Source organism: Mesorhizobium sp. WSM4809, assembly GCF_055811655.1.
Map to the genome: position 1 here is coordinate 56,566 of NZ_JBVVQW010000009.1, position 110,451 is coordinate 167,016.

Below are 110,451 nucleotides of genomic sequence, written 5' to 3' on the forward strand. Positions count from 1 at the left end.
AAATACGGGCTCATCGACCGGCCAGAATTTTTCACCTGGCTGGAAAAGAATTGGGCCCAGGTTTTTGCCTGCGGGCCGGAGAGGACGCAGGCGATCGCCGAAGCCTGCCGCGCCAAGGCCGACGTGGTTGCGCGCGACGAGTTCGAGACCGGCGACCGCGCGCTGCTCAATCTCGGCCACACATTCGGCCACGCGCTGGAAGCCGCCACCCAATATGACGGAAGCCGCCTCGTCCATGGCGAAGGCGTCGCCATCGGCATGGCGCTGGCCTACCGGTTCTCGTCGCGGCTCAATCTGGCCAGCCCCGACGATGCCGCGCGCGTCGAGGCGCATCTGCGCGCCGTCGGCCTGCCCTGGCGGATAGCCGACATATCGGGCGATCTGCCTGACGCCGAGGCGCTGCTGGCATTTATCACCCAGGACAAGAAGGTGTCGCGCGGCGCGCTGACCTTCATCCTGACGCGCGGCGTCGGCCAAGCTTTCATTGCCAAGGATGTTCCGGCATCGGAAGTGCTGTCGTTTCTGACAGAAAACCATCCGGACCAGCAGAAAATGCGGCCGAGATGACCAACGAGCCCGGCTGGATCGTCGTTGCCGTCCTTGCCATCCTCATCGTGCTGCTCGTTGCCGTGCGCACGCGCCTGCTTGCCATGTTCGGATACGAGCTTTCGCGCATCGAGCCGCAGCGTTCCAGCCAGGACGAATTGCGCGGCGCGGTCGATGATTTCCGCCGCGACGGCCAGGTGGTGCGCGAGGATCGCGACCGCGTCGGCGGCCTGTTCGATCTCGCCGAGCTCGAAGTCTCCGACATCATGGTCCACCGCACCAATATGCGCTCGGTCAATGCCGACAATGCGCCGGAAGCGGTGGTGCGCGAGATTTTGCAAAGCCCGCACACCCGCATGCCGCTGTGGAAAGGCTCGCTCGACAACATCGTCGGCGTGCTGCATGCAAAGGATCTGCTGCGCGCCTTGAACGAAGTCGGCAACGACTTCTCCAGGATCGATGTGATGAAGATCGCCTCGAAACCATGGTTCGTGCCCGACACCACGACCTTGCAGGAACAACTCAACGCCTTCCTTCGCCGCAAGGCGCATTTCGCCGTCGTGGTCGACGAATATGGCGAGGTCGAAGGGCTGGTGACGCTGGAGGACATTATCGAGGAGATCGTCGGCGAGATCGCTGACGAGCATGATGTCGACATACAGGGCGTCAAGCAGGAGGCCGACGGCTCCGTGGTCGTCGACGGTACGGTGCCCATCCGTGATCTCAACCGGGCTCTCGACTGGAACCTGCCGGATGAGGAGGCCACCACCATTGCCGGCCTCGTCATCCACGAGACGCAATCGATCCCCGAGGAGAAGCAGGCTTTTACGTTCCACGGCAAGCGCTTCATCGTCATGAAACGCGACAAGAACCGGATCGCAAGGCTGAGGATCAGGCCAGCCGGCGACACCTGATACGTGCAGGGAGGCCGGGGCACGTCATCCGGCGATCTGGCTTGTCGAGCGTTCGTGGATCGTCGCGCCGGTCTCTGCATCTATGGCCGCCAGGCTGACTTCATAACCCCAAAGCCTGCGGATGTGACGAAGCGTGGCGTCGCGGCTGGCATCCTCGAGCAGGATGCCGTCATTGACCTTGTGCTGCAGGCGCAAATGGCGGTCGCCGAGCAGATCGACATCCACCACCTGAATGTCCGGCCGGTTCGCGCCGAGATCATAGCTGTTGGCGAGCGTGGCGCGTATCTTGGCGTAGCCGCGCTCGTCGTGGATCGAGGCGACCAGACAATGCGGTTGGTCGGCAGCGTCGCCAAGCACAAAAAACCGCCATTTCCGGATCAAGGCGGGACTGAGGTACTGGCGGATGAAGGATTCGTCGCGGTGCTCGGCCCAAGCGTCAAGCAGGACCTCGCGCCAGTTGCCCTGGCCAGCGATGTCGGGGAACCAATCGCGGTCCTCAGCCGTGGGTTTGGTCGAAATGCGCTGAATGTCCTGCATCATGTCGAGGCCGAGAGCATAGGGGTTGATGCCTGAAAAACGCGGATCGTCGAACGCCGGCTGAAAGACCACGTTGGAATGATTGCGCAGGATTTCGAGCATGGCGCCTTCGCTGATCTGGCCGCGGTCGAACAGCATGTTCATCAGCGTATAGTGCACGAACGTGGCGCAGCCCTCGTTCATCACCTGTGTTTGCCGTTGCGGGTAAAAATATTGCGCGATGACCCGAACGATCCTGATGATCTCACGCTGCCAGGGCTCCAGGACCGGGCTGTTCTTTTCCAGGAAATAGAGCAGGTTTTCCTCAGGCAGGTTTAGCGATTTCTTCCGCTCCGGGTCCTGGCCCTTGTCGTTGGCCGCTTGCTGCGAAGGCGGCAGCGTACGCCACAAGTCGTTGTAGGAGCGCTCCTCGTATTCGAGACGCTCGCGAATTCCTTCGCGCTGCCGTTCCGACGACAGCCTCGGCGGCCGGTGATAGCGAAACACGCCCTGATCCATCAGCGCGTGGGCGGAATCGAGCACAGCCTCGACGGCGGCGAGGCCGTGCCGCTCCTCGCAACGGACTATGTAGCCCTTGGCGAAGTCCAGGTAGCCGAGGATCGCACCTGCATCCGTCCATTGTTTGAACAATTGATTGTTCTTGAAGAAATGATTGTGCCCGAGAGCTGCATGGGCCGTCACCAAGGCCTGCAGGGCCATGGTGTTTTCCTCCATCAGATAGACGATGCAGGGATTGGAATTGATGACCAGTTCATAAGCAAGCCCTCGCCCGCCCTTGCGATAGAGCAGATCCTGGTGGAGGAAATGTTTGCCGAAAGACCAGTGACGGTACATCAATGGCATGCCAATGGACGAATAGGCGTCGAGCATCTGTTGCGAAGAGATGATCTCCATCTGAACGGGATAGGTGTCCAGATGAAGCTCTTCGACCGCAAGTGCCTCGATCGCGTCATAGGCCCGCGACAATGTTTTGAAATCCCAGTCGGACCCTGAAAAAAGCAGGCTGGATTTGCTGGCTTGTCTGACCATCGGGAACCCTCATGCCCGCTTGAGGGAGACCGGCTGCCTGCCGAAAAGCTGGCGAAAGACCGGGTAGATATCGGCGGGCGTAGCGATGCGGCTCATCTGGAAGTTCGGCCATTTCTGGTCGATGGCGTTATAGGCACGCCACAGCGATGTCCCGTTTTCGGTCGAGCCGAAAATATGGGCTTCACGCTCGTCGATGATCTCGACATAGGCAAAATACTGGCACAGCCGCATGAGCTCGCCGTTGAGAAGCGAAATGCATCGCTCTGAATCGCCGGCGAAATTGTCGCCGTCCGAGGCCTGGGCAGCATAGATATTCCAGTCGTGGGCCGGGTAGCGGCTCGCGATAATACGGTGCATTTCCTCCAGCGCGGTGGAAACGACAGTGCCGCCGCTTTGGGTGTTGTAGAAAAATGTCTCCTCGTCGACCTCCTGAGCCAGGTGCGTGTGGCGGATGAAGACAATCTCGATGCGGTCGTAGCGTCGTTTCAAGAACAGGTGCAGCAAGACGAAGAAGCGCTTGGCCAGATCCTTCTCGCGCTCGCCCATGGACCCGGACACGTCCATCAGACAGAACATGACGGCATTGGCGTTCGGCACCGGCCGGGAATCGAAGCGGTTGAAGCGGATGTCGACCGGATCGACATAGGCAATGCGTCGGCGGCGTCGTTCCAGCCGGTCAAGCTCTTCGCGCAATGCCGCGATACGCCGGCGCGCGTCGGCGCTGTATGGCGCCTCCTCGAGCGAGGCGATTTCCTCGAGGATCGCATCCAGTTCGACCTGCTTGGGGCGCCTCAGCGCAATGCGGCGGCCGTGGCTGTTGCGCATCGTGCGGCCGACATTGATGTTGGTCGGCGAACCGGTGGCGGCGAAGCCCGCCCTACGCGGCTTGAAGGCAAGGATCTCCTTGAGGTTGAGCTTGACCATGTCGGGGAGTTCGAGATCCTCGAAGAAAAGATCGAGCACTTCCTCGCGCGACAGTACGAAACGAAAGTCGTCCTCGGATGCCTTGTTTCCCGGGGACGACGCTCCCCCGCCGCCTCCGCCGGGCTTGGGGATCAGGTCTCCAGCGGAGAAATGCCTGTTGCCCGGCAAGATGTGCTGGCGCCTGCCGCTGTCGCGGGCGTTGTTGAAGCTCGGCTCGCTTGTGCCTCTTTCGGGCATGCGCACGGCGTGCTCGGAGTCCGCGTCGGCGATCCTGCCGGTGCGGATCTGGTCGCGTATGCTCCGTTTCAATTCCTCGCGCGCGCGTCGCAGGAAGCGCTGGCGATTGCCGAGGCTCTTGTCTTTCGGGTTCAGGCGGCGGTCGATGAAGATCGGCATGGAACCATCCGGGTTCTCTAACCCGCCCTGTTCACCCGCATGTACCAGTCCACAAGGCGACGAACCTGCCGCTCGGTGTAGCCGCGCTCGACCATCCGCTGCACGAATTCATTGTGCCGCTTTTCCGTGACGCTGTCCTGCTTGGAGCCGAAACTGATCACCGGCAGGAGGTCCTCGACCTGGCCGAACATGCGTTTCTCGATGACTTCCCGCAGCTTTTCGTAACTTGTCCACGCCGGGTTGCGGCCATGGTTTCTTGCACGGGCGCGCAGCGTGAATTTCACCACCTCATTGCGGAAATCCTTGGGATTGGCGATGCCGGCCGGTTTTTCGACCTGCGAAAGCTCGTTGTCCAAAACCTCGCGGTTGAGGATCTGGCCGGTGTCGGGATCCTTGTAGTCCTGGTCTTCGATCCAGGCGTCGGCATAGGCGATGTAGCGGTCGAAAAGATTCTGGCCGTACTCGCTGTACGATTCCAGATAGGCTTTCTGGATCTCATGGCCGATGAACTCGGCATACCGCGCGGCCAGCTCGGACTTGATGAACTCCAGATAGGCGGCTTCCGTCTCCTTCGGAAACTGTTCGCGCTTGATCGCCTCCTCCAGGATGTACATGAGGTGCACGGGGTCGGCGGCCACCTCTTCGGTGTCGTAGTTGAAGGTCTGCGACAGGATCTTGAAGGCAAAGCGCGTGCTGACGCCGGCCATGCCCTCGTCGACGCCGGCGGCGTCCCGATATTCCTGAACCGACTTTGCCTTGGGGTCGACCTCCTTGAGGTTCTCGCCATCATAGGCGCGCATCTTGGTGTAGAGCGGCGAGTTGTCGTGCTCGGCCAAGCGGGTCGAGACGGTAAACCGGCTGAGGATGTCCAGCACCTCTGGAGCGCAAGGACTGGCGGCCAATTCGCTCTCCCGCAGCAGTTTCTCGTAGATCCGCCGCTCTTCGGTTATCCGCAGGCAATACGGCACCTTGACCACGAGGATGCGATCGAGAAAAGCCTCATTGTTCTTGTTGTTCTTGAACTGCAGCCATTCCGACTCATTGGAATGGGCCACGATGATTCCCTGGTAGGGAAAGGCGCCGAAATTTTCGGTGCCGTTGTAGCTGCCTTCCTGGGTGGCGGTCAGCAGCGGATGCAGGACCTTGATAGGCGCCTTGAACATTTCGACGAATTCAAGCAGCCCCTGGGTGGTCCGGTTCAGTCCGCCACTATAGGAATAGGCGTCCGGATCGGATTGGCTGAAGTTTTCCAATTGCCGGATGTCCACCTTGCCGACCAGGGCCGAAACGTCCTGATTGTTCTCGTCGCCGGGCTCGGTCTTGGCGATGCCGATCTGGCGCAGTCGCGACGGCATCAGCTTGACGACGCTGAACTTGGAAATGTCGCCGGAAAGTTCGTCGAGGCGCTTGGCCGCCCATGGCGAAATGAGCCCATTCAACCGGCGTCGGGCAATGCCGTATTTGTCCTCCAGCAGGTCGCCCATGCGATCAGGATGGAAAAGACCAAGCGGCGATTCGAAAACCGGGCTGACCTGATTACCGACCTTCAGCGTGTAGATCGGGCGCTGTTCCATCAATTTCTTCAGACGCTCGGCAAGGGAGGATTTGCCGCCGCCCACGGGGCCGAGCAAATAGAGGATTTGCTTGCGCTCCTCGAGCCCCTGGGACGCATAGCGAAAATAGCCGGCGATGCGCTCGATTGTGTCCTCCATGCCATAGAAATCGGCAAAGGAGGGGTACACTTTCAGGGTCCGATTGGAGAATATGCGGCCGAGCCGCTCATCCTTGCTGGTGTCGACCAGGTTCGGCTCGCCGATCGCCTCGACCATTCGTTCAGGCGCCGAGGCATACATCGACTTGTCCTCGCGGCAGGCAAGGAGATATTGCTGGATGCTGATCTCTTCCTGCGCCGCGTTGGTGTAAATTTCCGAAAACAGATCGAAGACGTCAGACTGGTTCTCTCGCATGATGCTTTTGCCCTCGGAGCCGCTGTGGCTTCCATTCGGCTCACCTCGCATTCAACTGTCGGGGGGTACCGTTTGTTCCCTTCATGTGAAGAGGTGGCTGCGATCGTAAGATTCGAGGCCACTCCGAGATCAAGGCGCTCGGTGCGGAGCGGCATTCAGCGCGGGTAGCGGGTGTGTTGCGAATCCCTGACTGGACGGCTGGGGCCGCCGCGTGCAGTCTTGCCTCGCCAGGAGACAATGATGATCGATCGACGAAGCCTGATCATGGCCTCGGTGGCGGCGATGCTGCCGTTGGAAGCATCGGCCGCGTCGGAAACACGCCGACCCACGCCAAAGACCTTCGACTACGGGCCGGCCAAGCTCGACATCTATGCGCCCGATGGGGCAATCGGCCTGCCGGTCGTGGTTTTCGTTCATGGCGGTACCTGGCAGTTTGGCAAACGCAGTCAGGTCGACGCCAAACCGGCTTTTCTGCTCGCCAACGGCTTTTGCTTCGTCTCCATCGATTATCGCATGTTGCCGCAGGCCGATGTCGCCACCCAGGCCGGTGACGTCGAAAAGGCCTACGCCTACATCAGGGCCAACATCGCCCGGCATGGCGGCGATCCAAACCGCATCGTTGGCATGGGCCATTCGGCCGGCTGCCATCTGATTGCGCTGACCGGCATGCGCGGCGGATTGCCCGGCATAGCTGCGCTCATTCTCGACGATACCAGGGCCTATGATCTTGCAGCACTTGCCAGGAAGGGCGGCATGGTGCGGGCCTATGCCCGCGTCTTTTCCAATCCCGCGCAATGGGCGGCACTGTCGCCGGCCAGCCATGTCGACGGCCGCAAGCACCCGCCGACGTTCATTGCCTATTCGCGCGCCCCTGGCCGGAGTGAGGACTCCAAGGCCTTTGCCGAGCGCCTGCGCGCGACGGGCACCCAGGTCACGCTGTTCGACGCCAGCGCCTACACGCATATGTCGATCAATCGCGATTTCGGCGAGGACGGCGATGCGCTGACCGCGGCCGCGCTGGCATTCCTGAAATCGACGGTTGGCTGATCCTTACGGCACTGGATCAGATCAAAAGTGGCGGCGGGATATTGCTGTGCGGGCGCGCCCGGGTGCAAGTGCTCTTCGATCGTGAGCGGGAGGGAATTGCATGAACGGCGCCGATGTCCTGTGTGACGTGCTTCTGGCCAATGATGTGACGGTCTGCTTTGCCAATCCCGGCACCTCCGAAATGCATTTCGTTGCAGCACTTGACCGCAAGCCGAAAATGCGTTGCGTGCTCGGGCTGTTCGAGGGCGTGGTGACGGGTGCCGCCGATGGCTATGCGCGGATGACCGATCGGCCGGCCGCGACGCTGCTGCATACCGGTCCCGGCCTGGCCAACGGGCTCGCCAACATGCACAATGCCCGGCGTGCCTTCAGCCCGATGATCAACATCGTCGGCGACCACGCCTCTTACCATCTGCCGCTCGATGCCCCGCTCACCAGCGATATCGAGAGCCTTGCGGCGCCGATGTCCAACTGGGTCGGCCGCGTCAAGGGCTCGGCCGATATCGTGCCGGCAGCTGAAGCAGCCTTTCGTGCCTCGCTGACACCGCCCGGCGTCGCGACGATGATCCTGCCGGCGGATGCCGCCTGGGGCGCAGTCGACGCGGTTTCGGTCGGCAAGGTGAAGCTGGTGCCAGCGCCGGCCGTCGATATGGACGCCGTGCGCAAGGTCGCCGCGGCGATCCGTACCGCTCCGGGCCGGGCAGGCATGATCGTTCGCGGAAAGGCCGCACGCGCCGATGGGCTCGCCATCGCCGGGCAGATTTCGACGGGCAGCGATGTCCGCCTGTTCGGCGAGGTTCTGATCGCACGGATGCAACGCGGGCGCGGGCGTGTCGCGCCGACCCGCATTCCCTATCCGGTCGATGCGGCGATGGCTGTGCTCAGGGATGTCGATGTTCTGATCCTGGTCGGCGCGAAGGAGCCGGTTGCCTTCTTCGCCTATCCGGGGAAACCGGGACGGCTCGTCCGGGAAGGCTGCGAGGTGCTGACACTGGCCGCCCATGGCGACGATCTGCATGCGGCGCTGGAGGCGCTTCGCGACGAACTTGGCATCAAGCCGTCACAACAACAGGTGCTCGCGGCCGCTTTTCCCGACGAGGCAACGCCGAACGGCAAGCTGACGGAAGATGCCATCGCGCTGTCGGTGGCGCGGAAACTGCCGGCCGATGCGATCGTTTGCGATGAAGCGGTCACCTCGGCCAGGCGTTTCTTCGCGCTGTCGGCCTTTGCAGCGCCGCACGACTACATGATGGGCACGGGCGGATCGATCGGCGGCGGCATCCCGATGGCGACCGGGGCGGCAATCGCCTGTCCGGACCGCAAGGTGATCAACCTCGAAGCCGACGGCAGCGGCATGTACACGGTACAGGGATTGTGGACGCAGGCGCGGGAAAAGCTCGACGTGGTGACGATCGTGTTTTCCAATCGAACCTATGCAATCCTGCATGGCGAGATGAAGAATGTCGGCGTGGGCGCGATCGGCGAGAACGCCAGGCGCATGCTCGACCTCGACCATCCCTCGCTCGACTGGGTGTCGCTGGCCAAAGGCATGGGCGTGGAGGCGGCTCGCGCCGATACGTGCGAGCGCTTCGAGGCGCTGCTGGACAGCGCGCTGTCACGGCGCGGGCCGTTCCTCATCGAAGCGGTGCTCTGAGCGCGGCGAAAAACGATCGGCGGAACCGAGCTACCAGCGGGTCTTTTCGCCGGGAGCCGCCGGTTCGATCGCCAGCGCGTGCACGCCGGCCTTCAATTCGTCGGCAAGCAGTTCATTGACGGCGCGGTGACGGTCGATGCGGCTCATGCCGGCAAAGGCGGAAGCGACGACGCGGACGCGAAAATGCGTCTCGCCGGTGCCGTCATAAGTGCCGTGATGGTCGGAGCCGTGATGGTGGTGGCCGGCATGGAGATGGCTCTCGTTGATGATAACCAGCCTGTCCGGCGAAAATGCCTTATTGAGCTTGTCTTCCATGGTCGCCTGTATGGACATCGCCATCTCCCTTCACCACATATCGCTGGCGTCTCGGCCTGGAAACCGAAAATCGGTTTCGCAAGGGGCCGCCGCCGAGCAACAAAATCCGCCATTCGCCTGCTTTATGCCGCGATTCAGCGGTTAGGGCGATGATCGCGAAAATGTCAATTCTTGTTTCGCATCTGCGAACGCCCCATAAATGGGTAAGATGAAGCCGTACCCCAAATATTTCGAGAAGATTCGCGTCCGCCCCGACAAGGACGCGGAGCTGAAGTCGCACTCGCCGATCTGCCAGTGGGACGGCTGCAAGGAAGCGGGCACCCATCGTGCGCCGGTCGGGCGCATGAAGGAAGGCGAGTATTTCCACTTCTGCTTCGATCATGTGCGCGAGTACAACAAGGGCTTCAACTACTTTTCCGGCGTGCCGGACACCGAGGTCGCGCGCTTCCAGAAGGAAGCCATGACCGGGCACCGGCCGACCTGGAAAATGGGCGCCAACGGAGCCTCGACGCGATCGTCGCCCGATATGGCCCAGATGCGTTCCGGCCGGGCCGGCTACTATAACCGCATGCGCGACCCGTTCGACCTGTTCAAGGGACCGAAGGATCCGCGCGAGGCGCGCGAGCGCAAGGCCAAGCCGCTTGAGGCCAAGGCGCTGGAAACGCTTGGTCTTGATACAAAGGCGACTGGCAAGGAGATCAAGGCGCGCTATAAGGAACTGGTGAAACTGCACCATCCGGATGCGAATGGTGGCGACAGAGGTTCGGAAGACCGGTTCCGCGATGTGCTGCAGGCCTATCGCGTGCTCAAACAGGCGGGCCTGTGCTGAGCGGCCATACGGTTCGTGTCGTTTTCCAACTTTCATAAGGTTGGAAAAGGCTCTAAGACCGCCCCCGGACAAAATCGATTGCCGGCGAAATCAGACGTTTCGCCCGTGGAGACGTTGAGAGATATGAACAAGGTCGATCGTGACATCGCCAACCTGCCCGACACGACGGTGTCGGTGAAGGAGAAATTCGGCTTCGAGTCCAAGATGGTGGTGCCGGCCTATTCGGTGACATCGGAGCATGTGCCGGACATCGATCCGGACTATCTGTTCGACAAGAACACGACGATGGCGATCCTTGCGGGCTTTGCCTACAACCGCCGCGTCATGGTGTCGGGCTATCACGGCACCGGCAAGTCGACCCATATCGAACAGGTCGCCGCTCGCCTCAACTGGCCTTGCGTGCGCGTCAACCTCGACAGCCATGTCAGCCGTATCGATCTCGTCGGCAAGGACGCGATCGTCGTCAAGGACGGTTTGCAGATCACCGAATTCCGCGACGGCATCCTGCCCTGGGCCTACCAGCACAATGTCGCGCTGTGCTTCGACGAGTACGATGCCGGCCGTCCGGATGTGATGTTCGTCATCCAGCGCGTGCTGGAATCGTCGGGCCGGCTGACGCTGCTCGACCAGAGCCGGGTCATTCGCCCGCATCCGGCCTTCCGGCTGTTCTCGACCGCAAACACGGTCGGCCTTGGCGACACCACCGGCCTCTATCACGGCACCCAGCAGATCAACCAGGCGCAGATGGACCGCTGGTCGATCGTCACCACGCTGAACTATTTGCCGCACGACAACGAAGTCGCCATCGTGCTGGCCAAGGCCAAGCACTATCGCGACGGCAAGGGCAAGGACATCGTCAACAAGATGGTGCGCGTCGCCGACATGACGCGCTCGGCCTTCATCAACGGCGATCTGTCGACCGTGATGAGCCCGCGCACGGTGATCACATGGGCCGAGAATGCCGAGATATTCGGCAATATCGGCATGGCGTTCCGGCTGACCTTCCTCAACAAATGCGACGAACTGGAGCGCTCGGTGGTGGCCGAGTTCTATCAGCGCGCCTTCGGCGAGGATCTGCCCGAGAGCGCCGCCAACGTGGTGCTGGGCTAAGCAGGGTCTCGATGGCGGGTCCGGGCGACAACACGCGCAACAAGTCGAAGACGGGGTCTGAAGCCGATAGCTTCAAGCGCGCCGTCACCGTCTGCATGCGCGCCATTGCCGGCGACAAGGAACTGGAGGTCGGTTTCGCCAAGGACCGGCCGGCGCTCGCCGGCAGCCGCGCGCGCTTGCCGGAGCTGCCCAAGAAGGCATCGAAGACCGATATTGCGATCACCCGCGGCCTCGGCGATTCCATGGCGCTGAAGCGCGCCTGCCATGATGTGCGCATCCACACCAAGCTGGCGCCGGAAGGCAAGGCGGCCCGCGCCATCTATGACGCGGTCGAGCAGGCTCGCGTCGAGGCGATAGGCTCACGCGCCATGCAGGGCGTTGCCGACAATATCGGCTCGATGCTGGAGGACAAATACGCCAAGGCCAACCTCGTCGACATCAAGGACAAGGCCGACGCGCCGATCGAGGAAGCTCTTGCCCTGATGGTCCGCGAGAAGCTGACCGGCCGCCCGGTCCCGAAAAGCGGCGAGCGGCTGGTCGAACTCTGGCGCCCTTGGGTCGAGGAGAAGGCCAAGGCCGACCTCGACGGATTGTCGGCCAAGCTCGGCGACCAGCAGGCGTTCGCCCGGGTCGTGCGCGAGATGCTCGCCTCCATGGAAATGGCCGAGGAACTTGGCGACGACCAGGAGACGGAAGATTCCGAGGACAATGACGACAACCAGCCGCAAGGCGAGGAGCAGAGCGAGGAGGGTGGCGAAGAGGATTCCGGCTCCGAGCAGTCGCAGTCCGAGGATGCCGAAGCTTCGGCCGATGACGAGCAGTCGGCCGAGACGGAAGCCTCCGATGCCACCGCCGACGATCTGTCCGACGATGACGACGCCGATGCCGAAACACCCGGCGAGGCGCGCCGTAACGACAATCCCTTCACCAATCTGCCGAAGGAAATCGACTACAAGGTCTTCACCACGGCTTTCGACGAGACGGTCGGCGCCGAGGAACTGTGCGAAGAAGAAGAACTCGACCGGCTGCGCGCCTTCCTCGACAAGCAGCTGGCCAATCTGTCCGGCGTCGTTGGGCGGCTGGCCAACCGGCTACAGCGCCGGCTGATGGCGCAGCAGAACCGCTCCTGGGATTTCGACCTGGAAGAAGGTTACCTCGACCCGGCAAGGCTGGTGCGGGTCGTCATCGACCCGATGCAGCCGCTGTCGTTCAAGCAGGAGCGCGACACCAAATTTCGCGACACGGTGGTGACGCTGGTGCTCGACAATTCCGGCTCGATGCGCGGCCGGCCGATCACGGTCGCGGCAACCTGCGCCGACATCTTGGCGCGCACGCTGGAGCGTTGCGGCGTCTCGGTCGAGATCCTCGGCTTCACGACACGGGCGTGGAAGGGCGGGCAGGCGCGCGAGAAATGGCTGAAGGATGGCAAGCCGCCGAATCCTGGCCGGCTCAACGATCTGCGCCACATCATCTACAAGTCCGCCGACCATCCATGGCGGCGGGCACGGCGCAATCTCGGCCTGATGATGCGCGAAGGCCTGCTCAAGGAAAATATCGACGGCGAGGCGCTGCTGTGGGCGCACAACCGGCTGATCGCCCGGCCCGAGCAGCGCAAGATCCTGATGATGATCTCGGACGGCGCGCCGGTCGACGATTCGACGCTGTCGGTCAATCCGGGCAACTATCTCGAGCGCCATCTGCGCGCCGTCATCGAGCTGATCGAGACGCGTTCGCCGGTGGAACTGCTGGCCATCGGCATCGGCCACGACGTCACGCGCTACTACCGCCGCGCTGTCACCATCGTCGATGCCGAGGAACTGGCCGGCGCCATGACCGAGCAACTGGCTTCGCTGTTCGCCGAGGAAAGCGCGAAGGATACGCGACGCGGCGGTGGTATGCGGCGCGCCGGATGATTTCCAGGCGCGGCGGGTTTCGGCAGACGCTTTTCGCCGCCATCGTCCTGCTTTCCGGCGTGGCTTCGGCGGCAGCCGGTTCGGCTGACTCTGGTTCTGTCGAACCGGTCGAAATCTCGGCCCGCCCGATCACCCAATTCCACATTGGCCGTGCCGACAAGCAGTTCGGCGCTTTCGAATTCGTCGGCGGGCTGGAGATGACCTCGCCGACACGCGATTTCGGCGCGCTGTCAGCCTTCCGCTTCCTGAAAGCCGGCGGTGACTTCATCGGCGTTGCCGACACCGGCTTCTGGTTCTTCGGCACGGTGGTCCGCGACGCGGAAAAGCGACCCTCCGGCATCCAGAATTTCCGCATGCAGCAGATGGTGGACCAGACCGGCCGGCCGATCGACAGGAAATGGGAGGTCGATGCGGAAGGTCTCGCGGTCAAGGACGGCATCGCCACCGTCGGCTTCGAGCGCAGCCACCGCGTCGCCCAGTTCAAGATCGACCCCAACGACATGAAGGCGCCGTTCAAGCCGCTGGATTTCGTCGTGCCGGCCCGCGAGCTGCGCCAGAATCGCGGCTTCGAGACCGTCACCCACGCCAATGCCAACGGCCAGCATGAGGGCGGCCTGGTCGTGGTCTCCGAGAAGAGCCTGGACAAGGCCGGCAACATCTATGCCGCCATCATCGAAGGGCCGCACAAGGGCGTCTTCACCGTCAAGCGCAATGGCGATTTCGACATCACCGACGGCGCCTTCCTGCCCGATGGTGATCTGTTGCTTCTGGAGCGCAGTTTCTCGATGGCCAGCGGCGTCAAGATGCGGCTGCGGCGCATCTACGGCGAAAGCGTCGAGAAGGGCGCGGTCGCCGACGGGCCGGTGCTGCTGGAGGCCGACATGGACTACCAGATCGACAATATGGAAGGGCTCGACGTCTGGAGCCGCGACGACGGCGCGCTGATGGTGTCGCTGATCTCCGACGACAACCACTCGATCCTGCAGCGCAACCTCTATCTGGAATTCATTCTCCACCAGGATTGAGCCAGCCGGCTTACGTCCTGTTGGCGATCCAGATGACATGGCGGGCGCCGCGCTTGCCGTTGGCGCGCGTACTGACCTCTTCGACCGCGAAGCCTGCCTGCTTCAGCCGCCGCGTGAAGCCGCTGTCGGGGCCTTGCGACCACACCGCCAGCACGCCGCCGGGTTTCAGGGCGCTGCGTGCGGCTGCGAGGCCTTGCACGCTGTAAAGTGCGTCGTTGGATTTGTGGACGATGCCTTCCGGGCCGTTGTCGACATCGAGCAGGATGGCGTCCCAGGCCGCGGGCCGCGACCGGATCAACTGCCCGACATCGGTTTCCTGGATGGTGACGCGAGGATCGTCGAGACAGCCGTCAAAGATTTCGGCCATCGGGCCACGTGCCCAGGCGACGACGGCGGGCACCAGTTCGGCGACGACAATTCCGGCATCATTGGCCAATTCTGTGAGTGCGGCGCGCAAGGTAAAACCCATGCCAAGCCCACCGATCAGGATTGTGGGCCGGCTATGGCCGGCAATCCGCTCACAGGACAGTTTTGCCAGCGCTTCCTCGGAACCGCTGAGGCGGCTGTTCATGAGCTCGTTGGTGCCCAGCATGATCGAGAATTCGGTGCCGCGCCGCTTGAGGCGAAGTTCTTGTCCGCCGTCCGGGGTCTTTGCCGAATCGAGCTGAACCCACGGGATCATGATCTTTGTCCGACCATGATCTTTTCCGAAAATCGGGTCCCACTTTTCGGGATCATGGTTTAAGCCGCAACCGCGGGCTGGCTCCAGCGGGCCGCGAGCAGACGGTAGGGGATCAACGCCACCACGGCGATGATCAGCTTCACGCTGAGGTCGCCCAGCGCCCAGGAGATCCAACGCATCGCGTCGACATGGAACACGCCCATCAAGGGTGCGTTTTCCAACGCAAAGCCGTCGTTGGGACCAGCGAAGGCAAAGGCGGCCGAGAACGCGACGGTGAAGAACACGGCTGTGTCGAACACCGACCCGACCAGCGTGCCGACGATCGGCGCCCGCCACCAGCTCTGGCGGCGCAGCCGGTTGAAGACAGTCACATCGAGCAATTGCGCGGCAAGGAACGCCGCTCCGGACGCGGCCGCGATCCGCACCAGCCGGTCGGCGGCGGTCTCGAATTCGATCAGGCCGTGACGGAACAGGAAGGGCGGGACAAGGATCGAGCAGATCACCGCCGTCATGAAGCCGACAAAGACGATCCGGCGCGCCACAGTGGGGCCGTAACGGCGGTTGGCGAGGTCGGTGACCAGAAACGAGAAGGGATAGGTGAAGGCCCCCCAGGTCAGAAGGTCGGCCAGCGAGAGGCCGCCGATCTGGCCCTGCATCGGGAATTGCACGAGAATGTTCGATGCCACGACGACAAGCGTCATGGCGGCCACGAAGGGCAAGTATCGCGAGAAGAAAGTCATTTTTTTATCCTGGGTAATGGAACCAGCGGAACGTATTCCGAAATCGGATTACGCTAGCTTCGTAATTTAAGCATCGGGTTGCCGAAACCTTGCGGCTTCGATCCGATGCCTAGGCCAACAAGAGGTCGGCCAGAGGCCAACAAGAGGTTGGCCAGGGCGGTCGTCCCCCGCCTTTGAACTGTTTTAAGCGGCAGCCTGTTCGGCGGTCTTCTTGGCGATCTGCTTCTTCAGCAAACGGGCGCGCTGCGACAATTCCTCGACGTCGGCCTTGGCCAGGAAGGCGTCGAGGCCGCCGCGATGTTCGACCGAACGCAGCGCGTTGGCCGAAATGCGAAGACGCACGTTCTGGTTCAGCGCTTCCGAAATCAGCGTCACATTGACGAGGTTCGGCAGGAAGCGACGCTTGGTCTTGTTGTTGGCGTGGCTCACATTGTTGCCGGACATGACTGCCTTGGCAGTGAGTTCGCAGGTGCGGGACATTGTTCTAACCTTCAGTTCTCGGGGTCTGCCAAACACTCAAGCCCACGCCGGGTGGCGCGCGGTTCTGGTCAGGCGGCCTTATGGAAAAAGTTGGCGTTCCATAGTTGCATTTCGCCGAGGCGTCAAGCTCCAGCTTGCCTGCGGACACGCCCGGCATTTCATATTAAGGCCGGAATTCATCCTATAAGCGGTTCCATAGGGACATGCCAGACCGGAGTTGCCCGCCTCCGGCCGAAAATCAAGGACCCGATCCCGCCATGCTTCGTTCGCCACATGCCCTTGTTGCCATGCTTGCCATAGCTTTGCCGTCCGCCGCGTCTGCTGCCTCGCCGCAGTCGTTCAAGGGCGAGTACACAGTGTCGTTCCTCGGCCTTTCGATAGCGAAATCAACGTTTTCCAGCCGCTATGAGAACGGCGCCTACGCGATCCAAGGCAGTGTCACCGCAGCCGGCCTCGCCAAGCTGTTCGACGATACGCGCGGCACGATCTCATCCAAAGGCACGATCGCGGGCAAGAAGATGGTGCCGCAGGCATTCCGCGCCGATTACACCTCCGGCAAGAAGGCATCGGTTGTCGATATCCGCTTTGCCAATGGCAGGGTCACCTCGACGAAGGTCGTGCCGGCGCCGGGCAAACGCGACCCCAAGAACTGGGTACCGCTCGGTGCCGGCGACCTGGCGTCGGTGCTCGATCCCATGGCCGCCACCGTCATTCATGCCGACAGTCTCGACCAGGTCTGCGGCCGCACGGTGAAGTTCTATGACGGCGAGATGCGTGCCGACCTGACGTTGACCTACGCGTCGAAAGGCACGATCTCGGTCCCAGGCTACAAGGGCGACACCGTCACCTGCCAGATGGGCTTCGAGCCGGTGGCGGGTTATCGCAAGGGCCGCAAGGCGCTCAACTATCTCAAGAACAAAAGCCGCATGATGGTGACGTTTGCACCGCTCGGCCAAACCGGCGTATATGCGCCGATCCGTGCCACGGTGGGCACGCAGATCGGCACCTTGACCATCAGCGCCGGGCGTTTCGAAGCCGTACAATAGCCAGGCGCGGAATTGGCGCGCCACTGGAGACAGAATGGGGCGCGCAACACTGATCGGCTTTTCGGCGGTCGCCATGTGGGCGTTGCTCGCACTGCTCACCGATGCGTCGGGCCAGGTGCCGCCGTTCCTCTTGTCGGCGATCACCTTCTCGATCGGCACCGGGGTCGGGCTCATCGCGCGGCTGTTCATGCCGGCACCCGACAAGAGCCAGAAGATACCGCCGCAGGTGTGGCTGATCGGCATTGCCGGCCTGTTCGGCTACCACTTCTTCTATTTCACCGCGCTGCGCAATGCGCCGGCGGTGGAGGCGAGCCTGATCGCCTATCTGTGGCCGCTGCTGATCGTGCTCGGCTCGGCGCTGATGCCGGGCGAAAAACTGGCGTGGAACCATGTCGTCGGCGCGCTGCTCGGCCTTGCCGGCACCGTGCTGATCGTCACCAAGGGTGGCGGGCTGGCCTTCGACGCCCGCTATTCCTTCGGCTATGCCATGGCTGCCGTCTGCGCCGTCCTGTGGTCGTCCTATTCGTTGTTGTCGCGGCGCTTCCCGTCGGTGCCGACCAGCATCGTCACCTGGTTCTGTGCTGCCACCGCGGTGCTGTCGCTCGCCTGCCACCTGGCGCTGGAACAGACCGTTCTGCCCGTCGGCGCCGGCCAGTGGCTGGCGGTGCTTGGTCTTGGCCTGATGCCGGTGGGCGCTGCCTTCTATGCCTGGGACATCGGCGTCAAGCGCGGCAACATCCAGGTGTTGGGTGCCGCAAGCTACGCCGCACCGCTGTTGTCGACGCTGGTGCTGATCGCGGCCGGCGTCGCCGAGCCGTCGCTGCGCATCCTCGCCGCCTGCGTGCTCATCACCGGCGGCGCGGCGCTCGCCGCAAAATCCCTGTTCCTGCGCAAGCCTGCGGCGACCGAGAGCCGAGCCGGGTCATCCGAAGGCGGAGCCCGGGGCATCCAAAGGCGGAGCCGGGCATGACGATGCCGTTTGCGGGCGGTATCGACGCCAATGCCAATGCGACACTGATTTTTTCGCTGGCGGCGGCGATGATCTATGCGTTCACGCTAGGCATGCCGCCGACGCTCGCCCGCTCGGCGGCAAAGACGCTTGCCGTGGCGATGCTTGCCGTTCTGGCCGGGCTACAGGGCGGCCCGCTGCTGCTGGTCGCCGCGCTCGCCCTCAGCGCCGCTGGCGACGCCTTCCTGTCGCGCGACGGCGAAAAGGCCTTTCTCGGCGGGCTGGCCAGTTTTCTCGTCGCCCACATCGTCTATGTCGCGCTGTTCCTGCGCAGCGGTGGCGGATTGGGAGTGCTTGGCGCCGAGCCGTGGCGCGGTGCGATCGCGCTCGCCATGGCGGTGTTCGTGGTCATCATGCTGGCGGCGCTGTGGCGTCGCGTCGGTCCCGGCCTGCGTATCCCGATCACCGTCTATATCGCCGCCATCCTGGCAATGGGCATCTCGGCGCTGACAACAAGCAATATGTGGGTGATCGGTGGCGCCGTGCTGTTCATGGTATCGGACGGGCTGCTCGCCACCGAGAAATTCCTTGTCGCCGCCATCTCGCCCCACCGCGCCTGGATGCGCCTCGCCGTCTGGGCGCTGTACTACGCCGCCCAGCTCGCGACGACACTTGGGTTCCTGCTAAATTTGGGTTCTTATTGAGTTAGGGTTGTTTCGGCTGCCAGCCGGGTTCGGCCAGCTCAAAGGCGGCAAACTCGAAGCCCGGCGCGACGGTGCAGCCGACCAGCGTCCATTCGCCCAGGCTGCGCGCCGACTGCCACCAGCCTGCCGGCACGACGATCTGAGGCCGCTCACCGGCTGCGAGATCGATGCCGAGGACTTGCTCTACAAGGGCGCTGCCTTCTTCCCACATCGAGAGCGCCAGCGGTGCGCCGGCATGGAAATGCCAGACCTCGGCGGCATCCTTGACCCGGTGCCAGGCCGAAACCTGATGCTCCTCAAGCAGGAAATAGATGGCAGTCGAATGGCCGCGCGCGCCGCCGGTGCCATCGCGAAAGGTCTCGGCATACCAGCCGCCTTCCGGATGCGGCTTCAGCCCGAGCGTCGCGATAATTTCTGCGGAGCTGGTCATGGCGACGACACTACCGGGCCTAGAAATTGTCCTTGCGCTTGCGGATTTCGGCAAAGACCTCGGCGTCCGAAGCTTTCTCCAGCCCCAGATGCTTGCGGATCGCCGGATCGTGCCAGCGCAGGAAGGGATTGGTCGACAGCTCTTCGCCGATCGTCGTCGGCAGCGTCGGCTTGTTGTCGGCGCGCAGCTTTTCGATCCTGGCGGCGCGTTCCTTCAATGCCGAATTGGTCGGGTCGACGGTCAGCGCGAAACGGGCGTTGGAGAGCGTATACTCGTGGCCGCAATAGATGGCCGTTTCAGCTGGAAGTGCAGCCAGCTTCTTCAGCGATTCATACATCACCGGCGGCTTGCATTCGAACAGCCGTCCGCAACCCAGCGCAAACAGCGTGTCGGCGGTGAACGCCACACCCGACGCCGGCAAATAATAGGAAACGTGGCCGGCGGTGTGGCCGGGCGTGGCGATGACTTCGATCTTTTCATCGCCAAGATGGAGAACCGAGCCGTCTTCGACGGTCTCGTCGATGCCGGGGATCTTGGCCTTTTCCGCTTCCGGGCCGACGATGCGCAGCTTGAAGCGCTCCTTCAGCGCCAGATTGGCCTCGACGTGATCCATGTGATGATGCGTGGTCAGGATCGTCGTCGGCGTCCAGCCAGTGCGCTTTATCGCTGCCAGGATAGGCGCTTCCTCGGGCGCGTCGATGATCGCGGTCTGGCCGCTTTTGGGATCATGCACCAGCACGCCGAAATTGTCGCTGCGGCACATGAACTGTTCGATTTCGACCGGCATCGCATCTCTCCGTTTATGGCCGCAGACATAGGGCGCCGGCGCGTGGATGTCATCCCGGATGTCGAATGACATCTCGGAATGTCGGATGTCGCGGCCTTTTGTTGAAACCCGCCGATATCACGGCTACATCCCTGCCATGCATTCCGACATCGTCGATCTTCGCTCCTTCTATTCGACAACACTCGGCCGTTTCGCCGAGCGTTCGATCACCATGGCGTTGTCGTCGATATGGGCAGCGGTACCCAACGAGCGGCTGGTTGGTCTGGGTTACACCTTGCCCTGGCTGGAGCGGTTCGGCACCGATGCCGAGCGGGTCTTTGCCTTCATGCCGGCAACGCAAGGCGCGGTGGTGTGGCCGGCGACAGGGCCGACGGCGACGGCACTGGTCTTCGACGAGGAACTGCCGCTGGTCGATTCCTGCATCGACCGCATGCTGCTCGTCCATTCGCTCGAACATGTCGAGAACCCGCGTGAGACGCTGAACGAGATCTGGCGCGTGCTGTCGCCGGCTGGCCGGGTGGTCATCGTCGTGCCCAACCGGCGCGGTGTCTGGGCGCGCTTCGAGCACACCCCATTCGGCAATGGCCGGCCCTTTTCGCGCGGCCAGCTTACCGAATTGCTGCGCGAGGCGAATTTCACGCCCGCCGCCTGGTCCGATGCGCTGTTCTTTCCGCCGTCGAGGCGCCGTTTCATGATGCGCTTCCACAATGTGCTGGAGCGCGCCGGCCGGCGGCTGTGGCCGATCTTTTCCGGCGTCATCGTCGTCGAGGCGCAGAAACGGCTCTATCAAGGCGTGCCCGTCGTCCAGCGCGCCTCGCGCCGCGTCTTCGTGCCGGTGCTGTCGCCGCATGGCGCCACCCGGCTTGGCCGTCACAAAGCCGATGCCGAGCCCTCGGCTGCGCGGGTGACGGCTTCGTGATCACGGCAAACGTGCCTGACGTCGTTTCCCGGCCTATCTGTCGCAAGTGGACCGACAGGCCATCCGGCAGCCCATACGAACGCCTGGCAAATTTCTCCATCCGGTTTCGGCACTGACGCAAGGACCTCGGCCATGGCTGATCAACCGGACAATGCCGCCGTCGTTCAGCCGGTTGCGGTGGCGGTCGAAGCCAGCAGCCTGCGCGATCAGGTGGCGACGATCCGGCGGGCGCTGGCGGGATCGCCGGTTCGCAAATGGTTGCTGTGGACGTCGGTCGGTATCATGGCCGTGATCATCGCAACGTCGATCGGCCAGGTTCTGCTCAACCGCTGGAACCAGCCTTTCTACGATGCGCTTGCGCGCCGCGACATGGCGGCCTTCCTGCCCCAGCTCCTCGTCTTCGCGATGATCGCCGGCGGGCTGCTGGTGCTCAATATCGGCCAGACCTGGCTCAACCAGATGATCAGGCTCAAACTGCGCGAGGCGCTGACGCTGGATCTGATCGATCAGTGGATGCGGCCGGCGCGCGCCTTCCGGTTGGCCAATGCCGGCGCCATCGGCGTCAATCCCGACCAGCGCATGCAGCAGGACGCCGCGCATCTGTCCGACCTGTCAACCGATCTCGGCGTCGGGCTGCTGCAGTCGTGCATCCTGCTCGTGTCCTTCGTCGGGGTGCTGTGGGAGCTGTCCTCGGGCTTCGTGTTCCACATCGGCGGGACCTCGCTGGCCATACCGGGCTACATGGTCTGGGCCGCTATCCTTTACGCCGGCATCGCCTCCTGGCTGAGCTGGCTGGTCGGGCGCCCGCTCATCCGCCTGAACAGCGACCGCTATACACGCGAAGCCGAGCTGCGCTCCTCGATGGTGCGCGTCAACGAGAATGTCGATGCCATCGCGTTGTATCATGGCGAGGCCGACGCCAGGCGGCGGCTCGAACTCGATCTCGGCACGGTGCTGAGCGCCATGCGGCGCATCTACACCGCCCAGATCAACCTGTCCTGGGTGACCGACACCTATGGCTGGATCACCGTCGTGGCGCCCATACTGGTCGCTTCGCCGGTCTATTTCTCAGGTGATATCAGCTTTGGCGGGCTGATGATGGCGGTCGGCGCCTTCAACCAGGTCCACTCTTCCTTGCGCTGGTTCATCAACAACATCGGCAGCATCGCCGATTGGCGCGCCACGCTGATGCGCGTGGCCGATTTCCGCATCGCGCTCGATGAAACCGATGCGCTGCACGACACGGAAAAGCGCATCGCCTTCGGCCAAAACGTCGATGGCAGCCTGACTTTCGAGAAGCTCGAAGTGACCTCGCCGGAGGGTTGCACCAGACTCGCCGATCCGCATGTCGAAATCCGCCCCGGCGAGCGCGTCATGATCACCGGCGACCCCGGTGCGGGCAAGACGCTGTTCTTTCGTGCCATTGCCGGCCTGTGGCCATGGGGAAGCGGCCGGATCGGCCTGCCGTCGGGAGAAACCCCCATATTCGTGCCGCGCGTGCCTTATTTTCCGGTCGGCACGTTGCGCGAAGTCCTCGATCACCCGAACGGGCCCGCGCCGGCGAACGATGCCGACATTTCGGCGGTGCTGGCCGAGGTCGGTCTGGGACGGCTGTCCTCATCGCTCGACCGTGCGGGGCGTTGGGACCATGAGTTGGGCGATGACGAACAACGCTCGCTGGCCTTCGCCAGGCTCGCGTTGCGGCAGCCGAAATGGGTGATAATCGACGAGGCGCTGGATGCGTTCGACGGCCCATCGCTAAGACGCGTGCTGTCGATGCTCGAGAAGCGTTTGCCGGGGACAGCGATCCTCAACATCGGGCGCGGCCAGCACAACAACCACTTCTTCCCGCGCGCGTTGACGATCGTCAAGGATTCCGGTGCGCCAGCCCTGAAGCCCGCCCGCATCAGGGCCGGCGCGATCGAACCGCCGCCAGCCGCCGCTCGTCGCAAGAAATGAGCTGATTTCCGGGCGGGGGAAGCAAAGCTTTATTTTGCCGCGATCGCGAGGGAAGCTCCTCGGGAGAAACAACCCTGGCGACGGCCATGCTTCATGCCCTGCGCCTGCTTGCCTGTCTTGCCTGCGCCCAGGCTGCCCCGATGGCCTCGCCGGCGGATGCGCTCGCCGTCGACGTCGAGCTGGTGCTGGCGGTCGACATCTCGCTGTCGATGGACGAGAAGGAGTTCGCCCTGCAGCGGGCCGGTTATGTCGAGGCGCTGCGGCATCCCGACTTCATCAAGGCTGTCCGCGCCGGCGCCACGGGCCGCATAGCGCTGACCTATTTCGAATGGGCCGGCACGGTGCGCGACGACGCGGTCATCGGCTGGCAGATTATCGATAGTGCCGAGAGCGCGAACAGCTTTGCCGACAAGGTCGCGGCTCGCCCGTTCCGCAGCTTTCGCGGCACTTCGATTTCCGGCGCGCTGGCCTTCGGCACCGAGCTTTTCGACCGCACGTCTTTCCAGGGCGAACGCAGCGTCATCGACATTTCGGGCGACGGACCGAACAATATCGGGCCGCCGGTCACCGCGACGCGTGATGCGGCGACTGCCAAAGGCATCGTCGTCAACGGGCTGCCGATCCTGATCAGCCCGTCGCCCACCTTCAGCCATCTCGACCAGTATTATGCGCAGTGCGTGATCGGCGGACCCGGTTCCTTCGTGCTGCCTATCTATGCCGCCGCCGAGTTTTCGACAGCCATCCGGCGCAAGCTGCTCCTGGAAGTGAGCGGCATTCAGGACGAGGTGAGAAGCATCCCCATCGACGCGGCGACGCCGATAGACTGCCTGCAAGGCGAACGGGACAGGCGGTTTCTATCGGATCCGTATTTTCCCGAACTTGACCGTTGAGCTCTCGACAGAGGGGTTAACGCGATCCGGAGGGAAAACCGTTCCACAATTTCCCGGAATCCCTCTCGGTTTAAGCGGGCCGGGCACCAAATTGATTGCGAAACTCGTTGGAGAGATCGCGGCGCCAGCGCCGGCCGTGGACATAGCCTTGCATCAATTCCGGCAGCGAATAGCCAAGCGTTTTGGATGAACGGTTGGCCATGTAGCCCTGAAATGCCTCCGGTATCCTGCCTCGCAGGATGTCGGCGATGAGTTGCCGCGAGATCATGTAAGGCGGAATGTGCGGGTAGGCATGGGCAATATGCGGATGTTTGCCCATCAGGTTCGCATAGGCCTCGACATAGCCGTCACGGCGGCCGGAAATCGAGTTCTCCGAATTGTATTTCGTCCAGTCCAGATCCCTGGACAACTGCGCACCGAAGCGCCGGGCAAGGCGCAGCAGCAATTCGCGATCCTGCATGCGGGTGATGTCGCTGTCGTAGCCGCCGATGGCCAGCAAGGCTTCGCGGCGAGCCGTGATCGCGGAGCCGGCAATGAAGATGGTCTGCCCAACCAGCGTCCGCTCAAGCATTGCGGGGCTCACGAACGCCTCGGGGTTGACGCAGTTTGTGATGCGACTGCCTTTCAGGGACACGAACGAACTGATCAGCACTTGCAGTACAGGATTTTCCTCGAACCAGGTCAGGGTTCGTTCGAGCCGGTGCGGCATGTAGATGTCGTCCGAATCGAGGAACGTCACCAACGGTGCCCGCGCGCGCTCGATGCCGGCATTCCTGGCTGCGTTGGCGCCTCGCCATTTCGCCCCGACATAGATCAGCCGCGGGTCCTGGATGCGGGCCAGCGCCGATTCGGTCCCATCGGTCGAACCATCGTCGACGACAATGTGCTCAAGCCTCGACATGCTCTGGGAGAGTACGCTTTCCACGGCGCGCAACACCGTTTCGCGTCGGTTGTGGGTCGGCGTAATGACCGTGATGAGAGGTGTCGGTTCGATGGTTTTGCCCATTTTGACCATAGTGCTTCAGCTATGTCCCACGTAGAGGGGCACGTTTTCAACCTTGTCCCGAACCAGCCCAAGGGCCATGGCCGCTTGTGCACAAAAAACCAGCGCGCAAAAGGCCAATCCGACGATCAGTGCAAACGGGATCTGCCATGCCGGCATTCCGAGCCGAGTTGCATGCGTCAGAATACGCCCGCCCACTTTCCAGGATGTCGAAAACCAACGTCTTGTCGCCTTCAGCACTCGCGCGGCTTGGGATGGCGATGCCAGTGCCACATATTTCCGGTCCGCATCGCGCCCGGTGACCAGGGCACGCCAAAAGAAAAACCGCCAACCGCGCGGAGGATAATGGCTGGCCCGGGCATCGACTCTGACAAAATCATGCCCGCTTGCTCGTAACTGGCTGGTGAGCAACGTGCAAGAAACCTTGAATCCATTGCTGGCCGGAAAGGGATGGCCGGCTAACCAGCTTCTGCGGAAGGCGCAATTGTTGGCGTTCATCGCGCGCTTGGAGGCAAAGCGTCGATCACCATCACGCAGCGGGAAGAACCACAGAAGCGCAAAGGTCCGCGAAGCGAAATCGTCACAGCCGAGATAGGTGTAACCGTTCACGGCGATCGTCTTCGGATCTTGGAGCGGTTTGAGAAGTGCCGACAGCCAGCCGTCTTCGATCACTGTATCGGAATCGCAGAAAATGACGATGTCGCCCTTGGCCAACGCGGCGCCTGCGTTCTTGACCTCATAGTACCGGCCGCCTGTGCAGGCGCTGAAGACCGTATTTGCTGCCATGCCAAGTTGCGGAACAATTTCGGTGAGACGATGCCGGAGAATCGGTGTGTCGGTATCTGGTCCGCTGTGAACGACGATGACCTCCGGTTTCAGGTATTGACCGGTTGTCGTCACGGCTTTTATTTCCCGTGCCAAAGCGCTGAACGAAACGCCGATCTCATCTTCATTGATGGACTTGGCGTTTTCCATTTCGACAACGATCGAATAGGTCAGGTTCCCCGCTCCGTGCTTCGCTCGGCATCGCGTCCGGCATGACGCTACGAAAAACATGCTCCCGTGTCATCATCTGGTTGCAGAGTTCAATCCGTCCGCAACCCCGAATTCGCAACCTTGCGTCTCAACGGCAACACCCTGAGGGCCGGAGACTGGAAACCGCCTCAGGATCGCGCAGGCCGATTCGTCTTGATCGCCTCATCTCATTCTTATTACTTTTGGGGTAATCGAATTCTGTCACGACCCTTGGCAATCTGTGCCTTCGGAGCCGGCAATCGGCTTCGATTGAAAGGGAGTGCACTTATGACCGCTTACGCCGTCGCCCATATGCGCCAAGCCACGATGGGCCCGCAGATCATCGAATACCTGCACAAGATCGATGCCACGCTGGAACCTTTCGGCGGCCGTTTTCTGGTCCATGGCGGCGATGTCGAGGTGATCGAGAACAACTGGCCGGGCCATCTGATCATCATCGAATTTCCCGACAGGCAGCATGTGCATGGCTGGTACAATTCGCCCGCCTATCAAGCGATTCTGGCGCTGCGCACGGACAATTCGGAGGCCGACGTGGTGTTTGCTGACGGCGTCGAACATCCGCACAAGGCCACGGACATCCTCGATTAGCTTGCGGCTACTGCCGTTTCAGCAGGAACACTGCCTGCTGGCCGAAGAAGTTCCAGAACCACCACGGCATCGACAGGCCGATCTTCTGGCCGTTGGCGTCGAGAGCGGTTGCCTTCTCGACGGTCGCGCCGAGCTCGTCGCACAGATTGACGAAGTCGCGGATGGTGCAGAAGTGGATGTTGGGCGTGTCGTACCAGGAATAGGGCAGGTCCTTGGTCACCGGCATGCGGCCGTTGACGAACAGTGACAGACGCACACGCCAATGGCCGAAATTGGGGAAGGAGACGATGGCGCGATTGCCGATCCTGAGCAGTTCGTCGAGCACCAGCTTCGGGTTGCGGGTGGCCTGCAGCGTCTGCGAGAGGACGACGAAGTCAAAGCCCTTGTCGGGATAGAATTCGAGATCCTTGTCGGCATCGCCCTGGATGACCGAGAGGCCGCGCGCCACGCATTCGTTGACGCCGCGCTGCGACAGCTCGAGCCCACGGCCGTCGACCTGCTTGCTGTCCTGCAGCAATTCGAGCAGCGAGCCGTCGCCCGAGCCGACATCGAGCACGCGCGACTGTGGTGGGATGAGGTTGGCGACGACTTCAAGGTCGACGCGCTGGTCGCGGTTGACGCTCATAGGCCCAGCCCTCTCGCCCTGGCGGCCGAGCCGATGAAGCCGTTGATGGCGGCAAACAGTTCCGGCTCGTCGAGCAGGAATGCGTCGTGGCCGCGGTCGGTCTCGATCTCGACGAAGGATACCGATGCTCCGGCGGCGTTGAGCGCATGCACGATCGAGCGGCTCTCCTCGGTCGGAAAAAGCCAGTCCGAGGTGAACGACACCAGGCAGAAGCGGGTTTTCGTGCCGGCGAAAGCATCGGCCAGCCGGCCGCCATGGTCGGCGGCAAGGTCGAAATAGTCCATCGACCGCGTCATGTAGAGGTAGGAATTGGCGTCGAAGCGATCGACGAAGGTCATGCCCTGGTGGCGCAGATAGCTTTCGATCTGGAAGTCGGCGTCAAAGCCGAAGGTCAGCGCTTCGCGATCCTGCAGATTGCGGCCGAACTTGCGGTGCAGGGCGGCTTCCGACAGGTAAGTGATGTGGGCGGCCATGCGCGCCACCGCCAGGCCCTTTTCCGGGCGTTTACCGTGCTCGAAATATTTGCCGCCATGCCAGTCCGGATCGGCCATGACAGCCTGGCGGCCAACCTCATGAAAGGCGATGTTCTGCGAGGAATGGCGCGCGCCGGTGGCGATCGGCAGCGCCGAGAAGACGCGCTCCGGATAGCTCGACGCCCATTCCAGCACCTGCATGCCGCCCATCGAGCCGCCGAGCACGCAAAACAGTTTCTCGATGCCGAAATGGTCGATCAGCATCTGCTGCGCCCGCACCATGTCGCGAATGGTGATAATGGGCAGGTCAAGCCCGTAGGGCTTGCCGGTGGCGGGATTGGTCGAGGCCGGACCGGTGGACCCAAGGCAACCGCCGATAACGTTGGAGCAGATGACGAAGAAGCGATTGGTGTCGATGATCTTGCCGGGGCCGATCAGCACTTCCCACCAGCCAGGCTTGCCGGTCACCGGATTGGTGCTGGCGACGTGCTGGTCTCCGGTCAGTGCATGGCAGACGAGGATGGCGTTGGAGCGGGCATCGTTCAGCGTGCCGTAGGTCTGGTAGGCGATCTGGAACGGTGACAGCAGCGTGCCGGCGTCCAGCTTGAGCGGCTTGTCGGATCCAAAACGCAAAACCGGGCTCGACGGCTGGTCGACCTCGTTGTTGGTTTTGCGGGCGCGCAGAACGGCCATGACATCCATCTCACACTTTGAGCCCACGCATCGCGCTTGTCGAAAGTCGATGCCGATACGGGTGTCCGGCCGGGGCGGACAACAAAAAACCGGCATTGCAGTCGCAAAGCCGGTTACAGGATGCAAACGGCCCTTTAGCAAGTTGTTTAACGTGGCTGCAAGCCGACCGGCCAAATCACCACGGAAGTTCGCACCCCTTCTAGGGCTGTGGCGCGCCGTCGTCAACGGCCAGCCCTGGGCGATGGCTGTCGCCTCTCGACATTGCAGGCCACGGCTTGTATTTCCGCTGCGGCTTCCCTCAGGAAGCGTTCTCGACGGATTTTGCGACATGAGCCAGACACCGGACCAGGCACGTCCAACCCCGCGTGCGGGCATCATGGACATCGACGCCTATGTGCCGGGCAAGAGCACGGCGCCCGCCGGCGTCGCCAAGGTCCACAAGCTGTCATCAAACGAGAATCCGCTAGGGCCCTCGCCGAAAGCGATCGAAGCCGCGCGCGAGATTGCCGGCAAGCTCGACATCTATCCCGACGGCACCGCCAGGCGGCTGCGCGAAGCGATCGCCGAGGTGCACGGCCTCAACCCGCAGAACATCATCTGTTCCAACGGTTCCGACGAGATTCTCGGCCTGCTGGCGCAGACCTATCTGGCGCCCGGCGACGAGGCCGTCATCACCGAACACGCCTTCATGGTCTACAAGATCTACATCCAGTCGGCGGGTGCCGTTCCGGTGACGATCAAGGAAAGAGACGAGCGCGCCGACATCGACGCCATCCTGGCCGCGGTCACGCCGCGCACCAAGATCGTGTTCCTCGCCAATCCCAACAACCCGACCGGCACCTATGTACCGTTCCAGGAGGTACGCCGGCTGCATGCCACGCTGCCGAAGAACGTGCTTCTGGTGCTCGACGCGGCCTATGCCGAATATGTCCGCCGCAACGACTATGAGGCCGGCATCGAACTGGTCGGCAGCACCGAGAACGTGGTGATGACCCGTACCTTCTCCAAGATCGGCCTGGGTGGCGCGCGGATCGGCTGGATGTATGCGCCGATGCATATCGTCGACGCCATCAACCGCGTGCGCGGTCCCTTCAACGTCAATGCGACGGCGATCGAGGCCGGTATCGCAGCCATCCGCGACCGCGCCCATGTCGAGCGCAGCGTGGCGCACAACGAGACCTGGCTTGCCTGGTTGAGCGAGGAATTCACAAAGCTCGGGCTGCGGGTGACACCCAGCGTCGGCAATTTCATCCTCGTTCACTTTCCCGAGGACGAGAAACATTCCGCAGCGGCGGCGGACGACTATCTGACGGCGCGCGGCTATATATTGCGGCGCGTTTCGGGCTATGGCTTTCCCAACGCGTTGCGCATGACCGTCGGCACCGAAGAGGCCAATCGCGGCGTTGTCGCCGCTCTCACGACATTCCTGAAAAGCTAGAGACCATGACATCACCGATGTTTGAAAAGATCGCGCTGGTCGGCATCGGCCTGATCGGCTCGTCGCTGGCCCGCGTCATCCGCCGCGAAGGGCTGGCCCGTCACGTGGCCATATCAACGCGCAGTGCGGCGACGCTGGCGCGAGCCGAGGAACTCGGGCTGGGCGATAGCTATACTACCGATGCGAGAGAAGCTGTCCGCGATGCCGACCTGGTCATCGTCTCGGTGCCGGTCGGCTCGTCCGGCGCGGTGGCCGAGGAAATCGCGCCGGCGCTGAAGCCGGGCGCGATCCTCACCGATGTCGGCTCGACCAAGGCGTCTGTCATCGCGCAGATGCAGCCTTATGTGCCTGAAGGCGTCCATTTCATTCCCGGCCATCCGCTGGCGGGCACGGAAAAATCCGGCCCCGACGCCGGTTTCGCCGACCTGTTCGACAATCGCTGGTGCATCTTCACGCCGCTGCCCGACACCGACCCGGACGCGCTGGAGAGGCTGTCGGAGTTCTGGCGCCGCTGCGGCGCCAACATCGACACGATGGACCCGCAGCATCACGACATGACGCTGGCCATCGTCTCGCATTTGCCGCACATCATCGCCTACAACATCGTCGGCACCGCCGATGATCTGCAGTCGGTGACCAAGTCCGAAGTGATCAAATATTCGGCTTCCGGCTTCCGCGACTTCACCCGCCTTGCCGCCTCGGACCCGACCATGTGGCGGGATGTCTGCCTGCACAACAAGGACGCCATCCTCGAAATGCTGGCGCGGTTCTCGGAAGACCTTGCGTCGCTGCAACGCGCGATCCGCTGGGGCGATGGCGAAAAGCTCTTCGACCTGTTCACCCGGACGCGGGCTTTGCGCCGCTCGATCATCGAAGCCGGCCAGGACATCGACGTGCCCGATTTCGGTCGCCAGGCCGTCGAGCACCCCGCGAAGGGCTAGAGCAATTCCAGGAAAAGTGTGAGGCGTTTTTCCCGGGAAAAGCGCTAGCGCTTTCCCTTGGGAATTGCGTCAAAACAAAGCGTCGGTTTCAGGCTGGCCAGGTCTGCGCAACCATGGCCAGCGTCTCGGCCCTATCCGGCGCGCCCAGCCTGCCGCCGAAGCGCAGGCATTTGAGCGCCGCGGCCGCACTGGCAAAGCGCAAAGCCTGCTCGACCGGCATGGCTTCCGCCAACCCGACGGCGAAAGCACCGTGGAAGACATCGCCGGCGGCCAACGTGTCAACCGCCTTGACCCTTGGCGCCGCGACATGGCGCACATAGCCTGCGCGACGGTCGTGCCACCAACAGCCCGCCGCGCCGCCGGTTACCGCGACAAAGGCGTCGGTGCGGCTGGCGAGATCGGCGCAAGCCGTTTCCGGATCGAGCGCCTGGCCGCAGACGATGCGCGCCGCCGGCTCCGAAGCGACGATGTGCGTGGCGAGCGGCAACAGCTGTTCCAGAACTTCCAGCGGCGCGGTGTCGGCATCGAGGATCGCCGGACGCCCAACGGCGCGTGCCGCCTTGAGTGCCAACGCTGCCGCGCCCGGCCAGCGGACATCGACCAGCACGGCGTCGAATGCGGTGAGGTCGGCGACCGGCAAGACTTCGGGATCGGCCTGGGCCAGCCCGTCATAGAACGGCACGATGATGCGCTCGCCATGCGCGTCGACCAGGATCGAGGCCAGCGCCGAGCGGGCGCCTCTGACGCGGCGCACAAAGGTGCAATCGACGCCTTCGGCCTCGATGCCGGCGATGAGCTGGTCGGCGACGGCATCGTCGCCCGCACTCGCCCACAGCGATACCTCGGCGCCCAGGCGATGCGCGGCGCAGGCAGCACTGGTGGCCATGCCCGAGGCGATCTGGACGCCGTCGGAGGCAATGAACTTGCCTTGATGCACAGGCAGTGTCTCGACGCGCAGGATGGTGTCCAGCGTCAAGGCGCCAACGCTCAGCAGCTTCACGGGTTTTGCCATGGTTGAGCTATTCGACCGGCTTGATCTTGCCCAGCGGAATGAAGCCGAGCGAGGCCTTGCCCCTGACCACCTTCAGCGGCATCGACGGTTCGTTGCCGAGCACCGCCAGGGCAGAAAAACCCTGCTCGATCTGGCTTTTCTGCTCGGGTATGGCGGCGCCGAGGATGGCCGCCACCGCCTTCGGGTCCTTCAGCCTGATCATCAGGTCGGCGTTGACCAGGCCCTCGGCATCGACCGAGAGCGGTCCCGAAACGGTAATGCGCGCCGTGCCCGACGACAGGTCAAGGTTGCGGATTTCGATCGCCTGGCCACGAAGGCTCTTCACCTGCGTGCCGATCAGTGCGACGCCGTTCTTCAATGTCACATCGCCGCTGGCATCGAGCGCCGGAAGCACGCGCCCTCCAATTGCGTCGGGGTCGATCTCGAGATCGCCGAAACTGCCGAGATAGTCGATATCCTCGCCGTTGGGCTGCAGCTGACCCGATGCCTTGCCGGCGCTAAACAGTTGCACCGGATCGGTGTCGTCGGCCGGATCGGTCTGGCCGGACAGGCCCTCCGCCTCCAGCGAGATCCGCTGCGGCAGCGGCCACCACAATTTGAAATTGGCCTGCAGATTGTCCCAGTCGATCCACAGCGGCACCATGTCCGGAACGGCGGTCCTGAGCGGGCCGCGCAGATTGGCAACCGGCGACAGAGGCTGGATGATCTGGGCGGCCGCGTTGAAACTGCCGGCTGAAGCCGCAATGTTCCTGGCATCGTCCTCATAGGCGAGGTTGTCGCAGGAGACGGTAAAGCTCAAGGGATAGCCGCTGACCTGGAGATTGGCACAGCCGGCCTCGACGCCATTCTTGTTGAGCGTGGCAACCGCCTTGTCGGCCTCGCTCCTGACGCGGTCGGCCAGATAAAACCAGCCGCCGCTGTAAAGGGCGAACAGCACGACGATGAACGCTGCAAGCCAGAACAGGCGGCGACGGTTACTTGGCTGGCGTTCGTCACTTGACGTCATGCTTTGGCTCTCGTTAACGCATGGGTGTTGCGGACGGGTGGTCGATTCCGCCAGGCAGACAGACGAATAGTTAGACGGGACGGGCGGAAAAAACACCGGTCCGGGTGCGGTGTTGGCATCTTTTGCAATCAGGCGCGGCGATATGGGCGATTTTTGGGTGTTTGGCTATGGCTCGCTGATCTGGCGGCCGGGATTCGCGCATGTCGAAACACAGCGTGCCCGCCTGCATGGCTACCGGCGCTCGCTCTGCGTCTATTCCTTCGTGCATCGCGGAACGCGCGAGCGGCCGGGGCTGGTGCTCGGCCTCGACCGTGGCGGGTCCTGCGTCGGCCTCGCATTCCGCGTCCCCGGCGACTTGCGCGACGAGGTCATGGCCTATCTTCGCGAGCGCGAACTGGTCACCAATGTCTATCTGGAGCGCATGCTCAAGATTCGCCTCGACGGGGGCGATACGGTCGACGCCGTGGTCTACATTGTGGACCGCCAGCACGAGCAATATGCCGGAGCGCTCGATGTGGCGGATGCGGCGGCCGTGGTGCGCGGCGCGGTCGGCCAGTCCGGCAACAACGAGGACTATGTGCTGAGCACGCTGGAGCATCTCGAGGCATTGGGCATAAGCGACCACTGGCTGGAGGATGTCGCCAGCCAGGTCGCGCCTTTGTGAAGCTGGCTCTGCGGAAAATGGCGGCCAGGCCTTTGACCTCGTTCAGGCAAGACCTAGGTTAGGCTCCGACCCTCAGCCCGCGGCGCCCTTTGCCCGCCGCAATCATCCCGGAGATCCGCCTTGCAGAAACGTCGTCTCGGTCGCACCGACCTGTCCATCGCGCCGCTGGTTCTGGGCGGCAATGTCTTCGGCTGGACCGCCGACGAGAAAACCTCGTTCGACCTGCTCGACCGCTTCGTCGGCGCCGGCCTCAACGCCATCGATACGGCGGATGCCTATTCGCGCTGGGTTCCCGGCCACAAAGGCGGTGAATCGGAAACCATCATCGGCAAATGGATGAAAGACCGTGGCAATCGCGACAAGGTCGTGGTGATCACCAAGGTCGGTTCGGATATGGGGCAGGGGCACAAGGACCTGTCCGCCGCATACATCGAAAAGGCCGTCGACGCATCGCTGAAGCGGCTGCAGACCGAAGTCATCGACCTCTATCTGTCGCACTGGCCGGACCCTGCAACGCCCTATGAAGAAACGCTTGGCGCCTACGAGAAGCTGCTCGCCAAGGGCAAAATCCGCTATGCCGGCTGTTCGAATCTCGACGCCGGCCAGTTGCGTGCCGCACTCGATGTGGCGAGCTTGCGCAGTCTGCCGCGCTACGAGGTGCTGCAGCCGGAATACAATCTCTACGATCGCTCGTCCTTCGATGGGCCGTTGCGCGATCTGTGCGTGGCCGAGGACATCGGCGTCATCACCTATTTCAGCCTGGCCAAGGGTTTTCTCAGCGGCAAATACCGCAGCGAGGCCGATCTCGGTCAAAGCCCGCGTGGCGGCGGGGTGAAGGACTATCTCAATGCGCGCGGCATGCGCATCCTTGCGGCACTCGACGCGGTTTCATCAAGGCATTCGGCCAAGCAGGCGGAAGTCGCGCTTGCCTGGGTGATTGCGCGGCCGGGTGTCACCGCGCCGATCGCCAGCGCCACCAAGCCTGAACAGATGGACAGCCTGATCAGGGCGGCGTCGCTGAAACTGACCGCCGCCGACATGGCCGAACTCGACAAAGCGAGCGGCTGAAGCTTCAGGCGCCGCGCCTCGCACGAACGTCCAAGACGCCCCTCTGGTCCTGCCATACTGTCTCTTCGCGCAAGGCAGGACAGAGGAGAAAATGACTGAGCCGCTTCTTTCGCAGCCGGATCTTTGGGGGCAACTTCTCGCGCTCGTGCTTGCCGCCCTGGTGATCATGGGCAGCCCGGGTCCGGCAACGATAAGCGTTACCGCCGTTGGGACCGCCTTCGGTTTGCGCCACTCGCTGGGCTATGCCTGGGGGATCATCCTGGGCACGATCGCCGTGCTTCTGGTTGTCGCGACCGGGGTCGTGGCGGTGCTCACCGCGACGCCGAAGCTGGCGCCGTTGCTGGCTTTCGCCTCGGCGGCCTACATCCTCTATCTCGCCTTCAAGATCGCCACGGCGCCGCCCATGGCAGCACGCGGCGCGGAGGCTTCGTGTCCAACATGGCTGGCTGGATTCCTTCTCGCGGTCGCCAATCCGAAGGCCTATGTGGCAATCGCCGCCGTGTTCGCCGGTGCTTCGCCCAAACAGGGTAACACTGAGCTTGGTCCATGGCTGAAGCTGATGGCTCTCGCGCTGATGATCGTCGCCATCCATGCTCTGTGGCTTGTCTTGGGAGTGGCATTCGCGCGCTTCCTGCGCCGGCCGGCGGCCTCGCGGATCGTCAACCTGGTCTTTGCCGCGACGCTGGTGTTGACCACCGCGCTGGCCGTTTTCGGCTGAGAACTGCCGGCAGGAGACTTCCGGTTCAGGCTTTGTGTCTTGCGGCGTTGTCCAGCTCTTGCAGTCTTTTCACCGCTGTCGGCGGCAAGGCAGGCGGATTCGGGCCCCGCGCGGCATCAATCAGGAACTGGTCGCAGGCAGCCTCGGTCTCGCCGATCAGCCGGGCCATGAATTCGTCCTTGCTCAGTCCCGGTGGGATCGGCGGCAGGAAGCGCGCCTTCACGGTGCCGGGGTAGCGCAGAAATTTTCGACGCGGCCAATAGAGACCGGCGACATGGGCAACCGGCACCACCGGAACGCCAAGTTGCGCATAGATTTCGACGATGCCGTATTTGTAGGCCGGCTCGTCGCCCGGCGCGCGTCTTGTCCCTTCGGGGTAGATGATGAGCTGGCGAGGATTGCGCGCCATCTCCGCCTTGGTCGCGGCGACCACGGCCTTCAGCGCTTTCGAACGGCTGCCGCGATGAACCGGAATCATGCGCATCTTCATGATGTACCAGCCGAAGAACGGGATCCAGGTGAGCTCGCGCTTCAGGATGTAGAGAGGGTCGTGAAGATAGGGAAAGAAGGCGATCGCATCCCAGAACGACTGGTGTTTGGGGGCCAGGATGAAGGAGCCTTCGGGCAGGTTTTCCCGGCCGGTGATCTCGCTCTTCGTTCCGGCGATCTTGTCGTAAAGCCACATCGAGGTGCGCGACCAGAATTTCGGCACGAACCAGGCGCGGTGCCGGGGCGACAGGAAATAGTACGGGGTCCAGAGGATCATCTGGACGATCAGGTTGACGTAAAAGACGAAATTGAACGTCAGCGATCTGATGTAGAGCATTGGGGGGGAGCCCGGTGAGGAGGTGAGCGTTGGTTACACCAAGCGCGGGAAAAAAGGAAATGGCCGCAGGGCGCTTTGGTTGGCAACGAAGAACGGTCGCCAATGGGAGATTGGCCTGGTTCCGCTACATCAGCTGTGCCAGCCGCTCCTTCAGGCGCGGGGCGGCAAAATCGAGGAATGCGCGCAGCTTGACCGGCAGCAGGCCGTGGCCCGCATGCACCAGGCTTACCGGCCATGACTTTGGCTCGAACTCCTGCAGCAGGATGCGCAGCGTGCCGGACCGCAGCGCGGCTTCGATCTGGTAGGAAAGCACGCGTGTCAGCCCGACGCCGGCAATCGCGGCATCGATGGCCGCTTCGGCGGTGTTGACCTGAAGCCGCGAGCGGACCCGAACCGGGATTTCGGCCTTGCCCCTGATGAAGCTCCAACTGGCGGCGGAGGCAAGTCCCTCGAAGGTGATGCAATCGTGTGTTTCCAGATCCTCCGGGGCCGTTGGCGTGCCGTGTTCGGCCAGATAGGCCGGGCTGGCGCAAACGACGCGGCGGATCGCGCCGACGCCGATGGCGACCAGGCTCGAATCGGGTAACTGGCCGATGCGGATGGCGAGATCGAAATGGTCCTCGACCAGCTGGGTTATGCGGTCGGCCAATGTCAGGCGGATGTCCACGTCGGGATAGGCGGCGAGAAAGCCGGTGACGACCGGCAGCACGTGCAGACGGCCAAAGACGACCGGCGCGGTGATGGCCAGTTCGCCGGTCGGAGCACTGTATTCGCCGGCTGCCGTGCGTTCGGCCTCGCCGACGTCGTCGAGGATGCGGCGGCAGGCGGCAATATAGGTCTGGCCGGCATCGGTCGGTGTTAGCCGTCGCGTCGAGCGATTCAGGAGGCGTGTGTTCAGATGGCGCTCGAGATCGGAAATCTTGCGGCTGACCGTCGCCAGCGGAATGCCGAAACGGCGGCTGGCTGCTGAAAGGCTGCCGGCCTCCACCGCGGCGACAAAGAGCGACATGGCTTCGAGACGATCCATAGCTTCTTCCGGAAAATGGAAGGACGGGTTACGAATATGTCATCTGCATTTGAATGATGGAAGGCTCTATATTGTGTCTGTCAGCCTGCCCGCAGCATGGCCCACAAAGGAGTTGCCATGTCCGAAGCCCGCCCGCCGATGCCGCCGTTTACCGCCGAGACATCAGCACAGAAGGCGCGCATGGCCGAGGATGCCTGGAATTCACGCGATCCGGCGCGGGTTGCGCTCGCCTATACCAAGGACAGCCGCTGGCGCAACCGCGCCGAATTCCTGCAAGGCCGCGACGCCATCCAGGCCTTCCTGACGCGAAAATGGAGTCGCGAGCTCGACTACCGGCTGATCAAGGAGGTCTGGGCCTTCCACGGCAACCGCATCGCCGTGCGTTTCGCTTACGAATGGCGCGACGACAGCGGTTCATGGTTCCGCAGCTACGGCAACGAGAACTGGGAATTCGATGAACACGGGCTGATGCGCCTGCGCATCGCCAGCATCAACGACCTGCCGATCGGCGAGGCCGATCGTAAGTATCACTGGCCGCTCGGCCGGCGACCGGACGACCACCCGACGCTGTCGGAGCTCGGACTTTAGCATCTTGCCGCAAGGAAGCTTTCAATGAACGCGCATGCTTTCACCAGCGACGTCGCCTTCACGCCGACCGTCAAGGCGATCCAGGCCCGCAAGGGCTCACGTCAGTCCTATGCCCGCGTCGAGGAGCGTGGCGGCTGGCAGGCCGGCATCACCCCGGACCTTGCCGCCTTCATCGAAATGCAGACCAGCGTCTTCCTGTCGACCGCCAACAGCGAGGGGCAGCCCTATGTCCAGCATCGCGGCGGGCCGGCCGGCTTCCTCAAGGTGCTGGATGAACATACGATCGGCTTCGCGGATTTTTCCGGCAACCGGCAGTTCATCACGCAGGGCAATCTGGCCGACAATCCAAGGGCGTTCCTGTTCCTGATCGACTATATGCACCGCCAGCGCATCAAGATCTGGGGCACGGCGCGGGTCGTCGAGAGTGACGCCGAACTGATGGCGAAACTGATGCCGCAAGACTACAAGGCGCGCCCCGAGCAAGTCATCCTGTTCACCGTCTCGGCCTGGGATGCCAATTGTCCGCAGCACATCCCGCAACGGTTCGAGGCGGCCGACGTGGCGGCGGCACTCGGCGAGCGGGACAAGCGGATCGAGCGCCTTGAACAGGAGATCGCACGGCTCAGGGGAGATTCGGGCGCGGCCGCAGCGGAATAATCAGCCGCCGGCCGCGGTTTCGGCCAATGCGATGCCGTTGGGCGTCGGCTTGACCGGCACGATGCCGCGCGCCAGCGCCAGCAAATACTTGTTGTATTCGGTGAACAGCACGCGCAATGCCCGCGGCTTGGTCAGCCAGCCGCCATTGTCGAGGTTGGAATTGACCACCGGATAGGGCTCGAGCTTGGCGCCATGCAGCAGCCTGCCCATTTCCAGCAGGCTGCGCGGCATATGATAATTGTTGGTGACAAGGATCACCGTGCCATAGGCGTGGCTCTCGACCCATTTGGCGCTTTCCTCCGCATTGCCGATCGTATCGAGCGCGGCGCGGTCGATGTCGACGCAGCAGGAGAACAGCTTCTTGTCGCCGCCGGTCGCCGCCTGCAACTGGCGGCGGCTGGCCGAAGGATGGACGCCGCTGATCAGCAGCCGCTCGCCCTTGCCGGACGCCAGCAGATCCATCGCCGCATCGAGGCGGGACTGGCCGCCGGTCAGCACGATGATCGCGTCCGCCTTGGCCGGATTGGCAGGCGTGGTCAGGTGACTGACCTTATTGGCGAACCAGCCGAAGCCGCCGGCAAACAATGTTGCGAGGATGAGGACAGAGAGAGCGGACAGACGCAACGCGGCTCTTAGACGGCTCACAGCGGAGCGGTCATGCGAACGGGCAACCACCACTGGCATCTGCCCAGCCGTACCGGTCGAATCCCGCGCGTCCATCGCCATATGGTTAATCCTGAAATGCGGCTTTGGGTAGGTAAAAGACGCACTTTGCGTTACGTGAATTCTCCATCCGTGATCACCCTGTCCTATCTATGTCGTTGTCCCAAAACCGGTTCCCACTTTTGGGCGACATGAATTAGCCTGCATCCGGCTGGCGGACATCGATGTCGCTGAGATAGGCAACGACGGTGGCGTGGGACGTGGCAGCCGTCAGTCCGCCGATCACCAGCACCATCAACACGACACCGAGATAGCCTGCCGAACCGATGGCGAAATTGCCGAACAGGGCGGTCGCCTGGTCGGCCTGCGGCGTCGCCATATTGCGCGACGACCACCAGGAAAAGACGATGAAGACGAGCACTGCCGCGGCACCGCCAGCCGCCGCCCCCTTCATGCCGGTGACCAGGAAATGCCGGCGGAATTCGCGCGCGATGAAGCGTGCTTCGGCGCCGACGAAATGCAGTACTTCGATGATGTGACCGTTGCCGGCCATGGCGCCGCGCGTCGCGAACACCACGGTCAGCACGGTCGCCGACAGCATCAATGCCAGCACGGCAATGCCGATGGTCACCGTGGTGCGGGCCATCGCTACCAGCCGGTCGACCCAGGTGCGGTGATCATCGAGCGATGCGCTCGGCAGTTTCGGCGTGATCGCGGCGCGCATGGCAGCGAAATCGGGCGGGCTGTTCTCGTCGATGGTGACGATGATCAGGCGCGGCACGGGTAATTCATCGATGTTGAGCCCCGAGCCCAGCCAGGGCTCAAGGAGCCTCGCGGTCGCCTCGCGGTCGATGATCCGGGTCGTCTTGACGCCAGGGAATTCACCGGCGATCTGGGAGGCCTGGGTAAGGGCTGCTTCCATGTCGAGGCCGTCGACCGGCTTGATCTGGATGGTCGCCTCGCGTGAAATCTGGTTCTCCCAGACGGACGCTGTGTCGCGCACCAGCGTCACCGCGCCGAAAGTCAGGCAGGACAGGAAGGTCATGATGGCGATGACCAGGACCAGTGCCCGGCCGGCGATGTTCTGCGCCGGCACGATCGGCGCCATCCTGCGCTGGGCGCGGGGCTTTGCCTCGGTCGCCTCGGCGTCCTGCTCCCGTTCCACAAAATGTTCGGCGGACAGTTCAGTCATAGATGTCCAGCCTTCCGCCGGCCAGGATCATGCGGCGCGCGTCGACCTGTTCCATCAGGCCAAGGTCGTGGGTGGCGATCACCACCGCGGTGCCGAGACGGTTGAGCTCGATAAACAGCCGCAACAGCCGTCGCGCCAGCGGCGGATCGACATTGCCGGTCGGTTCGTCGGCGAGCAGGATTTCCGGCTGCTCGATCAGCGCCCGCGCGATCGCCGCGCGCTGCTTCTCGCCGCCGGACAGAACCGGCGGCAGCACGTGCATGCGCTCGCCCAGCCCGACCCACTTCAACAGTTCGGTGACATCGGTGCGGTAGCTCGCCTCCTCGCGCCCGCGCACGCGCAGCGGCAGCGCGACGTTCTCGTAGGTGGTCATGTGGTCGAGCAGGCGAAAATCCTGGAACACCACGCCGATGCGGCGGCGCAGATGCGGCAATTCGGTACGCGAGATGCGCGAACGGTCCTTGCCAAAGATGGTGATCAGCCCGCGCGTCGGCTTCAGCGACATGAACAGCAAGCGCAGCAAGGTCGTCTTGCCGGCGCCCGAAGGCCCGCTGAGGAACTGGAAGGAGCGCTCCGGGATGTGCAGGGAGATGTCGCGGAGGATTTCCGGACCCATGCCATAGCGGAGGCCGACATTTTCGAAACGAATCAATTTCGACGACCTGAATTTCGGCTCGGCGGCGAGCCGGCCTGTTCTGGGTAAAGACCATCGGCCGGCATGGTTAACCGGCGGTTAATTTCTGGGCTCTTTCGGCTCGTCACGAGGGCTCCGGTGGGGAAGCGTTAACCATTTGTGTTTACGCAAAAGAAACGAAAAGCGAACACGTGCTGCAATGCTGGGGCCATGATGGCTGACGATCGAACCGCGCGCCCGGTTTCCGGCGAAATCATGACCGATCGGGCGGCAATCGCCGCAGCGGACCGGTTCATACGTGGTTCGGCTGCCGATATCGTCGATGCCGATTACGTGGTGATGCCGCGCCTTGCGCCTGCCGTGGAGAGCGTTTCGCCGCTGCCGCGTGCGATCGTCATGCCACCCGTCGCGGGCATGGACATGCTGCGCAAGCCCGAGGCCCTGCCGGAGCGGCTACCAGCCTCGCGCGGCGGGCCGATCTTCTGGGTCGCCGGTATCGGCGCTGCCTTGGCCGCGTTCTGGGTCTCCGGCGGGCACGCGGTGGTGCGCCAGGCGCCGTTCCCATCCAGCGCGCAGGCGTCGGCGCTCAGCATTTCGGGCGTCACGTCACGCGTCGACGCTACCGGGCCGAACGCCGCGCTGTTCGTCGATGGCGAGGCCGTCAATGATGGTGCGAAACCGACGCAGTTGCCGCCGCTCGAAATCCGGGTGACCGGCAATGACGGGCAGACTACCCGCTATACGTTGGGGACATCCGGCCGTTCGCTGGCGTCTGGCGAAAGATTCGGCTTTGCCAGCCGGCTCGACGTGCCTAGAAACGGTGTGAAGACCGTGTCGGTCACTTTCGCCGAATAGGCGATCACCGGGGAAGACCATCAATGCCCATCGTACGCGGCAAGGACATCGAGGTTCTGTTTTCAGCATCGGCGATCGCGCGGCGCAATCTCGAACTCGCCAAGGAGATTGCCGGACACGATTATCACGATCTGCTGGTGATCTCGGTGCTGAAGGGCTCGTTTATCTTCGCCGCCGATCTTATCCGGGCCATGCACGATGTCGGCCTGTCGCCGGAGGTCGAATTCATCTTCATTTCCAGCTATGGCGCCGGCACCAGCAGCGGCGAGGTGAGGGTGCTGCGCGACATCGACAATGAGGTCGCCGGCCGCGACGTGCTGCTGATCGACGACATTCTCGAATCGGGCAAGACGCTGAGCTTTACCCGCGAGCTGATGTTGTCGCGGGGCGCCAAGAGCTGTTCGATCGCCGTGCTGCTCGACAAGCGCATGCGCCGCCAGACCGAGCTCAATGCCGATCATGTCGGCTTCGACTGCCCCGACTATTTCGTCGTCGGCTACGGCATGGATGTAGCCCATGCTTTTCGCGAGTTGCCGTTTGTCGGTGTCGTCAAAGGGGATGTCTGAGCGGCATCAAAAAGGTTTGCTGATGCTTAGAGCGGTTCGCCGCTTCACGAAAACGCCGAACCGCTCTAGTTTTTTGTTTTGACGCAATTCCCAAGGGAAAGCGCTATGCGCTTTTCCCGGAAAACCGTTTCACACTTTTCCTGAATTGCTCGGGGGCTTTCAGGAAAAGTCAACTTTTGGCGGCCAAATATGCCGGCCATGGCAAAGCTTCTGATCGTCGAGGACGATGAGTCCGTCCGCACCCTGGCCGCCCGCGCGCTTGAACGCGCCGGGCACACAATCGATATCGCGGCGGACGGCGCGCAGGGACTTTCGCTGATCCAGGCGGCGCGTGGCGGCTACGATCTCGTCGTCTCCGATATCCGCATGCCGGAGATGGACGGCATCGAGATGGCGATCGCGGCTGCTGCATTGTTTCCGTCGATCAAGATCGTGCTGATGACCGGCTATGCCGACCAGCGCGAGCGCGCCGAGGAATTGAACGGCATCATCCTCGATGTCGTGCAGAAGCCCTTCACGCTGGCCGAAATCCGTTCGCGAGTCGAGCGGGCGCTGATCTGCTTCGCCTGATCAGGCTGGGTCGGCGGCAGCGAGCACGGGTGGAACATTCTTGCGCCGTTCGGTGTTGAGCGCCAGCAGACCGGCGCCGATAATCAAGGCAGCACCGATCACCGTCGTCGACCGCGGCACCTCGGCGAAGAACAGGAAACCCCACAGCGGCGACCACAGGATGCCGGTGTATTCGAAGGTGGCAACGCGGTTGGCCGGCGCCATCCGGTAGGCCTGCGACAGCAGGATCATGCCGGCGGAGGCGACGAAACCGCAGGCCGCCATCTTGAAAAAATCCGGCAGCGTTGGCCAAATCCATGGCCGTACCAGGAATTCCAGGCTCGGGTGAACGGCGTGTGTAATGCCGGCCAGGTGAAACGCCCCGGCAACCACGGCGGCGCCGACCAGATAGGCGCCGTTCTGATAGAAGGCCATGACGGTGGACGATTCAGTATCGCCGATCTTGCGGGCCATCAGCTGCGAAAAACCATAGAGCGCCGCCGATCCCAGCGACAGCAGCGCTGCCCAGTCGAACAGCCCTGCGCCGGGGCGCAGCATCACGAGGACGCCGAACAAGCCGATCAGCACGGTTGCCAGTGTCTGCCAGGAGACGCGCTCGCCAAGGTAAGGTCCGGCCAGGACCATGATGAACAGCGGCGCCATGAAATAAAGCGCCACCGCATCGGCGAGCGGCAAAGCAGCGATGGCCAGGTAGTACATCGTATAGGAGGTGAACTGGATGAAGGCGCGCACCGTCAGCATGCCGAATCGCTTCGACAGGATCGCCCGCAAGCCGACATCGGCATGGACCAGAACGATCAGGATCGGCAGGGCGACGATCGAGCGGATCGCCATCACCTCGGTCACCGGATAGCCGCTCGACACGGCTTTGACGAGCGGATCCTGCAGCGAAAAGACCAGCACGCCGAGGCACAGGCTCAGGATGCCGCCCACCATCCGATTCTGCATCTGCATCCAGGCTCCTGCGCGTACGACCCGAAGCTGCCGCCTGCGGGGTAAAAAGAACCCGCCACCGTTTCGGGCAGCGGGCACGAGTGAGGACTCTTGATTGGTCCGCGGCTGATTTCGCAGCCGCATATCCAATGGGTATGGCGACTATCGTCCGCCGTTTGACATGTTGCAAACGAATTGGAATGATGCCAGCAATCAAATTCTCTTATGGCGGATTCCGTGCGGCCGACCCTCGACAGCGACCTCCTGCGAACCTTCGTGGCGATTGCCGAGACCGGCAATTTCACCAAGGCGGCGGAGCAGGCCGGCCGCACCCAATCCGCGGTGTCGATGCAGATGAAGAAGCTCGAAGAGCTGATCGGCGCCAGCCTGTTCGAGCGCGGTTCGCGCGGCGTCGCGTTGACGCGGCGCGGCGGCGAACTCATCGTCAACGCCCGCCGCATTGTCTCGCTGCTCGACGAGACGTCGGCATCGATGGCGGCAGCGCCGCTTGGCGGGCCGGTGCGCATCGGCATTCCGGAGGAATATGGCCACGCCATCCTGTCGCGCGCGCTCGGCGCCTTCTCGAAGCGTCATACACAGGTCGAGGTCACCGTGCGCTATGCCCATTCCGGGGCACAGATGGCGGCGCTCGCTGCCGGCGAACTCGATCTGTGCGTGGTGTTCGAATGGCAGGATCCCGCCGGCGGCGAAGTGCTGATGCACGACCCGACCGTGTGGGTGACGTCGACCCTGCATCACATGCATGAGGAACAGCCGGTGCCGATCGCGCTCTACAACCGGGCCGGCTGGTGCAAGGACTTCGCCATCAAATCACTGGAGCAGCGCGATCTTGCCTATCGTGTCGCCTATACCAGCGACACCACCGGCGGCCTCAAGCTCGCCGTCACCTCCGGACTGGCGATCGCGCCGATTTCGCGCAGCAACATTCCGGACGGCTGTCGTGAACTGACCACCGCGGACGGATTCGGCGCCATCGATTCCTCGAACGTGGTGATGCACCGCAACCCCAATGCGTCAGGTGAGGCGATCGACGGCATGCAGGATGCGATCCGCGAAGCCTTCGTCAACAGGCTCAGTCAGCCGGCGGCATCCTCGTAGAAATGCAGCCTGTTGCCGAACGGATCGGCGACCGACACCTCGCGGGTCTTCCAAGGCGTATCTTCCACGCCCGGCCTGGCGAAGCGGTAGTTTTTGCCGATCAGTTCGCCATGAAGAGCGGTGATGTCCTCGACCTCGATGCGCAGGGCGATGCCGGGTGCACCGTCGCCATGATGTTCGCTGAGATGCAGAACGCAGCCGTCGCGGCCGACCGCCACGTAAAGCGGCGCGTCGTCGGCGAAGCGATGTTCCCACTGCACCTCGAAGCCGAGGAAGCCGACATAGAATTCACGCGCCTTGGCAATGTCGAAGATGCGCAGGATGGGTGTGACAGCGCCAAGTCTGGGCATGGTGGTGCACCCGTGCGAGAGGTTTTCAGGTGAGATGGACGCGGGCGGCAATCCCTTTGTTTTTTCGCAATTCCGGACGGAAAACCGCTTCACAATTTTCCTGGAATTGCTCTATTTCAGCTCGAGCAGCCGTTCCAGATAGCTGCGTTCGATGTCGGGGCTGAGCGCATTGCCGAGCCGTTTGCGGATCGCTTCCAGAATCTGACGGGCACGCTGCACGTCGATCTCGTCGGGCACCTTCACCGAATCGCCGAAATCGGGACCCTGGCTGGCGCGTGGCCGGCCGAGCGGATCACGATCGGCGTTCTGCTGGCGGCCGCCTTCCTCGCCGCCGCCCTGGTCGCCCTGCATGGCCTGCATCTGCTTCATCATGTCCTTGGCGCCCTTGCGCAGCGCTTCCAGCGCCCGGCCCTGATGACCGACGGCCGCATCGCCTTCACCCTCGCCGAGTGCCTGTTCGGCATTGCCCATGGACTTGCCGGCCTCGCCAAATCCTTCATTGGGCTCCATACCCATGCCTTCGAGGCCCTTCTTCAGCTGATCGAGGTCGCTTTGCAGCTGGCCCTGGCCCTGCTGCAGCTGTTTCAGCGCATCGGCGAATTCCTGGGGTGTCATCGGCTTTTGCCGGGCGAGCGGATCGCGGTCTTCGCCGACGCCGGGTCTGTCCTCATCCTGGCCGCCTTCGCCGAGCTGCTCGTCACGGTTCTGCCCGCGCTGGCGCTCGCCGCGTTGCATCTGATCCATGCGGAAGGTGTCGTTCATCATCTCCTGCTGACGCCGCAGGATCTCACCCAGCTTGTCCATCTGCTGGCGCATCTCGCTGTCCTGCTGGCCGCCTTGCTGCTGACGGCCGGCTTGCAGATTGTTCATCATGTCCTGCAGTTGCGACAGCAGTTGCTGGGCCTTGTCGCGATCTCCGGACTTCGCCAGGTTTTCGATCTGGTCCATCATGCGATCGATGTCGCTCTGGCGCAGTTCCTGGCCGTTCTGCTGCATCTGCGGGGCGTTGGGATTCTGCTTGGCGCGCTCCGCGAATTCCTGCAGGAACTGGTTCATCGCCTCGCGCAGTTCCTTCATCGCCTTTTCGATTTCAGCGTCGCTGGCGCCATTCTTGATGGCGTCCTGCAGCGCCTGTTGCGCCTGGCGCAGCCGCTTTTCGGCGGCCGAAAGATTGCCTTCCTCGATGCCGAGCGCGATTTCCCAGAGATAGGAGACCTCGCTGCGCAATTGATCGTCGCTCTCGGCCATCTTCAGCCGGGTGCGGGCGCTCATGATGGCGAGATAGTGGGACATGTTGTCGAACGTATCTTCCGGCCGAAGTGTGATGGCGTCCATCAGGTCGAGCACGCGCGGCTTGGCGTTGGCGTCGAGCGCCAGCAGGCGGCGCTGTTCGATCACGGCGCGTGCCAGCGGATTGGCGAAAGGCCGCTCCGGCATCAGCAGCGTCTTGGTTTCGCTCGATGCGGTGTGCCCGGCATCATCGGTGGCGACCAGCTTCAGCTTGATGCTGTTGCCGGCCCAGACATGCTCGGTCAGGTCCTTGGAGGTCTTGGCGGCGTTCGACTTGCCGCCGCGGCGCGGCAGCGTCAGCGGCATTTCAGGTGCACCGTACAGCGGACGCGCATTCGGCGCCTGCGGATCGGCGAGCGCGAACACTGCCTTGGCGGTGGCGGCGCCATAGTCGTCGTCGATCTGGTAGTTTAGCTCGAAGGCGCCGTTTGCGGCGCGCTTGGGCTCGCCGACGAAGCGGATCTGCGGCGGCTTGTCCGATATGACCGCGAAGGCCCAGCGGCCGAGCTGGTCCTTGCCCGAGGTCAGCGTCAGCGTGCCGTCGCCGGTCAGCTTGCTGGTGAACTGGCGCACCTTGGACGGCGGCGCCGGGCTTGCGGCCGGCTTGGCGGCGGCCTGCGGCGCAGCGGGGTCGATGACGCGGGCGTTGCCATTCTTGTCGGCATAGCCGAGCGTTTCCTCGCCCGAGCCGCCCGTCACGCGCAGCGAAACGTCACTGCCTTCGGGAATCGTAAAGGTCGGGATCGCCTGGTTAGCGTCGGCGGTCAGGAAGATCGGCGGCTTGCCGGTATAGGCCGGTGGCGTCACCCATGCATCGATGCGCGGCGGCACGATATCGCGCGCGCCATGGGCATTGAAGCCGTCGCTGATCCTGCCGCCGGTCGGCCCGAAGGAGAAGGCGAAGGCGGTAACGAGTAAAAGGGCCGCCACCGCGCGCAGCCCCCAGGGGTCGCGCTCCGGCACGCGCGTGCGCGGCAGGTCGGCGCCAAGGTTGTCGAGCTTTCCGGCCATGCGCTTCTGGTGTTCGCGCCACAGCGCCTGCGAGAAGCTGCTTTCCCTGCCGCTGGGCCGGTCGGTCTGCACCAGCACCGGGCTGTGCAACAGTTGATTGGCGGCCTCGATGCGGCGGTCGATTTCGCCGGCGCCCGGCAGGCGGAAGAAGCGCAGCGGATAGAGCGCGGCCAGTGCCGCTATGGCAAAAGCAGCGACCAGGCCGATGCGCGCCATATCCGGCAGCCGGGAGAACAGCCCCAGCCAGGAGATGCTGAGGAACAGGCTGGCGACTATCACGAGCGGAAGCAGCAACGGCCAGCCGCGCTCGACCATCATCGAGACCCGCGTCGCCAACCGGCTCAAGGCCAGGCGTCCGGCCAGGCCGCGATCGCTGCTGAAGGTGGGTCGTTGCGTCATCGGCCCTTCCTTGAGCCTATCCCGAAAACCGGGATGCGGCCCTATCCCTTTGAGCATGATCTGTTCCGAAAGGGATTTCACTTTTCGGGATCATGCTGTGGAGCGGGCAGGATAGCCCGACGCCTCACGACTCAAAGAATACCAGCAAACACGGCAAAGGCGAGGCAGTTCGGAAAAACGTGAAGTGGACCGTTATAGTTCCATCCTGCATACCCTTTAGAAGGCAGCAGGCCCTTTAGAAGGTAGCGGGGTCCGCATTCGCTCCGCAGACCAGCACGGCGACCCGTTCGCCCGCCGCCGGCGCATAGCGGCCCGACAGGACCGCGGCAAAGGCGGCGGCGCCACCCGGCTCGGAGATGATGCGGGCCCGGTTCCACAGCGCCTTCTGCGCGGCGATGATGTCGTCGTCGCTGACCAGGATCGAGCGTTCGACAAAGGCTTCGGCAATCGGGAACATCATTTCGCCGACGCGCTTTGGCGCCAGTGAATCGGCGGCGATACCCTCGGCCGGCGCGTCGACGGGGTGTCCGGCCTCGAAGGCGCGATGCAGCGTCGGCGCTCCTTCCGGCTCGACGGCGATGATACGGATGCGGCCGGTAAACCAGGCAGCGATGCCGCCGATCAGGCCGCCGCCGCCGACAGCGACCAGCAGCATGTCGATCCGAGGCAAATCGCTCTCGATTTCGAGCCCGAGCGTGCCCTGGCCGACGAGCGTTTCCTCCTGGTTGAAGGCATGGATCTGCAAGGCGCCGGTCTCCTCGGCGAACCGTTCGCTGGCCGCCAGCGCCTCGGCGTAGCGGGCGCCGCCGACGATCAGTTCGGCGCCGTAGGAGCGGATTCGCTCCAGTTTGGCTGGCGGGCTCACTTCGGGAACGAAGATGGTCGCCTTGTGGCCGAGCCGCATGGCGGCATAGGCGACGGCCGCGCCATGGTTGCCGCCCGATGCTGCGACGACACCGGCCTCGGGAACCGGACGCTCCAAGAGATTGGTGAAGGCGCCGCGCGCCTTGAACGAGCCGGAATGCTGCAGGCATTCGAGCTTCAGGTCGACGGCCAGCGGCGGCTGGTCGAAGTCGGCCATGTCGACGCGCAGCACCGGCGTGTGCCTGATATAGGGGCGGATGCGCGGTTCCATCGCGGCAATGCGCTCGCGTGTGACGGTGATGCCGTTCGTCATGACTTGCTCCCTATGACGGGTAGGTGTGTTTCCGGCGCTTCTATGCAAGCCAGTCGGGCATGGAATCCAGCCCGATCAGGTCGTCATAGGTCGGGCGTGGGCGCACGACGTGGAACCGGTCGCCGTCGACCAGCACCTCCGGCACCAGCAGGCGGGTGTTGTAGGTGCCGGCCTGCACCGCGCCATAGGCGCCGGCGGTGGAGACGGCAATCAGGTCGCCGGCCTTCAGCCTGGGCAGATCGCGGTCCAGGCCGATATAGTCGCCGGTCTCGCAGACCGGGCCTACCACGTCGACCATCATGCGCGGCGTGTCGGCCGGCGGCTGCACGACCGGACGGATGTCGTGGAAGGCGTCGTAGAGCGTCGGCCGGATGAGATCGTTCATGGCGGCATCAACGACGAGGAAGTTCTTGGCGTCGCCTTCCTTCACGAAGATCACTTCCGAGACGAGGATGCCGGCATTGCCCGATATCAGCCGGCCAGGCTCGAACATCACCTTCAGCCCGAGCTTGGTGACATGCTTCCTGACGATCTGGGCATAGGCGTCGGGCAGCGGCGGCGGGTTGTTGTCGATGCGGTAGGGAATGCCGAGCCCGCCGCCGACATCGATATGCTCGATGGCATGGCCGTCCGCCCGCAGCGCGCCGACGAGATCGACAAGCAGGGCGAAGGCATCGTCGAAGGGCTGCAGCTCGGTGATCTGGCTGCCGATATGGGTATCGATGCCGGTGATCCTGATGCGGGGAAGCTTTGCCGCGCGGGCATAAACCTGCCGCGCCCGCTGCCACGGGATGCCGAACTTGTTCTCGGCCTTGCCGGTGGAGATCTTCTTGTGGGTCTTGGCGTCGACGTCGGGATTGATGCGCAGCGAGATCGACGCCACCTTGCCAAGGGCGGTGGCTCGCGCCGACAACAGCTCGAGTTCAGGCTCGGATTCGACGTTGAAGCAAAGGATGCCGGCAGCAAGGGCAAAGTCCATTTCGCGCGCGGTCTTGCCGACGCCCGAAAACAGGATCTTGCCGGCCGGAATGCCGGCGGCGAGCGCCCGGCGCAATTCACCTTCCGAAACCACGTCGGCGCCGGCGCCGAGCTTGGCCAGCGTCCGCAGGACGGCCTGGTTGGAATTGGCCTTCATGGCGTAGCAGACCAGCGCGTCCAGCCCTGCAAAGGACTGGGCAAACACCCGGTAGTGCCTGGTCAGGGTCGCCGTCGAATAGCAGTAGAATGGCGTGCCGATCTGTGCGGCGATGTCGGGGATCGCCACGTCCTCGGCATGGAGCACGCCGTCGCGGTAGTCGAAATGGTTCACGAGAGTGGTTCCGGAAGTTGGGGCGCGATGAGATCGGGTTGAAAGGCCCGGCTCTCGTCGGCTCTAGATCAGCGGGTCGAGGATGAATTTCTTGTCCTTGACCGGTTTTTCCGGCTCCGGCGGCACGGGCTGGTGGGCCTTTGAGGCATCCTTGCGCGCCTGCACGGCCGCCTCATAGGGCGTGTCGAGAGCGCCCCTCCTGCCGCAGGCCGAAACGGCCGCGATCGCAACCAGCAGCGTCAGCGTCACCAAAATCCTGCTTCCGGTCATCGATCCATCCGTCCGAAACGTTTGTCAGCCGCCGCTTTTAGCCGAGTTCTCGGCGCATTGCACCCCGAGATATTGCCCGTCGCAATATCCGGGATATTACTGCTCGCAATATCCGGCATTACGCTTTCGCCAGTCGCTTTTTCCAGGCACGGATCTGCTTCCTCACTTCCGACGGCGCCGTGCCGCCGAAACTGGTGCGGCTCTTGACCGAGTTCTGCACCGCCAGCACCGAAAATATGTCGGCCGTGATGCCGGAATTGATCGACTGCAAATCCTCCAGTGAAAGCTTCTCCAGCCCCACCTTCCTGTCTTCGGCCAGCGCCACCGCCCGGCCGGTGACATGATGCGCCTCGCGGAACGGCAGGCCGAGCGTGCGCACCAGCCAGTCGGCAAGATCGGTTGCTGTCGCGTGGCCGGAGCCGGCGGCCTTCTTCATTGCGGCAGCGTTGACCGTCATGTCCGAGACCATGCCGGTCATCGCCGCCAGCATCAGGTCGAGCGTCTCGGCGGCGTCGAACACCGATTCCTTGTCTTCCTGCATATCCTTGCCATAGGTCAAAGGCATGCCCTTCATCACCGTCAGCAGGCCGACCAGATGACCGGTGACGCGGCCGGTCTTGCCGCGCACCAGTTCGGCGGCATCGGGGTTCTTCTTCTGCGGCATGATGGAGGAGCCGGTGGAAAACGAGTCCGACAGCCTGACGAAGCCGAACTGCGGCGTCGACCAGATGATGATCTCTTCGGCCAGCCGTGACAGATGCGTGGCGCAGATCGCCGCCACGCCGAGGAACTCGAGCGCGAAATCGCGATCCGAGACGCTGTCGAGCGAATTGCGCATCGGCTCGCGGAAGCCGAGCGCCTTGGCGGTCCGGTGACGGTCGATCGGGAAGCTGGTGCCGGCGAGGGCCGCGGCACCGAGCGGGCTTTCATCCATCCGCTCGATCGCATCGCGCACGCGCGACAGGTCGCGCGAAAACATCTCGACATAGGCCATGCAGTGATGGCCGAAGGTCACCGGCTGGGCCGCCTGCATATGGGTAAAGCCCGGCATCACGGTCGCGGCATGCTCCTCGGCCCGCTCCAGCAGCGCCTCGATCAGCCCTTTCAACGCCTCGGCGACGCGAAAGCATTCATCCTTGACCCACAGCCGCAAATCGACCGCGACTTGATCATTGCGCGAGCGGGCGGTGTGCAGCCGGCCGGCCGCCGGGCCGATCAGATCGGCGAGGCGCGCCTCGATGTTCATGTGGATGTCTTCGAGCCGTGTCGAAAACTCGAAGCTGCCGGCCTCGATCTCTTTCAGGATCGTGTTCAGCCCGTCAGCGATTTTTTCTTGGTCGGCCGCCGAAATAATGCCCGTTTGCGCCAGCATCTCGCTATGGGCGATCGAGCCTTTGATGTCCTGCGCATAGAGTTTGCGGTCGAAGGAGATAGACGCGTTGATCGCTTCCATGATCGCGGCCGGACCCGAGGCAAAACGTCCGCCCCACATCTGGTTGCTGGTTTTCTTGTCGCTCATGGCTATAACCCGTGCTTCGGAGCAGTTTTGAGAAAATGGCAGACGGTAGTAGATTCTTCCCGGCCCCGCGCCTGATCCTCGCCGCCTTGGTGGCGGGCGCGCTGGCGGGCGCGGTCGCGGTATATGTCAGCGAGAGCCGGTCTGGCAACAATGCACCGGCACAAGCTGCCGTGGGTGACAGCAGGGACGACGTGACTTGCGCGGCCAAGAGCGACCGCGCCAAGAAAGTCGCGGCGTCGGCCACCGGTGAGGTTGCGGCACTTTTGCCGGCCGATCCGCCTCAATCCATGAAGAGCCTTGCCTTCAATGGTCCGGACGGCAAGCCGATGACGCTTGCCGATCATGCCGGCAAGACGGTGCTGCTCAATCTGTGGGCGACATGGTGCGCGCCGTGCCGTGCCGAAATGCCGGCGCTCGATGCGCTGCAGAAGGAAAAGGGCAGCGACTCCTTTGAAGTGGTCGCCGTCAACGTCGATGCCGGCGACGATGTGAAGCCGAAGAAGTTCCTCAGCGATACCGGCGTCGCGACGCTCGGCTATTACCGGGATTCGACGATGACGCTGTTCAACGACCTCAAGAAGCGCGGCTTGGCGCTAGGCCTTCCCGTCACCATGCTGATCGACGGCGAGGGCTGCCTGATCGCCCACATGAACGGCCCGGCCGAATGGTCGGGGCCGGACGCCAGGCGGCTGGTCGAGACGGCACTCAAGCCCGAGAGCCTGTAGTCTAGCGTGTGGCTAGCGCGGGTGCGGGCGCGAAGGCCAGAACGCTTCTGTCGCGCAGGCTGGCGGGTTTGCTGCCGACAGCGGGTGCGACGACGCCGGTCAGATCGCCGAATTCCTCGATGAGAGCCGGCTTGCCGATATAGTAGCCCTGGCCGATCTCGCAGGCTTCGGCGTCCAGGAACTTCAGTTCGCCGAGCGTCTCGACACCCTCCGCCAGAACCGGCAGGCCGAGCCCGCGTCCAAGTCCCAGGACGGCGCGCACGATCGCCGCGACCTGGCCGTTCTTGTCGACGGACTTGATGAATGAGCCATCGATCTTGATCTTGTCGAAGGGAAAGGCGCGAAGGTTGGAGAGCGAGGAATAGCCGGTTCCAAAATCGTCCATGGCGACGCGCACGCCTAGCGCCTTGACCTGCCGCAAGGTGGCCAATGCCCGCGGCATGTCCTTGACAAGCGCCGTCTCGGTGATCTCAAGCTCGAGCCTGCCGGGCGCCAGGCCGGAATTCAGCAAGGTTTCGTGGACCTCGCGGCTGAAATTCGTGTTGTGGAGCTGCACCGCCGAAACGTTGACGGCCACCGTCAGCGGATTTTCCCAGCGGGCGGCTTCCTCGCAGGCGGCCGTCAGCACCCATTCGCCAATCTGGCCAATGGCGCCGCTGTCTTCGGCGACCGGGATGAATATGCTCGGCGAGACGTCGCCGCGCGTCGGATGCCGCCAGCGGACCAGGGCTTCGAAGCCGACCATCTTTCCGCTGCTGATCTCTTTCTGCGGCTGGTAGACGAGGTAGAACTCCTGGCGTGCGACCGCCTGGCGCAGTTCGTGCTCCATCACGCGCTTGTCGCGGGCCTCGGCCCCCATCGAAGCTTCGAAATAGCGGTAGGTGTCCTTGCCTTCGGTCTTGGCCCGGTAGAGCGCCGTATCGGCGTGGCTTATCAGGCTGGCCTGGTTTTCGGCATCCGATGGATACAGCGCAATGCCGATGCTTGCCGACACAAGGCCGCCGCCGGCAGAAAGCCGGTTTTCCTCGCGCATGGCGGTCAGCACGGTGTTGGCGATACGGCCCGCCTCCAACGGGTCGGTCAGGTTCGGCGCGATGATGGCGAACTCATCGCCGCCCAGCCGCGCCACCATCTGTCCTTGGCGAAGAATGCCGGTAACGCAGTGCGCAACCTTCTGCAGCATGGCGTCGCCCGCGCCGTGCCCATACAGGTCGTTGACCTCCTTGAACCGGTCGAGATCGAGCAGCAGAAGCGCAAGCTGGCCGCCTTTCCTGGTCCGGCCCATCGCAGCAATTTCCGTCTCCAGCCGGCCGGAAAAGCTGCGGCGATTGGCCAGTCCGGTCAATGGATCGAAATGGGCAAGCCGCAGGATCTCCTGTTCCGCCTTCTTGCGCTCGCGAATGTCGCGGACCGCAACCACGTTGTGAGGCTTGCCACAATAGTCGATGCTCCTGGCGATCAGCTCGACAGGAATGCTCGTGCCATCGCGGCCGCTCAATTCGGCCTCCTGCGGCTGTTCGCCGAAGCCCGACATATCGGATCCGAAGAGATCGCCAAGCTGCATTCCGTTCAGCGTCGCTGTTGCGATGCCCGTCAATGTCGCCATGCTGTCATTGGCACTGATGATGCGGTGGCCGTCGCAGACGATCAGCCCCTCCACGGCGGCATTGGCCAGACCGTGCATGCGGTCTACCTCGAGCTTCTGGCGACGGAAGCGCAAATCGATCCACAGCGCCGATGCCGACAGAACCAGGATCACCAGTGTGGCGGCGGCGGCCGCAAAAGCCTGCGAGGTCGGCTCGATCGTGTATTCGGATATGACGATCGAGGGATCGGGGAAGATCGAGACGGCACCCATACCGATGAAATGCAAGGTGCAGATCGCCAGCGTCAGCAGCACCGCGCCGCCGGATGTCGCCTTCAAGGAGGGACGGCGCTGCACGACACGCAGCGCCAGCGCCGCGAGCGTTACGCCGGCCAGAAGGGAAACGGCGACAAGCAACAGGTTCCACTCGATGCGGCCCTGAACCTCGAACGCCGCCATACCGATGTAGTGCATGGCCGCGATACCGCCGCCCAGCACGGCGCCGCCGACGAGATGATAGTCGAACTCATTCCGCAAGGTGGCGATCCACATGCCGGCTGCCGTCAGAGTGACCGAAGCAGCGAGCGAAAGCACGGAAAGTGCGGGATCGTAAGCACTGGGTATGCCCGGTGTGAATGCGAGCATGGCGATGAAGTGCGTTGCCCAGATGCCGAAGCCGGTCGAAGTGGCCGCGATCATCAGCCAGGCAAGCCGGTTCCGATCGGTGGAGCGGCTTATGTGATGAAGCAGGTTGACGGCAGAGAAACAGGAAATTCCGCAGATCAGCGCGGCGAGTGCGACCAGTCTCAGATCGTGTTCGTTGACGATACAATTGTAGACCGTCAGCATTTTATTTCACCTGATCTTTGGAAATAAACAGGGCAGCAGGATTGAGTAGCGCTTTGCCGTTGAGGGATCGATAAAGTCGCCTGCAACCTTGGCGTGTCTCTTCGGGTTGCAGCGGCTGCAATCAAGGCTGCCACCCCGAAAGCTAGCTTGGCAGTTCCGACGGCAGTTCCTGGCGCTCGTCGTCTCGCTAAGCCGGCTAGCCGTGTGGCTTTCCATGCGTCCAAGCGGAGGCGAGGGTGGCGTTGGGTAAAGGGCGAAGTTCGTCGATCTGCAACAAAACCGTTGTCTGATTGTCACGAGCGACACATATTGCCTTTGCGGGAGTGCCCCCTTTCGCCAATGACAAACGGGAGATGAAACATGAAGTCCTTCGGCTTCGCGGCCGGTGTTGCCGCTACCTTTATGATGCTTTCCTCAACCTCCGCTTTTGCTGTCACGCAGATCAGTTGGTGGCACGCCATGACTGGCGCCAATGCCGAAGTTGTCGACAAGATCTCCAAAGATTTCAATGCCAGCCAGAGCGACTATGAACTTGTTCCGGTGTTCAAAGGCACGTATCCCGAGACGCTGAATGCCGGCATCGCCGCCTACCGTGCCGGCCAGGCGCCCGACATTATGCAGGTGTTCGACGTCGGCACCGGCGTGATGATGGCAGCCGAAGGCGCAATCAAGCCGGCAGCCGATGTGTTGACCAGCGCTGGAATGACCTTCGACAAGAGCCAGTATCTGCCAGGCATAGTCGGCTATTATTCGAAGCCGGACGGCACCATGCTCTCCTTCCCCTACAACTCCTCCTCGCCGATCCTTTATTACAACAAGGATATCTTCAAGAAGGCTGGTCTCGACGTCGACAGCCCGCCCAAGACCTGGAACGAGGTGTGGGAAGACGCCAAGAAGATCAAGGCGAGCGGCGCGGCCGCCTGCGGCTACACCTCGACCTGGCTGACCTGGATCCATCTGGAGAATTTCGCGGCCTGGAATGACGTGTCATGGGCCACCCAGCAGAACGGTCTGGCCGGCGGCGATGTCGAGCTCAAGATCAATGCGCCGATTTTCGTCAACCACTTCCAGGCGCTGGCGGACCTCGCCAAGGACGGCACTTTCAAATATGGCGGCCGCACCTCCGAAGCCAAGCAGATCTTCCTCGCCGGCGAATGCGGGATCATGACCGAATCCTCCGGCGGCCTTGGCGATATCGTCAAGTCCGGCATGAATTACGGCATCGGCCAATTGCCCTATGACAGCGACGCCAAGGGCGCACCGCAGAACACGACGCCGGGTGGCGCCAGCCTGTGGGTTTTCGCTGATAAATCCGACGAGGAATACAAGGGCGTCGCGGCCTTCTTCGCCTACCTGTCGAAGACCGAGGTGCAAGAATACCTGCACCAGAAGTCGGGTTATCTGCCGGTAACGCTTGCCGCCTATGAAGCGACCAAGAAGTCCGGTTTCTATGACAAGAACGTCGGTCGCGAGACCCCGATCCTGCAGATGACGGGTAAGGCGCCAACCGACAATTCCAAGGGCGTACGTCTGCCGAACCTGCCGCAGGTGCGCGATATCCAGAACGAGGAGTTCGAAAAGATGCTCGCCGGCCAGCAAACCGCGCAGCAGGCGCTCGACAATGCGGTTACGCGTGGCAATGCGGCGATCAAGGAAGCGCTGGGGAATTAGAGCGAGCGCAGGTCCTTGCTCTACGGCGCATCCACCTGTCCTGCCAGGCATCTCCCCTCGGCGAGGGGAGTTTTGCCGTCGCTTGCGATTTCGCCAACGGTCGATGAAGCCCAATCCGAAACGCTCATCAAAGCCATCTTGGCGAAGAGGGATGCCACATCGTGCCGCCCGCCTCATCACCTCGGAGTGGCTCCATGACCCCTCGCGTCGTGTTTCCCAACAAGATCCTTCCCTACCTGCTGGTGGCGCCGCAACTGGCCATCACGCTCGTGTTTTTCTACTGGCCGGCCGGTCAGGCGTTCTACCAATCCATGCTCAGGCAGGATCCGTTCGGACTGAGGACCAAGTTCGTCTGGTTCGCCAATTTCAGGAAAGTGCTTGCCGATCCGGCCTACCTGAACTCGATCAAGGTCACGGTGGTGTTTTCCCTTGCGACCGCCATCGTTGCCATGTGCGTGGCGCTCTTGCTCGCGGTCATGGCAGAGAAGGTGGTGCGCGGCAAAGGTCTCTACCGCACGCTCTTGATCTGGCCCTACGCGGTGGCGCCGGCGATCGCCGGTATGCTGTGGCTGTTCCTCTTCAACCCGTCGATCGGGTCGCTGGCCTACATGCTGAGAAGTTTCGGCATCGCCTGGGATCCACTGCTCAACGGCACCCACGCCATGATCCTGCTGGTGTCCGCCGCTGCCTGGAAGCAGATCAGCTACAATTTCCTGTTCTTCGTCGCCGGCCTGCAGGCGGTGCCGAAAGCCTTGATCGAGGCGGCGGCCATGGACGGCGCCGGCGAGACCAAGCGATTCTGGACCATCGTCTTCCCGCTGCTTGCGCCGACGACCTTCTTCCTGCTGGTCGTCAACACCGTCTATGCCCTGTTCGACACGTTCGGCATCGTCCATGCCGTCACCGGGGGCGGTCCGGGCAAGACGACTGAAACGCTGGTCTACAAGGTCTACAATGACGGCTTCGTCAATCTGATCCTCGGTGACTCGGCGGCGCAGTCGGTCATCCTGATGGTCATCGTCATCTCGCTCACGGCCATCCAGTTCCGCTATGTGGAACGCAAAGTCCATTACGGCTGAGGGCGAGCGATGATCGGCCAGTCACCGCTCCGCACCGTCATCGCCCACGCCGTGCTGATCCTCGGCATATTGATCGTTGCTTTCCCGATCTACTACACGTTCGTTGCCTCGACGCAGACGCTGCAAACGATCCTCAGGCCGCCATTGCCGCTCCTGCCCGGCGATCAGTTCTGGAACAATTACACCGAAGCGCTGTTCGGCGGTGTCGGCCGTATCGGCGGCGTCAGCGTCGGCAGGCTGCTGCTCAACACGACGATCATGGCGCTCGGCATCGCGGTGGGAAAGATCTTCATCTCGATCCTGTCGGCCTACGCGATCGTATTTTTCCGCTTTCCGCTGCGCATGACCTTCTTCTGGCTGATCTTCGTCACCTTGATGCTTCCCGTCGAGGTGCGCATCCTGCCGACCTACAAGGTGATGGTCGATCTCGGCATGATCGACACCTATGCCGGCCTGATCATCCCGCTGATCGCCTCCGCCACCGCCACATTGCTGTTTCGACAGTTTTTCATGACCATTCCAGGTGAACTGGTGGAGGCGGCGCGTGTTGATGGTGCGGGGCCGTGGCGCTTCTTCTTCGATATCCTGTTGCCGCTGTCGCGGACAAACATCGCGGCGCTGTTCGTCATCCTCTTCATTTATGGCTGGACACAGTATCTGTGGCCGTTGCTCGTCACCAACAGCAGCAACATGAACACGATCGTTATCGCGTTGAGAAAGATGGTCTCCTTCGCCGATGCCGACACGCAATGGCACCTGGTCATGGTCACAGCGATGCTGGCCATCGTGCCACCGATCCTGGTCGTGGTGCTGATGCAGCGCTGGTTCGTTCGCGGCCTGGTCGATTCCGAAAAGTGAGAAGCTGATGGCGACCGTCGATCTGAAGGATGTGAAGAAGGTCTACCCCAGCGGTTTCGAGGCCGTGAAGGGCGTTTCAATCGCAGTTCCCGACAGGCAGCTTTGCGTGCTGGTCGGCCCATCGGGCTGCGGCAAGTCCACGCTGCTCAGGATGATCGCCGGGCTCGAAACCATCTCCTCGGGAACAGTTGCGATGGACGGCAAGATCGTAAACTCAATCGGTCCGACCGAGCGGGACATCGCCATGGTGTTCCAGAACTATGCGCTCTATCCGCATATGAAAGTCTACGACAACATGGCCTATGGGCTGCGCAACCGCGGCACGCCGAAAGATGAGATCGACAGCCGGGTCCGCGCGACGGCGAAAATACTCGAACTTTCGGCGCTGCTCGACCGCCGCCCGCGCGAGCTTTCCGGCGGCCAGCGCCAGCGTGTCGCCATGGGTCGTGCCATTGTGCGCAACCCGAGGGTTTTCCTGTTCGACGAGCCGCTCTCCAATCTCGATGCCAAATTGCGTGGCCAGATGCGCGTCGAGATAAAGAACCTGCAACGCTCGCTTGGCGTCACGTCGGTCTATGTCACGCATGACCAGCTCGAGGCGATGACGTTGGCCGACATCCTCGTCGTCATGAACGGCGGACTGGTCGAGCAAATGGGGGCGCCGCTCGACATCTATGAAAGGCCGGCCTCGACCTTCGTCGCTTCCTTCATTGGCGCGCCGCCGATGAATCTCTTGGCACTGACCGAAAGCGCCTCGGGCGCGGTGCTCGCAGACGGCACGGCGATCGCTTTCGCACCTCGGGAGGCAAGAGCTGCGACCCTCGGTTTTCGGCCCGAGGATGCCGACGTCACCTTCAATGCGGAGGCGCCGCCCGGCGCCCTCGTCCTGCCGGCGCTGGTCGAGGCAGTCGAACCGGTAGGCGCCGAAAGTTTCCTTCACTGTGCGGCAGGCGGCAACCGTATCGTCGTGCGTGTCGCGGGTCGCGCCACCGCCACGGTTGGCAACCAATTGCGCGTGGTTGCCAAGGCAGAAAAGCTGCACTGGTTCGATCAGACAGGAAAGCGCGTCGGCTAATCCAAAAGATATGCCCAGAGCGTTTCACCGTTTCACGGAAACGGCGAGCTGCTCTAACTCTTTGTTTTGACGCAATTCCAGACGGAAAACCGCTTCACAGTTTCCTAGAATTGCTCCAGCATACGGTGTTCAGGCGAAGACATGCGCCTTTCCCGATACGGTCAGCCGGACGATCTCGCCGACCGCCGGCGCGTCCATGCCCGGTTTGCGCAGGACCAGCGGCGTGTTGCCGATCGCGGCCGCATCGGGCGGATCGGCATTGTTCAAGAGCCGCACCGCGACCGTGCACATCGAGCCGGCGAATTCGGATTCCGTCACTTCGCCGAACAGCATGTCCGAGGTGCCGGACATGCCCTCGCGCGACGTTCTCTTCAGCGCGATCTGCTCCGGGCGAAGCATGATACGGGCGATATCGCGGCTGTCATTGGTGTCGACCGCGATGCGGCCGAGGGGCGAGTTGGCGAATCCATCCGATATCTTGGCCGGCAGGATGATGGCGTCGCCAAGGAATTCGGCGATCATCCTGTCCTTCGGCTTGAGATAGAGCTCGCGCGGCGTGCCGATCTGCGAGAACTTGCCGTCGCGCATCACCGCGACCTGGCTGGCGAAGGACAGCGCCTCGGCCTGGTCGTGCGTCACCAGGATGGTAGTGATGCCGGCAGCTTCCAGAAGCTCGGCCACCGCCTTGCGCATCGAGGCGCGCAGGCCGGTATCGAGTGCCGAGAACGGCTCGTCGAGCAGCATCAGCCGGGGCTTCATCGCCATGGCGCGAGCCAGCGCCACGCGCTGCTGCTGGCCGCCGGAGAGCTCGTGCGGGCGGCGCTTGAGGATCGCCTTGTCCAGCCCGACGATATAGGCGAGCTCGACGATGCGCTCGGTGCGCTTGTCCTCGCCGCGACCCATGCCGAAACCGATATTGTCGCCAATGGTCAGATGCGGAAACAGGGCGCCATCCTGCGCCACCACGCCGATGCCTCGCCGATATGCCGGCACCGCAGCGCCGCCATTGGCCAATATCGTACCGTCGAGCGTGATGTGCCCCTGGTCCGGCGCCTCGAAGCCGGCAATCAGCCGCAGCAGGGTCGTCTTGCCGCAGCCGGAAGGACCGACAATCGCCGTGCGGCTGCCGCTGGCGACGTTCAGGTCGACGCCGGCAAGGGCGGCCACCGGGCCGTACTGCTTGTGCAGGCCGCCGATTTCGAGAAAGCTCATCGTCCGGCCATCCGTTTCGACTGGACATAGAGCAGCCAGGTCAAGGGCAGCGACATCGCCACCATGATGAAGGCGTAAGGTGCCGCGGAGGCATAATCAATCTCGCCGCTGTAGGACCAGAACGCCATCGCCAGCGTGCGGGTGCCGTTCGGCGCCAGCATCTGGGTGGCAGTCAGTTCGTTCATGATGCCGAGCGCCACCAGCGCCATGCCGGCCGCGGCACCCGGCGCCGACAGGCGGATCGTCGTCGACCACAGCGCCTGCAGCGGCGGGCGGCCGAGGCTGGAAGCGGCGCGTTCGAGCTCGACCGGTGCCTGCGCGATAGATGCCCGCAAGCTGACCAGCGCGCGTGGCAGGAACATCAGCGCATAGGCCACCAGGATGGTGAACAGGGTCTGGTAGAGCGGCAGCGCGATGCGCACCGTGATGGTGACCAGCGCCAGCGCTATGACAACCCCCGGCAACGAGCCGACAATGTAGTTGCAGCCCTCCAGCAGGCGCTGCAATGGCCCCGGGGCGCGGATCGAGATCCAGGCCATCGGCATGGCGGCGACGGTGGCGAGCAAGGCGCCGGCGAGCGCCAGGAACAGCGTCTGCCCAAGCGCCAGGCCGATCTCGTCCAGGCGCCAGACAGCGGCGCCGCCGGCGACAAGCCAGCCGCCGATGGTGACGAACGGCACGCCGAGCGCCAAAAGCGTGGTGACGACAAGCAAGAGCAGGCTCGGAATGGTGGCGCGCCCGAGGCTTGCGCGTTGCTGATGGCGCGCCGCACCCGAGCCGACGCGGGCATAGCGCTCCTCGCCGCGCACCAGCACTTCGAGGCCGAGCAGCACGAAGCAGCAGCTGACCAGCACGCCGGCCAGCATGTTGGCGGCCGGTCCATTGAAGGTCGATTGGAACTGGTCGACGATCGCCGTGGTGAAGGTGTCGAAGCGGATGAAGACATAGAGGCCGTACTCGGCCAGCAGATGCAGGCCGACCAGCAGTGAGCCGCCGCAGATGGCGAGCCGCAATTGCGGCAGCACGACCCGCCAGAACACGCGTCGGGGTCCAAGGCCGAGTGCGGCGGCGGCGTCCTCGAGGGCGGGATCGAGACGGCGCAATGCCGCCGACACCGGCAGATACAGGAACGGGAAATAGGCGATAACGGAAACCAGCACGCCGGCCCACAGGCCGTGCAGTCCCGGCACCATGGTGATCCAGGCGTAGCTGTGGACGAAGGCGGGGATGGCGAGCGGCGCCACGCACAGCCAGGACCAGATCCGGTCGCCCGGCAGGTCGCTGCGCTCGGTCAGCCAGGCCAGCGCAACCGACAGCACGATGGTGATCGGCACCGAGAGCGCGACCAGCAGGACAGTGTTGACCAGAAGCTCGCCGACACGCGGCCGGAAGACCAGCGCCGAGACGGTTTCCCAGCCGGTCTGCACCGCGATCCAGATGATGAAGGCGAGCGGCACCAGCGCCAGCAGCGCAACGAAGATGGCGGCGAGGACCAGCCACAGCGGTGCGCGTCGCCGGGCCCTTCGGCCTGTGCCCGAAGGCAGGCCCGAACGCGCGAGATCGACCGCGGACTGCATCAGGTCAGACGCCGTGCCGTTGCCGTCCAGCGGCAGCAATTGAAGGACCGCGATCGCGGTCGGGAACACAGCGTGTCGTCATCGACGAATGCCATCTCGAAAAACAAAATCACTCCCGCGGAAGGCGAATTCCCGCGGGAGCGTGGTCGGGTGTCCTTTTAGGACGAATGGCAACTAAAGCAAGCCGGCTGCCGTCATCAGGTCGGTGACCTTCTTGGAGTTCAGCGTCGTGGCATCGACCTTCGGCGCCTGCAGATCGGCGAGCGGCACCAGCTTCGGGTTGGAGTCCGCACCCTTGCCGACCGCGTATTCGAAGGAATCGCCTGTTTTCAGCACGTCCTGACCGCCCTTGCCGGTCAGCCATTTCAGGAACGCCTGGGCTTCCTTGGGATGCTTGCTGGAGGCCAGCACGCCGCCGCCGGAGATCGAGACGAAGGCGCCCGGATCCTGGTTCTTGAAATAGTGCAGCTCGACATTCTTGCTGTTTTCGCCGGTCTTGGCCTGATCGCCGAAGTAGTAATAGTGATAGATGACGCCGCCTTCGATCTCGCCGGCATTGACCGCCTTCATCACCGTGCTGTTGCCCTTGTAGGCGGTGAAATTGGTTTTCATCGCCTTCAGCCAGTCGGCGGTAGCGGCTTCGCCCTTGAGCTGGAGCAGGGCGCTGACGATGGCCTGGAAATCGGCGCCCGACGGGGAGGCGGCCCAGCGGCCCTTCCAACTCGGATCGGCGAGGTCAAGCATCGACTTGGGCAGCTGGTCGGCGGTCAGCTTGGTCTTGTTATAGGCAAAGACCGTGCTGCGCGCGGCGACGCCGACCCATTTGCCGCTGGCCGGCTGATAGTCCTGCGGAACCTGTGCCAACGTGTCGGCATCGACCGGCGCGAACAGGCCGGCGCTCTCGACCAGCGCCATGGCTGGTGAGTTTTCCGTCAGGAACACGTCTGCGGGTGAAGCAGTGCCCTCGGCGACGATCTGATTGGAGAAGTCGCTGTCGCCGCCATTGCGCACTGTGACCTTGATGCCCGTTTCCTTGGTGAAGCCTTCGGCCCACGCCTTGGTCAGGCTTTCGTGCTGGGCGTTATAGACAATGATGCCGGCATCCTCGGCCATCGACGGGCTGGCGATCAGCATGATTGCCAGCGCCGTGGCGCCGGCGAGGGTGGAAAGAGCATATTTCATGACATTGTCCTAAAGTTCGGGTTGGCACCGGCTCACCTACCGATACCTGACAGGCTTAGTCAACATTGGTGATCTGCTTCAATCGGTCGCTGAAGCACAAACGCTTGATATCGGGCTCACAATTCCAAGCATGAAGGGACCCGAATGGAGTGCCGAATTCAAACCGATGGTTGATCCGCGGGCCGGATGAATGGGGCGGCTTGCAGACCGTGGAAAAGCACCGAATGCCGCCTGACGACCCTGGGAAGGTCCAAGCACCAGCCTTTGGCCTGCGTGAACAAGGCCTCCAGCAGTACAGCTATTTCTAACCGGGCGACGTGTTGACCCAGACAGGCATGCAGTCCGGTGCCAAAGGCAAGGGCCGACGAAATGCCGGAACCCAAATCCAACCGGTCGCCCGCCGGAAAAACAGAGATGTCTCGATTGGCGCTCGCCAGCACGGGTACGACGGCCTGCCCGGCTTTTATGGTTGCGCCACCAAATTGCAAATCTTCCGCGGCGATGCGCGCTCCGGCATAGTGAACCGGAGCGCAAAAACGGAGCAGCTCTTCGGCTGCTGAAAACCAACTGACTTTCCCATCTTCAAGCAGCGAAAGCTGTTCTGGGAAGCGTGCAAGCGCGACCAGCGCATTGCCGAAGGTATCGACGACTGTCGCCTGCCCGGCAAAGAGCAGGAATACGATGTTTGCAATGGCATCGTCTCTCAGCCAGCGGCCAGCCTCGACTTCGGCAAGCATCTGAGCTGAAATACCGTTTGGGCGCACAGTACCGTGTTCTATCACGCAGGATACCCATGCCTCCAACCGGCGGCAGGCATCGTTTGCGTCTTCGTCTACGCCGCCGGCCCTTATTTCCAGGGCGTTGGCCATAAGCTGTGCGTCGGCGCCAATCCGCCAGGGATCGTCCATGTCGATACCAAGGATCTGTTCCAGGCCTGAAAACGATAGCGGCAGGCCTATATCACGAACCGCGTCGAACTCCGGTTTTTGTACAGCTGCCTGCGTAAGTTCCGACGCTTTGGCCGCAAGCCGGTCGAATAGCCCGTTGCTGGAGGAAAAGCTTAGCGAACCAGCCAATGGGCGGCGCAGGCGCATGTGCCGCGGCGGGTCGGACAGCAGCATGGAACGGGTCAACAGGTCCAGGGCCGGATTGGCGCTGATCTTTTGCCTGACCTCCTGATAGGCGCCCGGCGGTGCCTGCAGCAACAGCGGGTGTTTCAAGGCCTGGGAAACAAGCGCATGGCTGAACACGTAGAAGGCTTCACCGACCTCGGGATAAGGAGGTTTGCCCCAACTGGCGCCTCCCGAACTCCGACGACGGGCGAATTCGGGAAACGCATCGCTGCCATGGGCGATGGGGTCAAATAGATCAGCCTGATCTATCATCGGGCAAGATCGACAGCAAAGATAACGCGAAATCCGCCGGAACTCATGTCTTCAGGTAGAAAATCGGACGCGAGATGTAGAAATTCGCACCGGAGAACACGGTTATAGAACCGCAGTAGCGGATCCCTCGTTATGGATTCCACCGAAGGCATGACACCGGTCCGATGCCAATCGTCGATGGTCCGACGAAATTCCGGATCCGGCCGAACCTTGTCGGGCAACTCGTCCTGTGCTCCCGCGTAGGACGGGCAACGTCCGTCGCCGACCAACCAACGCGCACCGACCTGCCGTCCATACTCAGACATTTGCGACAACAGGCGGCGTGCCATGTCGGTGCCGCGGAATTCGGGTCGCACACCAAGATTGTACACGTAGAGTGACCGTGCAGGTTGGCTCCTGGCAAGCGAAGAGTAGGCGGAGAAGGTCTTGGGGAACCTTCCCGTATCGTGCGGATCTTGGCTGGTTTCCACGAAGCAGATCGCGCCGGCAACAAGGTTCTCAACCATGGCCAGGATCATTGTATGCCCGAGCGAAAGCCGGTGGTGAATTGTTTTTTCGCTGGCACCGAGTCTTCCCCAGGCCGCGGCCTCCATCGCGGCCATGCCCGGAACGTCGTCTGCCATAAGCTGTTGAAATACGATCATCTTCATCGTCGAAAGGCGGCTCGTAATTGCGATATCGAATCGATAATTTTCTGATACCAGCTGTTGATGAGTGCATGAGTAGGGGCGGGTTGTCTCATGATCTTCTATGTTTGCCATCGCTTGCATGCCTATACCCTGGCAAGCCTGCTACTCTATTTTCGAACAGATTTGCAGGGTTCTGTGCGCTTTGTCCCCTATGACGAACGGGAGCATCTGCTTGAGATTTCCAGAGGCACCGTTCTTTGGACGGATTTGGACCGACTGAGCGAAGCAGAGATTGAAGCATGCTCCAATCTCAGCCAGCGGATGAAGTCGCAGCAGCCTGATCTGTTTCAACTCAACCATCCCCGAAAAAGCCTTCAGCGTTTCGATCTATTGCGTATGCTGTTCGCGGACGGCATCAATGATTTCAATGTATACAGACCCGAAAGTCTGCCGGCGGGAATGCGTTTCCCTGTCTTTCTGCGTGACGAGACGGGCGCCGCTTATAAAGTGCCGCCGCTGTTGCAATCGCCGGTGGAACTCGGCCAGGCGCTCTCTGACCTGGGTACGATGAATTTTGTTCGCCCCATGGTGGTGGAGTTTGGAGCAAAGGCAGGTGCCGATGGCAGCTACCGGAAATACTCGGCATATCGGATCGGCGCGCGCAGTTATGCGCAACACTGCTTCGCCAGCAAGGAGTGGTTCATAAAGGTACAGGGAGGCGGCATGTCGCGGCGACATCGGGTCGAGCATACCGCCTTTGTGCGCGACAATCCGCATGCGGTAGAACTGATGCCGATTTTCGAGAAGGCGGGGATCTCATATGGCAGGATCGACTACACCATTGTCGATGGTCGTATCCAGGTTTTCGAGATCAACACCAATCCCACTGTATTGAACGACCCGCCCACACCCTTCGACAGATACGATTCGTTGCCTTACGCCAACATGCATGCAGATGCCTTGGCACAGCTGCCATATGCTAACGATCCCCTATCCACTCCGGTTATCGATGAGACACATCTCCAGATCTTGGGCCGCCTGAAAAACAAGTACCGTCGCAGACGGATGAAGCTGACCGTTCGAAAGGGCTTCAGGTCTTTCCGGGACGCCATGTTCGGCGCCAAGCCTTGAGTTCTCGAACAAGAGCGCTGGGCAATATCGCACTGGCGATCGGCGCGCGGTGTGCCGCAATCTTTCGTGATTTGCCGATAGTTTGGCTTGGACATTATTTCGCCGGCCACGTAACAAATCAGCGCCGAGACGCGAAATTCGGGGGAGTGAACTCTTGTGAGCGGCAAGGACGAGGCCGAACTTTCCCGGCTGATGCGGGCCGCGATCGCGGGAGATGAAAGGGCTTACGCCGACTTTCTGCACCGGATTGCCGCGCTGGTTCGCGGTTTTGCCAGGCGCAAGATCGTGCAGGGCGGGGTCGATCCCGAGGATGTCGTGCAGGAAACCTTGCTGGCTATTCATGTAAAACGACATACCTGGCGTCAGGATGCGCCGGTGTTGCCGTGGATCTACGCGATCGCCCGCTTCAAGCTGATCGATGCGTTCCGGCGGCGAGGACGGCGCATCGAGATCGATGTCGACGATATCGCCGAGACGTTCGCCGAGCCGGAAATCGAGACCGTCAGCGAGCGAGACATCAACCGGGCATTGGACAGCCTGTCGCCGGCACAGCGCTCCGTGGTCTCGGCCGTGTCGGTGGAAGGGCGGTCCATCGGTGAGACGGCGGCGAAGTTCGGCATCAGCGAGACGGCGGTGCGTGTGTCGCTGCATCGCGGACTTGCCGCGATAGCCAAGCGATTCGGGCAGGGGCGGTTCGGGCGGGAATGACATGAGGACGGATGATCTCATCAAGGCGCTGGACGCCGACGCAAGCAGCAAGGCAATCCCGTTGCTGTCGGCCTGGTGGCTGGCCGCCGGTGCGGGGGCGGTGATCGCGGCCGTCGTATTCCTGCTGACCATCGGCCCGCGCCCGGACTTCGTGGCGGCCGCTCACACGATGCGCTTCCTCTCCAAATTCGTCTTCACCATCGTGCTGGCCGTCAGCGCCTTCGCCCTGATCCGCGCCTTGTCGACGCCGGGCGCCTCGACGGGCCGGGCAATGGCCTGGATGGCTGCGGCGCCCGTGCTGGTCGCCGTGGCGGTGCTTCTTGAGCTTTTCATGGTGCCGGAGGCGCTGTGGGGTACACGGATGGTCGGCTCCAACATGATGCTCTGCATGGGCTTTATCCCGCTGATCGGTATTGGCCCGCTTGCCATCTTCCTGTGGATGCTGCGCTATGGCGCGCCGACACGGCCGGTGCTTGCCGGTGCGGTGGCGGGTCTGCTCGCCGGCGGGCTGGCGGCAACCTTCTATGCCGCGCACTGCTTCGACGACTCGCCGCTTTTCGTCGCCACCTGGTACACGGCAGCGATCGCAGGGCTCGCATTGCTCGGTGCGCTCGGCGGACGGTTTTTCATACGCTGGTAGCGTTTCGCAACGATCGCGGACCCGTGCACCGATCCTTAATCATGCCGGCAATTGTTTGCCGGTTAGCGACCACGCCGGCATGCCGGACGCAACCTTTCCTTAAAATCGATCCGCCAAGGTTGATGCGAGAACATGCGTTTGCGCACGGGGGTGGCACGTATCGTGATGTGGCGAGGATTGACCAGCCGAAAATCTCTTGGGCATGCAGGGCTGGCGTTGCTCGTCGCCGGCCTGGGCGTGCTGGCGACCTCGATCCTGCTGTCGAGCCTGGATTTCGGCACCGAAGCGTTGAGGCTCTGCCTGCAGATCGCGGTGGCGGTGGCGGCGGGCGCGCTGTTCCTCGCCGCCCTGTCTATCCGCAGGATCAGCAGGGATCGCCAGCAGATCGCCGAGAGCGAGCTGCGCTTCCGCCGCGCCATGGAGGATTCGGCGATCGGCATCGTGGTTGTCGGTCTCGACGGTCGCATCCGCCAAACCAATCCGGCCTTCGCCGCCATGCTTGGCTACACAAGCGAAGAGATCGAGGCGCTGACTTTCTTCCATGTCACGCATCCCGACGATCTGCTGATCGGGCGGGAGACGATGGACGATCTGAAGGCGGGCACGGTCAATTCCTTCCACTTCGAGAAGCGTTATCTCAGGAAGGACGGAACGCCCGTCTGGGCTCATCTTGCCGGTTCGGTCATTCGCGATGAGACCAGCGGCCGCCCGCTCTATCTCGTTTCGCAAATCGAGAACATCGACGCGCGCAAGCAGGCCGAGGCGCGCATTGCCGAGGCGGAGACGCGTTGGAATTTTGCTCTGGCTGGTGCCGGCCAAGGCGTCTGGGACCTCGACATGCGCAAGGGCGGCACGACCTATTCCTCGACCTGGGTCAAGATGCTGGGCTATGCGGATGGCGAGCTCGATGGCGACACCGATCGCTGGCTGACGATGATTCATCCCGACGATCGCGAGACTGTCGCCGAAGCGGATCGCGCTCATCTCGAGGGCAAGACACCGTTCTTTGAGGCCGAGTTCAGGATGCGCCACAAGGATGGCCACTGGATGTGGATACTCGACCGCGGCAAGGCCATCGAACGCGACGAGAATGGACGGCTGATCAGGGCCATCGGCAGCCTGACCGACATCACCCGTCGCAAGGAGGCCGAAGAGCGCCTTACTGTGTCGGCGGCAATGCTTGCCGACGAAAAGGAGCGGCTGAGGGTGACGCTGCAATCGATCGGCGATGCCGTCATCTGCACCGATGCCGCAAACCGTATCACCTTCATGAACCCGGTCGCCGAAAAGCTGACCGGGATTGCCGGCGGCGAGGCTCTCGGCAAGATGCTTGGCCATGTCTACTGGGCGGTCGACGAGGAGACGGGGCACAGGATCGGCGTCACCCGGCCCGCAGTTGGCGTTCATGCGCCCGCCGACCAGAACAGCCGCGCCGTCCTGATCCGGCGCGACGACACGCGCTGCAGCATCCGCCAGGTGGTGTCGCCGATCATCAACGAACGGAACGAATTCTGCGGGCTGGTCATCGTCTTCCAGGACTTTACCGATGCGCGCGCGCTGCAGCGCCAGCTGGCGCACGCCGCGGCACACGATGCGCTGACCGGCCTTGCCAACCGCTCGAGCTTCATCCGAGCCATGGAGGGCCTGGTCGGCCAGGCGCGCAAGAACGGCACTGCCGACACGACGAAGCCGGCCGGCGGCACGACAGAGTCGGTCGGAGCCAGCGGACATAAGTTCATGTTCATCGATCTCGACCACTTCAAACTGGTCAACGACACCGGCGGCCACGCGGCGGGAGACGCGCTGCTGAAGCGGGTTGCCGAGGCGATTCGCGGCGTGCTTGGTCCAGACGATATCGTCGCTCGCCTCGGCGGCGACGAATTCGCGGTCATTCTGAAATCGGGTTCGGCAGCCGGCGCCAAGATCGCGGCACGCTCCATCATCGATGCGATCGGCGGGCTGGACTTCACTTGGGACGGCCGTCGTCACGTGATCGGCGCCAGCATCGGACTGGCTGCGATCAATGCCAATTGCGGCGAGGTCGACGAGATCATCGCGAGAGCCGATGCGGCCTGCTATGCGGCCAAGGCGGCCGGCCGCGGCTGTGTCTCCGTGGCGTCCGACGCACGGATCGTGGAGGGCCGGACAGAGCCGCTGGCGGCGGCCTCCTGATCGAGCCTGTCAACCGCCGATCCGAAGGCTTGTCCCTGATTTGCGTCGACGATGCGCTCAGCGCGTCGGAACGGGATGCTCGCCACGATAATCGTAGAAGCCGCGCCCCGTCTTGCGGCCGAGCCAGCCGGCCTCGACATATTTCACCAGCAGCGGGCAAGGGCGGTACTTGGAGTCCGACAGGCCGTCATGCAGCACCTGCATGATCGACAGGCAGGTATCGAGCCCGATGAAATCGGCCAACTGCAGCGGCCCCATCGGATGGTTGGCGCCGAGCCGCATGGCGGTGTCGATGGCGTCGACCGAGCCGACACCCTCATAGAGCGTGTAGATCGCCTCGTTGATCATCGGCAACAGGATGCGGTTGACGATGAAGGCCGGAAAATCCTCCGAGACCGTGATCGTCTTGTCGAGCTGCTTCACATAGGTCTTGGCCGCCTCGAAGGTCTGGTCCTCGGTGGCGATGCCGCGCACCAGCTCGACCAGCTTCATCAGCGGCACCGGGTTCATGAAATGTATGCCGATGAACCGCTCAGGCCGGTCGGTCTGCGCGGCAAGCCGCGTGATCGAGATCGACGAGGTGTTGGTCGCCAGGATGGCTTCGGGATTGAGCTGCGGACAAAGCTGGGCGTAGATCTTGCGCTTGACCGTCTCGTCCTCTGTCGCCGCCTCGATCACCAGATCCGCGCCGGCAAGATCGGCCATCGCGGGCGCGGTCGAAATGCGGCCCATCGCGTCGTTGCGCACCTTCTCGTCGAGCTTGCCGGACCCCACCTGGCGGGCCATGTTGCCGCTGATTGTGGCGATGCCTTTCTCGATGCGGTCGGGCGAAATATCGTAGATCAGCACCTTGTAGCCCGAAAGCGCGGAGACATGGGCGATGCCGCCGCCCATCTGGCCCGCGCCGATGATGCCGATCGTCTCGATCTTGCTCATTACACCGATCCCGTCCTGAGCCCTTCCGCTTGAACTGCGAAAGCGCTCCACCTTTTTTTACCGCAATTCCGGACGCAAAACCGCTGCGCACTTTTGCTGGATTGCTTTTCGCCTTTGCGGCCTGCTTTTTGTGCGGTGCAAACTAAAAGGGCGGGGCGACTTCGTCTACCCCACCCTCACCATTTAATACGCTTTGGCAGAAGGCGTCAAAGCGCCTTTTGCAGCTCCGGCAGAATGACGAAGAGATCGCCGACGAGGCCGTAGTCGGCAACCTGGAAAATCGGCGCCTCCTCGTCCTTGTTGATGGCGACGATGACCTTCGAATCCTTCATGCCGGCGAGATGCTGGATGGCGCCGGAGATGCCGACCGCGATGTAGAGATCGGGGGCAACCACCTTGCCGGTCTGGCCGACCTGCCAGTCGTTCGGCGCATAGCCGGCATCGACCGCGGCGCGGGAGGCGCCGACGGCTGCACCGAGCTTGTCGGCGACCGGCAGGATGACCTCCTGGAACTTCTCCGCCGAACCCAGCGCACGACCACCCGAGATGATGATCTTGGCCGAGGTCAGCTCCGGACGGTCGGTCTCGGAAAGCTTGTTCTCGACGAAGGTGGACAGGCCGGGATTGGCCGCGGCCTTAACAGCCTCGACCGCCGCCGAGCCGCCCTCGGGGGCTGCCTGGAACGAGGCCGTGCGCACCGTGATCACCTTCTTGGCGTCGCTCGACTGCACCGTCTGGATGGCGTTGCCGGCATAGATCGGCCGCTTGAACGTGTCGGGCGATACGACTTCGATGATCTCGGACACCTGCGCGACATCGAGCAGCGCTGCGACGCGCGGCGCGACATTCTTGCCCGACGAGGTCGCCGGCGCGATGATGGTGTCGTAGGCGCCCGCCAGCGACACAATGAGCGCTGCCGTCGGTTCGGCCAGGCGCTCGGCAAGTTCGTCTGCCTCGGCCAGCAGCACCTTGCTCACGCCCTTGAGCTTGGCGGCAGCGTCGGCTGCCGGCTTGGCGCCTTTGCCGGCAACCAGCACATGCACGTCCGAGCCGATCTGCAGCGCCGCCGACAGCGCCTTGGCGGTCTGGTCGGAAAGCGTTGCGTTGTCGTGTTCTGCGATGAGGAGAATAGCCATTTTTCTGTTCCTTTCCCGATCGCTTACAGCACGCCGGCTTCGTTCTTGAGCTTGTCGACCAGCTCAGTGACGCTCTTGACCTTGACGCCTGCCTTGCGGCCGCTCGGCTCCTCGGTCTTGATGACCTTCAGCCGCGGCTTGACGTCGGCGCCGTAGTCGGCCGGGGTCTTCTCGTCGAGCTGCTTCTTCTTGGCCTTCATGATGTTGGGCAGCGAGGCATAGCGCGGCTGGTTGAGGCGAAGGTCGGCGGTGACGATCACCGGCATCTTCAGTTCCACGGTCTGCAGGCCGCCGTCGACTTCGCGCGTCACCTTGGCCTTGTCGCCGTCGAGCACGATCTTGGAAGCGAAGGTGCCCTGCGCCCAGCCAAGCAGTGCCGCCAGCATCTGGCCGGTCTGGTTGGAGTCGTCGTCGATCGCCTGCTTGCCGAGAATGACGAGGCCGGGCTGCTCGGCGTCGACGACGCCTTTCAGCACCTTGGCGACGCCGAGCGGCTCGGTCTGTTCGTCGGTCTTGACCAGGATGGCGCGGTCGGCGCCCATGGCGAGCGCGGTGCGCAGTGTTTCCTGCGCCTGCTGCGGGCCGATCGAGACGACGATGATTTCTTCAGCCTTGCCGGCTTCCTTCAGCCGGATTGCTTCTTCCACCGCGATTTCGTCAAACGGGTTCATCGCCATCTTGACGTTGGCGAGCTCCACCGCCGAACCATCAGCCTTCACGCGAACCTTGACGTTCGCATCCACAACCCGCTTCACGGGCACAAGGATCTTCATTTGCCTGTCACCTCTTCACGCTAGTTGGGCGCGCTATAACAGCCTGCGCCCGTTCTGAGTTGTCGAAAGCCGACATTCCTGACTGAATTTTGGCCGGATGGAATTCCGGCCGGATGGAAATTCTGGTGTTTGCCCGCCTTAGGTTGCGGCGGTGACGTTTCCGTAGTTGTGGCAACCCTGCACGTCAATACGCTGCAAGCGGCTCAAATCGGTTCAGTCCGAACTGGAAGCGTTTCCTCGCCCCCAGCGCGGCGTCGCGGCGGGCGGGTCGGGGATCAGCGGTTCCGTGGCAACCGGCGGTTGGTCGGGAGCGGTGGGCGCGACGTCCTCGTCGGCGCCGGCAAACAGCGGCACGCCGCGGCTGCGCAGGACGAGCACAAGAACGGCTCCGGCAATGATGCCGCCGATATGACAGGCCCACGAAATCTGGTCCTCGCCGCCGGCGGCAAACATCACCACCTGGAACAGCACCCACAAGATGAGCGGGATGAAGGCCGGAATCCGCAGCGGGATGCGGGCAAAGGCCAGCACCCAGACCTTCACCCTGGGATAAAGGATCAGATAGGCGACGACCACGCCCGCGATGGCGCCGGAGGCACCGATCAGCGGCGCCTGCGAATCCCAGGCGACGAGGCCCTGGAAAGCGGCGCCGGCGATCGCACACAACAGGTAGAAGATGAGGTAGCGGATGTGGCCGAGCGCATCCTCGACATTGTCGCCGAACACCCACAGGAACAGCATGTTGCCGCCGAGATGGAAGATGTCTGCATGCAGGAAGGAATAGGTGAGGTAGCTCAGGCTTTCGGGGATGACGATGAAACGGGGATCGAGCTCGGCGGTGTCATGGACGACCGACGGGATGAAGCCGAGGCCAAGCACGGCGGCATTGGAGAAACTCTCACCGCCGAGCGCGGTGGCGAGGTAGACCAGGGCATTGACCACGATCAGCCCGATGGTCACATATTGCAGCCTGATGTGCCGCAGCCTGTTGGTGTCGTAAAGCGGGATGAACATTGCCCCAGGCCCTCTTCCGCTTTCGACAATCAGCGGTTCTTGCCGGGAACCCATAGCACGTCGGCGTTTCCGTTGTCATTGACCGCCCGGGCGGCGACAAACAGGAAATCCGAAACCCGGTTGATGTATTTCAGACCGTCGCGGTTGACGTGCTCGTCCGGATCCTGGGCAAGGGCCACGATCAGCCTTTCGGCCCGCCGCGCCACGGTGCGGGCAAGGTGAAGTGCCGCCGCTGCCGGCGTGCCGCCATTGAGCACGAAGGATTTGAGCGGCTGAAGCTCCTTGTTGAGAAGGTCGATGTCCTTTTCGACCCGGTCGGTCTGCACGGCGACGATGCGAAGCGGCTCATAGCCGAGCGGCTTGCCGTCGTCGGGCACGGCGAGATCGGCGCCGAGATCGAACAGATCGTTCTGGATGCGGGAAAGCATGGCGTCGATCGCGGGATGGATCGCGGCCGTGTGGACCCGGGCGATGCCGATGCAGGCATTGGCTTCGTCGACCGTGCCGTAGGCGTCTACCCGCAGGTCGGATTTCAGCCGCCTCTCGCCGGTGCCGAGACCCGTGGTGCCATCATCGCCGGTGCGGGTGTAGATCTTGTTGAGCTTGACCATTTCGCCTCCCAGCCGACATCCCTCACTTGCGGGTGAAATACACCGCAAGCAGGATCAGCACCAGCGCCACGGCCTGCAGCATGACGCGCGCCTGCATCAGCTTGTTCGAGGTGACGCCGGAGCCGCCGCGCATCATGTTGATGAGGCCACGAACAAGCACGACCGCAACGGCGACCATGACCAGAATGGCGAGAATGTTGAAGACGGTTGCCATTGCTTCGTTCCAGTTGTTTTGGCGTTCAGGCGCGTTTGGCCATCAGGCGGTAAAGCATCGATGCAGGCAGGATGCGTTTGAGCACCGCACCGATCCTGGCCGGCACTGTTACCACATAGTGCGGGCGTGGGCGCCGCGACAGAAGTGCATGGCGCAGCGCCGCATGAACGACTTCCGGCCCTGGCTTCAAGGCCGATTGGCTGCCGCCGGCCCGCAGCCGTTCGAGTTGCGCCGCATAGTCCACGCGGTGCACGGAATTTTCGTGGTCGATGTTGCTGAGAAACCAAATGAGGCCATTGCTGGCGATCTTCGACTTCACCGGCCCCGGCTCGATCAGCGAAACGTGGACGCCGCTGCCGGCCAGTTCCTGGCGCTGGCAGAGCATCAAGGCCTCCAGTGCATGCTTCGACGCGGAATAGGCGCCGCGAAAGCGCACCGGCACGAGGCCAAGGATCGACGAACAGTGGACGATGCGGCCCTGACCCTGGCGGCGCATCACCGGCACCAGTCGGCGGGTCAAATCATGCCAGCCGAAGAAATTCGCCTCGAACTGCTGCTTGAGCGCCGCGACGGGCAGATCCTCGACGGCGCCAGGCTGGGCAAAGGCGCCGTTGTTGAACAGGGCGTCGAGCCGGCCGCCGGTGCGGTCGAGCACCGCCGTCACCAGCGCGGCGATGGACTCCGGCTCGCAATAATCGAGATAGAAGGCCTCGATGCCATCGGCTTCGAGCGCGGCGATGTCCTGCGGCTTGCGCGCCGTTGCGAACACCCGCCAGCCTTCCGCCTTCAACGCGCGGGCGCAGTACGCGCCTATTCCCGAAGACGCACCGGTGATGATAATCGAGCGCAACTTTCGCGCCGGACTGTTCGTGGTTTCGCCAAGGGTTGCCATTTGCCGCAATCCCTTCCCATATTCCCGGCGTGGAGACAATTGGAGGGCGCGGTTCTTGTTGCGGAAGATCGTAGCCCTCAAGCGGGTCCTCTACGACGCGCTCGGCCATTTCAACACCGATGACGGCTGGGCGATGGCCAGCCATCTGGCGATCACATCGCTGATGGCGCTGTTCCCGTTCCTGATCTTCGCGACGACGCTGGCGAGCTTCCTCGGCGCGCAGGCGTTCTCCGACACCGCCGTGCATCTGGTCTTCGACACCTGGCCCGAACAGATCGCCAAGCCGATCGCGCGCGAAGTGCTCAATGTGCTGACCGTCCGGCGCACCGACCTTTTGACCTATGGCGTGGTGCTTGCTGCCTATTTTGCGTCGAACGGCATTGAGGCGCTGCGCACGTCGCTCAACCGCGCCTATCGCGTTTCGGAAACGCGCGGCATCATCTACCGCCGGGTGCAGAGCATCATCTTCGTTCTCATCGCCACGGCCGGTTTCCTGGCGATCAGCGTGCTCCTGGTGTTCGCGCCGCTGCTGGCGCGGATCGCCGAAGCCCATATCGACTGGATCAAGCCCTATATGGGCACCATCACGCTGTGGCGTTACGTCATCGCTTCGGCGGTCATTGTCGGCGGATTGTTTGCCGTGCATTTCTGGCTGCCGGCGGGCAAGCGCCGCTTCGTCTCGCTGGTGCCGGGCATCGTCTTCACGCTGGCGGCATGGCTTATCGGTTCGACCATCTTCGCCACCTATCTCGACCACTTCTCGTCCTATGTGACGACCTATGCCGGCCTGGCCTCGATCATGATCGCCGTGGTCTTCCTCTACATGGTCTCGGCGATCTTTATCCTTGGCGGCGAGCTCAATGCCGCGATCAGCCGCTATCTGGAGGCACGTGCGCGGGTGGGATGACAGGTAGAATTGAGGAATTGAAGAACTGAAGAATTGGAGAAAAAGCGGGCCATATCCGGTGCTGTCTGTGCTTCTTCCTCAATTCCTCAATTCCTCAATTCCTCAATTCCTCAATTCCACAGTTCTTCCCTTCGTCTGCCGCGCCGTTGCCAGGCCAACGCCGAATGTGGTGATCGCCATGCCGACGATCTGCAGGGCGTTGAGCTGCTCGTCGAACAGGGCCCATGCGATGACCGCCGTCACCGCCGGTACCAGGTAGAACAGCGAGGCCACTTTCGACATCTCCCCGTCGCGGATCATGACCATCAGCAGGAAAATGGCGCCGAGCGACAGCACCAGCACCAGCCAGGCCATGGCGAAGATCAGCTCGCCATTGATGACGACGGTGTGGGTTTCGAAGGCGAGCGAGGCGAGGAGCATCAGCGAACCACCGCCGACATATTGCCACATGGTCGCCGCGACGAGGTCGCCGCCGGAAGCGAAGCGCTTTTGCCAGATGGTGCCGGCGCTCATACCGAGCACCGAGACCAGCGAGGCGGTCAATGTCGCCGCGGTCACGCCGCCGCCGAGCGCGCCGAGCTTCGGCCACAGCACGATGACGATACCGATGAGGCCGATGCCAAGGCCAAGCCAGTGGCGCGGCAGGATCGCCTCGCCGAGAAACTTACCGGCAAGCACCGCCGTGATCAGTGGCTGCAGGCCGACGATGAGGGCTGAAAAGCCGGCCGGCATGCCCCTGTGGATGGCCCAGAAGACGGCGCCGAGATAGACGCCATGCATCAGGATGCCGGCGCCGGTGGCATGCAGCGCCTCCTGGCGGGTGGCTCTTTTCGAGCCAAGCACAAGCATCAGGACGGCCAGCAGGATAGCAGCGAGGACGAAACGCGCGGCGAGGAAGGTGAACGGTTCCGCCCACGGCATGGCGTAGCGCGCACCGATGAAGCCGGTGGCCCACAAGACGACGAAGGTGGCGGGAATGAACCGCTTGATGCTGTGCATGTTCCGCAGACGCCGCACTGGAGGGAGTTGACCGTGGCGCTGCTCTACTGCGCTTCAACCCGGCGTGCAAAACGAAACCATTGATCCATGCATCACCGGAATTCAACGGGCGTCAAGTTCGACATGCGTTACCTTGGCCGCGCCGCGCTCAAAGCCCGACCATCCCCCTGATGTCGCCAGGCGACGCGCCGGCATTGCGCAAGGCGGCAAGGCCGGTATCGCCCAGGCTCTTCGACAGCTTTCGTCCGTCGGGCCCGAGGATGAGACGATGATGGAAGTAGGCCGGTTGCGGCAGCCCCAGGAGTTGCTGCAGCAGGCGCTGCACGCCGGTGGCGGAAAACAGGTCTTGGCCGCGCACGACGTGGCTGACGCCTTGCAGCGCATCGTCCATGACGACGGCCAGGTGGTAGCTGGTCGGGATGTCACGGCGCGCCAAGATCACGTCGCCCCAGTCCTGCGGGCGGGCTTCGACGGAGCGCGTCGTGGAAAGCGTCTCGTCGGAATACTCTGTCCAAGACAGGTCCTTGCCGACACGCGCCATGGCGGCCTCGACATCCAGCCGCCAGGCGAAGGGCGCATTCTCGACTATCCGCCGCTGGCGTTCCTTCAGCGGCAGCGCCTTGTCCACGGCGGGGTAGAGCGGCACGCCATCGGGATCGCGCGGCCAGTCGCGCCCACGTTTTTCGCTGTCGGTGATGAAGGCGCGGATCTCGCCACGGCTCATGAAGGCGGGGTAGACGAGTTCCTCCGCGATCAACCGCTCGAGCACCGCCTGGTATTCGGCGAAATGCTCGGACTGGCGGCGCACCGGCTCTTCCCAGCCAAGCCCCAGCCATTTCAGGTCGGCAAGCACGCCGGCCTCGAATTGCGGCGTGCAGCGCGTCGTGTCGATATCCTCGATGCGCAGCAGCAGGCGTCCGTCCGCCCGTGCCGTCAGCTTCTGGTTGAGCAGCGCCGAATAGGCGTGGCCGAGATGCAGGTCACCGTTGGGGCTAGGCGCGAAGCGGAATGTCAGGAGTGTCATCTCTCAGGCGGCAATCATGTTTTGCGACGCTTCGCCAATTGCTACCCTGTCGACGGTCGAGGAACAAGAAAGCATGCGCCGTATCGTGACATCAGACGACATTGCCCGGGGGCTCGATGCGCTTTGCGTGATCGACCCGCGCCTGGAAAAGGTGCGCGGCATGGCCGGCGAGGTGCCGCTGCGGCTGTCCGAGCCGGGGTTTCGAAGCCTGGCGTCGATCGTCGTCTCGCAGCAAGTGTCCCGCGCCAGTGCCGATGCCATCTTCGGCCGGCTGACCAAGCTCGTCGATCCGCTGACGCCGCAGGCGATCCTGGCCGCCGGCGAGGACATGTTTCGCGAAGCCGGCCTGTCGCGGCCCAAACAGCGCGGCCTGATCGCTGTTGCCCAGGCCGTGGTCGACGGCCTCGACCTTCATCACCTCTGTTCGCTCGATGCCGAGGAGGCGATCACGACGATGACGGCGGTGTCCGGCATCGGTCCGTGGACAGCGGAAGTGTATCTCTTATTCGCCGCCGGGCATCCCGACATCTTCCCCGCGCGCGACGTCGCGCTGCAGAGCGCGGTCGGCCACGCGCTCGGCATCGAGCCGCGTCCGCCGGAGAAAACCCTGATCGCATTGGCCGAATCATGGAGCCCGTGGCGAGGTGTCGCATCACGGCTTTTCTGGTCCTATTATCGCGAAACCAGAGGGCGGGACGCCGCGCCGCCGGCCTCAATCCGCAAAAAATCATAAGAATCATGCATTTTTGGCGCTTAGGCGACGCGACAATCCGCTTCACATCCCTGTCATGTCGGGCTTACAGTATCCGCGCCGTTCGGGTCTAGAACCAAGGAGGTGAACACGTGACGGTTGCCGTATCTCCGGATGGGCTTCCAGCACTGGTGCTGAATGCGGATTACCGTCCGCTCAGCTATTACCCCTTGTCGCTCTGGTCGTGGCAGGATGCCATCAAGGCGGTGTTCCTCGACCGGGTGAACATCGTCGCCGAATACGAGCACGCCGTCTCCTCGCCGACCTTCTCGATGAAGCTGCCGAGCGTGGTCAGCCTGAAGGCCTATGTGAAGCCGTCCAGGCACCCGGCCTTCACCCGCTTCAATGTCTTCCTGCGCGATCGCTTCCAGTGCCAGTATTGCGGCACGCCGGAGGATCTGACCTTCGATCACGTCATCCCCCGCCATCGCGGCGGCGCGACGACATGGGAGAATGTCGTTGCCGCCTGCTCGCCCTGCAATCTGAGGAAGGGCGGCATGATGCCGGCGCATGCCAAGATGTGGCCGCTGCAGAAGCCTTTCCAGCCGACGGTGCACGATCTGCACAACAATGGTCGCCTGTTCCCGCCCAACCATCTGCATGAGAGCTGGATGGATTATCTGTATTGGGATGTCGAACTCGAACCCTGAGATCGTTCGAGAATTCGGGAGGCTGGCCGTCTGGAGCGATTGTCTGCGCTTCCGCCTACCAGACCATGATATCCGACACTCCCCGGTATCGGACCAGTTCGGTCGTGCTCACTTATCAGCGGCTTCGCGTAAGGACCGGCTTCCCCCACTCCGTCGCTGCTTCGCAGCGCCACCTCTCCCCCCCTCCGGAGGGAGAGGAAGGGAGCCTCTCTCGGAGGAGCGCTGGCTACAACAGGCTCGCGCCCTTCCTCTACCCCGTCGATCGGGGGAGAGGTGGCTCGGCGAAGCCGAGACGGAGTGGGGGTCGACCTGGCTCGGACGTCGAAAGCCGCGCCATCCGACTCAGCCCGGCGAATTTTTGCTCGAACTCTGCGTCGCGCTGCTCAATCAGTCGCGGGTGAGGGCGCCGCGGAAGGCGACGGCGGCGAGGATCAGGCTGGCGATGGCGTTCCAGCCGGCCAGCGACAGGCCAAGGATGCGCAAGGCGGCTTTGTCGCAGGACGGCGGCACGAATTTGTCGAGCGCGTCGAGCACGCCCTTGCCGCCGGTGTCGACCGGCCCGGCGCCTGCGGTACAATCGGTCGGGCCGGCCCACCACTGCCATTCGACGCCGGAGTGGTAGACGCCGAGATAGAGGCCGTAGAGCATCAGGATGCCGCCGACGGCCAGCAGGCCGCGCGTTAGCCAGCTGGGTGCGTGCAGCATCGACGCAATCACCGCCAGCACCATCAGCGGCACGCCGATATAGTAGGGCGTGCGCTGTTCGAGGCAGAGGTGGCAGGGGATATAGCCGCCGAGATACTGGAAGCCGAGCGCCGAGCCAACGGTGGCGGCCATGGCGACGGCGAGGAACAAGGCGGTCAGCGTGCGCTGGCGTCCGGTGTCGGCATTCATGGTCGCTGTCATTTCAATCGGTCCGTCCGGCTCGCAATGGTTCTGTTCAGAACGCGTATTTGACCAGGATATAGAGCAAAATCAGGGCAGCCGCGCCGGCGCCGGCGATGAGGCCGAGGCGCTTTTCGATGAATTCGCGGATCGGTTCGCCATAATGGCGCAGCAGCCAGGCGAGCAGCAGGAAACGGCCACCGCGGGCCACGATCGCCAGCACCACGAACAACAGCAAATTGACGCCGATGACGCCGGACAGGATCGTCACCACCTTGATCGGCGGCAGGTGGGCAGCGCCCGACGTGATCAGCATCAGGACGATGAAGCCGACGCCTGCCCCTGCGCGCAGCGCTTCGAACTCGTCGTACTTGCCGTAGAATTCGAGGATCGGCCTCGCCACCGCGTCATAGGCGTAGTGGCCGATGAACCAGCCGGCGATGCCGCCCAGCACAGAGGCGACGGTGGCGATCAGCGCATAGCGGTAGGCGCGATCCGGCCGCGACAGCGCCATCGGCAGATAGAGCACGTCGGCCGGCACCAGGAACACCGAGCTTTCGACGAAGGCGATGAAGGCCAGCCACCATTCGGCGGATTTGCGGGCCGCCAGCGACAAGGTCCAGTCGTAAAGTCCGCGAAGCATCGGCACTCCTAATGCGTGTCGTTCCATTGCGCAGGCAGGTTGGGGTTAACGGCATGCACAGAACAAAGACCCAGAGCACGCCATCCGTCCCCGCAGACGTGCCGCGCTTTGATGCGCCGCCTGTCTAGAAAGATTTTCCGCGCTGCACAATGGCAGCCCCCTCACGAAATCGAAAGGCGCAGTTTGGTCGCATCTTGAGGGCGCCGGAGAATTGGCCAGTTGACGAACAGCCCTCCAACCGTATAGTCCCGCGCCATCCAGGCCGCCCGGCCTGAGCCCCTATGGCGGAATTGGTAGACGCGCTCGACTCAAAATCGAGTTCCGCAAGGAGTGCTGGTTCGATTCCGGCTAGGGGCACCATCCTACACTCTTCGAGCTTCGGGTGGGACAATTTAGCCTGTGTTTGTTTTGGGATCCGCTTGTGCGCGGCAGCGCCGGCGTTGCGTTCCCGGTTGGCCTTTTGGTGTATCGTGGTCTGCTGTTTCCCATGCTAACGCTTGCCGGCCCTTGTTCGCCTGCAAGTGCCCCTTCAGGCTGATCGGCGCTTTTCGCTCAACAAAACTCGCAGATGCGGTAACGCCGCATGCGCCACCGCCTTGGGTGGTTGCGTGAACATGCAAGGCGGTTCCGCAGCGCCTAGAAGGCAGGTCTTTTGCCAATCCAATGTAAGGGACCAACAACCGCCGCAGACACGCGGGGCAATATTGATATTGTTCGGGTAGGCGTAATAGCCGATCGGCGTTGGACCGAAAACGACACAACACGGCGTCCCTACACAGCTTGCGATATGAACAAGCCCTCCCTCCATGTCGAAATGCATGGACGAGTTCGCAAGAACGGAGGTGATTTGCGGCTGTGTTGTCTTGGAAGAAAGGTTGTAGTCGGCCGAACTGAGGGTGCCTCCTACCACGCCGACTTGGACAACAGGAAGATCCGGCAACTGCGCCTTCACCTCTTTCACGACATCATCCAAGAACGGATAATCTCGCGTAGCTCGAGGGCGACCCGACTCCTCGCTGAAGGAATTATGGACAGTAATGTAGGGTTTATGGTCCAGTCCCAAGCTTTGAACCAAGGACGCATCCTCAGGTAACGGATATTGATGGCCGCCAAAGGGCACACCGCTGACATGGTTCAGAAAGGTGTCTCGCCTCACGTTCTGAAATTGGGCTACAAGTGCTGGATGGAAGTCCAAATGAGGATGCGCATCGATCGCATGCGAAAACATCTTCCGATACGGTGCGATGCTTTGCAGCATTGCCGAAAGCGCCGGCCACCGTTCGGCAGCGGCAGAACTCATGTGCACAAGATCTACGGTGTGTGTGAGCTGCAGGACAAGAAGATATCGATGCGTGACCCACGTAAATACGCGTTTCTGAGCTTCAATGAAAGTTACATCCGGGAGAGGCTCGTAGAGCCAGCCCATTCCGCCCGTTACGGAATAGACGTCGATCTTTGCGCGGCCAAAGTGGCTCAGCAGATCGCGAATAAACCGGACGGCCACGATATGGTCGCCCATGCCGCCTGTTACACGAATGGCAATGCTGTCTCGTCGTTCTACGTTGATCGCTAGATGAAGTGCTAACGCCGCATTCTTGAAGCCGTTGCGCGTCCTGCGTGAGAAGCGCGTAAGGCCTCGATCTTGCCTGCTCATGGCGATTCCTAAGCTTTGACGTTGAACATTCTTCCAAACGGTATCTACGCCGCCGCCGCTCCAGATGCTATCCAAGGGCATGGAGCGCTCGGCGATGCAATGATCGAGCCGGGACTGATGGCGAGGAGACCTGCGGCAGCCATTTCATTTTTCATGGCTCGGAATCCTCGCTCTGGCAGGGATCAAGACGCTTGCTGAGGGCATCCACAGACACGGAAACCGTTGGAATGCACTCGACGTTTCGACGGCCTCGAGTTCGGTGTGCCAGAAGGGCGGCGACGTCATGCCGATCACCAACACGTCCGTCGGCTCGACGTGGCCACCTGCGTACCGATATGCCTCAGCAGGCGGTCAAGACGCTTTGCGCGTCCCGCCGGTGGGGCCGCCGTCATTGGCCGCGCCGATCTCGCCAGCCGCCAGCAATTCGTCGAACGTCCGTTCGAGATCGGCATTGTCATCGGCTGCCGGTCCGCTGGGGGGATCCTGGCGTGTCAGCGTTTCCAGCCTTTGGTGAAGCTGGCGGTTCTCATCGCGGCAACGGGCATGCGCGAGTTCGTCGGTCTTGCCGCGCAAGCGGAGATCGGCGAGTTGAACCTTCACCGCGCCATAGTCTCGGCGCGCCGCGTCGCGCTCCTGGCGCAACGTCGCAATCTCGGTTTCCGAGGTTTGGCGCCGATGCTCGGCCACGTCCTCGGCGCGCTGCCCGACGCCCGGCGTTGCGCGGACCACGCTTTGATCGGCGGCGCTGCGCTGGAGCGAGCGCAACCTCTTTTCAAGTTCGACGGCCCGCTCCTGCGCGGCGGCGGCGCAATCACCGAGAACGCCGCGCTGATGCTCGAGCGTGGACAGCCGCACCTGCAGGTCCTGCTGCACCAGCATCTGCGCCGAAAGTTTGCCGGTCAGTCTTTCGTTGTGGATCTGGTCATCCGCGACCTTGGAACGAAGCAGCATGGTGGCCTGTTGCAAGCTTGCGAGCCGCCATGCAACGTCCTCACGCGCCTGCTCGGCGGCTTGCCTGGCGATGATCTCGTCGCGAAGTTGCCCCGACACGCGCGCCAGGTTACGGCCCAGACGCTCGACCTCTACATTCGCTTCGAGGAACCGCGTTGCGCGCTGGCCGGCATGCCTGTCCGCTTGCGCAATGGTCTGCCGTGCCCTGTCGAGTTGGACCTCCAGGTCGGCGATGGTCTTGCTCGCGATCGATAGCTCGCGCGATTTTCGCCCAAGCTCTTTCGAGGTGCGATCCTGCAAGCGCTGCAGCTTCGCCACCTCTTCCTGCAATTCCCATTTGTCGGTATCGGGAGCGTCGGCATCGTGCGTTTGCGCATCAAGCCTGCCCACATCGTGGTCAACCAACGACCACGCCAAGTCGTCAACGGCACGTGGATCCAGCCTGTCGTTGGACAAGGACGAGGAGCCGCGCATGGCGCGGGCCTGGCTCGAGCCCGTCCGGGCCGAAGTCGAGCCGAGGGAGGCGGCCAGCGTGTCTGACTGGGCCAATCCGGTCACGGGCTCCTCTTCGAAGAGAGGCAAAGCTTGATACGTTGCGGCTCGAATGCTTCGAATCAGTTCGTCGAAGTCTTCGTCGGCCCTTCGGACAACGGCGCTATCCTCCGCACTGATGTGCCGGGCGCCGTTGGCCTCATGATTCAGCGACATTTCTCTCTCATCGCTACCGAATCACTAGATTATCGTGAATTAAGAACAAGAATGCGAGTAGGTTTTATCGGCTTTCACTGGAAATTTCTGCGAGAAATCTCGCTTTTTTACAAGCAGAGATCAATATTCGCGTTTGCCTGCTGGCAACCGAAGTAAACTCCCGGTCACCCACCCATCAAATATTGCAGCGAAGATGTGCCATTCTCCAGAACCGCACCCTGCCTTTTCTCAGCGCCGCCCCAACAGGCTCTTCATGCGGTTGCGCAGCAGGCGGGCCATGTTGCGGGTCTCGCGGTAGAGGTGCAGTTGCGAGGCGGCCTGGCGGGTGAGGCGGTCGGCATCCGGCGCCAGGCCGATCACCAGCGTGCCCATCGGCTTGCGCTCCGCCCATAGCCGGCTCATCACCGGATGGTCGGGCACCGCGCAGGAATCGGTCATCATGATGTTGGGATCGTCGAGATGCTGCCTGGTCACCTCGATCATCAGCAGCGTGCCGGGCGAATAGCTGGCCAGCGTCTCGTCATAGGCCGTCTTCCAGGTATAGGCGATGCCGGCTTCGACGAAGACGATCAGGCAGGCGATGGTGCGGCCGTCGAGCGTCAGCGAATGGATGCGGCACATGTCCTGTTCGGCCAGCCGGTGCACGGCTTCGCGGGCGAAGGCGGCGCGGAAGCGGTCGATCGCCATGGCGGTGCGTTCGCGGCCTTTCCAGCCGGCGGCTTCCAGCGACAGGAAGCCTTCGATGGCATGGCGGATGTCTTCAGGGCCGCGCGCCACGACATGCTCAAGCTTGCCAAGGTCGCCAAGGCGCCGCTTCAGGCGGCGGAACTCGCGATAATGGTGCGCGCGCAGCGAGGCCTTCAGATAATCGTCTCCATCGAGCTCGCTCTCCAGCGCCGGGCGCTGGATCTGGCCGGTGGTGACCAGCGTCAGGCCGCGCGCCTCGGCCACGGTGGCAAGCAGGCTCGCCACCGGGCCATCGAGCCGGACATCGGCCAGGACGAAGACTTTCGGCAGCTTGAAGTGCGGGCGCGACAGCATTGAGAAGAAGTCTTCGACGACGCCGACAGGATCGTCGCGGTCGACCAGCGGCGTGCCGAGCGGACCGAACGGGCTCGACCATGTACGCATGACCGGCACGCCGAGCGGCACCACCGGCCGTTCCACCGAGAACGGCACCAGAAGGCGCAGCCGGTTGCGGTATTCGTCGCCGTCGCGGATGACCGCCAGCCGCACCTCGCGGTCCTCCAGCCGCGGCATGGCGGGCGCCAGGAAACGCGGGTTGAAGAACACGTTGGGCTCGACCGTGCGGGCGCAGAGATAATCCAGCTCCTCGACCAGGTCGAAGCCTGCCGATGGCGGATAGATGGCGAGCTTGCGCTCGGGCCGGTTGTTGGCGAGGATTTCAATGTGAGCGGGGTCGGCGTCGCGGGTCAGTCCGGCAAGGCCAGACACCATCGCGCCGGCAGTGCCGCCGCTGGTTTCCTCAAGCAACGGGATGGCAGCCATCACGCGGCTCCTTTCGGGGCTAAGAAGATGAGCATGGCGATGCCGAGCTTGCGCCACACCGTGAAGGAGAGCGCGCCGGCTTCGAAGATCATGGCAAAGGCGGTGGCCATTGCCGCGCCCCACAGGCCGAACATCGGGATCAGCACCACGTTGAGGGCGATGTTGAAGGCCAGCGTCATGGCATAGACGGCAGCACAGATGTTCTGGTTGCCGCTCATCGTCAGCAGGCTTTCGCAGGGGCCGACGGCGGCCCGCGCCACGACGCCGAAGACAAGCAGGAACAGCAACGGATAGCCTGATGTGAATTCAGGGCCGAACAGCACCAGCATCGGCTCGCCGAGCGCCAGCACCAGCAGTGCCATCAAGAGCGATGGCCAGAACGTCCACGACACCGTCTCGCGGGCGAAGGCGGCAAGCCTTTGCGGGTCGCCATGGGTGAACTGCGCATAGCGCTGGGCAACGCCGGCCTTGACGGCGAAGTAGACGAAATGCACCAGCGCCAGCGTCTTCACGGTGGCGAAATAAACGGCGACGTCGTTGGGATCCATATAGGCGCCGACCATCAGCACATCGGCATTGGTGAGCAGGAAGAAGAAGCTCTCGACCAGGAAGATCGGCAGCGAGACGATGAACCATTGCGCGAAATGCACCTTCATCGGCCCTGCCGGGATCTGCCGTTCCATGCGCTGGGTGACGCCGACGAGTTGTCCCAGCGTGGTGACGTAGGTGGCGGCGATCGAGGCGAAGATGGCGGTCCTGGCATCGGGTGCGTAGCCCGCAAACAGCATCAGCGCCATGAACAGCAGGATCAGCACGGGCCGCACCAGATAGGTCGGCGACAGGGCAAACAGCGCCCAGCTGTTGGCGCGTGCCAGGCCCGACAAAAGGTCGGACATGGCGATCATCGGCAGGCAGATGACGCCGAGGATGAACGGGATCACATAGTAGCTTTCGATCCAGGGTGCCGCCAGCCAGACGCCGAGCGCGCCGAGTCCGGCAATCAGCGTCGAGGCGATCAGCACGAACAGACGGCTGGCCAGCACGATGCCGCGCAGCTCATCCATCAAGCCGCGCTCGCGGTATTCGGGAATGTAGCGGATGACGGAGGTGTGGAAGCCCAGGCAGGCGAGGTTGCCGACGATGACCATCGTCACCCAGACGAGGACGAACATGCCATATTCGAACGAGCCCATCCAGCGTGCCATCAGCACCTGGCTGACGAAGGCGATGACGGCGCTGACGATGCGGATGGAGAAGGCGATGACCGACATGCGGCTCGCCTCGCCGCGCTCGTCGGCGGTGAACAGCACGGCATCGATGCGGCCAAGCAACGGCCCCATGCGCAGCGCCCAACGCTGCGGCAAGAACCGCCCGGCAGTCGTGGCCGCGGAAAAGCGCACCCCGATTTCTCTCCGTTTCCCGCTTCTTTTCAGGGTTCTGTGTAGCGGAGACACATTAAGAAAACGTGGGTAGGAAGCCCCCTTCGCCCGTCCCTATACGGGGAGAAGGTGCCGGCAGGCGGATGAGGGGCGGCGCAGGCGGTGGGAGATCGGGCTGTGCGCGACAAGACGCGCTATGCGCGACTTCGCGCGGGCAAATGGTGGGTCGAGCCGACAAGGCGTGTTTGCGGTCGCCGGCGAAGCGGCCTTCGCCGGATTTTAGCGGCCCGCAAACGCCGGCGCCGCCCCTCATCCGGCCCTGCGGGCCACCTTCTCCCCGTGAACGGGGAGAAGGGAAGGAAGAAGCGCCCTTACGCGAACGCCCCGTGGCAGTGCTTGTACTTCTTCCCCGAGCCGCAGGGGCAGGCTTCGTTGCGGCCGACTTTGCCCCAGGTGGCCTGGTTGTTGGGGTCGCGGTCTTCGGGGGCGACGATGGCGGTCGTCTCCGGGCGGACCAGGAGGGCGGTCTCGCCGCCTTCGAAATCGTTCTCGCCGGTGGTGCCGTCGATATGGGTGCCGAACATGTCGGGGGCTTCCGGAGGCGGCGCTTCGGCGGCCTGGCGGACCAGCTCGACGCGCATCAGCTGCGCGGTGACGGCCTGGCGCAGATTGCCGAGCATCGCCTGGAACAGCTCGAACGCCTCGCCCTTGTACTCCTGCAGCGGATCGCGCTGGGCGTAGCCGCGGAAGCCGACGACCGAACGCAGATGGTCGAGATTGACGATGTGTTCGCGCCACAGATGGTCGAGCGTCTGCAGCACAACAGAGCGCTCGACATAGTTCATCACCTCGGGGCCAAAACGCTCGGCGCGCTCCTTGGCGGCGGCTTCGGCGGCCTGCGCGATGCGCTCGCGGATGTCGTCCTCGGCGATGCCCTCTTCCTTGGCCCAGTCATCGACCGGCAGGTCGAGGTTCAGGAACTCGGCGATCTCGGCCTTCAGCCCGGCAACGTTCCACTGCTCGGCATAGGCGTTTTCGGGAATGGCCTTGGCGACGATTTCGTCGATGACGCCTTCGCGCATCTCGGCGATCGTTTCGGAAAGGCCTTCGCCGTCCATCAGTTCGATGCGCTGCTCGAACACCACCTTGCGCTGGTCGTTGGAGACGTCGTCATATTTCAAAAGGTTCTTGCGGATGTCGAAGTTGCGCGCCTCGACCTTCTTCTGCGCCTTTTCCAGCGCCTTGTTGATCCACGGATGGATGATCGCCTCGTCTTCCTTGAGGCCGAGCTTCTGCAGCATGCCGTCCATGCGCTCGGAGCCGAAGATGCGCATCAGATCGTCCTGCAGCGACAGGAAGAATTTCGAGCGGCCGGGGTCGCCCTGACGGCCGGAACGGCCGCGCAACTGGTTGTCGATGCGGCGCGATTCGTGGCGCTCGGTGGCCAGCACATAGAGGCCGCCGGCGGCCAGCGCCTTTTCCTTCAGCCGCTCGATATCGGCAATGATTTCCTTTTCCCGCGCCTCGCGCTCGGGTCCGACCGGCATGTCGCCGAGCTCATCCTCGATGCGCATCTCGGCATTGCCGCCGAGCTTGATGTCGGTGCCGCGGCCGGCCATGTTGGTGGCGATGGTGATAGCGCCTGGCTTGCCGGCCTGGGCGACGATCGCCGCCTCGCGCTCGTGATGGCGGGCGTTCAGCACTTCGAAATCGGTAAAACCTTCCTTGCGCAGGCGCTCGGCCAGCTGCTCGGACTTTTCGATGGAAGTGGTGCCGACCAGCGTCGGCTGGCCCTTGGCGCTGGCTTCGCGGATCTCCCTGACGATCGCCTTGTATTTCTCCTCGACCGTCCGGTAGACCTCGTCGTCCTCGTCGATGCGCACGACCGGCAGATTGGTCGGGATCTCGGTGACTTCGAGACCGTAGATGTTGCCGAATTCCTCGGCCTCGGTCAGCGCCGTGCCGGTCATGCCGGAGAGCTTCTTGTAGAGGCGGAAATAATTCTGGAAGGTGACGGAGGCCAGCGTCTGGTTCTCCGGCTGGATCGCCACATGCTCCTTGGCTTCGAGCGCCTGGTGCAGGCCTTCCGAATAGCGGCGGCCCGGCATCATGCGGCCGGTGAACTCGTCGATGATGACGATCTCGCCGTTGCGGACGATGTAGTCCTTGTCCTTCTGGAACAGCCGGTGCGCCTTCAGCGCGTTGTTGACGTGGTGGACGATGGCGACGTTCTCGACGTCGTAGAGCGACTCGCCCTTGAGCAGGCCGGCGTCGCGCAAAAGGTTCTCGAGCTTCTCGGTGCCTTCCTCGGTGAAGATCGAGGTCTTCTGCTTCTCGTCGATCTCATAATCCTGCGGCTGCAGCTGGATGATGAAGGTGTCGATGGTGTTGTACATTTCCGAACGGTCCTCGAGCGGACCGGAAATGATCAGCGGCGTGCGCGCCTCGTCGACCAGGATGGAATCGACTTCGTCGACGATCGCGTAATTGTGACCGCGCTGCACCATCTGGGCGCGCTCGTATTTCATGTTGTCGCGCAGATAGTCGAAGCCGAGCTCGTTGTTGGTGGCGTAGGTGACATCGGCGGCGTAGGCGGCGCTGCGCTCCTCGTCAGACAGGCCATGGACGATGACGCCGACCGAGAGGCCGAGGAACTTGTAGACGCGGCCCATCCATTCGGAGTCGCGGGTGGCCAGGTAATCGTTGACGGTGACGACGTGGACGCCCTTGCCGGCGAGCGCATTGAGGTAGACCGGCAGCGTCGCGACCAGGGTCTTGCCCTCGCCGGTGCGCATCTCGGCAATACCGCCATTGTGCAGCACCATGCCGCCGATCAGCTGGACATCGAAGGGGCGCATGCCGAGCACGCGGCGCGCTGCCTCGCGGGCGGTAGCGAAGGCCGGGATCAACAGGTCGTCGAGCGTGGCGCCATTGGCGATGTCCTGGCGGAATTTCGCGGTGCGGCCGACCAACTCCTCGTCGGAGAGCGCCCGCATCTCGTTTTCCATGGCGTTGATCGCCTCGACACGGGGCCGGGTCGATTTGACCCGACGGTCGTTGGAGGAACCGAAAACCTTACGGGCGAGACCGCCGAGACTGACCATCCAATGGTCCTTTCGATAGAATTCTCAATCTTGAGATGAGCGCCGGCCGGCCCCATCAATTCCACGTGAACACTGGCAAACACATTAGTGAACACTGGCAAACACAAAAAGCGCCCGGAAAACGGTTCTGGACGCAAAGTCGTTGGACAGATAAGAGGGGGCTCAACTGATGTCAACGCCGCGCTGGCCCTGCTGGCTGCGCCAAATTCCGCCACAATCTGGCCGATCTGGAAGCACCCCTCTTAACAATCCCCACCGGAGTCCACCCTATGTCCCTGTTGTTCTGCCGCGCGTCGCTCGCCAGCCTTGGCTTGGCCGTCGGCCTGTCGGCCCTTTCGCTCTCGCCGCTGATGGCGCAGCAAACCGCTCCCGCCCCGGCGGATGCAGCAGCGCCAGCCGCGGCACCGGTCGATCCGAATAAGGTTATCGCCACGGTCAACGGCCAGCCCCTGACCGAAGCCGATCTGGTGCTTGCCGAAGGGGAATTGTCGCAGCAGTTCGCGCAATTGCCGCCCGAGCAGCGCCGTGCCGCAGCGCTCTCGGCTGCCATCGAGATCCGTGTCATGGCCGCCCAGGCGGTCACGTCAGGGCTCGACAAGGATCCCGACTTCCAGCGCCGCATGGCTTTCCTGCAGCAGCGCGCGCTGCATGGCGAGATGGTCGAGAAGGGCGTCGTCGACAAGGTCACCGACGCCGAGGTCCGCGCCCGCTACGACCAGGAAATCGCCAACACGCCGCCCACCAACGAGTTGCATGCCCGTCACATCCTCGTGAAGACCAAGGAAGAGGCCGAGGCCATCATCAAGCAGCTCGACGGCGGCGCCGACTTCCAGAAGCTCGCCACCGAGCACACCAGCGATCCCTCGGGCAAGACCAGCGGCGGCGATCTCGGCTGGTTCGGACCTGGCCAGATGGTGCCGGAGTTCGACAAGGCGGCCTCCGCGCTCGAGGTCGGCAAGTACACCGAGCAGCCGGTGCAAACGCAGTTCGGCTGGCATGTCATCAAGCTCGAGGACAAGCGCACCAAGCAGCCGCCGGCCTTCGACGACGTCAAGGACCAGGCCAAGCAGGCGGTCATCCGCGACAAATATTTCGCGCTGGTCAAGTCGCTGCGCGCCGGCGCCAAGATCGAGATCCCCGACGCGAACCTGAAGAAGACGGTCGATACGCTGGAAAGCGCCAAGTAAGACCGATAGGTCTTCGAAAAGGGCGCGGCAGCCAGGGGTTGCCGCGCCCTTTTTCATTGCCGTATTTTTAGGGGGCGGGCGCCGCTATGCCTCGCATCACGTAGTTGACCGCCTTGCCGATGGTGGCTTCGTTCTCGTCGAGCCGGTTGGTCAACAGATGTCTCCAGGCGAAGGAGGCGATCAGGTCTGCGACAACGGCTGAATCGATTTCGGCCGGGATTTCGCCCCTTGCCTTGGCGCGTTCGATGATCTGGCCGGTATGGGAGCGTCGGCCCAGCGAGTAGTCGGCAAGGGCCGCGGCAGCGGTCTCGTCCGACTGCGCCTCGGCGATCAGCGACCGGAACACGCTTCCCGACGATGTCTCGCGCCAGTGGGTGAACAGGTTTTTCAGGAAGCCGACGAGATCCTCCTCCAGCCGCCCGGTATCGGGAACATCGACGCGCTTCTGGCGCTGATAGACCTCAAGCAGCAATGCCGCCTTGCTCGGCCACCAGCGATAGATGGTGGGTTTGCCGGCGCGGGCCCGCCGCGCCACCGCCTCGATCGAGAAACCGGCATAACCGGCTTCGACCAGCACGGCCTCGGCGGCTTGGAGAATGGCCTCGGCGCTGTCGGGGTTGCGCCGCGCACCGATCGATCTGCGCGCCGCATCGGCGTCCTCGGCCATCTCTGTCGTCCTCGCCAACACTTCGCCGGCAATATAGGCGACCCGACGCTCAAACGAAACGGCGCGTTTTCAAGCTTCAGGAACGGATGGTAGCGGCGGGGTTAAGTTCATTCTCTGAAAGTCTACCTGCGTGTCGGTTGGCGAAGCTCCAAACGCAAAAACCCGCCGGGCGGCGGGTCACTGGCGCAAATCAGCACCATGGGCAAAAATGTAGCATAGCTGCCCTCACCGAGTCAAGAAAAAAATTCCTATCGCCATGAGGCGCCGCCAGCTTGAATTGCCCGGCTGGCCGTGGGATCACGCCTACTGCATCGCCTGCGATGTCTCGGATTCGATACGCCAGCCGCCGCCGGCCTTGACCAGCCCAAGCGTAACGCGCGCCTTGCCGGTCAGGCGTGCCGCCGACCTGTCCTTTGGAAGATAGTCGTAGCGCATCGCAAAGACTGCCTCGGCGCGATCTTCGCCCTGTGGAGTGACCTCCAGGCTGCCGGCCTCCATGCTTAGCGACCAAGAGGTCCACTGCGCAAACCAGTCGGCCTTGATCTTGACGATGGCGTCGGCGTCGTAGCGGGTTCCGAAGATGAAGGCGGATGGGCCGTAGAGCCGCTTGACGGTCTCGCTCATCGCCCCGGTGTCCGGCGTCAGATAGTCCTGGCGCAGGAATTTCTCGATCGATCCCTTGTCGTCGCCGACAGAGCGTTCAAGTGCGGCCACTTCCGTTGAAGGCGCCGGCGCCGCGGGCGGCCTTTGTGGCTCTGCGGGTTGTCCGTCCGAGACGAATTCGAAGCGTTCGAGCAGCGATCCCTGCTCCCAGGGGCGCTGGGTTTCGCGGGTTTGCGAAACCACGTCGCGGCGCACCGCGATCATCATGTCGTTGATGCTCTGGCCGGGCTCGGCGATGTGGCGCAGCAGGGCGGCGGCGAAGGGCGAGTTGCGTCCGCTGCCGTCCATGGCGACAGCGCCAGGTGCCGTCGAGAAGGCGATGAACGAGCCGCGCGTCGAATCGAATTGCGCCAGCCCGGCCAGCGCCTTCGCCGAGCGCGTGGTGGCGGTGCGGCTGAGACTGCGGGCGAACGGATTGTTGCGGCAGGCATCGAGAAACACCAGGCTGACCTTGGTCTGCTGTTCCATGATGTCGAGGACTTCGTCGATCGGCACTGCTTCGAGCTGCAACTTGACGGGCACGTCCAGCCTGGCGTCGACCGGCACGATGTAGTTGCGCCCGTCGACCTGCAGGCCGTGGCCGGCATAGTAGAAAAGCCCGACGCCGGCGCCCTGGAGCGCATCGGAAAACGCGCCGATGCTGCGTTCGAGTTCACGCTTGCCGAGATCATTGCCCTCGATGACCTCGAAGCCGATCGAGCGCAGCTTGTCGGCGATGTCGAGGGCGTCGTTGACCGGGTTGGCCAGCGTGCCGGCTTCGGCGTAAGTGCCGTTGCCGATGACAAGCGCCACGCGCCGTTGCGGCTGCGCATCCGCGCTCAGCAGCAAAAGTCCCAGAAATGCCCATGCAAGGATCGCAAGCCTGCCCATGGGGCAGATCATAACGCCATCGGCCCCGGTGACGCCACCGGATTTGAAATGCAGGCCTAACCACGAGCGGGTTCGAGCTCCCGGGCAAGAGCGACGAAAACGCCCTTGCGCCCGCGCGGTCTATCGGGCAAACCGGCCTTCCCCTGCGATTTTTCCCGCCCGAGGCCTCCATGTCCACGACGATTTCGCCGCTCGCGCCGAAGAAATACCCGAAAATGCCGGAAATCGATGGGGTGCGCATCGCCACCGCCGAGGCAGGGATAAAGTACAAGAGCCGCACCGATCTTTTGACCATGGTCTTCGATGAAGGCACCGCGGTCGCCGGCGTGTTCACGAAATCGAAATGCCCTTCGGCGCCGGTCGATTTCTGCCGGCAGAATCTCGGCGCAGGCAAGGCCCGGGTGCTGGTCGTCAATTCCGGCAACGCCAACGCCTTCACCGGCAAGAAAGGCCGCGAGTCGACCGCGCTGACCGGCGCGGCGGCGGCGAAGGCGGCCGGCTGCACGGCAGCGGAGGTTTTCCTGGCCTCGACGGGCGTCATCGGCGAGCCGCTCGACACCAGCAAATTCAGCCACCTGCTGGCCGGGCTGGTCAGCAACGGCAAGCCCGGGCTGTGGACCGAGGCGGCAAAGGCGATCATGACCACGGATACCTATCCGAAACTGGCGACTGCGACCGTCAAGCTCGGCGATACCGAAGTCACCATCAACGGCATTTCCAAGGGCGCCGGCATGATTGCGCCCGACATGGCGACGATGCTCTCCTTCATCGCCACCGATGCGCCGATCGCCGCCCCCGTCCTGCAGGATCTGTTGTCGCGCGGCACGGCCAAGACCTTCAACGCGGTCACCGTCGACAGCGACACGTCGACCAGCGACACGCTGCTGATCTTCGCCACCGGCAAGGCCGCCAAGCGCGGCGCGCCTGACATAACCGATCCCAAGGATGCCCGTCTCGGCGCGTTCCGCCGGGCGCTCGGCAAGGTGCTGAAATCGCTGGCGCTGCAAGTGGTGCGCGACGGCGAGGGCGCCCGCAAGCAGGTCGAAGTCACCGTCACCGGCGCCAAATCGGCGCGCTCGGCCAAGCGCATCGCGCTGTCCATCGCCAATTCGCCGCTGGTCAAGACGGCGGTCGCCGGCGAGGACGCCAATTGGGGCCGCGTCGTCATGGCCGTCGGCAAGGCCGGCGAACCCGCCGATCGCGACCGGCTGTCGATCTGGTTCGGCGACAACAGGCTGGCGCATGAAGGCGAGCGCGACCCCGGCTACTCCGAGGCCGCGACGTCGGCCTACATGAAGCGCGACGACATCCGCATCCGTGCCGATATCGGCATCGGCCGCGGCAAGGCGACGGTGTGGACCTGCGATCTCACCAAGGAATATGTCGCCATCAATGGCGATTATCGGAGCTGACGGTTTTGAGCTCCAGGCATCCGGCAAGCATGCTCGCGATCGTACGCCGCTACGAGGCGGCCGGCTTTCGCGCCTGGCCGGCAGCCGCCGTCCACTATGACGGCACCTGGGTGGTGCGGCTGACCGCCGGCCATCCGGCCAAGCGGCTGAACTCGGTCAATCCGCTCGATCCCGGCGATATCATGCACATGGCCGACCGTATCGGACGGGCCAGCCGCCGTTTCGATGCCTATGGAAGGCCGCTGACGTTCCGCATGTCGCCGCTGTCGGGTCCCGATCTCGCCAGCCATCTCGACCGCGAGGGCTGGAGCCGGTTCGACGAGTCGCTGGTCATGCGGCTGCCGCTGGCCGGCGCGCAGCTCGACGCCGCCATGGACCAGATTCCGCTCAAGGACATCAGCCGCTTCATCGGCGCGTTGCTCAAGGTCAGCGGTTCGGATGTTTCACTGCGGCCCGGCCTGTCGGAGATCATCGGCGCCATCCAGCCCGAAGCCGGGCTGTTCGCGCTCGAAGATGGAGCCGAGGCGCTGGCGACGCTTATCTGCGTCCATGACGGCGATCTCGCCGGCCTGTTCGAGATCGCTACCGACAGATCGGCGCGCAACAGGGGCCATGGCCGCAACCTGATCCTGTCGGCGCTCAAATGGGCGCGGCTGCGGGGCGCGCGGGAAGCCTGGCTGCAGGTCGAGGCCAACAATGTGCCGGCGCTGGCGCTCTACCATTCGCTCGGCTTCGAGGAAGTCTATCGCTACCACTACCGCCGGCCGCCGGGTCATGAATGATATCGTGACCGCCGGCAAGCGCCTGCTCCTGGTCGCCGCCTGCGCGCTGGTCGATGCCGACGGCCGGGTGCTTCTGGCGCAGCGGCCTCAGGGCAAGCAACTTGCCGGGTTGTGGGAATTTCCCGGCGGCAAGGTCGAGCCCGGCGAGACGCCCGAACAATGCATCATTCGCGAACTGCATGAGGAAATCGGCATCGAAACCGACATTCCATGCCTGGCGCCGCTCACTTTCGCCAGTCATTCCTACGACGATTTCCACCTGCTGATGCCGCTGTTCATCTGCCGCCGCTTTCGCGGCATAGCCCAGCCCAAGGAAGGGCAGGCGCTGAAATGGGTGCGGCCGAAGCAGATGCGCGACTATCCGATGCCGCCGGCCGATGCGCCGCTGATCCCGTTCCTCATCGATCTGCTCTGAGGTTCGCGTCCGGTCGCTTCCTGCCGAGGCGTGTATCAGCCAGCGTTAATGGAAGATTTATCTCGTCGTGAAAAATTGAAGCATGGCCGTTCGCGGCCGAGCCGTCGATTTGCCGGGGAGCGATAGCATGAGCCTAGACAGGGATTGGGACTCGATCCGGCCCGAGCGCGGTTTTCGCGCCGCCGATGCGGGCATGGGCATATTGCGCATCACGCTGCTGTTCGGTTCGGCCGCGGTGGCGCTGGCGCTGATTGCAACCCCTTTCCTCGACAGCCAGACACGCTCGCTGTCGGCCCGTGATGGTTTCGGCGGGCTTGACATGGCGGCGACAGGCTCGATCGGCCATCGCGAAACCTACACGCTGCGCCGCAGCGTGCTGCAGCCGCAACCGAGCTCGGTCTGCATCATCAGGTCCAATGGCAGGAGCAGCGGCGACTGCTGACATGGTTAAGAGATTTCGGAAAGGCGGCGGTTTCATCGCCTGTTAAGCCTTTGCCGTTAACCTTTCTTAACAGGTCGGCGGTAAGGTCCCGGACAGAGGGGTTGAGGCCATGAAAGCAGTGCTGCTGGGTTTTCTGAACGACGAGACCGGCGCCACGGCCGTCGAATATGGCGTCATCATCGCCGTGCTGTCGCTGGCCATCGTCGGCGGTATCGGTGAGGTCCGCGACGGGATCATCTGGCTGTTCAGCGACAACAACAGCAAGCTTGCGAACGCTTTCGCACCCACGCCCTGATCCGGCTTTCCGCGCCTGCGGGCAGGATCATTGCCCGCCGGGCGCCTCCAGGATTGTTCTCAGCGAGACCTTGGCCGACCCTGGCTTAAGCGGTTTTTGCTGCGATGCGTCGGGCGCCCAGCCGGACATCCAGACAATCGAGAAACTTGCCCTCACGCGGCCGTCGGGGTCGGAAAACCGCTCGGCGTAGATTTCCGCCGCGCGGGCAAACAGCTTGCGCGAGCCCGGCCGCCGGCTGCGATCGGTGAGCGCAGAGGTTTCGCCCATGGCCCGCAGATCCGCCATCAGGTTGAACAGGCTGGCATAGCGCACCGTCACCGTCTCTACGTCGGCGACCGGCAGAGCGAGACCGGCGCGCTGCAGCAGCGCACCGGCATCGCGCACGTCGGTAAACGGGGCGACACGCGGACTGGCGCCGCCGTAAAGCTCGGTCTCGGCCGAAAGCAGGCTTTCGCGCAACTCGAAAAGCGTACCGGCGCCGGCAAAGGCGCCGAGGAAAAGCCCATCCGGCCGCAACGCACGGCGGATCTGGATCAGCATGCCGGGGATGTCGTTCATGGCCTGCAGCGACAGAAGCGACACCGCCAGATCGAGGCTTTCCGCTTCGAACGGCACGGTTTCGAGCGGTGCGATCAAGCCGGCGCCGCCACCGCTCAGGAAGGCCGTGTCCGCCTCGACGCGGACGATGTCGGCGACCTTGCCGCTTTCGGCGAGCGTTTCGGCTGCTGCCGGCGTCTGGCAAAACAGCACAGCCGCCTTGCCGAACCTGCGCTCGACGGCACCCAGCCGGTCGGCAAGGTCCTCGGCCGTGCGGCGCATGAGGAAGTCCGCACCGTCGACCGGATGAGCAAGGGCGCGCCGCTTGTGCGCCAGCCACAGAGAGGTATCCATTATCGGCTGCAACGGGCAGATCCTTTGTTTGTCCACGCTCCGGGATCGTTGATATAGTGGCGCGCAGGAGCAACCACGTGGCCGATCCGATGCCCAAGATCAAGTCCATCGCGATCACGAACCTGGCGCGGTCGGTTGTCGGCTGGCCGGCGCGTATGCTGTTTCCGCCGGTCTGCGCCGGTTGCCGCCGGCATGTCTCGCAGCCAGGCGTGCTGTGCGGCGCCTGCTGGCCGAAGCTCAGGCTGCTGGAGCGGCCATGGTGCCCGGTCATGGGCACGCCGTTCACCCATCATATGGGCGAAGGCTTTCTGTCGGCCGAGGCGATTGCCGATCCGCCGCCTTTCGAGCGGGCGCGGGCGGCGGTCGCCTATTCCGGCGTTGCCCGCCAGATGGTGCAAGGGTTGAAATACCAGGATCGCACGGATCTGGCACCATGGATGGCGCGCTGGATGGTGCGTGCGGGTGCCGATCTCATCGCCGAGGCGGATGTGGTGGTGCCGGTGCCGCTGCACTGGCGGCGCTTTTTCAGGCGGCGCTTCAACCAATCGGCGGAACTGGCGCGGGCGGTCTCGGTGCTCAGCGAACTGCCCTTCGCCCCCTCGGCGGTGCGGCGCGTGAAACTCACCCGCCAGCAGGTCGGGCTGGAGCGCAGCGAGCGCGAGGAGAATGTGCGGGCGGCCTTTCGGGTACCCGCCGAGGCGGAAATCGAGATCGCCGGCCGCAGGGTGCTTTTGATCGACGATGTCTACACCACCGGCGCCACGGTGCGTTCCGCCACCAAGGCGCTGAAAAGGGGAGGTGCGGCCGCCGTCGACGTGCTGACCTTTGCCCGTGTGTTGCCGGGGGACTTTCGGGCGGACGAGTCCGCGACTATATAAGTCGGCAACGAACAGCGGAAATTCGTCATGGCCGATGTCACGATCTACACCCGTATGATGTGCGGCTATTGCACGGCAGCCAAGCGGCTGCTCGAGCGCAAGGGCGTCGTCTTTACCGAGCACGATGCCTCCTTCTCGCCGGAACTGCGCCAGGAGATGATCTCACGGGCGCATGGCCGCACGACCTTTCCGCAGATTTTCATCGGCGATACGCATATCGGCGGCTGTGACGACCTCCACGAGCTGGAGGCCGAAGGCCGGCTGGACAAACTGCTCGCCAACGGCGCGACGAATTAAGGGAATGACGATGGGTGTTTTCAAAGCCGCTGCGATCCAGATGCGTTCAGGCGAGAGTCCCGAGCGCAACGCGGTCGATCTCGAACGGCTGGTGCGTGAAGCGGCAAGCCAGGGCGCGACCTACATCCAGACGCCGGAAATGACCGGTGCGCTGATCCGCGACAAGGAAGCTCGCGCCGCCTCGTTTACGTCCGAAGACAAGGACATCGTCGTTTCGACCGCGCGCAGATTGGCCAAGGAACTCGGCGTCTTCCTGCATATCGGCTCGACCGCCATCCTGCGGGCCGACGGCAAGCTCGCCAACCGGGCGCTGCTGTTTGGCCCGGATGGTGCTGCGCTCGCCACCTACGACAAGATCCACATGTTCGATGTCGACCTCGACAATGGTGAGAGCTGGCGTGAATCCGCTGCCTACGAACCGGGCACCGAGGCCGTCGTCACCGAGATCGAGGGTGCAAAGCTCGGCTTTGCCGTTTGCTACGATTTGCGCTTTCCGCAATTGTTCCGCGCCGAGGCACTGGCCGGCGCCGATCTGCTTTCCGTACCTGCCGCCTTCACCCGTCAGACCGGCGAGGCGCACTGGCACGTGCTGCTCAGGGCCCGCGCCATCGAGAATGGCGCCTATGTCATCGCCGCCGCGCAGGGCGGCCTGCATGAGGATGGCCGCGAGACCTACGGTCATTCGCTGATCGTCGATCCGTGGGGCCGTATCATCGCGGAAGCCGCGCATGACGAGCCTGATGTGATCGTCGCCGAGATCGACCCGGCGCAGTCGCTTGCCGCGCGCAAGAAAATCCCCAATCTCAGGAATGCGCGGGATTTCGCCGTCAATGCCGGCTTGGGCGAGGCGCCGCGGCTCAGGGGTGCAGCCTCTTGATCCGCTTTGCCCTGATCTGCGAGCACGAGCACGAATTCGAAGGCTGGTTCCGCAGCAACGACGATTTCGACACCCAGAAGAAGCGCGGCTTTGTCGATTGCCCCACCTGCGGCTCGCACAAGGTGCAGAAGGCGCTGATGGCGCCGGCTGTCTCCACGGCGCGCAAGCAGGAAACCATAGCGCTCGCCATGGGCGAGGCGCAGAAGCAGGCTTTGGCACAGCTCAAGGCGATGGCCGAGAAGGTGCGCGAGAATGCCGACTATGTCGGCGACAAGTTCGCCGAGGAAGCGCGAAAGATCCATTTCGGCGAGAGCGACCCGCGCGGCATCTATGGCGAGGCGACGCTGGATGAAGCCAAGAGCCTGGCCGAGGACGGCGTCGAGTTCATGCCCATCCCGGTGTTCCCGGACGATCGCAACTGAATTCCGAGGGAGCTTTGCGCGACCCAGAAGCGATTGAGCCGGAACGCAGCATAAGAGCCGTCGTTGGCCGGTTGGCCCGCTGGGCCGCCGTGAAGCTTAGCGGTACCCGAACGGTCGACGGATTGCTCATCATCAGCGACAAGGGCACCGACAAGATCGTCGAGGCGCTTCAGCTTATTCGTGATTTTGATCCAGTGCGCTACAGACGGCTGCTTGGTGACGTAAGACAGGTATTCGTCACAACCCTTCCTGCTTCAGTCGCGCAATGGGCGAACTCCTCCAAGGCGTGCGAATTGGACGAGCGCCATATCATCAGCGAAGAGACGACGCCGGAATTGGTCGCTTCGATTATCGTCCATGAGGCCACCCACGCGCGGCTTATGCGATGCGGTATCGGCTACGAAGAGGCGTTGCGGGATCGCGTCGAGCAGGTCTGTCTGCGTCGAGAAATAGCCTTTGCGGCCAGATTGCCGACAGGAAAGGGCCGGGGCCAGCAAGCTGAAGCGACACTTGAGGCCATGCCGGACTTTTCCGACAAGGCGATGAGTGAGCGAAATCTCAGTGGTTTGCGAGATGCTCTGCTCTACCTCAACATGCCGACCCGGCTTGTCCACCTCACCGTATCATACCAGCGCTGGAAACACCGGCGCCGGTTCTCGCGGCAGCCTATGAACTGACCGGCTAGAGCATTTCACCGTTTCGCGGAAACGGCGAGCTGCTCTAACTATTTGTTTTGAAGCAATTCTAGGCGGAAAACTTTTCCTAGAATTGCTCTAGCCCATACTCCCGATCAATTTCTCAAGCAGCCGAGAGAGCGTCTCCTGTTCCGCCGGCGTCAAGCCCGAGAGAACCTCGTGTTCGTTGGCCACGTGGGCGGTAACGGCTTCATCGATCAAGGCCAGGCCCTTGTCGGTCAGCCGCACGACAATGCCGCGCCTATCGTTGGGATGCGGCCCGCGCAGGATCAATCCGGACGTTTCGAGCCGGTCTAGCCTGTTGGTCATGGCGCCGGACGTCACCATCGTCGCCTCGTAGAGAGCGGTCGGCGTCAGCGCGTAGGGAGAGCCTGAACGGCGCAGCGTTGCCAGCACGTCAAATTCCCCGGACTGCAATCCATAACGGGCAAACAACGGCGCCAGGCGCTCGCGGGCGATCAGCGAGGAGGCCTCGTTCAGCCGCCCGAGCACACCCATTGGCGAGACATCCAGATCGGGCCGCTCCCGCTTCCATTGCTCGATCGCTCTTGCTGCCCTGTCCAATTGTCTCACCATCATATATCTTGACGTTAAGAATCTTTCCATTATCTTATCATAACATGCAATGCCGGCCAAGGGCCGCGCTACAGGATTCGGTCAATGAAACTTCTCTGGGATTCGGCGCTCGGCCTGCTGGTCGTCACCGGCGGCCTGCTCGGCCTGACGCTGCCGTTCGGCAAGCTCGCCACGGCTGCCGACGTGCCGGCCATGGTCTGGGCCTTCGTCATCTCGCTCGGCGCCGGCGGGGTCTTGCTGTGCGTGCTCCTGGCTCGCGGCAAGCGGGTCCGGCTCACCGCGCACAAATTGCGCTATTTCTTCGTGACTGCCGCGGTGTCCTATGCTGTCCCCAACCTCCTGATGTTCTCGGCCATCCCGCATCTGGGCGCCGGCTACACCGGCATCATGTTCACCCTGTCGCCTGTCATCACACTGGTGTTCTCGATCCTGTTGCGTGTCCGGCGCCCCAACATGCTGGGCATTGTCGGCATCGCCGTCGGCTTCGTCGGCGCCGTCATGGTCGCGGTGACGCGCGGCGAGGCCGGCCAGCCGGCCGATTTGTTCTGGGTAGTGATGGGTTTGCTCATCCCGGTCAGCCTTGCCGTCGGCAACATCTATCGTACGGTCGACTGGCCGGACGGCACCGGCCCGATCGAGCTTGCCGTCGGCAGCCATCTGGCGTCGGCGGCGATGCTGCTTGCCGGCATTCTCCTCCTGTTCGGCGGCGAGGCTTTCGCGCCACTCGGCGGCGTGCCGCTGGTGGTCATCGCGCAGGTCGCGTCGGCGTCGGCTATGTTCGCCTTCTTCTTCAGGCTGCAAGCGGTTGGCGGCCCGGTCTATCTCAGCCAGATCGGTTATGTCGCGGCGGCCGTCGGCCTGTTTGCCGGAACCATCTTCCTCGGCGAGCACTATCAGCTGCTGACCTGGGCAGGCGCGCTCATCATCACCGCCGGCGTGTTCATCACCACCAGGGCACAAAGCCAGAAGGCGTGAGCGGTCGCAAGGGATCCGAATCACCTTCGCGCCTGGAGCCGATTTCACCTGAATTTGTATCCAGATCTGCTTTATCTTCCTGTTTGAGCGTGATCTTTTCCGAGGACCGTTCCCTTTTTGGAATCGTGCTCTGGAGCAAGCCATGAACGAACCGAAGACATCAGAGGCGACTGCTGTCGATGTAGCTGATTTTCGCGCCGCGATGCGGCTGATCGTCGGCAATGTCAGCGTCATCACCGCCGGCACCGGCGAGGATCGCTCCGGCCTGGTGGTCATTTCGGTCGTCTCGCTGTCGGCCGAGCCGCCCAAGGTGATCGCCTGCGTCAACAGGTCGTCGTCGACCTGGCCGGTGATCGAACGCTACCGGCATTTCGGCGTCAATTCGCTTGGGCCCAAGCATCAGCGCGTGGCCGAGCGGTTCTCCGGCTTTGGCGGCATCAAGGGCAAGGACCGCTATGAGGGCGCCGAATGGACGACGCTCAAGACCGGAGCTTTACTGCTTTCGGACGCGGTGGCCGCCTTCGACTGCAGCCTCGACGAGATGATCGATCGCGGCACGCATTCCATCGTCATCGGCTCGGTCGAGGCCGTGCGCACCCACGATGCCGGCCAGGCGCTGATCTACTGGCGCGGCGGCTACAGGCCGCTGAATTCTGAATAAGGCCAGAATTCAGAATAAGGTCAGACTGAGCCTTTTTCCGCCAGGACCATGTAGTTGACGTCCATGTCCTTCGAGCGTGCCCAGCGGTCGGCCAGCGGGTTGTAGGTGACGCCGGTGCGGTCGATGATGGTCAGGCCGGCGCCGCCAAGCGCCTTTTCGAGTTCTTCCGGGCGCACCAGCTTGCCGAACTGGTGGGTGCCGCGCGGTAGCCAGCGCAGCACATATTCGGCGCCGATGATGGCTAAGCCCAGCGCCTTCAGCGTGCGGTTGATAGTGGCCACGAACATGACGCCGCCGGGCCGCACCATCTCGCCGCATTTGGCGACGAACAGGTCGATGTCGGCGACATGCTCGACCACTTCCATGTTGAGGATGACGTCGAACTTTTCGCCGGCGTCGGCAAGGTCCTCAGCCGTCGTGGCGCGATAGTCGATGCTGACATTGCCCTCGGCGGCGTGCAGCTTGGCCACTTCGATATTGGTTTCGGAGGCATCCGCACCCACGACTTCGGCGCCAAGCCGCGCCATCGGCTCGCACAGAAGTCCGCCGCCGCAGCCGATGTCGAGGATGCGCAGGCCCTCGAAAGGCCTTGCAGCGCGCGGGTCACGGCCGAAGCGCGTTGCTATCTGGTCGCGGATATAGGCCAGCCGGACCGGATTGAATTTGTGCAGGGGACGGAACTTGCCGTTCGGGTTCCACCATTCGGCGGCAAGGGCGGAAAAGCGCTCCACCTCTCCGGCATCGATCGTCGATCGTCGGGGCTCTGGCATGGGTTGGTCTCCTCGACACTACAGCGCCGCGCGTCCTCTTGGACGCGCAAAGGACGCTGTAGCACTTTAGATTCTGCGCATGATCCTTTCCGAAATCGACTTCGATTTCGGGGTCATGCGCTAGGAAGTCGGGCGTGAGGCCGCGAATGTCAAGGCAACAATTTTCGATGCTGCCAAGGGGCTGACAGAGTGGCCGACCTACTTCGTGCCGAGCACGTCACGCAGTTTCGCCGCCAGTTGCTCGATGGTGAAGGGCTTGGCGAGGAAATGCACGTCGTGGTCGAGCACGCCGTTGTGGACCACCGCGTTCCTGGTGAAGCCGGTGGTGAAGATCACCTTCAGCAGCGGCATGCGGGCAACGGCCTCTTCCGCCAGCTTGCGGCCGTTCATGACGGGCATGACGATGTCGGTGAACAGCAGGGCGACGTTCGGGTTCTCCGCCAGTTTCTGCAACGCTTCCTCGCCGCTCGCTGCATGAATGACGGTGTATCCGAGTTCTCGTATGGCCTCAGTCGTGGAGACCCGCACGCGGGCATCATCCTCGACGACAAGGATCGTTTCGGTGACCGGTGCGGCGGTGTTGTCGCCTCGCCGCGTGGTCACGGCCGGCTCTTCGGCGCCGAAATACCGCGGCAAGTAGATCTTGATCGTCGTGCCTTCGCCGGGTTCGGAATAGATGTTGACATGGCCACCCGACTGCTTGACGAAGCCGAACACCTGGCTCAACCCTAGGCCGGTGCCCTTGTTGACCGCCTTGGTGGTGAAGAAGGGTTCGAAGGCCTTGGCGATGACATCGGGGGTCATGCCCGAACCGGTATCGCTGACGGCGATCATCACATACTGGCCGGCCGCGACTTCGGCATGGGCGGCGGCGTAGCTGTCGTCGAGATGGCTGTTGGCGGTCTCGATGGTCAGCTTGCCATCATCGCCCATGGCGTCGCGGGCGTTGACGGCCAGGTTGAGAACGGCGTTCTCGATCTGGCTCGGGTCGGCATGGGTTTTCCACAAGCCTCCCGCCAGCACCGTTTCGATACGGATGGTTTCGCCGAGTGCCCGCCGGATCAGGTCGGACATCCCGGTCAGCAGACGGTTGGCGTCCACGATCTGCGGCGCCAGCGGCTGCTGGCGCGAGAAGGCGAGCAGCCGGGCCGTCAGATTGGCGGCACGGGTCGCGGCATCGATCGCCGCGTCGATGAATTGTGCGATGTCGTGCTCGCCGCGCGCCAGCTTGCGCTGGGCGAGGTTCATGGCGCTGATGATCACCGCCAGCATGTTGTTGAAGTCGTGGGCGATGCCGCCTGTAAGCTGGCCGACCGCCTCCATCTTGTGCATCTGGCGGATCTGGGATTCGGCCTTTTCGCGAGTCTCGATCTCCTTACCGAGGGCGACGTTCTTGCGCACCAACTCATCCTGGGCGACGGCCACCTCACGGAAGCGGCGGCGCGATTCCCTGATCGCGTAGCCGGCAAGCAGGAAGATCGCCAGCAGCGCCGCCAGCGAACCGATGCGTAGCCAGGCCTCGACCTGGTCGGTATGCGCGTCGCGCGCGGCGACGGCTGCGGCGCTGATGCGTCGGACCGTATCCATTCTGGTCCGGATTTCGTCCATCACGGCCTTGCCCTGGCCGCTGCGAATCAGATCCAGCGCTTTCGTCGCATTGCCCTGGTCGTACAGGGCAATCGTCTCGGCCAGTTCAGCCTGCTTTTGCGAAAGCGCGTCCTTGATATGGTTGATCGGCTGGACGAGCTGGTCGTCGGGGGCGGTCAAGCTGTCGATGTGGGCAAGTTGGCCCGGAATGGCGCCGACAGCGCTCCGATAGGGTTCGAGATAGGATTTCTCGCCGGTCAGCAGGTAGCCCCGCTGGCCGCTCTCGGCTTCCTGCGCCAGAGAAAGCAGACCCGAAAGCAATTGCTGATATTCGATTGCCTCGCGCGCGGCGGCGCGGTTGGCCCGCTGTTCCTCGACCAGCATGGCGCGGCTGCCGACAATCAGCGCCAGCACGGCGAAGCCGGCGACAAGCGGGAGCGATTGCCATCGCATGGCACGTCGAAGACGAGCAATCATCATCTGTTACGCCGAACCAAAAGAATTCCCCGCAGGCTGCATTTCGTAGGCGGCGCCGGGGCGGAAGGCAATATGCCGGCTTCTGGCGCCGGCAATCGGCCGCCAGCCTTGCGAAACCTTCATCATTTGGCTAAGGAGGCCGCGCATTCAGCGGCCGGCGTCAGCCGGCCTTCCGCTTTTCGGGATTCCGGCTTTTGGCCGGGATCCGGCTTCAGGCAAAGGCATTTCGCTCCCATGGCGCGCATCGTGATGAAATTCGGCGGAACCTCGGTCGCCGACATCGCCCGCATCCGCAACGTGGCGCGTCACGTCAAACGCGAGGTCGACGCCGGCCATGAGGTGGCGGTGGTCGTTTCGGCGATGGCCGGGAAAACCAATGAACTGGTCGGGTGGACGCGTGAGGCCTCGCCGATGCATGACGCACGCGAATATGACGCGGTCGTCGCTTCCGGCGAGCAGGTCACGGCCGGCCTTCTGGCCATCACCTTGCAGAACATGGGCGTGCATGCCCGCTCCTGGCAGGGCTGGCAGATCCCGATCAAGACCGACAATGCGCATGGAGCGGCGCGCATCCTCGACATCGACGGCGCGTTCCTGATCAAGCGCTTCGGCGAGGGCCAGGTGGCGGTGATCGCCGGGTTCCAGGGCATCGGCCCGGACAATCGTATCGCCACGCTCGGCCGCGGCGGCTCCGATACCAGTGCTGTCGCCATAGCCGCGGCGGTCAAGGCTGATCGCTGCGACATCTATACCGACGTCGACGGGGTCTACACCACCGATCCGCGCATCGAGCCCAAGGCGCGGCGGCTGGCCAAGATATCGTTCGAGGAAATGCTTGAAATGGCCTCGCTCGGCGCCAAGGTTCTGCAGGTGCGTTCGGTCGAGCTTGCCATGGTGCACAGGGTGCGTACCTTCGTGCGGTCGTCCTTCGACGATCCCGACGCGCCCGGAATGGGGGATTTGCTCAATCCGCCCGGAACGCTCATTTGCGACGAGGAAGAGATCGTGGAACAGCAGGTCGTCACCGGAATTGCCTACGCCAAGGATGAAGCGCAGATTTCGCTGCGCCGGGTCGGCGACCGGCCGGGCGTTGCCGCCGGCATCTTCGGGCCGCTGGCCGAGGCCAACATCAATGTCGACATGATCGTCCAGAACATTTCCGAGGACGGCAAGTTCACCGACATGACCTTCACCGTGCCGTCGGGCGATGTCGACAAGGCGCTGGCCGTGCTTGAACGCCTCAAGGCTTCGATCGGCTACGATGTCGTGCAGTCGGAAGCCGGCATGTCGAAGGTTTCGGTCATCGGCATCGGCATGAGGAGCCATGCCGGCGTCGCCGCCACCGCTTTCAAGGCGCTGGCCGACAAATCGATCAACATCCGCGCCATCACGACCTCCGAGATCAAGATTTCGATCCTGATCGACGGTCCGTATACGGAACTTGCGGTTCGTACTTTGCATTCCGTCTACGGTCTGGATAAGCAGTAGCGAGAACGATTTGAGTTGTTGCGTGTGCGCCGGTCGCGGTGGAAACTGCGGCGGGCAGAATGCCCATTGGAGAAGAAGCCGCGATGCGTGATCAGGCCAGTGGCCCGCGCGTTTTGCTCAAACGGCTCCGCGAGCTCATGCAGGAGCCGCTGGAGCCGCAGGAGCGGCTTGACCGGATTGTGCGCGACATCGCCTCCAACATGGTCGCGGAAGTCTGCTCGCTCTATGTGCTGCGCGCCGATTCGGTGCTCGAACTCTACGCCACCGAAGGTCTGAACCCGAACGCCGTCCATTTGGCGCAGTTGCGGCTGGGCCAAGGCCTGGTCGGCACGATCGCCGCCAGCGCGCGGCCGCTCAACCTGTCCAATGCGCAGGAACACCCTGCCTTCGCCTATCTGCCGGAGACCGGGGAAGAGATCTACAACTCGTTCCTCGGCGTGCCGGTGCTGCGGGCAGGGCGCACGCTGGGCGTGCTTGTGGTGCAGAACAAGACCATGCGCCATTACCGCGACGACGAGGTCGAAGCGCTGGAAACCACGGCAATGGTGATCGCCGAGATGATCGCCACCGGCGATCTGGCGCGGCTGACCCGGCCCGGCCTTGAACTCGATCTGCGCCGTCCTGTCAGCTTCACCGGCCTGTCCTTCAATGAAGGCGTCGGGCTCGGCCACGTCGTGCTGCACGAGCCGCGCATCGTCGTCACCAATCTGTTCAACGAAGACAGCGAGGAAGAGGTCCGCCGGCTCGAAACCTCACTCAGCTCGCTCAGGCTGTCCATCGACGACATGCTGGAACGCCGCGACGTCGCCTTCGAAGGCGAGCATCGCCAGGTGTTGGAAGCCTATCGCATGTTCGCCAACGATCGCGGCTGGGTGCGGCGGCTGGAAGAGGCCATCCGCAACGGCCTGACGGCCGAAGCGGCGGTGGAAAAGGTGCAGAGCGACATGCGCGCCCGCATGCTGCACATGACCGATCCCTATCTGCGCGAGCGGATGAGCGATTTCGACGACCTCGCCAACCGCCTGCTGCGCCAGCTGATGGGGCGCGGGCCGGAAGATGTCGCCGCATCGCTGCCGAAGGATGCCATCATCGTTGCACGTTCGATGGGGGCCGCCGAGCTGCTCGATTATCCCCGCGACAAGATGCGCGGGCTGGTGCTCGAGGATGGTGCCGCGACCAGTCACGTCGTCATAGTCGCGCGTGCCATGGGCATTCCCGTCGCCGGGCAGATGAAGGGCGCCGTTTCCATGGCGGAAAACGGCGATGCCATCATCGTCGACGGCGAAGAGGGCGTGATCCATTTGCGGCCGCAGCCCGATCTCGAGGCCGCCTACGCCGAAAAGGTGCGCTTCAGGGCGCGCCGGCAAGAGGTCTACCGCGAGCTGCGCAAGAAGCCGTCGACGACCAGGGACGGTGTCCAGGTCGACCTGTTGATGAATGCCGGTCTCGCCGTCGACCTGCCGCAGCTTGCCGAAGCGGGCGCGGCCGGTATCGGCCTGTTCCGCACCGAACTTCAATTCATGGTCGCCTCGACATTTCCCCGGGCCGAAGCCCAGGAAAAGCTGTACCGCGACGTGCTCGAAGCGGCGCGCGGCAAGCCGGTCACTTTCCGCACCATCGACATTGGCGGCGACAAGGTGCTGCCCTATTTCAAGGGTGCGATCCAGGAAGAGAACCCGGCGCTTGGCTGGCGGGCGATCCGGCTGACGCTTGACCGGCCGGGGTTGTTGCGCACCCAGATCCGCGCTTTGCTCAAGGCCAGCGGCGGCCGCGAATTGAAGCTGATGCTGCCGATGGTGACCGAGCTGGGCGAGATCGCCCAGGCACGCGAGATCATCGACCGCGAGGTGCGGCATCTCTCGCGCTTTGCCCATCATTTGCCGACCAGCCTGAAG

Annotated in this window: 108 protein-coding genes, 1 tRNA gene and 1 riboswitch (2 of these 110 cut by a window edge); of the genes, 54 read left to right on the plus strand and 55 right to left on the minus strand. The window is 63.1% G+C overall.

Going from position 1 to position 110,451, the window contains the following annotated elements; translation table 11 throughout:
• A protein-coding gene (gene aroB, locus AC0L24_RS21740) for a 3-dehydroquinate synthase (protein ID WP_127809178.1) crosses the window boundary here: on the plus strand, positions 1-567 show its 3' portion. Its footprint begins 576 nt before the window's first position; only the last 567 of its 1,143 coding nucleotides appear in the window; its start codon lies beyond the left edge, outside the window; the stop codon is at positions 565-567.
• Complete coding sequence (locus AC0L24_RS21745) at positions 564-1,460, plus strand: HlyC/CorC family transporter (RefSeq protein ID WP_127396955.1); 897 nt, start codon at positions 564-566, stop codon at positions 1,458-1,460. Before aroB ends, AC0L24_RS21745 begins: the two co-directional genes overlap by 4 nt.
• A gap of 24 nt (positions 1,461-1,484) precedes the next feature.
• On the opposite strand, the gene AC0L24_RS21750 is transcribed toward AC0L24_RS21745, so the two are convergent.
• From AC0L24_RS21750 to AC0L24_RS21760, 3 genes are read right to left on the minus strand one after another with little or no spacing between them, the layout of a single operon-like run.
• A complete protein-coding gene (locus AC0L24_RS21750) occupies positions 1,485-3,026 on the minus strand; it encodes a SpoVR family protein (protein ID WP_127396956.1) in 1,542 nt (513 codons plus the stop codon).
• Between the two features lie 9 nt (positions 3,027-3,035).
• A complete protein-coding gene (locus AC0L24_RS21755; protein WP_127809179.1) occupies positions 3,036-4,346 on the minus strand; it encodes a YeaH/YhbH family protein in 1,311 nt (436 codons plus the stop codon).
• Between the two features lie 17 nt (positions 4,347-4,363).
• Positions 4,364-6,313: a PrkA family serine protein kinase gene (locus AC0L24_RS21760; protein WP_127398465.1), complete on the minus strand. Its 1,950-nt coding sequence runs from the start codon at positions 6,311-6,313 to the stop codon at positions 4,364-4,366.
• A 240-nt stretch (positions 6,314-6,553) separates the two neighbouring features.
• Here AC0L24_RS21760 and AC0L24_RS21765 point away from each other — a divergent pair, with 240 nt between their 5' ends.
• The gene (locus AC0L24_RS21765) at positions 6,554-7,360 is read left to right on the plus strand and encodes an alpha/beta hydrolase (RefSeq protein ID WP_473564144.1); all 807 of its coding nucleotides are present in this window, start codon (positions 6,554-6,556) and stop codon (positions 7,358-7,360) included.
• A 100-nt stretch (positions 7,361-7,460) separates the two neighbouring features.
• Positions 7,461-9,014 carry an acetolactate synthase large subunit gene (locus AC0L24_RS21770; protein ID WP_127396396.1) on the plus strand — a complete coding sequence of 518 codons (1,554 nt, stop codon included), beginning with the start codon at positions 7,461-7,463 and terminating at the stop codon, positions 9,012-9,014.
• Between the two features lie 30 nt (positions 9,015-9,044).
• On the opposite strand, the gene AC0L24_RS21775 is transcribed toward AC0L24_RS21770, so the two are convergent.
• Positions 9,045-9,347 carry a BolA family protein gene (locus AC0L24_RS21775; RefSeq protein ID WP_013529365.1) on the minus strand — a complete coding sequence of 101 codons (303 nt, stop codon included), beginning with the start codon at positions 9,345-9,347 and terminating at the stop codon, positions 9,045-9,047.
• A gap of 181 nt (positions 9,348-9,528) precedes the next feature.
• Between AC0L24_RS21775 and AC0L24_RS21780 the strand changes: the two genes are divergently transcribed.
• From AC0L24_RS21780 to AC0L24_RS21795, 4 genes are all read left to right on the plus strand, one after another.
• Positions 9,529-10,158, plus strand: a complete 630-nt coding sequence (locus AC0L24_RS21780; RefSeq protein WP_013529366.1) for a J domain-containing protein — start codon at positions 9,529-9,531, stop codon at positions 10,156-10,158.
• 123 nt (positions 10,159-10,281) lie between these two features.
• A complete protein-coding gene (cobS, locus tag AC0L24_RS21785; protein WP_013529367.1) occupies positions 10,282-11,268 on the plus strand; it encodes a cobaltochelatase subunit CobS in 987 nt (328 codons plus the stop codon).
• 11 nt (positions 11,269-11,279) lie between these two features.
• Positions 11,280-13,181: a cobaltochelatase subunit CobT gene (cobT, locus tag AC0L24_RS21790; RefSeq protein ID WP_013529369.1), complete on the plus strand. Its 1,902-nt coding sequence runs from the start codon at positions 11,280-11,282 to the stop codon at positions 13,179-13,181.
• On the plus strand, positions 13,178-14,206 hold the full coding sequence (locus tag AC0L24_RS21795) for an esterase-like activity of phytase family protein (RefSeq protein WP_127396394.1): 1,029 nt from the start codon (positions 13,178-13,180) through the stop codon (positions 14,204-14,206). Before cobT ends, AC0L24_RS21795 begins: the two co-directional genes overlap by 4 nt.
• 10 nt (positions 14,207-14,216) lie before the next feature.
• On the opposite strand, the gene AC0L24_RS21800 is transcribed toward AC0L24_RS21795, so the two are convergent.
• From AC0L24_RS21800 to rpmB, 3 genes are all read right to left on the minus strand, one after another.
• Positions 14,217-14,888: a spermidine synthase family protein gene (locus AC0L24_RS21800; protein ID WP_127809182.1), complete on the minus strand. Its 672-nt coding sequence runs from the start codon at positions 14,886-14,888 to the stop codon at positions 14,217-14,219.
• Between the two features lie 59 nt (positions 14,889-14,947).
• Positions 14,948-15,628 (minus strand): queuosine precursor transporter, encoded by a 681-nt coding sequence (locus AC0L24_RS21805; protein ID WP_127266961.1) that lies wholly within the window; start codon positions 15,626-15,628, stop codon positions 14,948-14,950.
• 183 nt (positions 15,629-15,811) lie between these two features.
• On the minus strand, positions 15,812-16,108 hold the full coding sequence (rpmB, locus tag AC0L24_RS21810; RefSeq protein WP_473564145.1) for a 50S ribosomal protein L28: 297 nt from the start codon (positions 16,106-16,108) through the stop codon (positions 15,812-15,814).
• A 257-nt stretch (positions 16,109-16,365) separates the two neighbouring features.
• On the opposite strand from rpmB, the gene AC0L24_RS21815 reads away from it, so the two are divergent.
• The 3 genes from AC0L24_RS21815 to AC0L24_RS21825 are packed head-to-tail and all read left to right on the plus strand — an operon-like array spanning position 16,366 to position 18,807.
• Positions 16,366-17,154 (plus strand): DUF3108 domain-containing protein, encoded by a 789-nt coding sequence (locus AC0L24_RS21815; RefSeq protein ID WP_023811078.1) that lies wholly within the window; start codon positions 16,366-16,368, stop codon positions 17,152-17,154.
• 34 nt (positions 17,155-17,188) lie between these two features.
• Positions 17,189-18,124 (plus strand): aromatic amino acid exporter YddG, encoded by a 936-nt coding sequence (gene yddG, locus AC0L24_RS21820; protein ID WP_127318422.1) that lies wholly within the window; start codon positions 17,189-17,191, stop codon positions 18,122-18,124.
• Positions 18,121-18,807, plus strand: coding sequence for a lysoplasmalogenase family protein (locus AC0L24_RS21825; protein WP_127329967.1), 687 nt, complete (start codon positions 18,121-18,123; stop codon positions 18,805-18,807). Before yddG ends, AC0L24_RS21825 begins: the two co-directional genes overlap by 4 nt.
• 1 nt (position 18,808) lies before the next feature.
• Here the strand turns inward: AC0L24_RS21825 and AC0L24_RS21830 are convergent, their stop codons facing one another.
• A complete protein-coding gene (locus tag AC0L24_RS21830) occupies positions 18,809-19,237 on the minus strand; it encodes a cupin domain-containing protein (RefSeq protein ID WP_127399013.1) in 429 nt (142 codons plus the stop codon).
• Positions 19,238-19,256: 19 nt separating this feature from the next.
• Complete coding sequence (gene gloB, locus AC0L24_RS21835) at positions 19,257-20,024, minus strand: hydroxyacylglutathione hydrolase (protein ID WP_127809183.1); 768 nt, start codon at positions 20,022-20,024, stop codon at positions 19,257-19,259.
• Between the two features lie 136 nt (positions 20,025-20,160).
• On the opposite strand from gloB, the gene AC0L24_RS21840 reads away from it, so the two are divergent.
• The 3 genes from AC0L24_RS21840 (at position 20,161) to AC0L24_RS21850 (ending at position 23,792) form a co-directional block, all read left to right on the plus strand.
• The gene (locus tag AC0L24_RS21840; protein ID WP_127811338.1) at positions 20,161-20,943 is read left to right on the plus strand and encodes a class I SAM-dependent methyltransferase; all 783 of its coding nucleotides are present in this window, start codon (positions 20,161-20,163) and stop codon (positions 20,941-20,943) included.
• A gap of 132 nt (positions 20,944-21,075) precedes the next feature.
• A complete protein-coding gene (locus AC0L24_RS21845; protein WP_473564146.1) occupies positions 21,076-22,902 on the plus strand; it encodes an ABC transporter ATP-binding protein/permease in 1,827 nt (608 codons plus the stop codon).
• An 86-nt stretch (positions 22,903-22,988) separates the two neighbouring features.
• On the plus strand, positions 22,989-23,792 hold the full coding sequence (locus tag AC0L24_RS21850) for a DUF1194 domain-containing protein (RefSeq protein ID WP_128288222.1): 804 nt from the start codon (positions 22,989-22,991) through the stop codon (positions 23,790-23,792).
• Positions 23,793-23,862: 70 nt separating this feature from the next.
• Here AC0L24_RS21850 and AC0L24_RS21855 read toward each other — a convergent pair whose 3' ends face one another.
• Positions 23,863-24,798: a glycosyltransferase family 2 protein gene (locus AC0L24_RS21855; protein ID WP_127396310.1), complete on the minus strand. Its 936-nt coding sequence runs from the start codon at positions 24,796-24,798 to the stop codon at positions 23,863-23,865.
• 15 nt (positions 24,799-24,813) lie between these two features.
• On the minus strand, positions 24,814-25,770 hold the full coding sequence (locus tag AC0L24_RS21860) for a glycosyltransferase family 2 protein (protein ID WP_245482664.1): 957 nt from the start codon (positions 25,768-25,770) through the stop codon (positions 24,814-24,816).
• 327 nt (positions 25,771-26,097) lie between these two features.
• Between AC0L24_RS21860 and AC0L24_RS21865 the strand changes: the two genes are divergently transcribed.
• Positions 26,098-26,418, plus strand: a complete 321-nt coding sequence (locus AC0L24_RS21865) for a DUF1330 domain-containing protein (protein WP_127396312.1) — start codon at positions 26,098-26,100, stop codon at positions 26,416-26,418.
• A gap of 7 nt (positions 26,419-26,425) precedes the next feature.
• Here AC0L24_RS21865 and metW read toward each other — a convergent pair whose 3' ends face one another.
• Together metW and metX are read right to left on the minus strand one after the other, a co-directional pair.
• The gene (metW, locus tag AC0L24_RS21870; RefSeq protein WP_127268377.1) at positions 26,426-27,043 is read right to left on the minus strand and encodes a methionine biosynthesis protein MetW; all 618 of its coding nucleotides are present in this window, start codon (positions 27,041-27,043) and stop codon (positions 26,426-26,428) included.
• Positions 27,040-28,209, minus strand: coding sequence for a homoserine O-acetyltransferase MetX (metX, locus tag AC0L24_RS21875; RefSeq protein ID WP_127271091.1), 1,170 nt, complete (start codon positions 28,207-28,209; stop codon positions 27,040-27,042). Before metX ends, metW begins: the two co-directional genes overlap by 4 nt.
• A 114-nt stretch (positions 28,210-28,323) precedes the next feature.
• A riboswitch (SAM riboswitch) is annotated at positions 28,324-28,401 on the minus strand.
• A 136-nt stretch (positions 28,402-28,537) separates the two neighbouring features.
• Between metX and hisC the strand changes: the two genes are divergently transcribed.
• Complete coding sequence (hisC, locus tag AC0L24_RS21880; RefSeq protein ID WP_127809188.1) at positions 28,538-29,647, plus strand: histidinol-phosphate transaminase; 1,110 nt, start codon at positions 28,538-28,540, stop codon at positions 29,645-29,647.
• A gap of 5 nt (positions 29,648-29,652) precedes the next feature.
• Entirely contained in the window at positions 29,653-30,588 is a 936-nt protein-coding gene (locus tag AC0L24_RS21885; protein ID WP_473564147.1) for a prephenate/arogenate dehydrogenase family protein, read from the plus strand.
• Between the two features lie 88 nt (positions 30,589-30,676).
• Here the strand turns inward: AC0L24_RS21885 and AC0L24_RS21890 are convergent, their stop codons facing one another.
• Together AC0L24_RS21890 and AC0L24_RS21895 are read right to left on the minus strand one after the other, a co-directional pair.
• On the minus strand, positions 30,677-31,600 hold the full coding sequence (locus AC0L24_RS21890) for a sugar kinase (protein ID WP_127809190.1): 924 nt from the start codon (positions 31,598-31,600) through the stop codon (positions 30,677-30,679).
• A 7-nt stretch (positions 31,601-31,607) separates the two neighbouring features.
• Positions 31,608-32,606, minus strand: a complete 999-nt coding sequence (locus AC0L24_RS21895; RefSeq protein ID WP_127809191.1) for a DUF2125 domain-containing protein — start codon at positions 32,604-32,606, stop codon at positions 31,608-31,610.
• Between the two features lie 142 nt (positions 32,607-32,748).
• On the opposite strand from AC0L24_RS21895, the gene AC0L24_RS21900 reads away from it, so the two are divergent.
• From AC0L24_RS21900 to AC0L24_RS21910, 3 genes are all read left to right on the plus strand, one after another.
• Positions 32,749-33,270, plus strand: a complete 522-nt coding sequence (locus tag AC0L24_RS21900) for a gamma-glutamylcyclotransferase (protein ID WP_127318398.1) — start codon at positions 32,749-32,751, stop codon at positions 33,268-33,270.
• Between the two features lie 120 nt (positions 33,271-33,390).
• Positions 33,391-34,338, plus strand: coding sequence for an aldo/keto reductase (locus AC0L24_RS21905; RefSeq protein WP_127809192.1), 948 nt, complete (start codon positions 33,391-33,393; stop codon positions 34,336-34,338).
• Between the two features lie 91 nt (positions 34,339-34,429).
• Positions 34,430-35,056 (plus strand): LysE family translocator, encoded by a 627-nt coding sequence (locus AC0L24_RS21910; RefSeq protein WP_127809193.1) that lies wholly within the window; start codon positions 34,430-34,432, stop codon positions 35,054-35,056.
• A 25-nt stretch (positions 35,057-35,081) separates the two neighbouring features.
• Here AC0L24_RS21910 and AC0L24_RS21915 read toward each other — a convergent pair whose 3' ends face one another.
• Entirely contained in the window at positions 35,082-35,882 is an 801-nt protein-coding gene (locus AC0L24_RS21915) for a lysophospholipid acyltransferase family protein (protein ID WP_127809194.1), read from the minus strand.
• A gap of 124 nt (positions 35,883-36,006) precedes the next feature.
• Positions 36,007-36,909: a LysR family transcriptional regulator gene (locus AC0L24_RS21920; RefSeq protein WP_127809195.1), complete on the minus strand. Its 903-nt coding sequence runs from the start codon at positions 36,907-36,909 to the stop codon at positions 36,007-36,009.
• Between the two features lie 117 nt (positions 36,910-37,026).
• Between AC0L24_RS21920 and AC0L24_RS21925 the strand changes: the two genes are divergently transcribed.
• Both AC0L24_RS21925 and AC0L24_RS21930 read left to right on the plus strand, forming a co-directional pair.
• Positions 37,027-37,497: a nuclear transport factor 2 family protein gene (locus AC0L24_RS21925; RefSeq protein WP_127809196.1), complete on the plus strand. Its 471-nt coding sequence runs from the start codon at positions 37,027-37,029 to the stop codon at positions 37,495-37,497.
• A gap of 24 nt (positions 37,498-37,521) precedes the next feature.
• Complete coding sequence (locus AC0L24_RS21930) at positions 37,522-38,154, plus strand: pyridoxamine 5'-phosphate oxidase family protein (RefSeq protein WP_127809197.1); 633 nt, start codon at positions 37,522-37,524, stop codon at positions 38,152-38,154.
• Here the strand turns inward: AC0L24_RS21930 and AC0L24_RS21935 are convergent, their stop codons facing one another.
• The 3 genes from AC0L24_RS21935 to ftsE all read right to left on the minus strand — a co-directional run bounded on the left by AC0L24_RS21935 (position 38,155) and on the right by ftsE (position 40,661).
• Entirely contained in the window at positions 38,155-38,880 is a 726-nt protein-coding gene (locus AC0L24_RS21935) for a YdcF family protein (RefSeq protein ID WP_127809198.1), read from the minus strand.
• A gap of 133 nt (positions 38,881-39,013) precedes the next feature.
• The gene (locus AC0L24_RS21940) at positions 39,014-40,009 is read right to left on the minus strand and encodes a cell division protein FtsX (RefSeq protein ID WP_027038121.1); all 996 of its coding nucleotides are present in this window, start codon (positions 40,007-40,009) and stop codon (positions 39,014-39,016) included.
• Positions 40,002-40,661, minus strand: a complete 660-nt coding sequence (gene ftsE / locus AC0L24_RS21945) for a cell division ATP-binding protein FtsE (RefSeq protein WP_010911739.1) — start codon at positions 40,659-40,661, stop codon at positions 40,002-40,004. Before ftsE ends, AC0L24_RS21940 begins: the two co-directional genes overlap by 8 nt.
• Positions 40,662-40,853: 192 nt before the next feature.
• On the opposite strand from ftsE, the gene AC0L24_RS21950 reads away from it, so the two are divergent.
• From AC0L24_RS21950 to AC0L24_RS21960, 3 genes are all read left to right on the plus strand, one after another.
• Positions 40,854-41,498: a hypothetical protein gene (locus tag AC0L24_RS21950; RefSeq protein WP_128288211.1), complete on the plus strand. Its 645-nt coding sequence runs from the start codon at positions 40,854-40,856 to the stop codon at positions 41,496-41,498.
• Between the two features lie 23 nt (positions 41,499-41,521).
• Positions 41,522-42,064, plus strand: a complete 543-nt coding sequence (hpt, locus tag AC0L24_RS21955) for a hypoxanthine phosphoribosyltransferase (RefSeq protein ID WP_127809200.1) — start codon at positions 41,522-41,524, stop codon at positions 42,062-42,064.
• Between the two features lie 198 nt (positions 42,065-42,262).
• Entirely contained in the window at positions 42,263-42,634 is a 372-nt protein-coding gene (locus tag AC0L24_RS21960) for a response regulator (protein ID WP_027038124.1), read from the plus strand.
• Here the strand turns inward: AC0L24_RS21960 and AC0L24_RS21965 are convergent, their stop codons facing one another.
• Positions 42,635-43,582 (minus strand): DMT family transporter, encoded by a 948-nt coding sequence (locus AC0L24_RS21965; RefSeq protein ID WP_189367565.1) that lies wholly within the window; start codon positions 43,580-43,582, stop codon positions 42,635-42,637. It lies immediately after the preceding gene.
• Positions 43,583-43,792: 210 nt separating this feature from the next.
• On the opposite strand from AC0L24_RS21965, the gene AC0L24_RS21970 reads away from it, so the two are divergent.
• Positions 43,793-44,686, plus strand: a complete 894-nt coding sequence (locus tag AC0L24_RS21970) for a LysR family transcriptional regulator (protein WP_473564148.1) — start codon at positions 43,793-43,795, stop codon at positions 44,684-44,686.
• On the opposite strand, the gene AC0L24_RS21975 is transcribed toward AC0L24_RS21970, so the two are convergent.
• The 6 genes from AC0L24_RS21975 to argH form a co-directional block, all read right to left on the minus strand.
• Complete coding sequence (locus tag AC0L24_RS21975; protein WP_128364524.1) at positions 44,665-45,036, minus strand: glyoxalase superfamily protein; 372 nt, start codon at positions 45,034-45,036, stop codon at positions 44,665-44,667. The genes AC0L24_RS21970 and AC0L24_RS21975 overlap by 22 nt on opposite strands.
• 111 nt (positions 45,037-45,147) lie before the next feature.
• Entirely contained in the window at positions 45,148-47,736 is a 2,589-nt protein-coding gene (locus tag AC0L24_RS21980) for a TIGR02302 family protein (RefSeq protein ID WP_292679701.1), read from the minus strand.
• Between the two features lie 235 nt (positions 47,737-47,971).
• Positions 47,972-48,913: a threonine/serine dehydratase gene (locus AC0L24_RS21985; RefSeq protein WP_128364526.1), complete on the minus strand. Its 942-nt coding sequence runs from the start codon at positions 48,911-48,913 to the stop codon at positions 47,972-47,974.
• A gap of 40 nt (positions 48,914-48,953) precedes the next feature.
• Positions 48,954-50,222, minus strand: coding sequence for a diaminopimelate decarboxylase (lysA, locus tag AC0L24_RS21990; protein WP_473564149.1), 1,269 nt, complete (start codon positions 50,220-50,222; stop codon positions 48,954-48,956).
• Between the two features lie 63 nt (positions 50,223-50,285).
• Complete coding sequence (gene lptM, locus AC0L24_RS21995; RefSeq protein ID WP_023811112.1) at positions 50,286-50,492, minus strand: LPS translocon maturation chaperone LptM; 207 nt, start codon at positions 50,490-50,492, stop codon at positions 50,286-50,288.
• A gap of 118 nt (positions 50,493-50,610) precedes the next feature.
• Positions 50,611-52,011, minus strand: a complete 1,401-nt coding sequence (gene argH / locus AC0L24_RS22000) for an argininosuccinate lyase (RefSeq protein WP_127408624.1) — start codon at positions 52,009-52,011, stop codon at positions 50,611-50,613.
• Positions 52,012-52,046: 35 nt separating this feature from the next.
• On the opposite strand from argH, the gene tlpA reads away from it, so the two are divergent.
• Positions 52,047-52,736 carry a thiol:disulfide interchange protein TlpA gene (gene tlpA, locus AC0L24_RS22005; RefSeq protein ID WP_127395970.1) on the plus strand — a complete coding sequence of 230 codons (690 nt, stop codon included), beginning with the start codon at positions 52,047-52,049 and terminating at the stop codon, positions 52,734-52,736.
• 1 nt (position 52,737) lies between these two features.
• On the opposite strand, the gene AC0L24_RS22010 is transcribed toward tlpA, so the two are convergent.
• On the minus strand, positions 52,738-55,170 hold the full coding sequence (locus tag AC0L24_RS22010; protein WP_292679702.1) for a sensor domain-containing diguanylate cyclase: 2,433 nt from the start codon (positions 55,168-55,170) through the stop codon (positions 52,738-52,740).
• Between the two features lie 360 nt (positions 55,171-55,530).
• Between AC0L24_RS22010 and ugpB the strand changes: the two genes are divergently transcribed.
• The 4 genes from ugpB (at position 55,531) to AC0L24_RS22030 (ending at position 59,853) form a co-directional block, all read left to right on the plus strand.
• On the plus strand, positions 55,531-56,841 hold the full coding sequence (ugpB, locus tag AC0L24_RS22015; protein WP_127395972.1) for a sn-glycerol-3-phosphate ABC transporter substrate-binding protein UgpB: 1,311 nt from the start codon (positions 55,531-55,533) through the stop codon (positions 56,839-56,841).
• A gap of 194 nt (positions 56,842-57,035) precedes the next feature.
• Positions 57,036-57,920 (plus strand): sn-glycerol-3-phosphate ABC transporter permease UgpA, encoded by an 885-nt coding sequence (ugpA, locus tag AC0L24_RS22020; RefSeq protein ID WP_023811118.1) that lies wholly within the window; start codon positions 57,036-57,038, stop codon positions 57,918-57,920.
• Positions 57,921-57,929: 9 nt separating this feature from the next.
• Complete coding sequence (gene ugpE / locus AC0L24_RS22025; protein ID WP_127809205.1) at positions 57,930-58,778, plus strand: sn-glycerol-3-phosphate ABC transporter permease UgpE; 849 nt, start codon at positions 57,930-57,932, stop codon at positions 58,776-58,778.
• A gap of 7 nt (positions 58,779-58,785) precedes the next feature.
• Positions 58,786-59,853, plus strand: a complete 1,068-nt coding sequence (locus AC0L24_RS22030; RefSeq protein ID WP_292679703.1) for a sn-glycerol-3-phosphate import ATP-binding protein UgpC — start codon at positions 58,786-58,788, stop codon at positions 59,851-59,853.
• A 129-nt stretch (positions 59,854-59,982) separates the two neighbouring features.
• Here AC0L24_RS22030 and AC0L24_RS22035 read toward each other — a convergent pair whose 3' ends face one another.
• The 5 genes from AC0L24_RS22035 to AC0L24_RS22055 form a co-directional block, all read right to left on the minus strand.
• Complete coding sequence (locus AC0L24_RS22035; RefSeq protein ID WP_127268506.1) at positions 59,983-61,065, minus strand: ABC transporter ATP-binding protein; 1,083 nt, start codon at positions 61,063-61,065, stop codon at positions 59,983-59,985.
• Complete coding sequence (locus AC0L24_RS22040; protein WP_164873943.1) at positions 61,062-62,642, minus strand: ABC transporter permease; 1,581 nt, start codon at positions 62,640-62,642, stop codon at positions 61,062-61,064. Before AC0L24_RS22040 ends, AC0L24_RS22035 begins: the two co-directional genes overlap by 4 nt.
• Positions 62,643-62,816: 174 nt before the next feature.
• The gene (locus tag AC0L24_RS22045; protein ID WP_127268508.1) at positions 62,817-63,824 is read right to left on the minus strand and encodes an iron ABC transporter substrate-binding protein; all 1,008 of its coding nucleotides are present in this window, start codon (positions 63,822-63,824) and stop codon (positions 62,817-62,819) included.
• Positions 63,825-63,982: 158 nt separating this feature from the next.
• Positions 63,983-65,209: a cytochrome P450 gene (locus AC0L24_RS22050; RefSeq protein ID WP_292679704.1), complete on the minus strand. Its 1,227-nt coding sequence runs from the start codon at positions 65,207-65,209 to the stop codon at positions 63,983-63,985.
• Positions 65,206-65,859, minus strand: coding sequence for a GNAT family N-acetyltransferase (locus AC0L24_RS22055; protein WP_292633832.1), 654 nt, complete (start codon positions 65,857-65,859; stop codon positions 65,206-65,208). Before AC0L24_RS22055 ends, AC0L24_RS22050 begins: the two co-directional genes overlap by 4 nt.
• Positions 65,860-65,949: 90 nt before the next feature.
• Between AC0L24_RS22055 and AC0L24_RS22060 the strand changes: the two genes are divergently transcribed.
• From AC0L24_RS22060 to AC0L24_RS22075, 4 genes are all read left to right on the plus strand, one after another.
• A complete protein-coding gene (locus AC0L24_RS22060; protein ID WP_127331578.1) occupies positions 65,950-66,969 on the plus strand; it encodes a hypothetical protein in 1,020 nt (339 codons plus the stop codon).
• Between the two features lie 156 nt (positions 66,970-67,125).
• On the plus strand, positions 67,126-67,677 hold the full coding sequence (locus tag AC0L24_RS22065; RefSeq protein ID WP_127809210.1) for a sigma-70 family RNA polymerase sigma factor: 552 nt from the start codon (positions 67,126-67,128) through the stop codon (positions 67,675-67,677).
• A gap of 1 nt (position 67,678) precedes the next feature.
• Positions 67,679-68,317 (plus strand): NrsF family protein, encoded by a 639-nt coding sequence (locus AC0L24_RS22070; RefSeq protein ID WP_127809211.1) that lies wholly within the window; start codon positions 67,679-67,681, stop codon positions 68,315-68,317.
• A 132-nt stretch (positions 68,318-68,449) separates the two neighbouring features.
• Positions 68,450-70,489 (plus strand): PAS domain S-box protein, encoded by a 2,040-nt coding sequence (locus AC0L24_RS22075; protein ID WP_127809212.1) that lies wholly within the window; start codon positions 68,450-68,452, stop codon positions 70,487-70,489.
• A gap of 57 nt (positions 70,490-70,546) precedes the next feature.
• Here the strand turns inward: AC0L24_RS22075 and AC0L24_RS22080 are convergent, their stop codons facing one another.
• From AC0L24_RS22080 to AC0L24_RS22110, 7 genes are all read right to left on the minus strand, one after another.
• Complete coding sequence (locus AC0L24_RS22080) at positions 70,547-71,425, minus strand: 3-hydroxybutyryl-CoA dehydrogenase (protein ID WP_127809213.1); 879 nt, start codon at positions 71,423-71,425, stop codon at positions 70,547-70,549.
• Between the two features lie 206 nt (positions 71,426-71,631).
• The gene (locus AC0L24_RS22085; RefSeq protein WP_292679708.1) at positions 71,632-72,561 is read right to left on the minus strand and encodes an electron transfer flavoprotein subunit alpha/FixB family protein; all 930 of its coding nucleotides are present in this window, start codon (positions 72,559-72,561) and stop codon (positions 71,632-71,634) included.
• Positions 72,562-72,584: 23 nt separating this feature from the next.
• The gene (locus AC0L24_RS22090) at positions 72,585-73,334 is read right to left on the minus strand and encodes an electron transfer flavoprotein subunit beta/FixA family protein (protein ID WP_127277120.1); all 750 of its coding nucleotides are present in this window, start codon (positions 73,332-73,334) and stop codon (positions 72,585-72,587) included.
• A 213-nt stretch (positions 73,335-73,547) separates the two neighbouring features.
• On the minus strand, positions 73,548-74,348 hold the full coding sequence (locus tag AC0L24_RS22095) for a rhomboid family intramembrane serine protease (protein ID WP_127379996.1): 801 nt from the start codon (positions 74,346-74,348) through the stop codon (positions 73,548-73,550).
• A 29-nt stretch (positions 74,349-74,377) separates the two neighbouring features.
• Positions 74,378-74,959, minus strand: coding sequence for a cob(I)yrinic acid a,c-diamide adenosyltransferase (locus tag AC0L24_RS22100; protein ID WP_127270629.1), 582 nt, complete (start codon positions 74,957-74,959; stop codon positions 74,378-74,380).
• A 22-nt stretch (positions 74,960-74,981) separates the two neighbouring features.
• Entirely contained in the window at positions 74,982-75,173 is a 192-nt protein-coding gene (locus AC0L24_RS22105) for a twin transmembrane helix small protein (protein WP_013529428.1), read from the minus strand.
• Positions 75,174-75,198: 25 nt separating this feature from the next.
• Positions 75,199-76,065, minus strand: a complete 867-nt coding sequence (locus AC0L24_RS22110) for an SDR family oxidoreductase (protein WP_473564150.1) — start codon at positions 76,063-76,065, stop codon at positions 75,199-75,201.
• 55 nt (positions 76,066-76,120) lie between these two features.
• Here AC0L24_RS22110 and AC0L24_RS22115 point away from each other — a divergent pair, with 55 nt between their 5' ends.
• Positions 76,121-76,972, plus strand: coding sequence for a YihY/virulence factor BrkB family protein (locus AC0L24_RS22115; RefSeq protein WP_127270626.1), 852 nt, complete (start codon positions 76,121-76,123; stop codon positions 76,970-76,972).
• Positions 76,973-77,074: 102 nt separating this feature from the next.
• Here the strand turns inward: AC0L24_RS22115 and AC0L24_RS22120 are convergent, their stop codons facing one another.
• Positions 77,075-77,971 (minus strand): DMT family transporter, encoded by an 897-nt coding sequence (locus AC0L24_RS22120; RefSeq protein ID WP_127272487.1) that lies wholly within the window; start codon positions 77,969-77,971, stop codon positions 77,075-77,077.
• 148 nt (positions 77,972-78,119) lie between these two features.
• Positions 78,120-78,995, minus strand: a complete 876-nt coding sequence (gene gluQRS / locus AC0L24_RS22125; protein WP_473564151.1) for a tRNA glutamyl-Q(34) synthetase GluQRS — start codon at positions 78,993-78,995, stop codon at positions 78,120-78,122.
• 73 nt (positions 78,996-79,068) lie between these two features.
• Between gluQRS and AC0L24_RS22130 the strand changes: the two genes are divergently transcribed.
• The gene (locus tag AC0L24_RS22130) at positions 79,069-79,728 is read left to right on the plus strand and encodes a DNA-3-methyladenine glycosylase family protein (RefSeq protein ID WP_473564152.1); all 660 of its coding nucleotides are present in this window, start codon (positions 79,069-79,071) and stop codon (positions 79,726-79,728) included.
• Between the two features lie 110 nt (positions 79,729-79,838).
• Entirely contained in the window at positions 79,839-80,396 is a 558-nt protein-coding gene (locus AC0L24_RS22135) for an HNH endonuclease (protein WP_006328497.1), read from the plus strand.
• A gap of 387 nt (positions 80,397-80,783) precedes the next feature.
• Here AC0L24_RS22135 and AC0L24_RS22140 read toward each other — a convergent pair whose 3' ends face one another.
• Positions 80,784-81,302 carry a disulfide bond formation protein B gene (locus tag AC0L24_RS22140; protein WP_013529434.1) on the minus strand — a complete coding sequence of 173 codons (519 nt, stop codon included), beginning with the start codon at positions 81,300-81,302 and terminating at the stop codon, positions 80,784-80,786.
• A 34-nt stretch (positions 81,303-81,336) separates the two neighbouring features.
• Positions 81,337-81,924 carry a YqaA family protein gene (locus AC0L24_RS22145; RefSeq protein WP_023811139.1) on the minus strand — a complete coding sequence of 196 codons (588 nt, stop codon included), beginning with the start codon at positions 81,922-81,924 and terminating at the stop codon, positions 81,337-81,339.
• Between the two features lie 275 nt (positions 81,925-82,199).
• Here AC0L24_RS22145 and AC0L24_RS22150 point away from each other — a divergent pair.
• A tRNA-Leu gene (locus tag AC0L24_RS22150) sits at positions 82,200-82,284 on the plus strand.
• Positions 82,285-82,453: 169 nt separating this feature from the next.
• Here the strand turns inward: AC0L24_RS22150 and AC0L24_RS22155 are convergent.
• From AC0L24_RS22155 to secA, 5 genes are all read right to left on the minus strand, one after another.
• Positions 82,454-83,578, minus strand: a complete 1,125-nt coding sequence (locus AC0L24_RS22155) for a glycosyltransferase family 9 protein (protein WP_473564153.1) — start codon at positions 83,576-83,578, stop codon at positions 82,454-82,456.
• Positions 83,579-83,929: 351 nt separating this feature from the next.
• Entirely contained in the window at positions 83,930-85,237 is a 1,308-nt protein-coding gene (locus tag AC0L24_RS22160) for a coiled-coil domain-containing protein (protein ID WP_127809220.1), read from the minus strand.
• Positions 85,238-85,465: 228 nt separating this feature from the next.
• On the minus strand, positions 85,466-86,746 hold the full coding sequence (locus tag AC0L24_RS22165; RefSeq protein ID WP_473564154.1) for a GNAT family N-acetyltransferase: 1,281 nt from the start codon (positions 86,744-86,746) through the stop codon (positions 85,466-85,468).
• Entirely contained in the window at positions 86,746-88,146 is a 1,401-nt protein-coding gene (locus AC0L24_RS22170) for a lipopolysaccharide biosynthesis protein (RefSeq protein WP_473564155.1), read from the minus strand. Before AC0L24_RS22170 ends, AC0L24_RS22165 begins: the two co-directional genes overlap by 1 nt.
• A gap of 350 nt (positions 88,147-88,496) precedes the next feature.
• On the minus strand, positions 88,497-91,229 hold the full coding sequence (secA, locus tag AC0L24_RS22175) for a preprotein translocase subunit SecA (RefSeq protein ID WP_473564156.1): 2,733 nt from the start codon (positions 91,227-91,229) through the stop codon (positions 88,497-88,499).
• A 269-nt stretch (positions 91,230-91,498) separates the two neighbouring features.
• On the opposite strand from secA, the gene AC0L24_RS22180 reads away from it, so the two are divergent.
• Positions 91,499-92,416 (plus strand): peptidylprolyl isomerase, encoded by a 918-nt coding sequence (locus tag AC0L24_RS22180; protein WP_127809224.1) that lies wholly within the window; start codon positions 91,499-91,501, stop codon positions 92,414-92,416.
• 67 nt (positions 92,417-92,483) lie between these two features.
• On the opposite strand, the gene AC0L24_RS22185 is transcribed toward AC0L24_RS22180, so the two are convergent.
• Positions 92,484-93,083: a TetR/AcrR family transcriptional regulator gene (locus AC0L24_RS22185; protein ID WP_473564157.1), complete on the minus strand. Its 600-nt coding sequence runs from the start codon at positions 93,081-93,083 to the stop codon at positions 92,484-92,486.
• Between the two features lie 303 nt (positions 93,084-93,386).
• Positions 93,387-94,616: a caspase family protein gene (locus AC0L24_RS22190; RefSeq protein ID WP_473564158.1), complete on the minus strand. Its 1,230-nt coding sequence runs from the start codon at positions 94,614-94,616 to the stop codon at positions 93,387-93,389.
• Between the two features lie 170 nt (positions 94,617-94,786).
• Here AC0L24_RS22190 and argJ point away from each other — a divergent pair, with 170 nt between their 5' ends.
• From argJ to AC0L24_RS22215, 5 genes are all read left to right on the plus strand, one after another.
• On the plus strand, positions 94,787-96,028 hold the full coding sequence (argJ, locus tag AC0L24_RS22195; protein WP_127395661.1) for a bifunctional glutamate N-acetyltransferase/amino-acid acetyltransferase ArgJ: 1,242 nt from the start codon (positions 94,787-94,789) through the stop codon (positions 96,026-96,028).
• 29 nt (positions 96,029-96,057) lie between these two features.
• Positions 96,058-96,810, plus strand: coding sequence for a GNAT family N-acetyltransferase (locus AC0L24_RS22200; protein WP_473564159.1), 753 nt, complete (start codon positions 96,058-96,060; stop codon positions 96,808-96,810).
• On the plus strand, positions 96,803-97,225 hold the full coding sequence (locus tag AC0L24_RS22205; RefSeq protein ID WP_292699806.1) for a (deoxy)nucleoside triphosphate pyrophosphohydrolase: 423 nt from the start codon (positions 96,803-96,805) through the stop codon (positions 97,223-97,225). The genes AC0L24_RS22200 and AC0L24_RS22205 overlap by 8 nt, the downstream gene beginning before the upstream one ends.
• 127 nt (positions 97,226-97,352) lie before the next feature.
• The gene (locus AC0L24_RS22210; protein WP_013529445.1) at positions 97,353-97,667 is read left to right on the plus strand and encodes a hypothetical protein; all 315 of its coding nucleotides are present in this window, start codon (positions 97,353-97,355) and stop codon (positions 97,665-97,667) included.
• A gap of 109 nt (positions 97,668-97,776) precedes the next feature.
• Positions 97,777-97,962: a Flp family type IVb pilin gene (locus AC0L24_RS22215; RefSeq protein ID WP_013529446.1), complete on the plus strand. Its 186-nt coding sequence runs from the start codon at positions 97,777-97,779 to the stop codon at positions 97,960-97,962.
• A 27-nt stretch (positions 97,963-97,989) separates the two neighbouring features.
• Here AC0L24_RS22215 and AC0L24_RS22220 read toward each other — a convergent pair whose 3' ends face one another.
• Entirely contained in the window at positions 97,990-98,865 is an 876-nt protein-coding gene (locus AC0L24_RS22220) for a class I SAM-dependent methyltransferase (RefSeq protein WP_127809228.1), read from the minus strand.
• A 65-nt stretch (positions 98,866-98,930) separates the two neighbouring features.
• Here AC0L24_RS22220 and AC0L24_RS22225 point away from each other — a divergent pair, with 65 nt between their 5' ends.
• From AC0L24_RS22225 to AC0L24_RS22245, 5 genes are read left to right on the plus strand one after another with little or no spacing between them, the layout of a single operon-like run.
• Positions 98,931-99,731, plus strand: a complete 801-nt coding sequence (locus AC0L24_RS22225) for a ComF family protein (protein WP_127809229.1) — start codon at positions 98,931-98,933, stop codon at positions 99,729-99,731.
• A 27-nt stretch (positions 99,732-99,758) separates the two neighbouring features.
• Positions 99,759-100,028, plus strand: coding sequence for a glutaredoxin 3 (grxC, locus tag AC0L24_RS22230; protein WP_127397866.1), 270 nt, complete (start codon positions 99,759-99,761; stop codon positions 100,026-100,028).
• 10 nt (positions 100,029-100,038) lie between these two features.
• Entirely contained in the window at positions 100,039-100,905 is an 867-nt protein-coding gene (locus AC0L24_RS22235) for a carbon-nitrogen hydrolase family protein (RefSeq protein WP_127397868.1), read from the plus strand.
• Positions 100,902-101,327, plus strand: coding sequence for a DUF1178 family protein (locus AC0L24_RS22240; protein ID WP_023811158.1), 426 nt, complete (start codon positions 100,902-100,904; stop codon positions 101,325-101,327). Before AC0L24_RS22235 ends, AC0L24_RS22240 begins: the two co-directional genes overlap by 4 nt.
• 14 nt (positions 101,328-101,341) lie before the next feature.
• Positions 101,342-102,004: a hypothetical protein gene (locus AC0L24_RS22245; protein WP_127322210.1), complete on the plus strand. Its 663-nt coding sequence runs from the start codon at positions 101,342-101,344 to the stop codon at positions 102,002-102,004.
• Between the two features lie 96 nt (positions 102,005-102,100).
• Here AC0L24_RS22245 and AC0L24_RS22250 read toward each other — a convergent pair whose 3' ends face one another.
• Positions 102,101-102,586: a MarR family winged helix-turn-helix transcriptional regulator gene (locus tag AC0L24_RS22250; RefSeq protein WP_127397870.1), complete on the minus strand. Its 486-nt coding sequence runs from the start codon at positions 102,584-102,586 to the stop codon at positions 102,101-102,103.
• 96 nt (positions 102,587-102,682) lie between these two features.
• On the opposite strand from AC0L24_RS22250, the gene AC0L24_RS22255 reads away from it, so the two are divergent.
• A complete protein-coding gene (locus tag AC0L24_RS22255; RefSeq protein ID WP_127809231.1) occupies positions 102,683-103,573 on the plus strand; it encodes a DMT family transporter in 891 nt (296 codons plus the stop codon).
• Between the two features lie 142 nt (positions 103,574-103,715).
• Positions 103,716-104,234 (plus strand): flavin reductase family protein, encoded by a 519-nt coding sequence (locus AC0L24_RS22260; RefSeq protein ID WP_127399347.1) that lies wholly within the window; start codon positions 103,716-103,718, stop codon positions 104,232-104,234.
• A gap of 20 nt (positions 104,235-104,254) precedes the next feature.
• Here the strand turns inward: AC0L24_RS22260 and ubiG are convergent, their stop codons facing one another.
• Together ubiG and AC0L24_RS22270 are read right to left on the minus strand one after the other, a co-directional pair.
• A complete protein-coding gene (ubiG, locus tag AC0L24_RS22265) occupies positions 104,255-105,004 on the minus strand; it encodes a bifunctional 2-polyprenyl-6-hydroxyphenol methylase/3-demethylubiquinol 3-O-methyltransferase UbiG (protein WP_127809232.1) in 750 nt (249 codons plus the stop codon).
• Between the two features lie 198 nt (positions 105,005-105,202).
• Positions 105,203-107,044 carry a CHASE3 domain-containing protein gene (locus AC0L24_RS22270; RefSeq protein WP_292138230.1) on the minus strand — a complete coding sequence of 614 codons (1,842 nt, stop codon included), beginning with the start codon at positions 107,042-107,044 and terminating at the stop codon, positions 105,203-105,205.
• A 258-nt stretch (positions 107,045-107,302) separates the two neighbouring features.
• On the opposite strand from AC0L24_RS22270, the gene AC0L24_RS22275 reads away from it, so the two are divergent.
• Entirely contained in the window at positions 107,303-108,556 is a 1,254-nt protein-coding gene (locus AC0L24_RS22275; RefSeq protein WP_013529459.1) for an aspartate kinase, read from the plus strand.
• Between the two features lie 83 nt (positions 108,557-108,639).
• Positions 108,640-110,451 carry the 5' portion of a phosphoenolpyruvate--protein phosphotransferase gene (gene ptsP / locus AC0L24_RS22280; RefSeq protein ID WP_027038177.1) on the plus strand. Its footprint extends 459 nt past the window's final position, so only the first 1,812 of its 2,271 coding nucleotides appear in the window; the start codon lies at positions 108,640-108,642; the stop codon falls past the right edge of the window.

What these genes read in the sequence shown, in the direction of transcription:
- AC0L24_RS21745 (WP_127396955.1), top strand. Translation starts at nt 564, where the DNA reads ATGACCAACGAGCCCGGCTGGATCGTCGTTGCCGTCCTTGCCATCCTC.
- AC0L24_RS21750 (WP_127396956.1), bottom strand. Translation starts at nt 3,026, where the DNA reads ATGGTCAGACAAGCCAGCAAATCCAGCCTGCTTTTTTCAGGGTCCGAC.
- AC0L24_RS21755 (WP_127809179.1), bottom strand. Translation starts at nt 4,346, where the DNA reads ATGCCGATCTTCATCGACCGCCGCCTGAACCCGAAAGACAAGAGCCTC.
- AC0L24_RS21760 (WP_127398465.1), bottom strand. Translation starts at nt 6,313, where the DNA reads ATGCGAGAGAACCAGTCTGACGTCTTCGATCTGTTTTCGGAAATTTAC.
- AC0L24_RS21765 (WP_473564144.1), top strand. Translation starts at nt 6,554, where the DNA reads ATGATCGATCGACGAAGCCTGATCATGGCCTCGGTGGCGGCGATGCTG.
- AC0L24_RS21770 (WP_127396396.1), top strand. Translation starts at nt 7,461, where the DNA reads ATGAACGGCGCCGATGTCCTGTGTGACGTGCTTCTGGCCAATGATGTG.
- AC0L24_RS21775 (WP_013529365.1), bottom strand. Translation starts at nt 9,347, where the DNA reads ATGTCCATACAGGCGACCATGGAAGACAAGCTCAATAAGGCATTTTCG.
- AC0L24_RS21780 (WP_013529366.1), top strand. Translation starts at nt 9,529, where the DNA reads ATGGGTAAGATGAAGCCGTACCCCAAATATTTCGAGAAGATTCGCGTC.
- cobS (WP_013529367.1), top strand. Translation starts at nt 10,282, where the DNA reads ATGAACAAGGTCGATCGTGACATCGCCAACCTGCCCGACACGACGGTG.
- cobT (WP_013529369.1), top strand. Translation starts at nt 11,280, where the DNA reads ATGGCGGGTCCGGGCGACAACACGCGCAACAAGTCGAAGACGGGGTCT.
- AC0L24_RS21795 (WP_127396394.1), top strand. Translation starts at nt 13,178, where the DNA reads ATGATTTCCAGGCGCGGCGGGTTTCGGCAGACGCTTTTCGCCGCCATC.
- AC0L24_RS21800 (WP_127809182.1), bottom strand. Translation starts at nt 14,888, where the DNA reads ATGATCCCGTGGGTTCAGCTCGATTCGGCAAAGACCCCGGACGGCGGA.
- AC0L24_RS21805 (WP_127266961.1), bottom strand. Translation starts at nt 15,628, where the DNA reads ATGACTTTCTTCTCGCGATACTTGCCCTTCGTGGCCGCCATGACGCTT.
- rpmB (WP_473564145.1), bottom strand. Translation starts at nt 16,108, where the DNA reads ATGTCCCGCACCTGCGAACTCACTGCCAAGGCAGTCATGTCCGGCAAC.
- AC0L24_RS21815 (WP_023811078.1), top strand. Translation starts at nt 16,366, where the DNA reads ATGCTTCGTTCGCCACATGCCCTTGTTGCCATGCTTGCCATAGCTTTG.
- yddG (WP_127318422.1), top strand. Translation starts at nt 17,189, where the DNA reads ATGGGGCGCGCAACACTGATCGGCTTTTCGGCGGTCGCCATGTGGGCG.
- AC0L24_RS21825 (WP_127329967.1), top strand. Translation starts at nt 18,121, where the DNA reads ATGACGATGCCGTTTGCGGGCGGTATCGACGCCAATGCCAATGCGACA.
- AC0L24_RS21830 (WP_127399013.1), bottom strand. Translation starts at nt 19,237, where the DNA reads ATGACCAGCTCCGCAGAAATTATCGCGACGCTCGGGCTGAAGCCGCAT.
- gloB (WP_127809183.1), bottom strand. Translation starts at nt 20,024, where the DNA reads ATGCCGGTCGAAATCGAACAGTTCATGTGCCGCAGCGACAATTTCGGC.
- AC0L24_RS21840 (WP_127811338.1), top strand. Translation starts at nt 20,161, where the DNA reads ATGCATTCCGACATCGTCGATCTTCGCTCCTTCTATTCGACAACACTC.
- AC0L24_RS21845 (WP_473564146.1), top strand. Translation starts at nt 21,076, where the DNA reads ATGGCTGATCAACCGGACAATGCCGCCGTCGTTCAGCCGGTTGCGGTG.
- AC0L24_RS21850 (WP_128288222.1), top strand. Translation starts at nt 22,989, where the DNA reads ATGCTTCATGCCCTGCGCCTGCTTGCCTGTCTTGCCTGCGCCCAGGCT.
- AC0L24_RS21855 (WP_127396310.1), bottom strand. Translation starts at nt 24,798, where the DNA reads ATGGGCAAAACCATCGAACCGACACCTCTCATCACGGTCATTACGCCG.
- AC0L24_RS21860 (WP_245482664.1), bottom strand. Translation starts at nt 25,770, where the DNA reads ATGGAAAACGCCAAGTCCATCAATGAAGATGAGATCGGCGTTTCGTTC.
- AC0L24_RS21865 (WP_127396312.1), top strand. Translation starts at nt 26,098, where the DNA reads ATGACCGCTTACGCCGTCGCCCATATGCGCCAAGCCACGATGGGCCCG.
- metW (WP_127268377.1), bottom strand. Translation starts at nt 27,043, where the DNA reads ATGAGCGTCAACCGCGACCAGCGCGTCGACCTTGAAGTCGTCGCCAAC.
- metX (WP_127271091.1), bottom strand. Translation starts at nt 28,209, where the DNA reads ATGGCCGTTCTGCGCGCCCGCAAAACCAACAACGAGGTCGACCAGCCG.
- hisC (WP_127809188.1), top strand. Translation starts at nt 28,538, where the DNA reads ATGAGCCAGACACCGGACCAGGCACGTCCAACCCCGCGTGCGGGCATC.
- AC0L24_RS21885 (WP_473564147.1), top strand. Translation starts at nt 29,653, where the DNA reads ATGACATCACCGATGTTTGAAAAGATCGCGCTGGTCGGCATCGGCCTG.
- AC0L24_RS21890 (WP_127809190.1), bottom strand. Translation starts at nt 31,600, where the DNA reads ATGGCAAAACCCGTGAAGCTGCTGAGCGTTGGCGCCTTGACGCTGGAC.
- AC0L24_RS21895 (WP_127809191.1), bottom strand. Translation starts at nt 32,606, where the DNA reads ATGACGTCAAGTGACGAACGCCAGCCAAGTAACCGTCGCCGCCTGTTC.
- AC0L24_RS21900 (WP_127318398.1), top strand. Translation starts at nt 32,749, where the DNA reads ATGGGCGATTTTTGGGTGTTTGGCTATGGCTCGCTGATCTGGCGGCCG.
- AC0L24_RS21910 (WP_127809193.1), top strand. Translation starts at nt 34,430, where the DNA reads ATGACTGAGCCGCTTCTTTCGCAGCCGGATCTTTGGGGGCAACTTCTC.
- AC0L24_RS21915 (WP_127809194.1), bottom strand. Translation starts at nt 35,882, where the DNA reads ATGCTCTACATCAGATCGCTGACGTTCAATTTCGTCTTTTACGTCAAC.
- AC0L24_RS21920 (WP_127809195.1), bottom strand. Translation starts at nt 36,909, where the DNA reads ATGGATCGTCTCGAAGCCATGTCGCTCTTTGTCGCCGCGGTGGAGGCC.
- AC0L24_RS21925 (WP_127809196.1), top strand. Translation starts at nt 37,027, where the DNA reads ATGTCCGAAGCCCGCCCGCCGATGCCGCCGTTTACCGCCGAGACATCA.
- AC0L24_RS21930 (WP_127809197.1), top strand. Translation starts at nt 37,522, where the DNA reads ATGAACGCGCATGCTTTCACCAGCGACGTCGCCTTCACGCCGACCGTC.
- AC0L24_RS21935 (WP_127809198.1), bottom strand. Translation starts at nt 38,880, where the DNA reads ATGGCGATGGACGCGCGGGATTCGACCGGTACGGCTGGGCAGATGCCA.
- AC0L24_RS21940 (WP_027038121.1), bottom strand. Translation starts at nt 40,009, where the DNA reads ATGACTGAACTGTCCGCCGAACATTTTGTGGAACGGGAGCAGGACGCC.
- AC0L24_RS21950 (WP_128288211.1), top strand. Translation starts at nt 40,854, where the DNA reads ATGATGGCTGACGATCGAACCGCGCGCCCGGTTTCCGGCGAAATCATG.
- hpt (WP_127809200.1), top strand. Translation starts at nt 41,522, where the DNA reads ATGCCCATCGTACGCGGCAAGGACATCGAGGTTCTGTTTTCAGCATCG.
- AC0L24_RS21960 (WP_027038124.1), top strand. Translation starts at nt 42,263, where the DNA reads ATGGCAAAGCTTCTGATCGTCGAGGACGATGAGTCCGTCCGCACCCTG.
- AC0L24_RS21965 (WP_189367565.1), bottom strand. Translation starts at nt 43,582, where the DNA reads ATGCAGAATCGGATGGTGGGCGGCATCCTGAGCCTGTGCCTCGGCGTG.
- AC0L24_RS21970 (WP_473564148.1), top strand. Translation starts at nt 43,793, where the DNA reads ATGGCGGATTCCGTGCGGCCGACCCTCGACAGCGACCTCCTGCGAACC.
- AC0L24_RS21975 (WP_128364524.1), bottom strand. Translation starts at nt 45,036, where the DNA reads ATGCCCAGACTTGGCGCTGTCACACCCATCCTGCGCATCTTCGACATT.
- AC0L24_RS21980 (WP_292679701.1), bottom strand. Translation starts at nt 47,736, where the DNA reads ATGACGCAACGACCCACCTTCAGCAGCGATCGCGGCCTGGCCGGACGC.
- AC0L24_RS21985 (WP_128364526.1), bottom strand. Translation starts at nt 48,913, where the DNA reads ATGACGAACGGCATCACCGTCACACGCGAGCGCATTGCCGCGATGGAA.
- lptM (WP_023811112.1), bottom strand. Translation starts at nt 50,492, where the DNA reads ATGACCGGAAGCAGGATTTTGGTGACGCTGACGCTGCTGGTTGCGATC.
- argH (WP_127408624.1), bottom strand. Translation starts at nt 52,011, where the DNA reads ATGAGCGACAAGAAAACCAGCAACCAGATGTGGGGCGGACGTTTTGCC.
- tlpA (WP_127395970.1), top strand. Translation starts at nt 52,047, where the DNA reads ATGGCAGACGGTAGTAGATTCTTCCCGGCCCCGCGCCTGATCCTCGCC.
- AC0L24_RS22010 (WP_292679702.1), bottom strand. Translation starts at nt 55,170, where the DNA reads ATGCTGACGGTCTACAATTGTATCGTCAACGAACACGATCTGAGACTG.
- ugpB (WP_127395972.1), top strand. Translation starts at nt 55,531, where the DNA reads ATGAAGTCCTTCGGCTTCGCGGCCGGTGTTGCCGCTACCTTTATGATG.
- ugpA (WP_023811118.1), top strand. Translation starts at nt 57,036, where the DNA reads ATGACCCCTCGCGTCGTGTTTCCCAACAAGATCCTTCCCTACCTGCTG.
- ugpE (WP_127809205.1), top strand. Translation starts at nt 57,930, where the DNA reads ATGATCGGCCAGTCACCGCTCCGCACCGTCATCGCCCACGCCGTGCTG.
- AC0L24_RS22030 (WP_292679703.1), top strand. Translation starts at nt 58,786, where the DNA reads ATGGCGACCGTCGATCTGAAGGATGTGAAGAAGGTCTACCCCAGCGGT.
- AC0L24_RS22035 (WP_127268506.1), bottom strand. Translation starts at nt 61,065, where the DNA reads ATGAGCTTTCTCGAAATCGGCGGCCTGCACAAGCAGTACGGCCCGGTG.
- AC0L24_RS22040 (WP_164873943.1), bottom strand. Translation starts at nt 62,642, where the DNA reads ATGCAGTCCGCGGTCGATCTCGCGCGTTCGGGCCTGCCTTCGGGCACA.
- AC0L24_RS22045 (WP_127268508.1), bottom strand. Translation starts at nt 63,824, where the DNA reads ATGAAATATGCTCTTTCCACCCTCGCCGGCGCCACGGCGCTGGCAATC.
- AC0L24_RS22050 (WP_292679704.1), bottom strand. Translation starts at nt 65,209, where the DNA reads ATGATAGATCAGGCTGATCTATTTGACCCCATCGCCCATGGCAGCGAT.
- AC0L24_RS22055 (WP_292633832.1), bottom strand. Translation starts at nt 65,859, where the DNA reads ATGAAGATGATCGTATTTCAACAGCTTATGGCAGACGACGTTCCGGGC.
- AC0L24_RS22060 (WP_127331578.1), top strand. Translation starts at nt 65,950, where the DNA reads ATGATCTTCTATGTTTGCCATCGCTTGCATGCCTATACCCTGGCAAGC.
- AC0L24_RS22070 (WP_127809211.1), top strand. Translation starts at nt 67,679, where the DNA reads ATGAGGACGGATGATCTCATCAAGGCGCTGGACGCCGACGCAAGCAGC.
- AC0L24_RS22075 (WP_127809212.1), top strand. Translation starts at nt 68,450, where the DNA reads ATGCGTTTGCGCACGGGGGTGGCACGTATCGTGATGTGGCGAGGATTG.
- AC0L24_RS22080 (WP_127809213.1), bottom strand. Translation starts at nt 71,425, where the DNA reads ATGAGCAAGATCGAGACGATCGGCATCATCGGCGCGGGCCAGATGGGC.
- AC0L24_RS22085 (WP_292679708.1), bottom strand. Translation starts at nt 72,561, where the DNA reads ATGGCTATTCTCCTCATCGCAGAACACGACAACGCAACGCTTTCCGAC.
- AC0L24_RS22090 (WP_127277120.1), bottom strand. Translation starts at nt 73,334, where the DNA reads ATGAAGATCCTTGTGCCCGTGAAGCGGGTTGTGGATGCGAACGTCAAG.
- AC0L24_RS22095 (WP_127379996.1), bottom strand. Translation starts at nt 74,348, where the DNA reads ATGTTCATCCCGCTTTACGACACCAACAGGCTGCGGCACATCAGGCTG.
- AC0L24_RS22100 (WP_127270629.1), bottom strand. Translation starts at nt 74,959, where the DNA reads ATGGTCAAGCTCAACAAGATCTACACCCGCACCGGCGATGATGGCACC.
- AC0L24_RS22105 (WP_013529428.1), bottom strand. Translation starts at nt 75,173, where the DNA reads ATGGCAACCGTCTTCAACATTCTCGCCATTCTGGTCATGGTCGCCGTT.
- AC0L24_RS22110 (WP_473564150.1), bottom strand. Translation starts at nt 76,065, where the DNA reads ATGGCAACCCTTGGCGAAACCACGAACAGTCCGGCGCGAAAGTTGCGC.
- AC0L24_RS22120 (WP_127272487.1), bottom strand. Translation starts at nt 77,971, where the DNA reads ATGCACAGCATCAAGCGGTTCATTCCCGCCACCTTCGTCGTCTTGTGG.
- gluQRS (WP_473564151.1), bottom strand. Translation starts at nt 78,995, where the DNA reads ATGACACTCCTGACATTCCGCTTCGCGCCTAGCCCCAACGGTGACCTG.
- AC0L24_RS22130 (WP_473564152.1), top strand. Translation starts at nt 79,069, where the DNA reads ATGCGCCGTATCGTGACATCAGACGACATTGCCCGGGGGCTCGATGCG.
- AC0L24_RS22140 (WP_013529434.1), bottom strand. Translation starts at nt 81,302, where the DNA reads ATGACAGCGACCATGAATGCCGACACCGGACGCCAGCGCACGCTGACC.
- AC0L24_RS22145 (WP_023811139.1), bottom strand. Translation starts at nt 81,924, where the DNA reads ATGCTTCGCGGACTTTACGACTGGACCTTGTCGCTGGCGGCCCGCAAA.
- AC0L24_RS22155 (WP_473564153.1), bottom strand. Translation starts at nt 83,578, where the DNA reads ATGAGCAGGCAAGATCGAGGCCTTACGCGCTTCTCACGCAGGACGCGC.
- AC0L24_RS22160 (WP_127809220.1), bottom strand. Translation starts at nt 85,237, where the DNA reads ATGTCGCTGAATCATGAGGCCAACGGCGCCCGGCACATCAGTGCGGAG.
- AC0L24_RS22165 (WP_473564154.1), bottom strand. Translation starts at nt 86,746, where the DNA reads ATGGCTGCCATCCCGTTGCTTGAGGAAACCAGCGGCGGCACTGCCGGC.
- secA (WP_473564156.1), bottom strand. Translation starts at nt 91,229, where the DNA reads ATGGTCAGTCTCGGCGGTCTCGCCCGTAAGGTTTTCGGTTCCTCCAAC.
- AC0L24_RS22180 (WP_127809224.1), top strand. Translation starts at nt 91,499, where the DNA reads ATGTCCCTGTTGTTCTGCCGCGCGTCGCTCGCCAGCCTTGGCTTGGCC.
- AC0L24_RS22185 (WP_473564157.1), bottom strand. Translation starts at nt 93,083, where the DNA reads ATGGCCGAGGACGCCGATGCGGCGCGCAGATCGATCGGTGCGCGGCGC.
- AC0L24_RS22190 (WP_473564158.1), bottom strand. Translation starts at nt 94,616, where the DNA reads ATGGGCAGGCTTGCGATCCTTGCATGGGCATTTCTGGGACTTTTGCTG.
- argJ (WP_127395661.1), top strand. Translation starts at nt 94,787, where the DNA reads ATGTCCACGACGATTTCGCCGCTCGCGCCGAAGAAATACCCGAAAATG.
- AC0L24_RS22200 (WP_473564159.1), top strand. Translation starts at nt 96,058, where the DNA reads ATGCTCGCGATCGTACGCCGCTACGAGGCGGCCGGCTTTCGCGCCTGG.
- AC0L24_RS22205 (WP_292699806.1), top strand. Translation starts at nt 96,803, where the DNA reads ATGAATGATATCGTGACCGCCGGCAAGCGCCTGCTCCTGGTCGCCGCC.
- AC0L24_RS22210 (WP_013529445.1), top strand. Translation starts at nt 97,353, where the DNA reads ATGAGCCTAGACAGGGATTGGGACTCGATCCGGCCCGAGCGCGGTTTT.
- AC0L24_RS22215 (WP_013529446.1), top strand. Translation starts at nt 97,777, where the DNA reads ATGAAAGCAGTGCTGCTGGGTTTTCTGAACGACGAGACCGGCGCCACG.
- grxC (WP_127397866.1), top strand. Translation starts at nt 99,759, where the DNA reads ATGGCCGATGTCACGATCTACACCCGTATGATGTGCGGCTATTGCACG.
- AC0L24_RS22235 (WP_127397868.1), top strand. Translation starts at nt 100,039, where the DNA reads ATGGGTGTTTTCAAAGCCGCTGCGATCCAGATGCGTTCAGGCGAGAGT.
- AC0L24_RS22255 (WP_127809231.1), top strand. Translation starts at nt 102,683, where the DNA reads ATGAAACTTCTCTGGGATTCGGCGCTCGGCCTGCTGGTCGTCACCGGC.
- AC0L24_RS22260 (WP_127399347.1), top strand. Translation starts at nt 103,716, where the DNA reads ATGAACGAACCGAAGACATCAGAGGCGACTGCTGTCGATGTAGCTGAT.
- ubiG (WP_127809232.1), bottom strand. Translation starts at nt 105,004, where the DNA reads ATGCCAGAGCCCCGACGATCGACGATCGATGCCGGAGAGGTGGAGCGC.
- AC0L24_RS22270 (WP_292138230.1), bottom strand. Translation starts at nt 107,044, where the DNA reads ATGCGATGGCAATCGCTCCCGCTTGTCGCCGGCTTCGCCGTGCTGGCG.
- AC0L24_RS22275 (WP_013529459.1), top strand. Translation starts at nt 107,303, where the DNA reads ATGGCGCGCATCGTGATGAAATTCGGCGGAACCTCGGTCGCCGACATC.